Source organism: Gemmatimonas aurantiaca, from assembly GCF_037190085.1.
GTDB lineage: Bacteria > Gemmatimonadota > Gemmatimonadetes > Gemmatimonadales > Gemmatimonadaceae > Gemmatimonas > Gemmatimonas aurantiaca_A.
In genome coordinates this window covers 1-115,343 of sequence record NZ_JBBCJO010000004.1, presented here as the reverse complement: position 1 = coordinate 115,343, position 115,343 = coordinate 1, and the positions used below count along the sequence as shown (strand labels likewise).

Here is a 115,343-nt window from a genome sequence, read left to right as displayed (position 1 = left end):
GGGAACCGTCCCATACGCGCCAAAGAATGCGAGTTTCCTTCTCCCATGCGAACCGAGCTCCCGAGAGATAGAACGAGCAGATGCTAGAAAGGCGTCGAAGTATGAACTCGCGCTCGAAGTCATTGCGAACTCTCGCCACCAGGTCTCGGAGTACCGGTATGGGTTCCTGTGGAACAGGCTCATAGTAGACGCGCCGAAAGTCAGGGTTCTGCGCGCTGATGGTGAAGCGGAGCCTTACCGGTCCAAAGGACTGCCAGAAGGAACGCTCCTCGTCCTCGTCTACGTTGATATCCGTGAAGCATGCGAAGTAGGTATTCGGCTCAATGAGCGTCCTGTAGAGTGGCGCACCATTCGTAGCCTCGAGGTATCCAGTCAGACCATGGGATACGCAGAACGTCTCGATCTCTCCTTCTGTGATGCGCTTGCCAATGTTTGCTAACCGGAATCGTTGCGACGAGAGAATCTCTTCCGCGGCCTTCTCCGAGGTATAGTGATATACCTGAGCCTGCCGAACGCTGGGCCAAAGTTTGCCGATGATCGCGGAAGAGATCTTCTGCATAGACCCGACACCGTCAGTGACCACCTTGGGTGTGACCGCTATGTCTTCCCAGGTGATGTTCTCATGAATCCCGTGCGCGGCTAGAACGTCTGAGATCGCGATGGCAATTCGCGCACGTAGATCGAAGGCTGGTGGGAGCATGGAAAGTTGTTGTTGACTGCATAACGCGTATTAGACTGCAGGGGATCACTGCGAGCACCGTCTTATATTCGCGCTTCCTGCCGTCTAAATCTCTGACGGACACAACCATTCAATTTCCCAAGTCATTGAGCAAGACTCATTTGACCCATCCGGTCAAAATGTCCCCGTCTCTTTATACAGCGGCGAATGCAGCATAAGCCTCCATCGCGCAGAGAGGCCGCCCGACCGACCAGCACACTCCGCCCGCTGCTCACCGTTGGTAGCGATCAACAAGCCCCGCTCACCCCCTCCCTCCACCACCCTCGCCTCCTTGATGTAATCCAACGCCGGAAACCACCGCTGCAGGTACGCATTCCCCTGCCGCGCGATACGCGCATGATTCGGCTCCTCGCGATACTCCGCGTTCAGCTGCTCCACCACCTCCATCCCCCGCGTCACCCGGCCGATCGGCGCAAACACGCGCTGTCGATCGAGCTTGCTGCCATTCTCCCCGGTGCTGATGAACAGCTCCGTCGCTCGTGAATCCGTTCCGTTGGCGGCAAACGCCACGGTGCCCTTGGTGTTGCTGATTCGCATGGGATCATCCGGAATGGTGGCGTTCACCCAGGCGTCGTTCACCGCCACGGTGCCATGTTTGCCGAACTGCACGATGAAGCCGGGCATGACGCGGTAGAACCGCACGTCGTCGAAGAATCCGATGGTCACGAGTTCATGGAACCGGTCCGCACCCCGGGGGGCGAGGGCGCGCTCCACCTCTACCACGAAGGGGCCTTTGCTGGTCTCGAATCGCACGGTGTACCGATCGGGGCTCCGCGGTGGCGTGGGGGCGGGGCTGGGGATCTCCCGCGCGGGCCTGGCAGCCACACTGTCAGCGGGGGTAGCAGCGGTACGCGACGAGGCGCCGGTGTCGCCGCCGGTACAGGCGGCCGCGGCAGACAACATGGCGACGGCCGTGAGCGCGATTCGCGCGGCGCTGGGACGAATACGGGAGGAGAGCGGCTGGGCGTGCATCTCCGGAGTATGCGTCATTCGCTCCACTCTGTCACATCCGGCAGACGATCCGTCACATCCGCCTGTTCCTGCGCCGGAAGTGGCCACACCCTGACGCACAGCGTGCCGTCCTCCGGCATCGACACATCCGCACCGACCTGCCTGCCCGCCACACACTTCCCGCCCCGTTCAGCGATGCTCTCTGTCCGCGCCTCCGCCGTCACGACCGCCGCAGGCCTGCTCCTCGGCGTTCTGCTCACATTTGCTCCCACCACGCGCGCACACGCGCAGTCCACGGGCGGCGGCACCATGACGCCAGCCGCGCCGGCTGCTCCTCGCCGCGCTGCGGATCCGGCCGATGTGGCGTCCATCGATGCGATCGTGCGCGCGCTCTATGAATCCATCTCCGGCCCCAAGGGCGCGCCGCGCGATTTCGATCGCCTGCGCACGCTCTATGGTCCCAATGCGCGCATGATCGTCACGGGTCTCGGACCCGATGGCAAGCCGCGCCTGCGCAACTGGAGCGTGGAGGAATACATCACGGCCGCGGGGCCGGGCCTCATGGAAAATGGTTTCTATGAGCGGGAGATCGGCCGCCGCACGGATTCCTTCGGCAATGTCTGGCACATCATGAGCGTGTACGATTCGCGCTTCACACCCGAGTCGAAGCCGTTCGCGCGTGGCATCAACAGCATCCAGCTTTTCAAGGGCGCCGATCGCTGGTACATCGTGAACATCCTCTGGGATTCGGAGCGTCCGGACAATCCCATTCCGGCCGACCGCATCACGGTGAAGGACCGCGACTGATCGTGGGCGACCCGACGGACCCGAACACGCACGAGGGCGTCGCGGACCGCGAGACGCTGCGCCGGAAACTGTCGGCGTTGCTCGAGGCCCGCTACGAACTGCACGAGGAGCTGGGCGGTGGTGGCATGTCCGTGGTCTATCGCGCCACGGAACGGGCGTTCGATCGTGTGGTGGTCATCAAGGTGCTGGCGCCGGAACTCACGGCGGCGCTCGACACCCGACGCTTCGCCCGCGAGATCAACATCGCGGCGCGATTGCAGCATCCCAACATCGTGCCGATGCTGTCGGCGCAGATCGATCACGGCATTCCCTACTACGTGATGCCGTACGTGAAGGGACGTTCGTTGCGCGATCGACTGGGCGCGGGACGGGTGCCGTTCGCCGAGTCCGTGTCGATGCTGCGCGATGTCGCACGCGCGCTGGCCTGTGCACACGCCGAGGGGGTGGTGCACCGGGACATCAAACCGGAAAATGTGTTGCTGGCGGGACGGGTGGCGATGGTCACCGACTTCGGTATCGCGAAGGCGCTGATCGCCGCGGCATCGAACGAGATGCAGACCACGGCGCACACGCTCACGCAGTTCGGGGCGTCGGTGGGTACACCGCGTTACATCGCGCCGGAGCAGGCGGTGGGGATAGATGTGGTGGACCATCGAGCCGATCTCTATTCGTGGGGCGTGATGGCTTACGAGCTGCTCGCGAGCGTGCACATGTTCGCCGATCGCTCGGGGCCGCGGCAGATGGTCGCGGCCCATATCGCGGAAATGCCACGCGCACTCAGCGAAGTGGCGCCGGATGTGCCCGAGGTGCTGGCGGATCTGGTGATGCGCACACTGGCCAAGGACCCCGATCAGCGGCCGGACAGTGCAGAGGATCTGTTGACGGTGCTGGAGGGGTTCGATCATGCGGTCAGCGGCGATCGATTCTCCTCCGGGCCGATCAAACTTTCCGGCACACATGCGGTACCGGACACCTGGCGCACCAGGTTCGTGCGTCCAGGGACCATCGCCGCGGTGTTCGTCGTTCTGGCTGCGGTCGCAGTGGGTGTGATCTACACGCGTCCCCGTCACGCGCTCGATGAACGCCTGCTCGTGGCGGCGCCGTTCCGTGTGGCCTCGGCCGACCCGGCGCTGCAATACCTGCGCGAGGGCATGATCGATCTGCTCTCGGCGAATCTCACCACATCCTCACTGCGCGTGACGCCTCCACGCACCGTCATGGAAGTATTCGCGTCGACAGCCGGTGCGCACGAACGTGATGCCACCGAGACGCAGGCGCTCACGGCGGCACGCCGGCTCGGGGCGGGCCATCTCCTGCTGGGTGATGTCGTGGCCACGTCGAGCACGCTCACCTTCACCGCTCGTCTGCTCGATGTTGCGGCGGGGACGTCGGCGGAACCCGTCGGGGTGACGGGCTCGGTGGACAGTGTGCCGCAGCTCGTGGACCGTCTGTCGCTGGCCATCCTCACGCGGCTCGCGCCCGACGAGGCGCGCCGGCTCGGCAACGTGAACACGACGTCGGTGGTGGCGCTGCGTTCGTATCTGGAGGGACTGGCGCTCATGCGCAACGGCCGGCACCCGGATGCCACCGTGGTGTTCCGGCGTGCCATCGAGGCCGACACGACCTTCGCACTCGCCGGCATCGGTCTGCGGCTCGCGGCGTCGTGGAATGGCAATCAGCTCATGACAGCACTCGGCACCGATGTCGCGTGGCGACACCGCGCGCGTCTGAGTGCGAGCGATCGGGCGCTGCTCACGGCGCTCATCGGTTCACGTTATCCGGAACCCACACCCACGGTGGAACGGCTGCGCGAGGTGCGTCGTTACGTGGCGCTGGCGCCGCAGCGGGCGGAGGCATGGTATCTGCTGGGAGACGCTCTCTTTCACTACGGGCATCTCACCGATATCAGTGAAGACTCGGCCGATACCGAAGCCAGTGCGTCATTCCTGCATGCACTCGATCTCGATTCGACCTATCTCTCGGCGGCGGTCCATCTCACGGAGCTCGCGCTCTGGTCGGACGACAGGAGCACGTTCGATCGTGTGTCGAGGATACGCTTCGCGGCCGATTCCGACCGTTCCTGGCTGTGGGAGTCGAACTGGTATCGCGCGGCGGTGACGAATGCGCCGGGTGGTTCGGTGTGGCTGGATTCTCTCAAACGACAGAACTGGGGATATCTCACACAGACGGCCATGCGCGAAGGGGTGGGCGCGCGTGCGGCGTTCGCGGTGACGGACTCCCTCTACCGACTGGCTGAAGGTGGCAGTCCCGACCGGTTCCTGAGCTTCGCCATGACGAAGCTCGACTGGCTGCTGCTGCTCGGTCGGCCGCAGCAGGCACAGCAGCTCATGCAGACGGTGCAGGCTCACAGCGACGACAACACGAAGGCCAACATGGCGGTGCGGTTGTTGCGACAGGCCATGATGGGCGAACACGACACCACTGGCGTGGGCGCGGCGCTGCGACATCTCGCCGCCGACGAGGCGCTGGCACCAACCGATACGATTCGCCGCGGATACATTCTGCGCGCGGTGCGCATGACGGAGCCGTGGCGGTTGGCGCAGGGCGATACGAGCAGAACACGTCTGTCGCTGCAGCGATTGCACGCGGCCACCGTCGGCACCCCGACTGCTGTCGATCCGGACTATCTGCTTTCGATAGGTCTCATCGAAGCCATGTATGCGCAACGTACCCGACGCGGGGATGTGAAGACACGGCTCGCGTACGTGGACTCGCTGCTGCAACATCTGGACTACAGCCGCGTGCACGAAGCGCGTACGGCGTTCACGAGTTTGCAGGTGGCGCGCATGTGGGAGCAGGAAGGAGAGCCTACCCGGGCACTGGTCGCGTTGCGCCGGTCGGGCGATCACTGGCTCGGATCGGTCACGCCGTTCTGGGCGACACGTCTGCGCGAACGTGGACGGCTGGCCGCGCGACTCGGCCACCGTGAAGAGGCGCGGCTGGCGTATGCCCGCTATCTCGCGTATCGCTTCGATGTGGAGCCGCCGGTGCTGGCGCAGGTGGACACCGTCACACGCGCCCTGCAGGCCCTCGGGAAGCCCGGTCGCTAGGCAGAGAGTCTCTCCCGCACGGGCAGGGGTAAGCGAAAATACGGTCAAGACCCACTCCAGCCGGCCCTTCGACAAACTCGACGCCCGGCGGCGCACGCAGGCGGTGCAGCGCGGCAAGGCACTCGGCCTCATCCCCTGACCCCGCGATCCGGTCATCCGAATGGATGATTTTTGCTGAAATCCTGCAAAACCAGGCAAAATCATCCCTTCGGGTGACGCGCGGACGGTCGACATCCCGCAAGTTCGGCGCGCTTCCTTCACCTGGGGACCTCACCTGGAGACGATATGCGCAGAATCGTTCTGACGTATGGCCTGATTGCCGGCGCCATCCTGTCGGCGATGATGGTGCTCACGATCCCGTTCATGGACCGGATCGGTTTCGATCGTGGTGCCATCATCGGTTTCACGACGATGGTGCTGGCGTTCCTGATGATCTTCTTCGGGGTGCGTTCGTACCGCGACACGGTGGGCGGCGGCAGCGTCACGTTCGCTCAGGCGTTCGCCCTGGGGCTGCTCATCGCGCTCGTGGCGACGGTGTGTTACGTGATCACCTGGCAGTTGCTCTACTACCAGTTCATGCCCGACTTCGCCGACAAGTACGCGGCCCACGCCATCGAAAAAGCGCGTGCGGCCGGGGCCAGCGCCGATGAGCTGACCCGGCTGTCGCAGGAGATGGACGCGTTCGCCGTGGCCTACCGCAATCCGCTGATCAACATCGGCTACACGTTTCTCGAACCGCTGCCCGTGGGGTTCGTCCTGACGGCCGTCACCGCGGCCATCCTGGGCCGGAAAGAAAAAGCGCCGATGCCCAACTGATCGACTGCCTGGTTGATCGATCCGTCAGAACCAGCGCCCCACCCGCACGAACCAGCGGTGATCGTCGCGGCTGTTGAAACCGTACTGGATGCGCAACGGACCGATGGGTGTCACCGCGCCCAATCCCACACGCATGCCGGCGATCCATTCGCCGGCCAACGGACGGTACTCGTCGGTGGACACCTGTCCCCCCTGCAGTGTGAGCTGCAGCGCCAGCGGACCCAGAATGGGACGGGCGATATCCACCGACGACGACAGTTCGGCGTGTCCGCGCTGTTCGAAGATGCGAAGACCCGCCATGCCGTCCTCACCACCCAGCGTCGTGGCGTCCATCAGCGGCAGTTCACGGTCGGCCCAGATGACACGCGACAACACCGCGATGTTGTACAGTCCGCGCTGGAATGTCGATGCCGTCATGGCCTGCAGTCGTGTGTACCGATTGGTGTATTCGAGATCCACGCGTGGCACGAAACGCGGATCCGATCGCACCCGCACGAATCGCACGACGCCACCAAATGCGGAGAACGCCCGATCGCCGAACTCTTCGCCGGTGGTACTGTCGCCTTCGATCTCGAGGGTGGTCACGCGCCGCGCGAGACCGGCGGCCTGCAGGGTCCAGCGCTGACCGAGCGGTTGTTCGATGCCGATACGCAACTGCTGATCGCTGAATGCGGGCAGCAGACCGTCGGGAATCTCGATGCGTTGATCGTTGGGATCGAAGAGGCGCACCCGTTCGCGTGCCACCAGCGCTTCCAGAAAGGGACTGCGTCGCAATTCGATGTACTCGTCGTTGCGTCGCAGTCCGATGAGCAGATCCTGTCGGTAGCGGCCGAGCGCCCCACGCATCGCGAATTCGAGTGGCGCGCGCATCACGTTGCGGTCGACGGCGCCCAGCCATGCGCGTCCGCCGAGTTCACCGTCGTACACGAGGCCCGCCGACAGCGTGCGGCGTGGCGCGAACACCAGGCGCGGATGAATCAGCACACTGTCGGTGCCGCTCACCGCATCGGCGGTGGGGCGGCTGACGGTTACCCGCTCGGGGGAGATCCAGAGCGCGTTCACGCGTTCGCCGTCGCTCACACGCGCGATGCGTGTCATGACCGAATCGAGCGACACATCGTTGGGCGATTCATTGCCGAAGATGATGTGCGACAGTCGCTGTTCCGCGCGGGTGGTCTGCGCGGTGAAACGCCGTGTGGCGAACGGCGGCAGCTCGGGCACGACTCGTTTCCTGGTGGGCAGGCATTCGGCCGACGGAATCGCGCGACGTGCCGCTTCACGGCCACGCGCGATCATCAGCTTCATGGTCGCATCGGAAAAATCGAGCGCCGAGATACCGGTGGTGTTGCTGGTCACCCGGAGATCGCCGTCGCGCAGTTCGGGGCGGTTGCGCGAAAAGAGAAACCGCATGAGCGACGACGCCACCACGCCGGTGGTACCGTTGCTCACCACCCCCGACAACGAATCGGTCATCTCGCTCAGGATGACACGCGTGGCGCCTTCCTGTCTGGCCACGCCCACGGGCGCGTTCTCCGCCACGCCGCCGTCAACGAGCACGTGTCCGTCGATGACGATGGGCTGAAACACCAGGGGAATGGCGAAGCTCGCGCGCACCGCTTCCGCGAGATCGCCGTGACGCAGCACGACCGGGTCGCCCGTTTGCAGATCGGCGGCCACGGCACGGAACGGAATGGGCATGCGATCGAAATCGCCGGCAGCGCGCAGATTGCCGGCCAGCAGCATGGCCGATGCGATGAGATTGACGTTGGCTTCGCGCGCGGTGGCCGTGGAAAAATCGAGACCGCCGGCCGCACCTTCGTGCCAGGTGAGCAGCGGCAGCACCGGGCCCAGCGCACGGGGCGCGGAGGGGGCATATCCGCCGATGTATCTGCCAACGTTGAAGCGGAACACGAACGACTCGAGCGCTTCGCTGTCCCATCCACTCGCGTACATCGCGCCCACCAACGCCCCGATGCTGGTGCCGACGACGAGATCGGGCGTGACGCCGAGCGAGTCGAGATGCTGGATGACACCGACATGCGCGATGCCCTTGGCGCCACCGCCGGCGAGCACGAGGGCCACCCGACCGGCCGGACAGGACTGCGCCCGCAGCGGTGAAGCCTGCGTGGTGACGAGCAACAGCGCACCCGTCACCACGCCAATGACTGACTTCAATAGCCGCGCAAAACGACGGCGGAGAGAAATGGATCGCACGGGGTGTGGCATCGGGACATTGAAGAATGAGAGAGCGGAATGGAGAGCGAGGTGGAACGCGAAACGTTACCGGGTGCGTCTGGCCGCACTGGTGGTCAGCGTGACGGTTCCCGCCTTCTCCATGTTCCGGATGTGATCGAAGACGTCCTGCAGCGGCACCGGTTCGAACTCGCCGGAGATGAAGTCGCGGATGTCGAGCACCGACATGCCCCGATCGAGCACGGCGTTGAGTTCACCCGTCATGTGCGGCGGAATGCGCGTGGGCGTGGGCGCCGGTCGACCGCCACCACCGGGGCCGCCAGGACCACCGGGACCCCCACCAGGCGCGGCGGCGGCAGGCTTGCGGTTCACGATGGTGCGCGACGCTTCCTGTTCCAGCGCCGACATGACCGGCTCGGTGGCCGGCACCTTCCATGTGGCCGCGGCCAGCGTATAGGTGGCCTTCACTTCGGCCAGCAGCGCGGCCGCACGCGCGTCGATCAGCGGGATGTACGTCGCCGTCAGCCGCTTCTCGGCGGCCGCCGGGTCGGCAAAGAGCACACTCACCGACTTGATGACGGACTTCTCGATATTGGCCTGATGCCGCACCGCCGCCTTGGCGTCGGTGTAGGCCTGGGCAAGCTGGTCGGCGCTGGTCACGTCGCCGATGTACCCCAGTCCCTTGCGCTGGTTCGCGGCCATGCGTTCGGCGCCGCGCCCCAGAACATCCGCGGCCACGCGGGTGGCCATCGGATCGTCGGCCGTGGCCAGCACGGTCATCGCACCCACACTCACCACCGCCGCGCGCTTGAACTGCGTGGGATCGAGCTTGTCGGGCGTGTCCTGCGACGAGTGATACCAGGGATCGGGCCAGGTGTTGAAGATCACGGCGGGAATGCCGTGCTGCATGTACGTGGCGTGATCACTGGCGCCGTAATACTTGTCGATCTTGATGTAGAACGGATCGCGGCTGCCGTTGGGCGAAAGCACGTCCAGTGCCGGCGCATATCCGATGTGACGATAGCGCACCCGTTCACGCGTGATCTCGGCGACGAACTCCATGAAGTTCTGACAGATGTCGTTCAGGAACGTCGGGAACGAATCGGGCGAGCGCATGAGCAGCCACGTCGCACCCGCCGTGGTGAGACGCAGCCCTTCCATATCGTAATTGAGATCGGCGATGATGCGCTTCTTGAGCTCGGGATGCGCATTGAGCCAGGCGTTGGTGCCCGCGATCTCCTGCACGAAGAGGAAATGGATCGTGCGCTTCGGGCGGGGCAGCTTGCCCTGCTTGATCAGCTCGAGATAGGTGCGTCCCACTTCGAGAATGAGCGCGGCGCCGGAGTTGTCGTCGTTCGCCCCCTGCTTGATCAGTCCTTCGAAGATGTGCGCGGAGACGATCACATCCTGGTTGGTGCTGCCATCGCCGTCGATGGTGAGGTGAATGACCTCCTGACGGCCGGGGAACGTCTGCGCTTCGACCACCGACCGTACGGTGATCTGTTCACCCCGTTCGAGGCGCACCTGCAGATCGCGCGCCTGTCGTGTGGTGACGAGCCATCCGAAGCCCGGATTGTTGCCCGCCATGCCACCGGCGACGATGCCCGAGGACACCATGATGTCGGGCTGTTCAATGGGGCGCATGGAATTCCATGACAGCACGCCCACGGCGCCGCGCTCGAACACGGCCATGCGCTGCAGGGTGTTGAGCGGGGCGCTGCCCATCACGACTTTGCCCTTCACATCCTTGCCGGCATAGTCTTCGGGGCGACTGCCGTTGCCCACGTCGACGAGGTCCCCCGAGATGTCGCCGGTGGGGGTGTTGGTGCCCAGCGCGACCGGGGTGTCGTAGATGTCGTGCAGCTTGCGGGGGCCGTTCTTCTCGGACACCCAGAGCTGACCCTTGGACGGCTGCCAGAGGGCGGCGGACGGGAAGATTTCGATGTTGGCCGAGGAGTAGCCGTACTGCTTGGCCAGCTCCACGGTGGCGCGGCTCTCGCGGAAAGGGCCCGTGGTGTATTCGGAAGCCTGCCGCACGCGCTGGTAGGGCACGAATTCCATCACGTGGTGCATCGCGCGTTCGCCCGAGGCTTCCATGATGATGGCGCGCATCTGCTCCCAGTTGAGCAGCGTGCGGTCCTCCTTCTCCTGGGCGGCCAGTGGAGCGGAGGCGAAAGGTTGCAGCGCGAGCGTGAGAGCCAGCCCGAGCGCGGGGGAGAGCAGCCGAACGGTGCGACGCATCGACAGGTCGGTAAGTAGGACGGGGCGGAGCGGGAGGGTATCCCAAAGCTATTCGGTGCCCATCGGGAAGAGCTATCTTTCAGGATGCTGCTCGATCTCGCACGCAAGCTGACGGGCCGTGAACGCACGCTGGCCGGCAACCGTCTGCTGGGGATGACACTGGCGTTCGTGGCCGGTGCCACCAACGCCGGGGCGTTCCTCGCGGTGAAGCAGTACACCTCGCACATGACGGGCATCCTCTCCACCCTGGCCGACTCGGTGGTACTCAAGGCCTGGTCGGTGGCGCTGGCGTGCGTGGGGGCGTTGCTGTCGTTCCTGACCGGCGCGGCGGTGTGCGCCCTGCTCGTGAACTTCGGACACCGTCGTCAGTGGCGCAGCGCGTTCGCCACGCCGCTGCTGCTCGAATCGGTGCTGATGTTGCTGTTCGGCGTGTTGGGCGCACAGCTCGCGCATGTGCAGGGACTCTTTGTCCCGTTCACCATCATGCTGCTGTGTTTCATGATGGGACTGCAGAATGCGGTGATCACCAAGATCTCCCGCTCCGTCATCCGCACCACCCATGTGACGGGCATGGTCACCGATCTGGGGATCGAGTTGGGGCGGCTGTTCTACGTGAATGCCTCGGACGACGGTCATCCGCCGGTGCTGGCCGATCGGGTCCGCATGCGGCTGCTGGCCAGCCTGCTGGTGTCGTTCTTCGTGGGTGGCGTGGTGGGTGCGGTCGGCTTTCAGCGGCTCGGTTACGCGACGACCATTCCGCTGGCGCTCACGCTCGGCGCATTGGCGGCGGTGCCGGCGTTCGATGATCTGAGTGAGTCGTGGGCGAGGGAGGCATGAGGGGGCGGTTCACCCCCAAACCCACCTCCTCACAACCCACAACTCATTCCGCCACCCTCGCCCCCACGAACCGCCGCGACCCCCTCTCATACGCATGCGCCAGCGCGAGCAGCCTGGCGTCGCTGCCCGGCAGTCCCACGAACGACAGGTTGCCGGCGGGCATGCCCGCGGCATCGTATCCGGCGGGCACCGACACCTCGGGAAGCCCGAGCGAATTGCCGTAGCCCAGGGTGGTGCGTACATCGGGCCACCGGTCGGCCGCCGCGGGCGCCCCGAACGGCATGGTGGGATACACCATGGCATCGAGTCGCTGCGCCGCCATGGCCGAGGCGAGTTGCGCCACCACCGTTTCGCGTGAACGCAGGAAGGAGCGCGCCGCCGCGTCCTGTTCGTAGGGCTGGTCGATGAGCACGGCCATCTTCTCCCACGATTCCGGCAGCACGTCGTAGAACGCGCGATACGCCGCGAGTCCGCGCTGCACCTTCCGGCGTGCGTCGTCCATCGACCCCTGCTGGCCGGCGAAGTAGCGCAGCAGCGCGTTGGCCGTGGGGGCCGGCGCATTGGCGTCGGGTTCCACATCGCCACGCGCCCTGGCGGCGGCGTTCATCTGCTCACGCACCGAGGCCCGTGTCACGGGTGCGACGAAGGCGTCGACGATGGCGCCGGCGCGTGTGCAGTCGGCGATGGCACGATCGAACACCGCGATGGCTTCGGGCTGCATCTGCGCACGCGGGACGTGGAACTCCACGAGCCCCAGTCGCGCACCGCGCAACGCATCGTCGCGCAGCGTGGAGAGGGCGCCGCGACGCCACGGTGTGCGCAACGCCAGTCCATCGGAAGCATCCGGACCGGCAATGGCATCGAGCATGAGCGCGGCGTCCGCCACATGACGGGCCAGCGGGCCGTGGGTGTCGAGCACCGGCCAGGTGGGAATAACACCCGTGCGCGGCACGAGGCCGAACGTGGGCTTCATGCCCACCACACCGGTGAATTGCGCGGGAATGCGGTTGGAGCCGCCGTCGTCGGTGCCGAGCGCGGCGAACGCGATCCCACAGGCCACGGACACCGCCGATCCCGCACTCGAACCACCGGGGGTGCGAAGGCCCGCCGGATCGTGCGGGTTGACGACCTGTCCACTGAGTGAGCTGGTGCCGTTGCCGCGATAGGCGAAGTCGTCGGCGACGGTCTTGCCGAGCAGCACGGCACCGGCGGAACGGAGACGCTGCACTTCGAGCGCATCACGATCGACCGCGTCGGGGAACAGCTGGCTCCACGCAAAACTCGACGCCGTCGTGGGCAACCCCTTCATGTCGTAGATGGACTTGGCGAAGAGTGGCACTCCATCCAATGGACCCCGCAGCGCGCGCCGACGGAGTCGCGCATCGGAGGCGCGGGCTTCACTCAGCGCCGTCTCGGCCAGCATGTCCGCCAGATGCAGTCGATCGTTCCAGCGACGACAGCGATCGAGCGCCCGCGTCGTGATTTCCACGGCCGTGTAGGCACCCCGTACACGACCGGCCTGATAGGCCACGATGGTGCCCTGCAGCGGATCATCGGATGGCTGCGATTCCAGCATGGCATGCAGCATATCGTGCAGCATGTCACGCTGGATGTCATGTCGCAGCGATTCCGATGCACCTGACCCGCGCAGCCAGGGGAAACCAAGCAGAGCGGTCAGATAGGCCAGCGACTCGCGCCGGGAGAGAGACATGGGACGACCGTCGAGAGAACGAACGCGTGAGAAAGCAGAGGACGTGTGCAACAATCCCGCGGATGTCTTCCGGAGATCTTCCGGATGTCTTCGATGTCCTCCGGATGAATACGGAGGACATACCGGAGGCATGCCCGTCAGGCGTAACTTACCAGCTCGTTGTGAACCCTGGGCGCTGCCGGAAGGTGCGGTGGCGTATCGGTCCCTTTTCTGGTGAGAGTCCTATGTCTGGTGTACGTTCGCTGCTCAGGTTGGATGCGGTTCCGGTGCAGAACGATCTGGCGTTGCTGCTGTTGCGGGTGTGGTTCGGTCTGTCGCTCGCGGGTCTGCACGGCTTCATGAAGATCGGCTGGCTGTCGGCGGATCCGGTGCAGTTCGCCGACCCGTTCGGTCTGGGACCCACGGTGTCGCTGGCGCTGGCCGCCGGTGCCGAATTCATCGGCGCGCTGCTGGTGGTCATCGGCCTGGCCACGCGTTGGGCCGCGTTGGCGGTGATGGTCACGATGGCCACCGCGTTCCTCTCGGCGCACGGCGGGAAGCTGCAGGGCGAAGGCAACGGGGAATTGCCGTTCCTCTTCTTCGGGGCGTTCCTGGTGATTTTCCTCGCGGGCCCGGGGCGCTTCAGCGCGGATGCGAAGCTGGGGCAGTAATACCCCCCCCCGCCTCGCACCTGTCGCACGTATCACACGCAGCACGGCATGTAGAACGGCATGTAGAACAACACGTGGAACGACATGCCGGGAGACGGGACTATTGCGCCGGTCCCGTCTCCACCGGTGTTTCCGTCTGACTGCCCCATTCCGTCCAACTGCCGTCGTACACGGCCACCTGTTTTGCACCGGCCGCTTCGAGCCCCAGCGCCACCGCGCAGGCCGTGATACCGCTGCCGCAACTGCACACGATGGGCGCATCGAGTTGCACGCCGGCATCGGCGAAGCGCGCGCGCAGGGCATCGGGTGGGAGCATCACCCCGTCGCTGTTCACCAGCGTGGCGTAGTGCACGTTGCGTGCACCGGGAATGTGTCCGCCGCGCACGCCCGCACGCGGCTCGGGCTCGGCGGCGCTGAAGCGACCCGGTGAACGGGCATCCACCACCTGTTCGGCACGCGCGCCGCTGTTGTGTGCTTCGACATTGCCACGCATCGCAACGAGATCGCGCCATCGCGCGGCATCGGGGCGAGGGGTGAAGACCGCGGGCGACGGCGATTCCGATGCGCTGTTCGTCTCACGTCCCTCGGCGCGCCACTTCACCAGGCCGCCGTCGAGCACCGCCACATGGTCGTGGCCGAGCGCGCGCAGCATGTACCAGAGACGCGGGGCACTGAAGTGCTGACCGGAGCCGTCGTACACGACGATGGCATGTTCACTGCCGATGCCCAGCGCGCCGAGTTTCGTGGCCAGCACCTCGGGTGACGGCACCGTGTGCGGATACGGCGCGTGTTCGTCGCTCAACCAGTCGATGTCGGCAAACACGGCGCCCGGAATGCGCGCGGCCGCGTATTCGTCGCGCGCGTTGCGTCCGGATGCGGGCATGTACCAGCTCGCATCCACGACACGAATGGAGGGGTGTGACAGATGTGTCGCGAGCCAGTCGGTGCTCACGAGCGGCGTGGGAAGCGGGAGCGTGGTGGTCATCTCTGGAAGCAATCGCCGGAACGCGCGGAGCTCAAGCGGTGATCAGAGGGCGATCAGGAAGCGATCGGGGCGTGTTCTGCGCTCATCGAGCGCTGGCCGAGGAGATCGGGATGATGGTGGCCTCCATCTGCCCCGATCGGCGGATGGCCTCCTCGGCCTGTGCTTCACGCACCTGCTTGAGTCCGCTCTGGATCATCCCCAGCACCAGCAACCAGGTGGCCGCGCCCAGGACCATGAACTTGCCGTAGTACCCCACGATGGGCAGCGCGAAGTCGGCGTTCCACGTCATGTGCAGCAGCATGCACACCCCGAGTACGCGCAGGAAACGCGGGTCGCCGAACATGCTGCGGTCGAACGGACGATTGTCCCGCACGCGCCAGAGCGCGGCGCCGGTGAGACCCGTCCACAGCACATGACCGCCGAGCAGCGTGAGCACACCGCGGTTCAGAATGGTGTCGCGCATGGCCACGTCGCCACCGGGGCCGAGTGCCGCGCGCAGGGCGTACCCGGCCGATTCGAAAATCGCGAAACCCGCACCCACGGTGGCCCCCAGCAGCAGACCATTGAGTGTCCAGCGGAAACGTTTCTCGCGCACCACCAGCAGCAACGTCAACACCTTGCCGGTCTCCTCGACGATGCCGGCGCTGGCCGCACCCAGCCAGTTGGACAGTCCTTCGGTCCAGTCGAAGAGGAAGAGCGAGATGACGATCGAGACGAGACCGCCGGTGAGCAGCAGGCGGATCACCTGATACAGCGAGATGTTGCGCGGGACATTCACTTCGAAGAAGAAAATGAGCAGCGACACCGGGATCGCGACCGAGCCGATCATGATCAGCCCGGGAATGAGATTCACATTGTGGAACCGGTCCCAGGCGAAGAGAAATCCCCAGTAGAGCGCGAGCGAGAGCAGGCACACGCGCACGAACAACCAGGGTTTGGGCCAGCGACTGTCGATCTCGCCGAGTTGTGGCGTGGTGAGCGCGGTGCCCACCGTGAAGTTCGCTTCGATCTCGCTGTCGTCGTGTTTCTTGGTGACATCGGCGAACATCTCGCCGGCGTTCCATTCGGCGGGCTTCTCGATGCCGGCCGCGTTGGACAGATGATCGCCCATGCGACTGACGAAGTCGAACACCGACACCGGCTGGGTGGCGATGTGCACTTCCCACAGCGAGCGGCCGATGCGCACCTGCTGCCTCGCCCGCGCGAGGACGGTGGACGACGAATGCCCGTCGATATAGAGCGGCAGCGTGCCCAGGGCGTCGATGCGCACCTGATTGTTTTCGAGCCGGATCCGCGCGAACGCGCCGACCACTTCCGGATCGTCGCTGAGCACGGCGCAGTCGGCGGAGGTGCCGAGTTGCACGGCCGCGGAGCCCACGAGAATGCGTTTGTGCAGATCGGGGCCCGCGATGCAGACGAGCAGATGACGGCCGGTGACCGTGTGCGACGGGTCAGCGGAAGCCTGCGGCTCTCCCGACGTGGAGGAACCGTGTGGAGAGCGCTCGAAAGAGTCCATGATCCATCAGCCCGATAGTGGCCCCGGCCAGAGGTCGCCATACAACTTCGGACCGCAGCTCTGACAGATGCTGTGGCTGAAAGTGGCATTGGAACGCTCGGCCACGAAAGTCTCCACGGCCTCCCAGTATCCGCGGTCGTCGCGCACCTTCTTGCAGTTGGCGCAGATCGGGATGAAGCCGGAGAGTGTACGCACATCCGCCAGCGCCGCCCGCAGCTCTTCGTTGAGCGAAGCGAGTTCGGCGTTGGCCGCCGCGAGCGCCGCCGCGCGGGCACGTTCGCGGCGCTGGTTGTACACGAGCATGAGCAGCAGCGCCGACACCAGGGCGAGAATGATACTGCCCATGATCACGGTGCTGCGCTGGCGCGAGATCAGAACCTGCTGTTCCACGCCACGGGACTGCAACTGCATGTTGGCGCGCAGGGCGGCATCGGTTTCGGCACGGGCTTCGCGCGATGCGATACGCAACGCCGCGTCCTGATCGAAGATGGTGTCCCGCAGCACACGAAAGGCGCGCAGATACCCCACGGCCGCGTGGGCATTGCCGGCGGCGTATTCGAGTTCGGACAGATGATCGAGCGCTTCCAGTGCGATGACCCGCTGGCCCACGATGCGGGAGAGGGCGAGCGACTCGGTGAATTCGGTGCGCGCACCGGTCATGTCGCCCAGCTGCATCCGTGCTTCACCCAGGTAGAGCAGCGCACGGGCCCGCGCGCGGTCACTGCCGCGAGCCGTGGCCGATTGCAGGACCGAGTCGAGAACGACCCTGGCCTGTTGCGGCCGGCCCTCGCGCAGCAGCAGGACACCCTGGCTGGCGGCATTGAACTCCCAGCTCTCCACGGTGTCGGCGGTGGAACCGCGGCCACCGGGGCGTCCGTAGGCTTCGATCGACTTGGCAATGAGCTGTCTCGCCTCGCCGAAGTTGCCACGATCGATCTCCAGCATGGCCAGACTGTTGAGGGCATAGCCCAGCGCCGCGGCGCCGCCTTTCAACTGTTCGGCGACGTGCGTGGCTTCCTGGAGCGTGACCCGTGCGCGCTCGAGCTGCCCCCAATCGTGGTACACCTTCCCGATGTTGGTGAGTGTGCGGGCCAGTCCCATGCTGTCGCGCGACGTGCGCCGGATGCGCAGCGCCTGGACGAAGGCTTCGAGTGCCGGTTCGTAGATCCCGAGCTGGTAATACGAGGCGCCGATGCCGTTGTAGACACGGGCCAGCTCCGTTTCATCGTCGAGGCGGCGACGCACCGCGAGCGCCGAGTCGAGATGCAGCAGGGCGCTGTCGTAGATATTCCGTCCCCAGAACGTGATACCGGTGCGGTAGCGCGCATTGGCGAGGGTGACGGAATCGCCGGTGCGGAGGGCGAGCGCACCGGCGGTGCGGTAGCGACGCAGCGCTTCGAGCGGCTGATCCCGCTCGAGGGCTTCACCCGCGCGGAAGATCGAGTCGGCCCTGGATGTGTAACGGCTGTCGGACGGCGGAGATGACTGCGCCGTGGTGACCGCCGGCAGGAGCAGTCCCAGGACGAGCACGGCCACCGGCAACAGGCTGCGCACGCCGCCCGCCAGCGTGCCGTGTCGGAGATGCCACCGGTCGCGCGTCATCTCCGAAAGTATCCACTCCCGCCCGCGCTTCACCAGCGGGGTGGACCATTTAGCGGTCCCGGCCGCTCCCTCTCGTTCCCTGCTGGTAACGGTTCGGGAGACTCACGCCACCGACCCTTGCGCACCCATCGCCCGCAGCACATCGGTGTGCAGGCCTCGGGCGGTCGTCTCGTCCAATCCGGCGGCGAGAACGTGCGCCTTTCCACCGACTTCGAGCTGCAGCAGATATGTCACCTGCTGCAGGGCGTGTTTGATGTCGACGCCCATCCCGGTGCCGGTGGAGATGGTCTGACCGGTCAGGACGATTTCCTGCGAACGGTCGTAGTGATTGCGTATGGCGAGATGATGGATGTCCGCCGCCGGGTACAGCATGCCCTTCACCGTGATGCCGTCGGGCGAGACGACAAAACTGGACGGTGTGCGGTGCAGCTTGGGCCGGAAGTCGACTTTGAGCAGACACCAGGCGAACACGCCGACGCCGACGAGCATGCCCACGGTCTCGTTCACCACGGCGCCGACCAGCATGCCGGCGAGAAACCCCAGGAGGATGTAGAACAGTCCCCCACTGCATCCGAGACTGGGTCTGCCGGCGGGGGTGACCGTGAACGTGACGTTGGAGCCATTCGCGGTCTTCTGGTACTGGGCTTCCTTCATGGGATATCCGGCAGAGGGCGCAAGGGATGGTGACCCGGAACGTGATCGGGCCGCTCACACCCGGCATTGCGTGAAAGCGCCCGCCGGACCGTCATGGTTTCCCCGGAACCTGTTAACTTCCCGGCGCCGTTTTCTCCGTTCCCGTCTCAGCCCGCACTCCCGTGGCCAACATCCTCCAGCGTCTTCCCGTCGGTGAAAAGGTCGGTATCGCCTTCTCCGGTGGTCTCGATACCAGCGCCGCGCTCCACTGGATGCGTGCCAAGGGCGCCATCCCGTACGCCTACACCGCCAACCTGGGCCAGCCCGACGAGTCGGACTACGACGAGATCCCGCGCAAGGCAATGGCCTATGGGGCCGAGAAGGCGCGGCTGGTCGAATGCCGCTCGCAACTGGTGGCCGAGGGGCTGGCCGCGCTGCAATGCGGCGCGTTCCACGTGAGCACGGCGGGACAGACGTACTTCAACACCACGCCACTGGGCCGCGCGGTCACCGGCACCATGCTCGTGGCGGCGATGCGTGAGGACGACGTCAACATCTGGGGCGACGGCAGCACGTTCAAGGGCAACGACATCGAACGGTTCTACCGCTATGGGCTGCTGACGAACCCCAATCTGCGCGTGTACAAGCCGTGGCTCGACCAGCAGTTCATCGACGAACTGGGCGGCCGCACGGAGATGGCGGAGTATCTCATCGCCTCGGGTTTCGAGTACAAGATGTCGGTGGAGAAGGCGTATTCCACCGACTCCAACATCCTTGGCGCCACGCACGAGGCGAAGGATCTCGAGTTCCTGAACAAGGGCATGCACATCGTGCAGCCCATCATGGGTGTCGCGTTCTGGCGTGACGATGTGAAGATCGAGCGGGAGACGGTGAGCATCCGCTTCGAAGAGGGCTATCCCGTCGCGCTCAACGGCCGCGAGTTCGGCAGCGCGCTCGAGCTCTTCACCGAAGCGAATGTGATCGGCGGCCGTCATGGGCTGGGCATGTCCGACCAGATCGAGAACCGCATCATCGAAGCGAAGAGCCGCGGCATCTACGAAGCGCCCGGCCTCGCGCTGCTGTTCATCGCCTACGAACGCCTCGTGACGGGCATCCACAACGAGGACACGATCGAGCAGTACCGCATCAACGGCAAGAAGCTCGGGCGGCTGCTGTATCAGGGACGCTGGCTCGACCCGCAGTCGCTGATGCTGCGGGAATCGGCGCAGCGCTGGGTGGCGCGCGCTGTGACGGGCGAGGTCACGGTCGAACTGCGTCGGGGCAACGACTACTCGATCATGGACACGTCGAGCCCGAACCTCACGTACAAGCCCGAGCGGCTGACGATGGAGAAGGGCCAGGAGTACTTCTCGCCGCTCGACCGCATCGGCCAGCTCACGATGCGCAACCTCGACATCATCGACACGCGCGAAAAACTCGCCGTCTACGCCTCGGCGGGACTGCTGCGCGGCAGTTCGGCGACGGGTGTGCCACAACTGCCGAGCGGGGCTGACGAGTAAGCGAGTCGGGCTCTAAAAACGGAAACGGCTTTGCCGCGCAATCCGCGGCAAAGCCGTTCTGTTGTTTCCGATCCGTCCCCGCTTGTCCCTCCCCCGGTCGCGAACGTGAAAATGTCACCGATCCGTCCGGCATCTATCGCGAATCGCGTTCCGTCGCAAACATTCCGGGTTACCGGTGTATTGCAGTTTCCCGCCGAGCGTCCGTGTGGTCGGCCGCTCCGCTCCCACCCCGTTTCATGATCAGGAGTTGACGGATGACGCGTCTCACGAAGGGCGCTGGTACGGTCCTCGCGGCGGCCCTCGCCCTCGCGACGGTGCCCCAGCTCGTCCATGCGCAGGAAGATCGATCGATGGCCGTGAAAGGCGGCATCCAGGTGAGCGGCTGGCAGGGCAAGGTCGACGACAAGGAAGCCAAGGCCGGCCTCACCGTCGACAGCGCCAAGTTCATCACGATGGGCCCCGGCATGCACGCCACGACCGGCCCGGCCACGACGTACTGGAACCCGTCCATGGTCGGCAAGGGTGACTACGTCGTGAAGGCGACGTTCACCGAACGCGAGTACATGGGCCTCAATTCCCATCCGCACCCGTACGGTATCGTGATTGCAGGCAACGATATGGGGACGGACAATGCGAGCTACCTGTACTGCGCCGCGTACGGCAACGGCACCTTCATCGTGCGCGGGTTCGGACCGGCGCCGTTCCAGATGAACGGACCGCGTGGTGGCCCGAACGATGCCGTGCACAAGGCCGAAGCCAAGGGCAAGCCGGTGACGCAGGAGGTCGCCCTGCAGGTGAAGGGTGACAAGGTGTCCTGCATCATCAACGGCACCGAAGTGGCCAGCTACAGCAAGGCCGAGCTGGTGACCGCCGGGAAGCTCAAGAGCACCGACGGCATGGTCGGATTCCGCATGGCGCACAACACCGACGCGCATATCGCCGGCTTCTCCCTGGGCAAGCCGTGAGCGGACCCGGCACGGCCACGCGTCCTCTGCGCGTGGCCGTGTTCGGCGTCGGGGCGGTGGGCGGCGTTTTTGGCGCCCGTCTCGCACAGGCCGGACATGATGTGTGGTTCATCGCCCGTGGCGCGACGCGCGATGCGCTGGCCCGGAACGGGCTTCGATTGGACAGTATCGATGGCGATCTGCATCTGACCACCGTACAGGTGACGGACGATCCATCACAGGTGGGCCCCGTCGATGTCGTGCTCGTCGGCGTGAAAGCCACCCAGGTTTCGGGCATTGCCACGGCCATGCGCACGCTGCTGGGCGACGCCACCGTGGTGATCCCGCTGCAGAATGGCGTCGAGGCCAGCAGCCGGTTGGCTGAAGCATTGGGCCCGGATCACGTGCTCGAAGGTCTGTGCCGGGTGATCGCCGAGCAGGCGGGTCCGGGGCATATCCGGCATGCGGCGGTGACGCCCATTCTCGAATTCGGCGCGCGCGCCGGTGCGACCCCGCCAGCGGCGGTCTCGGCGATGATCGGCGTGGTGGCCGATGCGATGCGCGCGGCGGGCATTCAGGCGCTGACTCCGGCCGACATGGCCACGGCGCTCTGGGAAAAATTCCTCTTCATCGAGCCCATGGGCGTGGTGGGAGCGGCCACGCGCAAGCCGTACGGCACCGTACGGTCCGTACCGGAAACACGCGCACTCACCGATCAGGCCATCGACGAAGTCATCGCCGTGGGGCGGGCAGTGGGTGTTGCGTGGCCAGCCGATGCCAAAGAACAGATCTGGAAGCGCTACGACAGTTTGCCGCCAAACGAGTTCACATCGATGGCACGCGATCTGATCGCCGAGCGTCCAAGCGAGTTCGATGCACAGACTGCCGCCGTGGTGCGTCTCGCCCGACAGCGCGGTGTGGCGACCCCGGTGCACGACGTGCTGCATGCCGTGTTGTTGCCGAGTGTGGTTGCAACGAACTGAGTCTTGCGGCGTCTTCGAAGACGACCGATAGTCATTGCATCCACGGCAGTCATCGGTGCTGCGCCTCGCACTTTTTTGCGACGCGCAGCGCTGCGGGCTGCTGGCGCGTATCAGCTGATTACTGAAGTATCACAAGCAACACACTCCTCCGGTCTCCTTCCTGCCGGAACGAGTGAGGCCGGCCGATGCGGGCGCATCGACCGGTGAGCATGCGGCTCTACCTCTGTGCAGTTCCCGGCGAACTGTACGCCATCCCGTCTGGAGTGGCCGGCATGAAGGTTTTATTCGCGTGGTCGGGGATTACCGCCACCGTGACTTTGGTGACATCGCTGCTGAATCCGGCGACGTCACCGTCGACGTTGTCATCCACCCGTGATGGCAATGCGACCGACCCTGTGCGCCCGGCCTCGATGGTGCGCACGGCAACCGTGCGAACGCCCGAGGCTCCTGTACCCGGCCCCGTGGCCGGTACGCACTCCGTGCTGGCGCGGCCGATGTCTCCCACGAAGGCCAAGGCCAAGTACGGCGCGCGGGGCATCGAAATGGCCGCGCTCGACTCGACGGTGCAGCGCTACTGTGGCTCCTGTCACAACCCGGCGCGTGCGGCCCGCAGCGGCAATCTCTCGCTGCGCGGCTATTCGGTCGATTCGGCGGTGGCCCAGCTGTCGGTCTCCGAGAAGATGATCCGCAAGCTGCGGGCGGAAATGATGCCCCCGCCGGGATCCAAGCGGCCGGGCGGCGATACGCTGCTGGCGCTGGTGGAGACGCTGGAACAGACGATCGACGAGATCCCGGTCAATCCGGGGACGCGCGTCTTCCAGCGCCTGAACCGCCCCGAGTACCAGCGTGTCGTGCGCGACCTGCTGGCCCTCGAGATCGATCCGGGCGACTGGCTCCCGCTCGACACCAAGAGCGCGAACTTCGACAACATCTCCGACGCCCAGGCGCTCTCGCCCACGCTGCTCGAGGGCTACCTGAATGCCGCGTCGGCGGTGAGCCGCATGGCCATCGGTGACCGCAAGGCGCCGCCGGGCCAGTTCAACTACCGGATCTCGCCGTTCGTGTCGCAGCATCCCTGGGACTATGTCGAAGGGACGCCGTACGGCACGCGCGGCGGCATGCTCGTGACCCACACCTTCCCGGCCGACGGCATCTACCAGATCCGCGTGAACGTCGGCGGTGGCGTGGGCCGTCCGGTGGAAGACGTGGACGTCTCCATCGACGGCGAGCGCGTGGCGTTGCTGCACTACGATCGTGGCGTGGCGCGCAACAGCGAATCGGCCGACCTGCCGCTGGGCGCCGACTATCTGCTCACCGAGCCCATCGCCGTGAAGGGCGGGCAGCGCAAGGTGTCGGTGGCGTTCGTGCGCCGGGCCGAGGGACCGTACGAGGATCTCATCAAGCCGCATGAGTGGTCGCGGGCGTCCAGCGGCACGGGCGCGGCGGGCACCACCGAGCCGGCCTATCTGATGGAATTTCTCATCATGGGGCCGTCAAAGATCACCGGGCTTTCCGACTCGCCCAGCCGCAAGGCGATCTTCACCTGCAACCCGCAGGGGGCCGCGGCCCAGCGCACCTGCGCGGAATCGATCCTCACCCGCCTGGCCACACGCGCCTACCGTCGTCCGCTCAACGAGAGCGATCGCAAGGCGCTGATGACCTTCTACGATCGGGGCGTCGCCAATGGTGGCGACCAGCCGTTCGAAGAAGGCGTGCGCCTGGGACTGCAGGCGTTGCTGGTGAGCCCGCACTTCATCTTCCGCATCGAGCGTGAGCCCGACAATGCGGCGGCGGGCAAGGATTACCGCATCGACGATCTCGAGCTCGCGTCGCGTCTGTCGTTCTTCCTCTGGAGCACGATCCCCGACGAACGGCTGCTCACGCTGGCGCGCCAGAAGCGTCTGTCCACGCCGGCGGTGTTCAACGCCGAAGTGAAGCGCATGCTCGCCGATCCGCGTGCCGAAGCGCTGTCCACCCGATTCGCCGCGCAGTGGCTGCGTCTGCAGGATCTCGAGAAGGTGCACCCCGATGCCTTCCTCTTCCCCGACTTCGATCAGCAACTGGCCGAGTCGATGGAGCGGGAGACCGAGCTCTTCTTCGAAGACCTCGTGCGCAAGGACCGCAGTGTGCTGACCGCGTTCACGGCCGAGTCCACCTTCGTGAACGAACGGCTCGCCAAGCACTACGGCATTCCGGGTGTGGTGGGCACGCACTTCCGCAAAGTCGCCTATGCCGACGACCAGCGTCGCGGGGTGCTCGGTCAGGGCAGCGTGCTGGTGCAGACCTCGCTCGGCAACCGCACGTCGCCGGTGCTGCGAGGCAAGTGGGTGATGGAGGTGCTGCTGGGTGCGCCGCCGCCGCCGCCGCCGCCGAACGTGCCCGACCTCGAGCAGACGGCCGGCGCGAAGGAGGGCAAGCAGCTCACCACGCGCGAGCGCATGGAGATGCACCGCGAGAATCCCTCCTGCAACTCGTGTCACAACTTCATCGACCCGATCGGTCTGGCGCTCGACAACTTCGACGTGACGGGCAAGCTCCGGTATCGCGAGAACGGCGCGCTGCTGGACACGCGTGGCAAGCTGTACGACGGCACGGCGATCAACACGCCGACCGATCTGAGCCACGCGCTGCTCAAGCGGCCGATCCCGCTGATGCGCAACTTCACCGAGAACCTCATGGCCTACGCCCTCGGTCGCCGGGTGGAGGACTATGATCAGCCCACCGTTCGATCGATCGAACGGCAGGCCGCGAAGCAGCAGTACCGCATGTCCGCGTTTGTGATGGGTGTCGTAAACAGCAAAGCCTTCCACTCCAAGCGCGCCGAGCCCGTGTCGGCTGACGCGTCCCAGAACAACTGAGCCGACCCGAACCCGCCCCAAGGAGCCTTCGCAATGGAATTCCTCACGCAGAAGACACTCGCCCGCCGCACGTTCCTGCGCGGCATGAGCGCCAGCATCGCCATTCCCTATCTCGACGCGATGGAGCCGGCCGGCCGATTCCTGTCGAAGAGTGGCGGTGAAGCCGTCGCCGGCCACAAGCGTCTCGTCTGCATCGAGTCCGTGCATGGCGCGGCCGGCAGCAATACGTGGGGCGCGTCGAAACATCTGTGGGCACCGGAAGGGGTGGGCCGGCAGTTCTCGCTCAATCCGGAAGGCGCGCTGATTCCGCTGGACGGATGGCGCGAGAATCTCACGATCGTGAGCAACACCGACGTGCGCATGGCCGAGGCGTTCGATGCGCCGGAAATCGGCGGCGACCATTTCCGTTCGAGCGCGGTGTTCCTCACGCAGTCGCATCCGAAACAGACGCAGGGTTCGGATCTGTTCGTGGGCACGTCGTTCGATCAGATCGTCGCGCGCAAGATCGGACAGGACACGCCGCTGCCGTCGATGCAGCTCTGCATCGAGAACCTCGATCAGGCGGGCGGCTGCTTCTACAACTATGCCTGCGCGTACACCGACACGATCAGCTGGGCGTCGCCCACCGAACCGCTGCCGATGATCCGCAATCCGCGCACCGCCTTCGACATGCTGTTCGGCGCCGGCGCGAACAACGCGGACCGCTCGGCGCGCCGCAAGGACAACGGCAGCATCCTCGACTGGGTGGTGGGGGAGATCAACTCGCTCAAGCGCGATCTCGGCGCCGCCGATCGGCGCCGTGTCGATCAGTATCTCGAGAACGTGCGGGAACTCGAGCGTCGCATCGAGAAGGTGGAAGCGAAGAACAGCAGCGGTGAGGAGCGCCTGATTCCGGAAGCGCCCGCCGGGGTGCCGGACAGCTTCGAGGAGCACATGAAGCTGATGTTCGACATCCAGGTGCTCGCGTTCCAGTCGGACATGACGCGCGTGTTCTCGTTCAAGACCGGCCGCGACGCCTCGAGCCGCGTGTTTGCCGAAAGCGGCACGAACAAGGGCTTCCATCCCGCGTCGCACCATGGTGGCCGCGAGCAGGCGATCATGGAGTTCAACCTGATCAACAAGTACCACGTGTCGATGCTGCCGTACTTCCTCGAGCGTCTCAAGGAAACGAAGGAAGGCGACAGCAACCTGCTCGACAACACGACGATCATGTACGGTTCGCCGATGGCGGACGGCAACGTGCACAACCACCGTCGGTGCCCGCTCATTCTGTTGAGCGGTCAGCAGGCCGGTCTGCCGCGCAACGTGCACCTCAAGGCGCCCGACGGCACGCCGATGGCCGACGTGTTCCTCACGCTGCTCCACAACTACGGGATCGACGCGCCGAGCTTCGGCGACAGTGTGTCCCCGTTCGCGATGTACGCCTGAGGTGACGATGGACATGCGCACACAGTGGTCGATGCGGCTCGCGGGAGCCGCGGTGTTGCTGGCGGGAACGGTGTCTCCGGTCGCTGGTCAGGACGCGAAGCCGGTGATGCGGGTGTCCTCTTCCTCGTCGTCGCCGCGCGTGGCGTCTTCGGCGGTGGCGCAGGCGGCGCAGCGTGGGGACCTGGCGGCGGTGCGGTCACTCATCGCCGAACGGGCGGACGTGAACGTGCCGCTGGGCGATGGCATGACCGCGCTGCACTGGGCCGCGGAGCGTGGCGATGCAGCCATGGCGAGTGCGTTGATCAAGGCGGGGGCGAAGCTCACGCCGGTCACGCGCAACGGCGGGTACACGCCGCTGCATGTCGCCGCGCGTTCGGCGAGCGGCGCGGTGGTGCAGGCGCTGCTCGCGGCCGGCGCCGATCCGGGGGCACGAACGGAAACCGGCGCCACGGCGCTGCATCTGGCCGCCCAGTCGGGCGATGTGGTGGCGGTGAAGGCGCTGGTGGCGAAGAAGGCGGATGTGAACGCGACGGAGCCGACGTGGGGGCAGACACCGCTCATGTTCGCCGCGGCGGCGGACCGGGCGGGCGCCGTGACGGCGTTGCTCGCGGCCGGCGCGGATGCATCCATCCGGACGCGCACGATCGATCTGACCGAAGAGTTGTCGCGTGAGCAGGCCGCGGCGCGCAAGCGCAACGAAGTGCTGTTCAGCTACCTGCCGGAGAAGACACGCGATTCGGTGATCAAGGCGTTCGAGAAGCAGGCGGCGGAACAGGCGGCGCAGGCCCGTCTGCGCGCCAGTGCGGCACCGGCCGCACCCGCGGGCGCCCAGGGCGCTTCCCGTGGGGGGACGCCGGCCGGGAACCAGGCGGCGGCTCCCGCTGGTGCTGCGGCGCCGGCCGGTGGTGCCGCGGCTGGTGGTGCTGCTGGCACCGCAGCGGCGGCGAAACCCGCGGCGGACAGTGCGAAGGGATTCAAGGTGGGGGTCCAGGCACCGCCGGTGGCGGCACTCACGCCGTCGCAGGTGCAGGAAGCCATCCTCGCCGGTCGCACGATCTACAACCCGAGTCAGAAAGTCGACGGCAAGGTCGAAACGATCATTCCGGCCGACACGACGAACGGCTTCCAGGCCGGTTATGAAGCGACCGTGGGCAGCATGGGTGGCCTTTCGGCCCTGCTGCATGCCGCACGCCAGGGCAACACCGCCGCGGCGATGGCGCTCATCGATGGTGGCGCCGACATCAATGAAGTGGCGGTCAGCGACAGCGTGAGTCCGTTGCTCATGGCCACCATCAACGGACAGTTCGATCTCGCGATGGCGCTGATCAAGCGTGGCGCGAACGCGAAGATCGAAAGCATTCACGGTCTGACGCCGTTGTATGCCACCATCAACATCACCTGGCATCCGAAGTCGCGGTATCCGCAGCCGCAGGCGCTGCAGACGCAGAAAACCACACACCTCGAATTGATGGATGCGCTCATCAAGGCCGGGGCCGATGTGAATGTGCGTCTGCGCAAGAACCTCTGGTTCTTCGGTTTCAGCAACTGCGGCAACTCGAACTGCGGACTGGAAGCGCTCGATGGCACGACGCCGTTCTGGCGCGCGACGTACGCGGTCGATCTCGAAGCCATGAAGATGCTGAAGGCGGCGGGCGCCAACGATACGATTCCGCAGTACAAGGCGCCGACCACCGCCCGTCGGGGTGGAGGTGGTGGATTCGGCCGTCCGCCGGCAACGCCGGCCGACCCGTCCATCGATTCCGCGTCGAAGGCGGTCCCCCCGGGTATCGGCGTGTATCCCATTCATGCCGCGGCGGGTGTGGGATACGGCAACGGCTTCGCGGGCAACTCGCACCGCCATGCACCGGACGGCTGGATGCCGGTCATGAAGTATCTGGTGGAAGAGCTGCATCACGACGTGAATCAGCGCGATATCAACGGCTACACACCGCTGCATCATGCGGCAGCCCGTGGCGACAACGAGATGATCAACTATCTCGTGAGCAAGGGTGCCGATCCGAAGGCTGTAAGCCGTGATTTCCGCACCACGGTGGACATGGCCAACGGACCGGTCGAACGTCTGCGTCCCTTCCCCGAAACGATCCAGTTGCTCGAGAAGATGGGCGCGAAGAACAGCCACCGTTGCGTGTCCTGCTGAGCTGACGAACGCATTGAAGACGCGCTGAAGACGTTGCGGAAATGCACGAGGGGGCCACGGCACTGCCGTGGCCCCCTCGTCGTTCACCGCCGTGATGGAATCGGCTTACTTCTTCTCACCCGCCAGGAGCAGGGTGATGTGTTCCTGCGCCTGCTGCAGTCCCCCTTCGCCATTGCCCCAGTCGATACGGCCGTCCGCGTTGGTGTCGGCACCGGCGGCCAACTGTGATGCCAGCGACGCCAGTTGACCGGTGAGCGTCGCGGCTTCTTTCACGTCGTTGGTTTCCTGGATCTTCTTCGCCAGCGCCACCACCTGATCGACCCGCGCCGCCGTGCTGCGCGCCGCCGTGGCGATGTGCGTGGTATGGATCTTCACGTTGGGAGACGCGCCGGGCTCCTTGGCCGCGAGTTCGATGTGCTGCGCCACGCCCAGGGCGGCCCGCTTCACGCCAAACCCCTTGCCGGGGCCGGTGGTGACGACCGTGGGATCGACGGCGTGCAGCACATGGCCCGCGTGCAGCTTCATGGCGGCCAGATCACTCGTTGCGCGTGTGGCCAGCGCCGCATGCTGTGAAGCCACCTGCGCTTCGCTGAACGCCAGCGGCAGCAAGCCGACCTTTTCGGGGGTGTCCACGAAGCTGGTCGTGACATGTCCGATGTGCGTCCCCACCATGCCGGGTGGCAGGGCACTGGCCGCGACGAAGCCGGGGGCCACCGGTGCCGCCACCCGACCCGGCAACGGCGCGCCGGTCATCTTCGCCACGAGACTGTCGAACTGGGCGCGCAGTTCGACGTCGGTGCTCACCATGAAGCGCTGGCGTTGATAGGCGCTGTCCGTGAGTCCTCTCGCCTTGAGCACCTCGGCGATGAGTTCCCGCTTCTTGACCGCGAGTTCGTGCTGGGCTTCGCCGGTCTTGTTCTTGGCTTGTGCCTGTCGGGCATCGGCGGAATCGTTGACGGCAGTGATCGCGACATGGATCTCGGCCAGTGTCTTGACGTCCACCACGGGGGCCCCGCCTGACGCGGCCTGGGCCTGCAGGGAATGGGACGGCGCCAGAGCCAGCGGCGCGGCGAACAGGGCGGTGCACGCCAATGTGCGCACCAGAGAAGAGCGGGGCATGAACACGCGTCCGACAGTGGGCGGAAGATGGAACATTGCAGCGCCGGGAAGGAGGGAGCGCAACGGAAAAAGCATCACGAAATCTGCGTCGTGAAACTGGCGCGACCGCGCGGAAAGACGCAATGTCGTGCGGTCGGCTGTCATCACGCCGCGTCCCACCGCATTGCTTTCTCTCCCACCGGTACGACCAGCATGCCTCACCTTTCTATTACGCGATCCCCGCGTACTTCGCTCGCCACGTCCGTTGCCGCCGTCCTGGCGTCCGCGGCCGTGTTCGCGACGATGGCCTCCACCGCGTATGCTCAGCCGGGCGGGGCGCGTGATCCCCGTTCACGAGGGGGCGGCAATTGCGCGCAGAACCCCTACAACTGCGTCGATACGCCCAATCCCCTGCCGGCTCCCAATACGGTCTGGCTCGAGGAAATGACGTGGATGGACATCCGCGATGCCCTCAAGGCGGGGAAGACCACGGTGATCATCGCCACCGGCGGCATGGAGCCCAACGGGCCGTGGCTGGCGACGGGCAAACACAACTATGTGCTGCATGCCAACTGCGAAGCGATCGCCCGCAAACTCGGCAATGCGCTGTGTGCGCCCATCGTGAAGTTCGTGCCCGAAGGGGGCTTCGAACCACCAACGGGACACATGGTCTCGCCGGGCACCATGACCGTGCGCGAAGCCACATTCCGCGGCCTGCTCACCGATCTGGTACACAGTCTCAAGGTGCATGGCTTCACGAACATCATCCTCATCGGTGACAGCGGCGGCAATCAGGGCGGGCAGCGTTTCGTGGCCGATTCCCTCACGCAGATCTGGCAGGGGTCGCCGGTGGTGGCCCATGTGCAGGAGTACTACGACTACGCAGGTGTGACCGAGTACATGAAGTCACATGGCCTCGTGGAAGGCGCCTCCGACAATCTGCACGACGATGCGATCATCACGCTCAACATGTTCCTCGACGATCCGAAGAGTGTGCGGTTCGACGAACGCGTGAAGGCAGGCAAGGCGACGATCAACGGGGTGTCGATTGCCGATCGCAAGAAGAACACCGAGCTCGCCCGTCGGATCGTGGAGTTCCGGACTGGCGTCACCGTGGACGCGATCAACAAGGCGATCGCCAACAAGGGTACACTGCCGGCTCCCCCGCGGCGTCAGCCGGGGTCGTGATCGACTGCTGAGGGATTGCTCAGGAATTCTCGATCGGGTTGACGACCGGAGTCCCGATCCGACGAGGCTATATTTCAGATATGTCCCACAGCCGGCGTTTCTCCTCTGCTTTCCTCGCCGTCCTCGCCTTCGCGGGGACGGCGTGTGATTCCGGTCGCGCTTCGGGCGACGCGGCCCGGAGTGCGACGCCGGATGGGGTTGCAACGGATGCGGCGTCGGGAGCAAGTGAAGGCATCGGTGCGGCGTTGCGGGGTTTCACGCGCGGGGCTGCATCGGAGCGTGATCTGGGGCCCGACATCCGCGTGAATTTTCGCGGCGATTCGGTGATTCTCACGGTATTGGCGTCGCCGGGGGATCAGATCAATGCCCTGCAGCCGCCCGTCCTGGAAATGACCGACGGCGCCCGGCATGCCTTCGTCGGCCACGGCATCACGCCGGACAGTGCCTATTTCACCGGCGAGGTGTCGCTGGTGTTGCCCCGTACCCTGGTGCCGCTCACCGCCACGTTGCTGACGAGCTATTGCCGGGCGGGCGAGCAGCTCTGTCGGAGCGCGTCACGACCGGTGCGGATACAGGAACGCGCGGGCGACTGAAACGAACAACAGCAAACAAAAAAAACAGCCTTGCCGCGGATTACGCGGATGGAGCGGAAACAGCACGGATAACTACGGGAAAAATCCTGTTGTTGATCCGTGTTGTTTCCGCCCCATCCGCGAAACCCGCGGCAAGGCTGTTTGTTGTTGTCTGTTGGTCGCCGACAGCGGATCGGCGACGTGCGCCATCACCGCACGCGCGCACGCTCCAGTTTCGTGCTCATGCCATCACGCGCGGCGAGATACACCACACCACCGGGAGCAAAGCCCACGATGACGCGTCCTTCGGGAACGAGCACGCGGTCGACGGCTTCGCCCTTGTCGTTGATCACATCGTACACGACACCCGCCGGTTCGGGCTTGGTCGGAATGGTGCGCACCCAGATGTTGCCGTCGGCGTCGGGCCGCGCGCTGCCGGCAAAAAACGGGGGCTGATAGTCTGGCAGGGTGCTCGGCGAGACGTAGTTGATCTGCGGAGCGGAGATACGCGGCGCACGCACCTGCCCGCTGGTGGCGCCACCCGGGCCGCCGTTCACCTCGAAACGCATCACCACGGGACCACCAGCTCCGCCGGCCGCGACGGCACCACCACCCATCGCCGCGCCGAATGCCTGCGCCATCTGTTGACCCTGTCCCGGATTGGCCGCGGCCTGGCGGTCGCGGATGGCCTTCACGGAGTCGATGAGCCGCACCTTGTCCTCGTCGCCGAGGCGCCTCCAGTCGAAGGGAATCTTCGTGGAGCTGCGCTGCTGCCTGCCGGGCGAGATCCAGTCCACGTGATAGTCGCGGCCCCGGATCAGGGCGACATCGCCGTTCGCGGTCACCGCCCACTCGTCCACCACCGGCAGGGGATTCACTTCGATGGACACACTGATGGTGCCATCGTCGCTGCGATTCATGCTGGTGTTGGTTTTCGGCACCTTCACGAATCCGACCGTGTCGACGGCGCGTGTCTGCAGGTTCACGCGCTGAATGGGCATGCTGTCGGGTTGCGTGGGCATCTGCGGTACACCGCCACCAGCGCCACTTCTCTCCGCCATGCGCATCTGCAGCGCCGGTGAGCCGCGATACACCAGATGTCCATCGCTGTAGTACGCCGAACTGCCAAGTCCGCCGGCCGCCAGCACCATGGCATCCTGTGAACGCGGCACCGACATCACGCGCGCGATCCTGCCGGCGGGATCGATGACCAGCATGGACAGCGATGCGGCATCCACGAACAGCGTGGAGTCGCCCCGATAGGCGATGAGCGCACCCGAGCGTGGTCCATAGGCATTGGCCGTGCTCGCGGTGGAATCGGCGACGACCGCCAGCACTTTGAACGTGGTGTCGACCAGCAACACACGCCGGCTGGTGGCGTCGTTGATGAGCAGCCGCCCGTCGGAGAGGGCCCGTACGTTGTTCACCATACCCAGCGAATCGCTGGTGGTGGCGAGCGTCGGGCCGAGTGGCCGGATGGCCGGGCGGTTCTGCGCCGTGGCAGTCGATGCGAGGGTCGCACTCGCGGCAAGCCAGACGGCACCGGTCGCGAGCGTGCGGATCGGAGGGAGCGACCTCGGGAGAGACATCGGGAGAGCCCTGTGAGGGAGAGAAAGGATCGGGGCCGAAACAACGCGATGGACGATGTGATGAACAGCGTGATGATCGACGTGATAATCGACGTAACGACGTACCAGACGATTGAAGCCCGGGTCAGCGCATGATGATCGTGGTCTGGGCACCACCGGCGCCCATGCCGCCCGCGCCCAGGAAGGTGGCGCCTCCGGGAAGCATCATCGTCGAGCCGCCACTGCCGGCGGTGCCGGATCGGATGCTCTTCAGATAGCGATCGTCGAGCGACGACGTGATGAAGGCCGGCAATTGACGCCGCTGCGTATCGGTGAGCAGTTGCTTCACCGCGGGCGCATAACCGCGCAGCATGTCGATGCTGGCTTCACGTGCCTTCACGTATTCCCAGTAGATCCGGTCCCGATCGTAGCCGTCTGGGAGTTCCGCATACCGCCTGGCGATAGGCGCCCAGATGGAATCGAGACGCACTGTATAGCGGCGGTTCATCATGGCCAGACTGTCTGCCTGCGCCGCCGAGAGTTTGAGCGTGTCCTGATCGCGCAGGATGGTGGCCATCGGATTGGGAACACCGCCGTTGCCGAACTGGGCCTTGATCAGCGCTTCGGGCGCCTTGGTGCCCTGCGTGCGGCGTCCACGATCGAGCGCCTGCGTGAGCACCTGTCGTTCACGGGTGGGGCCGATGTCGTAACGCAGCATCGCACTGACCGTCACCGGCGCCCGGAACGCCTGGTACAGCGGGTTCGTGGCGCCGAACCGCTGATTCACTTCGTACTTGTAACGCTTCGTGACCGGATCGAATCCGCGCACGTAGAGCAGGGCCGGGTCGACGAATACCTGCTGTCCCCATCCGCGCAGATCGTTCTGTCCATGCAGCAGCAGGTCCGCCGCGCCCAGCGGGTTGCTCACATTGAAACTGAGCGTGGCGCGCTGCGGCATGCGCACCTTGAGCGGATTGAACGAGAAGGACAGGTTGGCCGTGCTGATCCATGGACCTTCGCAACTGTTGCGCGCGGCGAGGGTGCCGAGCTGCTTTTCGAGGCAGCGCCGCGCCACCGACGACCCGTCGCCGAGCAGGGAGCGCATGGCCGCCGCCGTGGCCGCGTCGGTGGTATTGGACGGATCGAAGATGAACGCCCGATCGTTGCTGTATCCGTCGCCGTTCACATCCCCGCCGATGACGGGTGTGAACGGGGATCCGGAGCGGAACTGACCGCCCCAGGCGATGCGGATGAAATCGAAGGCGTTCCAGGTGATGCTGTAGGTGATCTGATGCCGGGAATCGAACGGCGAGCGCGACCACGCTACCGCGTTCGGATCGCCCGCGGTGCTCTGGAAGCCGCGGAACTGCTCGCGTGCATTGCTGTAGGTGTAGCTCGCGTTCCAGCTGATGTTGGTGTTGAACGACATCGGCGCGAAGCGGGCGCTGAATTGTGCGCTGCGTGAAGCGAGATCGCTGCGTTGTTCCGTGACACGCTGGAAGGCCGGATCGAGACGTCCGTCACCCGCGGCAATGCCCCCGGTGAGTGGGACGATACTGCCGGCGCTGACGTACACCGGACGCTGGCCTTCGTTGTCGAGTGTGAATCGCTGGATACCCCCGAAGTTGCGGTCCACGAAGCTCGACTGACGCTGATTGATGGAATAGGTCGCGTCGAAGGAGGCATTGATCCGGTTTTGCAGCACCGGTCCGCTCCAGCTCAGATTGGAACGGATACTGCTGGACGGCGCATAGTTCTTCGCAAAGAGCGTCACGTTGGGCGCGCTGTTGGCGAACACGCTGCCCGTGGTGCCATCGGCGCAGCGTGTGGGAATGTTGACCGCATCGGTGTACGCTGCCCAGTTGGGCATCGGCACTGCGGAACCCACACATGTGAACTGCTGGATGGCGCTGGTCAGACCGGTGTTGTCGATGGCCGATCCGATGAGCGTGGCCTGCGGCATGTTCTGGAACATGCCGATGCCACCACGCACCACCGCCCGCGGACCACGGAACGCCCCGGCGAAGCCGCCGATCTGCGGTGCGGTGCCGTATTGCCAGGAAAAGCCGCCCCGCACGCTCGGGTAGATCCCATTGGGGACTTCGTCGTTGCGCACGCCGAACCGCTGTGCGATGGCGCTGTTGGCCGCCGGCGCATCAAGGAACCGGTTGGCATCGACGCGCAGTCCGTACTGGAACTGCAGGCGGTCGTTGCGACGATACGAATCCCCCAGCGAAATCGCGCCGATGAGTTGACTGGCATCACGTTCCCGCGGGGACAGTGTGCGTGTGAACGACACCGGAATGCCGGCCTGCAGATCGGCCAGCGAGTTGTACGTGAACGTGCCGAGTCGGTTGGTCGTCTGGTCCTGCGACGAACCGTCACGACGGAACTCGGTGGCCAGTTTGAGACGATGCCTGTTGTTCGCGCTGAACCACGAGAGCGTGTTCGTGGCCATGAAACTGTTGGACGCCTGCGATGTGGCCAGCGTCTGGTTGCCGCCGAACGCGAGGGTCTGCACGCCGTTCGATCCATCGGCGAATGCGCTGTTGATCCGAACCCGTCCGGCGGGCAATGCCACGACGGGGGAGCCCTCCGATGACGACAGGCTGAAGCCCGCCGACGTTTCGGTCAGGAAATCGATGCCGCCCATCGACAGATAGGCACTGTGCCGTCCCTGCAGACCGCCATTGTACGACGTGCGTTGCGCACTGGTGGTGGGAAGCGCGGTGGTGAGTGTGGTGGCGGGGTTCTGCCGGTTCCACGACCCATTGAAGGTCAGATTGTACGCCGTGCCGCTGGTGCTCGACGGCGGCGCGAAGTCCACTGCGCCCAATACGCTTCCCTGATCCGCATACCGATGGTCGGCAGTGCCGCCGAACGTGGTGGGGATCTGCGAGGCGCCCAGAATGCCCACCAGACGCTGCACGGAATCGGCGGCCACACCGGTGGCCTCGAGGCCGGTGGACGACGTGTTCAGCAGGGTCTGCAGATCGTTGCTGCGGCGTCCCGCCTGGAAGGACATGGTGTAGAACGCCTTGTCGAACACCAGCGGTCCGGAAATGCTGCCGCCCAGCGACCCGTTGCTGTATTGCTGACCGGTGGCACGTGCCGCCGCGTCCATCCATTGCAGTTGGGGCGCCTCACCGAAGAAGCTCAGTCCACGTGCACTGAAGTTCGACCCACCGCGGGTCCGGAGACTGAACTGGCCTCCACTGAAGCCCCCACGTGACACATCGTAGGGCGAGGTGGCCAGCGAACTCGTGACGCCGGCGTCGCGGGGCAGGCCGCTGCCGCCGAAGTTCATGCCGTTGAGCGTGGTCGTGTTCTGATCGGCGCCGAGTCCCATGACGGAGTAACCGTTCGCTCCCCCATCCTGTCCGGGCACGAGTTGCACACCGGGCAAGGTGGCCGCCATGGCCGCGATATCGCCCATCTGATCCGGTGGCAATGCGGCATTGGTGGGGGGCAACACGCGGTCGGTGCCGCTGATGTCCTGCTGGGCATCGTTGCGTGAGACTTTCTGCCGGTCCGCGGTGACTTTCAGGGCATCGAGCACCGTGCCGACCTTGGTCAGCTTCGCATCGGCGAGCAGGAATTCCTCGTCGGCGACGCGCTTGATCTCGAAACGCTTCTGTGCGAATCCCACGGCGTTGACGGTGACCATGTAGTCGCCATCGCCATTGGGAAAGGTGACGGTGAACCGACCGTTGCGATCGGTGCGCGCGGTGCGATTCACGTTGCCCGAGATCATCGTGACGATCACGGTGACATTGTCGAGCGGTTCATTGTCGGCGCCGGTGATGCGCCCCCGGATCACGTCCACCTGCTGTGCCATGGCCGGCGGTGCGAGACACGCCAGCAGCACGACGATGGACCACAGAGACAGGAATCGACGATACACGTCGGAGCGGGACGGAGGTGGAGGAATGCCGAGGAACGGGGGAACGGTCGGTGCGGTGGAGCGCACCGGATGTCCCGTTCGACACACGACCCGCGGCGACCGTTTCCTTCCTTTCCGTTTCCTTGTTTCCTGTCCCTCGTTTCCCTGCGGCCTTTCCGGCGGGGGCCGAACGGCAGCGCCGGGTCCTCCAGCCTCCTGCTTCCCGGGTCAGAACTCTCCGATGAAGCCGATCTCCGTCTCCAGCGTATAACCGAACTTCTCACGCACGGCCGCCTGGGCATGGGCAATGAGTGCGCGCACGTCCGCTGCCGTGGCGTTGCCCAGATTCACGAGAATGTTCGCATGGATGTGGGAGATTTGTGCGTCTCCCACGCGGTAACCCTTGAGACCGCACTGATCGATCAGGCGGCCCGCGCCCACGCCTTCGATCTTCTTGAAGACCGAGCCGGCACTCGGATGCACCTGCAGCCACGGATGCCGCGATCCGCGCCACGACAGGTTCTCCTGCAGGATGCGATGCAGCGCCGCGGGATCGCCCGGTGTCAGACGGAAGGTCGCATTGAGCACCACGTCCCGCCGGTGATGGAAGATGGTGTCGTCGTATCCGAACCGGATGTAGTCGGCGTCCACGACCCGGCGATCGCCTTTCTCCCGCAGGATCTCGCACGAGGCAAAGACCTCACTGATGAACATCGTGCGTTCGCGCTCCGGCGCCGGTGACAGGAAGTGCAGATTCTGCCACAAGGCCCCGCCGATCGTGCTGGGAATGCCGATGTAGTGCTCGAGCCCCGAGAAGCCCGCCCGCACGGTCTCCAGTACGAGATCCTGCACGATGGCCCCGCTCTCGGTCCACAGGGTGCCGTCGGCGTCCAGTCGGTGCGTCCGGGCGCGGTTGCGGATGACCAGTCCCCGGACGCCCCGGTCGCCCACGAGGATGTTGGCGCCCAGACCGAGCACGAACCAGGGAATCCCCAGCGATCGGGCGGTGGTGATGGCGGTGGCGAGGTCGTTGTCCGAAGTGGCATCGTACAGGACGTCCGCCGGACCCCCGATCCGAAAGGTGGTGTACGGAGCCAGCGGCGCGTTCACGTGCAGCCGGGCAGGATCGAGGTGGCCAGCAAGCGCCTCGGCGATGGCGGTGGCCGTGCTCCCCGCGTTCGTCTGCGATGTCAGGACTGGATCAGGCATCGCACAAAGATCCCCATCCCCGTCATCGAATGCCAGCGTCCATTTCACGGACCTCACGGCGTCACCGTTTTGCACGCCACGGGCGGCTCGCGCTGCTGCCTGCCCTGCTGCTTGCCGGCCTGTGCGTTTCTCCCGTCGCGTCGGCCGTGGTACAGCCGCTCCAGGCCCAGTCCCGGGCGGAGCTGGAAAAAGTGCTGCGCCGCAAGGTGCTCGCCAACGGCATGGAAGTCATCGTCGTGGAAAATCACGGCGTGCCCATCGCCACGTTGGAGATCGACGTGCGCAATGGCGCCTTCACGCAGTCTCCCGAATTTGCCGGGCTCGCACACATGTACGAGCACATGTTCTTCAAGGCGAACAAGGATCTGCCCGACGCGGAAGCGTTCAACGATCGCGCCGGTGAGCTGGGCGCGGTGTTCAACGGCACGACGCAGGAAGAACGCGTGAACTACTTCCTGACGCTGCCGGCGGATTCGGTGGCGGGTGGCCTCCGGTTCCTGGCCAGTGCGCTGATCAATCCGCTCTTCCGCGAAGACGAACTGGCCCGTGAAAAGGAAGTCGTGCTTGGCGAATACGATCGCAACGAAGCACAGCCCGGCTTCGACTTCCAGCAGAAAGCCACGGCCCTGCTCTATCCGGGGCAATTCAGCCGCAAGAACACCATCGGCGATCGCGATGTCATCGCCAGAGTCACGCCGGCGCAGATGCGGGAGATCCAGCGCAAGTACTATGTGCCCAACAACTGCGCGCTGATCGTGACGGGTGACGTGGATCCGGCCCGCATCTTCGCGCTGGCCGAACAGATCTTCGGAAGCTGGCCCCGAGGAGCGGACCCGTTTGTGGCCGATCCGATCCCGCCCATTCCGGCGCTCGATGGCAACAAGGCGCAGATCAGTGAAGAGCCCATCAACGCCGTGGCCGTGCTGATCCAGTGGCAGGGGCCGAGTGTGGGCAAGGATCCCGGTGCCACCTTCGCCGCCGACGTGTTCAGCGATGCGCTCAACACCCCCGGCTCCACGTTCCAGAAGAATCTCGTGGACACGGGACTCTGGCAGGGTGTGGGGGTGAACTATTACACGCTCAATCACACCGGACCGATCTCGATCAGCGGGCAGACCACGCCCGACAAGTATCGGGCGGCGATGGCCGCTCTCGAACGCGAGATCGCCCGCTTCACCGATCCCACATACATCACGCCGCGCGAACTCGAAGCCGTGAAGGCCCAGCGCGCCGTGTCGAGTGCGTTCGGCATCGAGAAGGCTTCGGAAATCGCGCACACCATCGGGTTCTGGTGGAGCGTGTCCAATCTCGACTACTTCATGAGCTACACCGATCAGATGGCACAGCAGCGCATCACGGATCTGATGCGCTACACGAAGACCTACATCGTGGGCCAGCCGCGGGTCACCAACGTGCTGCTCTCGGCCGAGGCGCGGCGTGCCATCGGACTCACGGAACAGGAACTGCTCACGCCCAGCACGCGTCCGGTGGTGCGTCCGTGATGCGCGCGTTCACGATTCCCGGTTGGCGGCAGCTGATGACCGGCGGCCTGGTGGCCGGTGCGTTCATGGCTGCCACCATGGCTACCACGGTCGACGCACAGGCCACGGGCACACCGCCGCGTCGCCCCGCGGCCGCGAGACCCGCCGCATCGGCGGAGCCGCCCTCGTCACCGGTCATCATGGGCGACGATTCCCTCACCATGAAGTTCGAGGTGAGCGGCATCCCCGTGATTCTGCGCCGCGTGACCGCCAACAATGTCGTGGCAGCCAATCTGTATCTGTTGGGCGGGGTGCGGCAGCTCACGCCGCAGACACAGGGCATCGAGCTGCTGCTGCTCGAAGCGAGCGAACGCGGCACACAGAAGTATCCCCGTGACGTGCTGCGTACACGCATGGCGCGCATGGGCAGTGTGATCGGTGTGAGCGCGGGGGTGGACTGGACATCGGTGGGGCTTCGCGCCACCACGACCAGTCTCGACAGCACGTGGACGATTCTTGCCGACCGCATCATGGCGCCGCGACTCGATCCGGCCGAAGTGGAGCTGGTGCGTGAGCAGTTCGTGACGGCCGTGAGCCAGCGGAAGGACAGCCCCGATGCGTTGCTCGATTTTCTCGCCGACAGCATCGCTTTTGCCGGTCATCCCTACGGACTCGAGCCCACCGGTACGGAGGCGTCACTCTCGTCGTTGCGGGTGGCGGATCTGCGCACGTATCAGACCGAACAGATGGTGACGTCGCGCATGATGCTGGTGGTGGTGGGCAATGTCTCGCGCAGCAAGGTGGAGAAGCTGGTGCGCGAGACCATCGGCCGGCTCCCGCGCGGCAACTATCAGTGGACGCTGCCCGAACCCCCGGCGGATCTGCCCGGTGCGTACGTGATCGCGCAGCGCGAGTTGCCCACCAACTATCTGCAGGGGTATTTCCACGGCCCGCAGGCGTCCAGCAAGGACTACGCATCGCTGCGGCTGGCCTGTGCGGTGTTGTCGGGGCGTCTGTTCGGTGAAGTGCGTCAGCGGCGCAATCTCACCTACTCGGTGAACGCGCCGTTCATAGAACGGGCGTTCTCGATGGGTGGGCTGTATGTGACCACCACGCAGCCCGATGAAGTGCTGGCCATCATGCAGCAGCAGATCCGCGCGCTGCAGGAGGGCACCATCACGCGTGATGGACTGGAGCGTCTGGTGCAGCAGTTCATCGTCACCTACTTCCTCGACAACGAGACCAACGGCGATCAGGCCAACATGCTGGCGCGGGCCGAGTTGTATCAGGGGGACTTCCGGCGGGCCGCGCGCTTCGTGGACGAACTCCGGTCAGTGAGTCCGGAAGACATCCAGCGGGCGGCGCGCACCTACATGAACAAGGTGCGCTGGGCGTACGTCGGCAATCCGAGCCGGGTCACACCGGCGCGGCTGCTGCGTTTCTAGTTGGCGATCGGCCCCCGCGCCGCGCGGTTCCGGCCCGTTTCAACCTCGACGGAACGCAGGGCAAGGGCTATCATCGGGCAACGCCCGAAGCACGGGGATGGCGGCTGGCCACGACAGGCCGGCTGTTCATCCCCGAACGCCTTTCCGCCTGCCTTCAGCGCCCCTCCCATGTCGAGCTCTTACTCGCGTCGTGATTTTGTTGGCGATACGGCCAAGCTGGCCCTCGGCGCCATGATCGTTCCCCGTGTGGTGCTGGGTGGTCCCGGATATCGTGCGCCCAGTACGAAGCTCAACATCGCCTGCGTGGGCATCGGCGGCATGGGCATGAACAACATGGCGCAGGTGCTCGGCGAGAACATCGTGGCCGTCTGCGATGTGGATTTCAGTTACGTGGAGCGGTCACTGCAGGGGCGTCTCAAGCCCAGGGAGGGAGAGCCCACACCGCGAAACGTGCAACTGAGCGAGGCCTACACGAAGGCGGTGAAGTACGCGGACTTCCGCCAGATGCTCGACAAGCAGAAGGACATCGATGCCATCATGGTGGCGACGCCCGATCATCTGCATGCGCCCATCGCGCTCGCCGCCATGCAACTGGGCAAACACGTCTACGTGCAGAAGCCCCTCGCGTATTCGGTGTACGAAACGCGCCTGCTCGCGAAGGCGGCGGCCGCCAATCCGAAGCTCGCGACGCAGATGGGCAATCAGGGGCATTCGATGGACGGCTCCCGTCGCATCAACGAGATCGTGGCGTCGGGTGTTCTGGGCAAGATTCACGAAGTGCACGTGTGGACCGATCGTCCCGTGCGGTATTGGGCGCAGGGTATTCCACGACCCCGTGCGGCGAATGCGCCGGCACCGGCGGTGAATCCGCGTCCGCAGTGGAACATGGGCACCGTGGACAACGCAGTGCGTGCGGCCATGGCCGCCAACGACACCACACCGCCACCCGGCATGAACTGGGATCTCTTTCTCGGGCCTGCGCCGGAGATTCCGTATCATCCGGCCTATCATCCGTTCGCATGGCGGGGCTGGATCGATTTTGGCGTGGGAGCGATCGGCGACATGGGCGCGCATCTCATCGATCAGCCCTACACGGCACTGGGCCTCACGCATCCCACCAGCGTCGTGGCGTCCTCGAGTCCCTGGGGCGGCGGTGCGCAGACGCCGGCCACCTATCCGGTGGCGACCACGGTGCAGTTCGAATATCCCGCCGTGGGCAAACGGGGGCCGGTCAAACTCTATTGGTACGATGGCGGTCTGATGCCACCACGTCCCGCTCTGTTGCCCGATGATGTTCCGATGTCCGCCCCGGGCAGCGACGGCGGCGGTGGGGTGTTCATCGGCGAGAAGGGCATCATGTTCTACGAGACGTACGGCAACAAACCCCGCATCTTCCCCGAGTCGGTTGCGGCCAGGGCGGAAAAGGTGCCGGTGACACAGCCGCGCATTGCGGTGTCGCATGAACAGAACTGGGTGGAGGCGGCGAAGGGCGAGACGACGGCCAGCTCACCATTCGCCCAGGCGGCGCCGCTCACGGAAACCATGTTGCTGGGCATCGCCGCGCTGCGCGCCGGTCAGGGGCGCAAGGTGATATACGACAGCGAGAAGATGCAGTTCACCAACGCGCCGGATGCAAATCAGTATCTGACACGGGTGTACCGCAGTGGGTGGCAGCTTTGAGCAGCACGACACGGATGCGGCGGCAGATGCAGTTTGTCGCAACGCTGGGTGTGCTGGGCACGCTTGCCACGTCGACACTGACGGCGCAGAGCACGAGTCCGTATGTCGTGGCCACACCGGCGCCGTCGGGCTTCGATCGGGCGCAGGCACAGGCCGCCACGCTGACACATCTCAAAGCGCTCATCGGGCGCAATACGCAGAACCCGCCCGGCAACGAGCTGCTCACGGCGCAGTATTTCGACAGTGTGTTCGCGGGAATTCCGGGCGTGGAACGTCACATCCTGCCGGCCGGTGAGGCCGGCAGTGGGCGCGCGAATTTTGTCGCCCGTTTGCGGGCCACCAATCCCTCCAAACGTCCCGTGATGATCATGGGACACATGGACGTGGTGGGTGTGGATACGGCCAAGTGGAAGACACCGCCGTTCACGGCCACCCTCGTGCAGGAGGCAGGTGGTGTGGACTACCTCTACGGACGGGGTGCCATCGACGACAAGGGCATGCTGTCGGCGGCGACCGCGGCGCTGCAGCAACTGGCCCGGCAGCGCGATCAGCTCGATCGGGACGTGATCTTTCTGGCCACGGCAGCGGAGGAAGGCGGTCCCGAGGTCGGCATCGACGAGATGGTGGACAAGCACTTCGATCTCATCAGGGATGCCGAATTCGCGCTCAACGAAGGCGGGCGCGTGCGTGTGGCCGAAGGACGGGTGATGTCGGTGAACATCCAGACCACCGAGAAGGTCTCGTACACCATCACTGCGCTGGCCACGGGTCCCAGCGGGCACGGTTCGGTGCCGCTTCCCGACAACGCACTCGCCGCGCTGGCGCGTGCCGTGCAGCGCGTCCATGCCTGGAAGGCGCCGGTGCTGCTCAACGAGACGACGCGTCTGTATTTCTCGCGGCTCGCCCGTATCGAAAAGGATCCGGTGATGAAAGCGGCCATGCAGCGGGTGTCGGCACCGGGTGCATCAAAAGCGCAGATCGACGCGGCCGCGGCCATTCTCTCGCGTGAACCACTGCACAACGCCGTGCTGCGAACGGGTCAGTCGCTCACGCTCATCAAGGGCGGCATCCGCAGCAACGTGATTCCCTCCGACGGCAGCGCCACCTTCAACGTGCGCGTGCTGCCAAACGACGATGTGCGCGGTATCGTGCAGGCGTTCAATCGGGTCGGCGGGGAGAAGCAGGTGAAGTTCACGCTCGATGGTGAGCCGCGCATATCCCCACCGGTGTCGCCGGTGAGCACCGCACTCTATCAGGCCATGGAAACATCGGCCGTGGCGATGGTGCCGAGTACCGCGGTGATCCCGTTCATGAGCACCGGCGCCACCGATGGCGCCGCGCTGCGTGCCAAGGGGATTCCGACCTACGGCATTCTGCCCATGCCATTGCCCATGGAAGACGAGCTGCGCATGCACGGGGACAACGAACGGGTCCCCGTGCAGGCACTCGGCTGGGCCGCGGAATTCCTCTATCGCACCCTGCAGCGCGTCACGGCACGATGACCGCCGATGGCACGCTGAGCTGATCCTCGACCACGAGCATGTCCAGGGCGTCGGGAACGGCGCCCGTCAGGATCACCGTGTAGCTGTGGCCGGCTGCGAGCTTCAGCGAGCGCGAGAGCAACGGACGGGCTTCGGCGTCGGTGCGCACGTGGAGTGCGGCGTTGGTGGGAACCACCGTCTCGAAACCCGTCTCCGACGCTACATCGACATTGTCGAAGAGCGTGCCCGACCGTCCATCCAGCGTCACGTCCACACGCCCCGCGGCCACTGAACCGTTCACGAAGCGTACACGCGCCGCCGTGCTGTCGGCGCCAACTTCGTCACGCATGACGTGCAGCCGGACTCCGCCACCTCGCTCGGGAAGAGTCACGATGGTGTAGTGTGACCCATCCATCAGCATCTTGAAGTCCGACGCGATGGTCGTGTCCCTCTGGCTGTCCCGTACGCGGAAGCTTGCCACGTTGTCGGAGAGCGGGATGTAGGTCGAAACGCCCTTGTGGGAGATATCGGTGAACAACTCGTGATCGTCGGCACTGATGGAGATGGTGCGATTCTCCGGCAGGGCGTTGATCATCCGGACGAGTGAGACTCCGCGACTCTGTGCCAACTCTCCCGATGGCGATTCCAGGCGTCCTTCGGATGTCGTGGTTTCGATCCCCTGATCCGTGCGTTCCGGACGACAGGCAGCGGTCAGGGCGATCAGAGTCAATGCAACGGTCATTCGGGTATGCAGCCTGGGACGCATCGTGGCACGCATCCTGTTACGCATACTGGTACGCTTCTGGGTAGGCATGACTCCTCCCGTGTTCGGTGTGCACGGCCGAGGCGGCCGCGTCCGGAACAGGCCCGTGTCGAGTGTGACGGACGTCGGACACTGTGCGAGACAGCATGTCTTCATCATGCATGACGCGTGCCGGAGGTCGCCCTTCTGTGCGTCGGGTCAGTGTCGATATGGCTTCAATCGCGGGATCGGCGCGTGTGGAACAGCGCTCTCAGCGTTGTGATGTCCCGAGCCCGGCCCGCTCCGCCAGCACGGCTCGCACCCCTTCGAGCGTACCCCCGGCGGCCCGCAGCGCCACGAGAGCGTGATACAGCAGATCCGCCGTTTCTTCGGTTGCCCGATCGACATTCTGCTCGACGCATGCGGTGGCCAATTCCACGGCTTCTTCGCCGAGTTTCTTGAGCCGGAGATTGCGGTCGGCGAGCAATCGCTGCGTGTAGCTGGATTTCGCGCCGCTGTCCGCTGCGGGAGCCGACGTGATCATCGCCTGCTGACGCGCCACGATGGTGGCATCCAGCGCACCGATCACATCGGCGGAAAGTGCGGTATCGCGGAAGCACGAGACCGTGCCTTCATGACAGGCAGGGCCGGCCGGCATCACGCGGGCGAGCACGGCGTCGCCATCGCAGTCCGGTGTGAGCGACACAACCCGCTGCACGTTGCCGCTCGTGGCCCCTTTGTGCCAGAGACCGCGGCTGCGGGAGCGGTAGTGCATTTCTCCTGTTCGCAACGTGCAGTCGAGCGCTTCGCGATCGGCATGGGCCACCATGAGCACCGCGCCACTCAGGGCATCCTGCGCGACCACCGTCACGAGCCCATTGCCTTTGACGAAGTCCAGCGCATCGAGATCGAGTGTCGGCAATGCCGCATTCATGAGGCACGCTCCGTGTCCGTGATGAGCAATCCCCGCGTGATATCGGCGAGTGCTTGATTGGTGGCGATGACATCTCCGCCGAATGCCGTGTTCCGGCCCCGCCAGTCGGTGAACACCCCACCTGCCTCGGTGACGATCGGATACACCGCCGCTGAATCCCAGGGGTTCATGATGTCGTCCACCATGACCTCGGCCCGACCGGTGGCGACGAGCATATAACCGTAACAGTCGCCCCATGTGCGGCTGACGGCCGCGGCCGCGGCCAGTGATCGCCAGGTGGTCCGTCGATGTGCGCGATCGGGGAATCGTTCGTCGGTGATGAGAACGGTGGCACGATCGAGCCGGTCCACGGTCGAGACCTGCGCACGTGTCCCATTCCACCAGCACCCCTCACCGGGCGCCGCGGCGATGAGTTCCTGCACGGCCGGATAACACGCTGCGCCGGCGAGCACCGTATCGCCTTCACAACACGCCACCAGTGTGCCCCACAGCGGCACACCGCGCACGAAGGCCTTGGTCCCGTCGATGGGATCGAGAATCCAGCGGCGCTTCGCATCCTCACGTTCGTTCGGAAACTCCTCGCCGAAGAGTCCATCGTCGGGAAACCGCGCGGAAAGCCAGGCCCGCGCGGCGCGCTCCGCTTCGCGGTCGGCAATGGTCACCGGCGATCCATCACCTTTGGTTTCCACGTCCACGCGGTCGCGATACCAGCGCATGGCGGTGTTCGCCGCCAGTTGCGCCACTTCGGCGGCCGCCTGCATCAGTGATGCCGGTGCAACGATCCGGTTGCTCTGGTTCATGCCGCCTCCGTTCGTGCGATACTTTCACGTACCGCAATGCCCGCATCACGCATGGCGGCCTTCAATGCGCCCACCGTGGTGAGTCCGTCGTGCAGGATGCCGGCCACCAGCACCGCATCGGCATTCGCTTTCGTCACCGCATCCACGAGATGTTCCGGTGCACCCGCGCCGCCGGAGGCGATCACCGGCACGTTCACCGCTCTGGTCACGGCGCGTGTGAGTTCGAGATCGTATCCCGTGCGCGCGCCATCCCGATCGATGCTGGTGAGCAGGATCTCGCCGGCGCCGCGTTCCACGCACTCCTCCGCCCAGGCCACCGCCTCGAGCTTGGTTTCTTCCCGTCCACCTTTCACCCACACCTTGTACACGCCGTCCCCATCACGTTTGGCGTCGATGCTGGCCACCACGCACTGCGCACCAAACCGTTCTGCGGCAAGCGTGAGAATCTCCGGATGCTGCACGGCGATGGAGTTGAGTGACACCTTGTCGGCACCGGCACGGAGGGCCCGCGCCACATCGTCGACCGTGCGGATACCGCCGCCAATGGTGAGCGGAATGAACAGGCGTTCCGCCGTGCGTCGCGCCACGTCCAGCAGCGTGGCCCGTTCCTCGGCGCTGGCCGAGATATCGAGAAACGTGATCTCGTCGGCCCCTTCCAGTTCGTATCGCTCGGAGAGCGCCACCGGATCGCCGACGTCGCGCAATCCCACGAAGTTCACGCCCTTCACCACACGACCGCCCCGCACATCGAGACACACGATGACCCGTCTGGTGAGCATCGATCAGTCCGTGATCCCGAGTGTCACCGACCCCTTGGTGCTGAACACCGCACCGGTCTCCACGAGCGCTTCCCGCAGGGCGAGGCCCAGCCCCTTCATGGCCGCTTCCACGATGTGGTGACGATCGGTGCCGCGCAGGACCCGCACGTGCACCGTGGCTTTTGCATTGTCAGCGAACGATCGCAGGAAATGATCGTACAGCTTCGACGGCAGCGGACCGCGATAGTACGGACGTCCCCCGATATCGAGCACGACCTGCACCAGCGCATCGTCCATGGGGACGGTGCGTTCACCGTAACGCGCACACCCGGCAGGCGCGAACGCGGCCACCGCCTGCCCCAGCGTGATGGCCACATCCTCGATGAGATGATGACGCAGATCGCCCGTGGCCTGCACGTCGAGATCCACACCCGCGTACCGCGCAAACGCCACCAGCATGTGATCGAGAAACGGCTCCCCCGTGGACACGGTGGCACGGCCGGTTCCCCTGGTGATGCTCAACCGGATCTTCGTTTCGTTCGATTCCCGCACCACGACGGTCATACGCCGAATTCCTCTGCCAGTCGGCGTGCATCGAGCACGCCCGTGTACAACGCCATGCCCAGCACGGCGCCACCCAGGCCGCGATGCTCGAGTGCCCGCATGTCGTCGAGACTCGTCACGCCGCCCGATGCAAAGACCGGCCACACGCTCGCTTCGACCACGTCCTCCATGAGCGGCAGATCCGTGCCCTGCATGCGGCCTTCGAGATGCACCGCCGTGACCAGCACACCGGCCAGCGGCAACGTGCGCAGCGACTCCACAAAATCGATGACATCCAGCCGCGATGTCTCCGCCCAGCCGTGGGTCACGACCCGCCGTTCCCGTACATCGGCCGCCACGATGAGGCGACCGGGAAAACGCCCGGCCATCTCTTCACGCCAGTCTTCGTCTTCCACCGCGCGTGTGCCCACCACCACCCATTCGGCTCCGTCGTCGATCAACTGTTCGATGCGTGATTCGTCACGCACCCCGCCGCCCACCTGCACGGGCACGGCGCTCTCGCGCAGCAGATCGCGGATGACGTCGTGATTGTGGCCCCGGCCCGTGGCGGCGTCGAGATCGACGATGTGCAGGCGATTGAAACCGGTGCGGATCCAGTCGCGCGCCACCGACAGCGGATCGTCGAGACGCACCTGTTCCTGCCCGTAGTCACCGCCCACCAACTGCACACACTGTCCACCACGCAGATCCACCGCAGGGATCGCGATCATGCCATGCTCCGGAGTGAAGAGGCCAACGACAGAAAGGCGCGAATGAAGGCGAGACCCCGCGCGCTGGATTTTTCGGGATGGAACTGTGTGCCGACGACATGGTCGCGTCGCACGACTGCGGGGAACCGATCGGCTTCGTGCGTGCTCCATGCGGTCACGTAGCGCTGCCCATCGACAGTGGGGCGTCCCACGAAACTGTTCGCATAGTAGGCCACGTCGAGATGCGCCGCGTTCACCAACGGATCGGTGCTGTCCTCGAGACGGTTCCAGCCGATCTGCGGAACGCGCACCGCGGCGAGGCGTTGCACCTGACCGGGGATGATACCCAGTCCGCGTCCGGGACCTTCGTCACTGCCATCGAACAGCAGTTGCATGCCCAGACAGATGCCGAGCGTGGGCAGTCCATCGAACAGGGCCTCGCGCATCATCTCCCGACCGGGGGCGAGTCGTGCGGCTGCCGGCGCGAATGCTCCGACGCCCGGCAGCACGAGCGCGTCGGTGTCGTGCACGGCCGATTCCGGATCGGTTTCGACCTGCACCAGTGCCCCATGCGTTTCCAGCGCTTTGACGAGGGAATGGAGATTGCCGGCGCCGTAGTCGAAGACCGTGACACGCAGCGGAGAGGAGGACGACATGGAAGACGACATGAATGCAGACGCGGACATCAACCGTTCACCTCGCGGACCGCGTCGTCGAACGCGGCCAGGAACTGTTCGAGCAGCGGCCACGGGCCGACACTGATGCGGAGGGTATCACCGACATGCGGCAGCGCTTCGAACGGACGGGCTGCGACGCCGCGGGCGCGCAGCGCCTGACCAACCGCCACCGCATGGTCGACCGGTACACACACATAGTTGGCATGCGATGGCAAGGGGGAAAATCCCCGTGCCGACAGCGCCTGCGCCAACCGGTCCCGATTGGTCACGGCGAGTGCCACGTGTTCCTCCACCCAGGGCAGATCCTGACGCAATGCGGCGAGTGCCGCCTGTTCGGCCATGGCGTTCAGTTTGTACGGCCCGCGCGATTTCTCCACGTCGCGCACGAGCGCCGGCGCACCGATGGCGTATCCGACACGCAGACCGGCCAACCCGAATGCCTTGGACATGGTCCGGATGACGAGCAGGTTGTCCACGCGTTGGGCGAGATCCACGGCCGAGACGCCCGCAAATTCCGCGTACGCTTCGTCGAGAAACACCACGCCGGGCACTTCACGCACGGCCCGCTCGAGCAGTTCACGCGAGAGCAGCGCACCCGTGGGGTTGTTGGGCGAGCAGAGATAGAGAATGCGCGGGCGGACCGCCAGGAGCGCTTCGAGATCGGGTTGACCGTCGGCCCGTTCGGTGACGCCCACGTAGCGCAGCCCATTCATGCGCGCGAAGATCGGAATCATCGCGAACGACGGTTCGCTGCCCGCCACCACCGATCCCGGTTCACCTCCCGGTTCACCGAAGGCGCGCATGGCGCTGTCGAGAATGTCGTCCGAGCCACATCCGGTCACGAGACGATCGGGCGTGGTGCCCACGTACGAAGCCAGCGCGGTCTTGAGTTCGGCGGCGTACAGCGACGGATACCGCGTCACCTGGGTGACCGGCATGTCCCGCCACGTCCGTTCGGCGGCCGGCGGCATGCCCCAGAGGTTGGTGTTGTCCGTGAGATCGAGCGCCACCGGTGCACGTTTGGGGTCGTACAGCGGCACGTCGTCATACACGGGGCGGGCGAAACGCCGGTGTGTGTCACCCGATCGGGCGGTGCCATCGACTCCGGGCCCCGATGCAGATCCCGATGCAGACCCTGATGCGTGCCCTGATTCCGACTGCGAGGCATTGACCCAGGCGCGCGCCGCCGCCGCATGCGCCGGCAGGCCTTCCGCATCGGCAAAGCAGGCCACATCGGGCGCCAGCATCGCGGCCGCGGCGGGGGTGACCTCCTGCCACGTGGTCCATCGCACGAAGTCGAGTGTGGACAGCCCCGAATAGCTGCGCGCGGCTCCCGCCGTGGGCAGCACATGATTGGCGCCGGTCATGTAGTCGCCGAATGCCACCGAGCTCGATGCGCCGACAAACACCGTCCCCACATTGCGCAACGCGGCCAGCGTACGATCCCGCACGGCGTCTCCCACCAGGAGCAGCAGATGCTCCGCCGCCCAGCGATTGGCGAACGTGATGCCCTGCTCGAGAGATGACACCTGCACCACACCGCCGCGTGCCGCGAGCGCCGCGCGGATCACGTCGGCTCGTGGAGCACTCGCGAGCTGCGTGGACAACGCCGCTTCCACACGCATCGCCAGCGATGACACGCGCTCTTCCGATACGATCACGGCCAGCACGGCCGCATCGGGATCGTGTTCGGCCTGCGCCAGCATCTCACGGGCGATGGTATCCGCATTGGCATCCGCATCGGCCTCCGTGTTTGCGCTGTCGTCGGCGAGTACGAGCAACTCGCTCGGCCCGGCCGGCGCGTCGATGGCCACTGATGACACGAGCTGCAGCTTGGCTTCCGCCACGTATGCATTCCCCGGTCCCATGATGCGATCGACGGATGGCACCGAGGCCGTTCCCAGAGCCATGGCGGCGATGGCTCCCGCCCCACCAAGCGCAAACACCCGGTCCACATTGGCCAGCGCGGCGGCGGCCAGTACGACGTCAGGGGGACGACCATCAGGGCCCGGTGGAGAGCAGACGATGATCTCGCCCACACCGGCCACCCGCGCCGGAATGGCACCCATGAGCAGCGAACTCGGATACGCGGCGCGGCCACCCGGCGCATAGAGGCCCACACGGCCCAGCGGATCGGGACGACGCACCACGGTGATGCCCGGCTCCGGGGTGCTGCGTGTGGTGACGGGCAGGAAATCACGGTGTACCGCCGCGATGTTGCGCGCCGCACGTTCGAGCGCGCGACGCAACATCGGATCGAGACGTGTCAGCGCATCGTCCCATTCGGCGCGCGGCACGTCGAGCGTGTGCAGTGACACGCGGTCGTAGTCGCGCGCCATCTCACGGAGCGCGTCATCGCCGCGCCGACGCACGTCCTCGATGATGGCCCGCGTGCGGTCGCGCACCGTCGCATCGACGGTGGATGCCCGGTCCTCGAGTGCACGGCGGGTCGTTGCATCGAGCGCCTCCCAGCGTCCCCGTGCCCGCAGCAGCGACGCACCGCGATCGGATACGCCGCGATCGGATACACCGCGATCGGACGGGCCGGGATCGGTGGATGGGGCCGATGAGGCCGATGTGATCGGGTCCGTCATGGCACCAGCCGCTCGATGCGGGTCACGAGAATGCCTTCGCCACCCAGCGCACGCAGTTGCGAGATCGTGCGGTAGATCGTGTCGGCGCTCACGACCGCATGCACGGCGACATACCGGCCATGATCGGCGATATCGATCACGGTGGGGCCATTGAGTCCCGGCAAGACGCCGCGCACGGCATCGAGTGCTTCGCGCGGAACATTGGCCATGAGATATCGCTGGCCGCGTGCGCGGATCACCGAAGCCAGCGCGGTGACGAGATCGTCGAGATCCCGGCGTCGCGCCGCATCACCCTGCCGGGGGCCGCCCTCGGCGGTGATGAGATGCGCGCTCGAGCGCAGCACCGTGTCGATTTCGCGCAGCCCATTCACGCGCAGTGTCGACCCGGTGGACGTGAGATCGACGACGACATCGGCGATGCCGAGGTGCGGCGCGATCTCCGCGGCTCCGGACACCGGCACGATATCGGCGGGAACACCGGCGTTCTCGAAAAAGCGCCGCGTGATGTTGGGAAACACGGTGGCGACGCGCATCGGTGGCGCCTGCCGGGCCAGATCGGCCAGCGTCCGGACTCCCGATTCCTCCCGCGCCGCGACCACCAGCCGGCATCGCCCGAACCCCAGGTCCAGATGGGACGTCAGCGGTCTCCCCGATTCGTTGACCAGGTCCCAGCCGGTCACGCCCACGTCGGCCGCGCCATCGGCCACGAATTCGGGAATGTCCTGGGCGCGGACGAAGATGGCTTCGAACTCCCCGCCCAGGGATGCGGTCAGGGCTCGCTCTCCCGACGAGCGGACCTCGAGGCCGGCGTCGTTGAAGAGTTCGCGGGTGTCTTCGCTGAGACGGCCCTTGTTCGGTAAGGCGATGCGCAGCATGGCTTTGGAATGTTCCTGTTATTGGAACATCAGGTGATGGTCAACAAAAAAGGCCCGTCCTGAGGAGGACGGGCCCGGGGAGCCGGCGGGTGTCTGGAAGCCTTGTCAGCCGGCCATCACGACACGCGCCCACCGCCCCCGACCCGTCGGGCCGTGGCCATGATGCGCGTGATGGTGCTGCTGGCGAAGCGTTGGCATAGATCCGGAGCAGGCTAGTGGGCCGATGTGGACACGTCAAGATGGTGATGGGGTGGGGGCTTGGCGCGCGATGGGCTCGTGAATAACTTCACAAGGCTCACAGGGCCCTGTGAGCACAGGAACACGTCCTGTTAGAACGGTCCTGTAGAACGGAATTATCTCGATCAGGCTCTGGAGGCCTCTCGACATGCGGTTTCTCGGCTTTGCGGTGGTGACCGGCGCGGCGATCATGCTTGGCGCGTGCGGTGGTGGCGATAAGGCGACGGCGGATTCGGCGGCCAGCGCGGCGGCGGCGGCTCCGGCGGCGGAGGCCCCGGCGGCGCCTGCAGCGGCGGCTCCGATCACGGGCACGACGCACAATGTCAACATGGTCGGCGATGAGAAGGGTTACCGTTTCGAACCGGCGGAGATCACGATCAAGGCCGGCGACGGTATCACGTTCCACATGGTCAGCGGCGGCCCGCACAACGTGGCGTTCGACCCGGCCACGCTTCCGGCCGCGGCCAAGGCTGCGCTGCTCGCCAACATGCCCGAGCAGGCGGGTGAGCTCTCCGGCAAGATGCTGTTGAACGCGGGTGAGAGCTACACGATCTCGTTCGCTGGCGTTCCGGCCGGTACGTACGATTTCAACTGCACGCCGCACCTCGCGATGAACATGAAGGGCAAGGTCACGGTCCAGTAAACCGGATCGCGTTCTGCAGGACGGCGGGGGCTGGCGCAATGCGCCAGCCCCCGTGTTCGTTGAGGGGTATGCCCTTCCGTGTCCCGTTCCGTGTCTTCTGATCGCCTGACCCGCGCCCGCTGGCTGGCGGCCCGCACCCGCAATGCGGTGCGACACGGTCTGCTCATCGGCGCCGTGAGTTGTCTGGTGACGCTGGTGGCGATCCTGACGTTCGTGCTCGCGCCGCGGCAGGCCGATCGGGCGCTGGCGGCGGCGCTGAGCGGACTGCCCGTGCCGCGGGATACGCAGGCCCTGCTTTCGATGCAACGGGCCGCGGGCGCGCAGCGGGACGCGCTGCAGGCCCGTCTGGACAGCCTGCGGGCGGCGGTGTCCGTGGTGGCATCGGTGGCCTCTGCTGCGGCGCCGTCCTCCGCTGCCGCGCCGATGGCGGGGGATGTCACGACTCCCTCGCGCGCGGCCGATTCCACGCTCGATGCCTCCTCGATTCTCGCCCTCGAACGGGCTCTCGAACGGGCCCGTCAGGCGCCGCTGGTCGAGAGTTATCGGGTACTCGTCACCGAGACCGTGTTGCAGCGTGACGCCGCAGCCCGGGCCACCCTGGATTCGATCGAACAGGTCCATCGGGAACGGGAAGCCTACGCCGCGCTCGGCGGGCCGGACGCCCGCTACGCCGCACTGACCACCCGCCTCACGGGCCTGGGCGATCGGTTGCTGGCCATGGGCGCACGCCGGCTGCGTCTTCCGGGCACCGATGCCACGCCGACTCGCGCAGAGGGTGCGCCGTACGGCGCGCGCGGCAACCCGGATGTCCATGCCGACAGTGTGCTCGATGCGGCCCTGCGTGATGCCATCCTGACCGTGCGACGCACCGATTCCATACTCGGTGCCGCCCGTCTCTTCAACAAGGACGTCGCTGCCGCCCGTGCCGTGGTACGCGATCGGTTCGCCCTGACCATTCCTCCGGTGGCCGCGCTGCTCGCGTCACTCATCCTCGGGATGAGCGCGGGATTCGGTGCGGCGCTCTGGCGGGAAATGCGTCGGCCCACCGTCGGCGATGCACTGGAGCTCGAGTCGCTCACCGGCGCGCGGGTCATCGTGCATCGGGCCGGTGGCACTCCCCGTGGCGATACGGGTGGTGATACCGGTGGTGAGGCCTGGCCGCTGCTGCATCTCTCGCTCACGCATGTGGGAGACATGTCCCGGGAGGTGGAGATTCTCTGTGATCAGCCCCTGATTGCTGCGGCCGTGGGTGTGCACCTGGCGGCGGTGGCGGCCCGGGAATCCCGCGAGACGGCGTTGGTGGATCTCGCCGAACGTGGTGGTCCTCTGCGCGCGCTGTTGCCGGCGGCCTCGCTGCAACGTGCCGACGCGCCTGCCGAAGCCTCCGTGGCGTTGCACTGGGATACCCGACGGGCCATGGCCCTCGGACGTGATACGGCCGTGGATCTGGTGCGTGCGCGTTCCGCATCTCCGCTGTCCCTGCCTCCGACGCCTTCGACGTCGATGCATGCGGAACGCACCGCGTCGGACGAACTGGGCGCGATCCTCGCGTCGTACGATTTTGCCGTGCTCGTGGCCGATCGACGGCGTGGGACCGTGCACACCGGCGCCGAAACGCGGACGGCGGATGTGGTGCTGTGCGCCCGTCTCGGTGTGACGTCGCTGGCGTGGATCGGCCAGGCGCAGCGACACATGCGGGAGCAGGGTCGTCGAGTGCGTGCGGTGGTGCTCTGGACCGGCGCGCTGCCGGCCGCGCCATGGGGGATTCCGTCGACGGATGCATAAGCGCGTATCGACCGCATCGCTCAGTGTATCGGACGCGGCGCCGCTGGTCGGCCGAAGGTCCGTCGGCTAGTCTCAGAGCATGTGGGCAGATACGCTGTTGGTATTGGAACGCGAACACCTGCAGCGACTGCTGCTCTGGGGCGTTCTCTCGATCGCGACCGGCACGTCGCTGTTCGCCCGGCTTGCCTGGAAACGATCCGACGCGGCCATGATCCGGCACTTCGCCATCCAGACGGCGGTCTGGGGTGGTGTCGTGGTGCTGTCCGCGGCGCGAAGCTGGCAGCGTCTCGCGCCACGGGACTATGCCGGCATGCAGGAACTGGTGAACACCCTCTGGCTGAACACGGGTTTCGACGTGGGGTACGCCGCTGTCGGCATGACGCTGGCGCTGACCGCCTGGCGCTGGGGTCCCCGACTCGGTGCCATCGGTGCAGGCACCGCCGTGATCGTGCAGGGCATCGCATTCGCCATTCTCGATCTCCGGCTCATCACCGCCATCGGTCCGCTGCGCTGACGCGCGGGCTTTCTCCTCTCCGCATCTGAATTCCGATGGAACCCGTCATCCCCGACCTGCGGTCCGTCCCGCGTGACGAAGCCTATGCGCAGCTGCTGTCCATCCAGCAACTCGTGCTCGGGGACAGTCACGATATCATTGCCGGCATGGCAACCACGAGCGCACTGCTGCATCATGCGTTCGGCCACCTGTGGACCGGATTCTATCGGGTCGTGGAGCCGGACCATCTGCTGCGGGTGGGGCCGTACCAGGGATCGCTGGGATGTCAGGACATCGTATTCGGCCGCGGTGTGTGCGGAACGGCCGCGGCGGAAGCGCGCACGGTGATCGTGCCCGACGTGCATGCCTTTCCCGGACACATCACCTGTGACGCCCGTTCGCGCAGTGAAATCGTGGTGCCGGTCTTCGACGCGACGGGCGCGTTGCTGGCCGTGCTGGACATCGATTCGGCCGTTCCCCACGCCTTCGGTGAAGCCGATCAGCGAGGTCTCGAATCGCTGGTGGCCTGGTTCCGTCGCACGACGTATGTTCTCACCCCCGCCTGAACACGCGATATCCCGTCGCCTCTGCCAATGATCTGGTCATGACCGGGTACTCCGATCGCATCAACCACGCGTTTGCCTTCGCCGCCAAGCATCACGACCAACAGGTGCGCAAGGGAACACGTCTCCCCTATCTCACGCATCCGGCCAACGTGGCGGTGATTCTCACGCGTTACGGCTGTCCGGAAGAGACCATCGTGGCCGGTATCCTGCACGATGTCGTCGAGGACGGTGTGCGCGACGGTCTGACGCGCGAGATGCTCGAAGAGCGCATCGGACGGAAGTTCGGCAACAGTGTGCTCGATGCCGTCCTCGCCGTCACCACGCGGCGCACCGACGACGATGGCGTCGAGTTGTCGTGGGAGGAACGCAAGGACGACTACCTGCAGCGTCTCGGCCACGCGAGTGAAGACGCGCTCTGGGTGTGTGCCGCCGACAAGGTGCACAATGCCAACTCCATTCTGTCCGATCTCCGCCGGACGGCGTTCCCCGAAACGGTCTGGGGACGATTCTCGGCGGGACGCGAAGGCACGGTGCGCTGGTATCGCCGCGTGGCGAACCGGCTGCGTGAAATCGGTTTCGACGCGCCGATCGTGACCGAACTCGAAGAAGCCGCCCAGGGTCTCGAACACGCCTGATGGAGTGAGACGGACATGATGCCCCTTTCCCTGCTCGTGATCGCCGCGCTGTTGCCGTCGCCGTCCATCGTGATGCCGGTTGCCGTACCGGCGACGGCGCCGGTCGTACAACCGCCCGCGCAGGGCGCGCGTCTGGTGGTGACACCGGCCGATCCGGTGGTGGTCGCCGAGGATACGCTGCGATTGCGTGCGCAGGTGGTGGACGCGGCCGGTCAGCCCATCGCCAACGCGCAGATCCGTTTCGTGGCGGCCGGCGGGGTGTTCGAAGGCCGCGTCGAACCCGATGGTCTGGTGCATTCGGGATCGACGGGAACGTTGCCGGTGACCGTGGTGGCGCAGATCGTCGGTCAGCCGGCCATCACGCAGCGGGTGGAAGTGCGCATGGTGCCCGGGCCGGCGGCGACGATCACGCTCGACCAGATGCCCACGCGCTTGGTGCCCGGGCAGCGTTTTGTGCTCGTGCCCACGGTGAAGAGCGCCGCCGGTGATGTGCGGCGCGATCGGGTGAACTGGACCAGCAGCAATCCCGCGGCCGTGGCGGTGAACGCCGATGGCATGATCGAAGCCCGGGCCGGCGGACGTGCCGTGCTCACCGGACGTGTGGACCGTGCGTCGATCACGGTGCCGGTGGACGTGGTGACGTCCCGTGTGGCGTCGATGAGCATCACACCGTCTTCACGTGAGGCGCGCACCGGCGATGTGATCCGTTTCCAGGTCACCGCGAAGGATGCCGCGGGGCGCACCATCACCGGTCTGACACCCACGTACAGCTTCAGTCCCGGTCAGGGCATCATCGATCGTGACGGGGCGTTCACGGGTTATGAAGGCGGCACGTACCTCGTGACCGCCACGCTCGGCACGCAGAGCGCCCAGGCGGTGGTGCGTCTCGCGCCGCGCGATGTGCGCCGGCCGGCCACGGTGGTCGGCCGCTTGCCGCGCATGAAGTTCACCACCGAGGAAGTGTGGCTGCACCCCACGCGCGAGATCGCCTACCTCGGCACGGGGTCGGGCGGCGATCGCATGTACACGATCGATATCACCGACAAGACCAGGCCGGTGGTGACCGATTCGATCGTCGAGAACACGCGGCGCGTGAACGACATCATGACCACGCCCGACGGCAAGGCCATGGTGTTCACGCGCGAAGGCGCGAGCGACCGGAAGAACGGGATCGTCATCGCCACGCTCGACGATCCGCTGCATCCGAAGAAGTGCGCGGACTTCACCGACGGACTCACCGGCGGTGTGCACTCCACATTCGTGTACCGGCAGGAGAAGTTCGGCACCCACGTGTATCTCACCAACGACGGCACGGGGGCCTTCCACATCATCGACATCAACGATCCGTGTCAGCCGAAGACGGCCGCGGTGTGGAAGACGCCGCGCCCCGACGCAGGACGTTCGCTGCACGATGTCGATGTGCAGGATGGCCTGGCCTATCTGAGCTACTGGAACGACGGACTCGTCATCCTCGACGTGGGCAATGGTGTGAAGGGTGGCTCGCCCGGCAATCCCCAGCTCGTGTCGCAGTACAAGTACGATCTGAACGATCTCTACCGGCAGGTCGAGGCGTCGGGCGGCCCCGGATTCATCCGGGGCACGCACACGGCGTGGCGTCACAACAACTACGTCTTCATCGCCGACGAAGTGTTTCCCGCGGCGCCGGTGAAGGGCGCGAAGGATGCATCGGCCGGGCGCGCCTACGGGCGACTGCAGGTGCTCGACGTGTCGGACATCGCGAAGCCGAAGAGCGTGGCGTTCTACGAACCGGAGTTCGGCGGTGTGCACAACGTGTGGGTGGCCGGTGACACGCTGTACATGGGCGCCTACAACGCCGGGTTCCGCGCGTTCGACATCTCCGGCGAGCTGCGTGGCGATCTGCGGGCGCAGCAGCGCGAGATGGTGCATGTGAACACGGCCGATCTCGACGGCTTCGTGAAGAACGCGGCGATGACCTGGGGCGTGGTGGTGCGCAATGGGCTGGCGTACGTGAACGACATGTACAACGGCCTCTGGATCGTGCGCATGGAACCCAAGCCCGATCCGAAGAAGAGCGCCATCGTTCCGTGAGGTCACGGTGCGACGATCGAGTGGTCCGTTGAAAGATCGACTGAAAGATTGGCCGAACGATCGGCAGGTCCGTCGCCTCGCGCGGCTGATTGTCGTGGCCGTGACGGCGATGCTCGGGGAAATCGGCGACGCGGGTGCCCAACGGACGTCGACATCTCCGGGCGCGGCAATCGCCGCACCGACGCGCACGTATCGGGCACTCGTGGCCTCCGAGTCGGTGGATCGGGTGGCCGTGATCGAGTTCGGCCCCACCGGCGCGCGCGTCGTGCGCGAGCACGAGGTGGGCGTGATGCTGGCCGATCCCGATGGCCCGCATGGTTTGGCATTCGAACCTGGTGGTGCGCACTACTACGTGACCACCGCGCACGGCACCCCGTATGGCGTGCTCTGGAAATTCGATACGCGTACGAATGCCTATCAGGGGCAGGTGATGCTGGGAAATTTCCCCGCGACCTTGCAGGTGAGCCCCGACGGTCGATCGATCGTGGTGGTGAATTTCAATCTGCACGGCGACATGGTGCCGTCGGATGTATCGGTGGTGCGTGCGGACAGCTTGCAGGAAATCGCACGCATCACCACCTGCACGATGCCTCATGGGTCACGCATGAACAGCACCGGCACACGGCACTACTCGGTGTGCATGATGGACGACCAGCTCGTGGAGATCGATCTCGACGGATTGCAGGTGGCGCGGCATTTCCTGCTCACCAGAGGTCTGGAGCAGGGGATGGCCGGGATGCCACCGCAGCGTACCGCCGCTGGCGTGGGTGCGCACGCCGGGCATGACATGAGCGGTCACGGCCTCGCCCAACCCGCGGCCGGCAGCACGACGTGTTCGCCCACCTGGGCACAGCCGTCGCCGGACGATCGCACGGTGTGGGTGGCGTGCAACGGCACGAGTGATCTCGTGGAGATCGATGTGCCCACGTGGCAGATGCGTCGTCGTATTCCGGCCGGCAACGGCGTCTACAATCTGGCCATCACGCGGGACGGCAAGAAGCTCGTCGCCACCAACAAGCGTGGACAGAGTGTGTCGGTCATCGACACGCAGAGTGGTGCCGTTCTCGCGACATTGCCCACGCAGCGCCGCGTGGTGCATGGTGTCGCGGTCACGTCTGACGACCGCTACGCCTTCGTGAGCGTGGAAGGTGTGGGTAGTGAACCCGGCACGGTCGAGATCATCGATCTCGTGGCGCTCGAGACCGTGGCACGTGTTGATGTCGGGCAGCAGGCCGGCGGGATCGACGTGGTGCCGGACCCGGGGTGAACAGCGGGGGAACGCAGATAGAGCGTCAGACCGCCGAGAGCTGTCCGTACGTCCGCTCCACGTACTCGTTGAGAATCACGAGGAACTCGGCCACGATGCGGTCGCCCTTGAGCGTCGTGAACAGCTTGCCGTCCACGTACACCGGCGCCTTGGGTTCTTCGAACGTGCCCGGCAGGGAGATGCCGATGTTGGCGTGCTTCGACTCGCCCGGACCGTTCACCACGCAACCCATCACGGCGACCTTCATGTCCACCACGCCGGGATACGACGCGCGCCAGAGGGGCATCTGTTCGCGCAGGTAGCCCTGGATGTCTTCGGCCATGTGCTGGAAGAACGAACTGGTCGTGCGCCCGCACCCCGGACAGGCGGTCACCTGCGGCGCGAACGAACGCAGCCCCAGTGACTGCAGGATCTGCTGCGCGACATACACTTCCTCGCGACGGTCACCGCCCGGCTTCGGCGTGAGCGACACACGGATCGTGTCGCCGATACCCTCGGCCAGCAGGATCGACAGTGCCGCCGTCGAGGCGATGACGCCCTTGTTGCCCATGCCGGCTTCGGTGAGGCCGAGGTGCAGCGGATAGTCGCACCGTGTGGCCAGACGGCGGTAACACTCCACCAGATCGGGCACGACGGAGATCTTGGCGCTGACGATGATCTTGTCGTGCGCGAGGCCCACTTCCTCCGCCAGGGCGGCCGAACGCAGGGCGCTTTCCAGCATCGCGTCCATGTAGACATCCTTGGCATCGCGCGGCGTGGCCGACGATGCGTTGGCGTCCATCATCTGCGTGAGCAGATCCTGATCGAGCGAACCCCAGTTGACGCCGATCCGCACGGGCTTGTCATGCTCGATGGCCGCCTGCACGATGGTCGTGAAGTTGGCGTCGCGATGACGGGAGCCCACGTTGCCGGGATTGATGCGGTACTTGTCCAGCGCGGCCGCCGCGGCCGGGTACCTGGTGAGCAGCAGATGCCCGTTGTAGTGGAAGTCGCCGATGATCGGCACGTCCAGTCCACGGTCGGTGAGGCGCTGGCGGATTTCCGGGACCGCCTGTGCGGCCTCGTCGTTGTTGACCGTGATACGGACCTTCTGCGAACCCGCTTCGTACAACGCCGCCACCTGATCGGCCGTCGCGGCGGCGTCCGCGGTATCGGTGTTGGTCATCGATTGCACGACCACGGGCGACCCGGAGCCAACAGGGACACCACGCACGCGGACCGTGACGGTCGGTCGGCGTCGGGCAAATTCGGTGACAGAAGACACGATACTGAAACCCGGTTGAGAGTGAGTTCCGTAAGCTAGCGCGTCCTCAGGGCCTCCCCCAAGTTCCAGCACATGACCGACCCCTCATCCTCTTCAGGCTCGGACGATCCGCCATCCGGTATGGCGTCGGACGATCCCATGTCCCCGGCCATCCCCGCGGCCCCGCGTCGTTCGTTCTTCCGGCGGCACTGGCTGCTGACCACTCTCGCCGTGGTGATCGGCCTTCCGGTGCTCGGACTGGCGGCATGGTCCGCGATCGCCCTGTCCTGGAGTTACTCGGACGGCAAACGTGCCGGTTATGTGCAGAAGATCGCCCGGAAGGGATATGTCTGCAAAACGTGGGAGGGGACATTGTACACGGACATCGCCCGTGGCTTCCGATCCGACAGTTTCACCTTTACCGTGCGGAGCGATTCCCTGGCCCGGGCCCTCGAATCACTCAGCGGCGAACGGGTGTCCGTGTACTACGAACAGCATATCGGATTGCCCTCGTCGTGCTTCGGGGAAACGGAGTACTTCGTGACGCGTGTCGAACGGATCCCTGACTGAGTTCCGGGTTACGAAAACGTATCACCTCAAAATCAACCTCCTGGAGGAGAGCATGAAGCGTGCACTGCGTGCGTTCGGACTGGCGGCGGCTCTGACCGCGCCTGCGGCCCTGGCGGCCCAGACCAGCTCCGACAAGCCGGTGTCGTTTGGCGTCAGCGGCGGTCTTTCGTTGCCCATGGGTGACCTCGGTGACGGGGCGGATGCCGGATATACCGTGGCGGGCCACGTTTTCCTGAAGCCGGCGTCCATGAAGTCCCTGGGCTTCCGCGCCGATGTGAGCTTCGACAAGTGGGGGTCGAAGGTCAGTGACGACCTCAAGCTGCAGAGCCTGGGCTTCGTGGCCAACGCACTCTACGACGTGCCGACGTCGAGCATGGTGAGGCCGTATCTGCTCGGCGGTGTGGGCATGTACAACACCAAGTTCGAGTACAATCTGGGCAGCACGACCGGAACGTCCGATGGCACCACCGACGTGGGCATCCAGGTGGGCGGCGGCCTGCGCTTCCAGCTCTCCGGTTTCTCCACGTTCCTGGAGGCGAAGTACGTGAACGTTTTCCGTGACCCGAGCAGCATGAACTTCCTGCCGATCACCTTCGGCATCCGGTTCTGATCCATCTCCGATCCATCGGTATCGACGAGCGTGCCCTGCGTGCTTCGTGCACGCAGGGCATTTCTCTTGTCGGTCCGTGCACAGCAGCAGCAAGATTTTCCGAGGTTCTCATGCACCATCGTCATCGTCGTCTGATCGCTCGTACCGCAAGCGCCGCCCTGTTGGCTGGCGCCATCACCCTGGCATTGCCGTACGATGTCGCGGCACAGGGCTCCTTGCGGGACCAGACTCGCGCGACCCGCGCCGAAGGGAGTGGTCCCGCCCACATCATTTCGTTCAATCCTTTCCTGCCGTTGTTCGGCTACTTCCAGGGCGAGTACGAGCAGCGCATCAAGTCCAATGTCGCGCTGGCCCTCAGCGGTTCGTACATGAAGCTGGATGATTACCACACGAACCTCGACGCAAAAATCCGGCTCTATCCCCAGGAACGCGCATTGCAGGGACTCGGCGTCGCCGCCGGACTCGGGTACGGCGCGGTACGCCTCGACGAGGACACCTGCGACGATGTCACCTGCCGGAAGAACGACCACACGGAGTCGGCGCCGACGTTCTCGGTGGAAGGACAATACCAATGGCTGCTGGGTAGCAGTCAGGCCACCGCGGTGACGATAGGAGCCGGTGTGAAGCGGTATTTCATCCCAGGTGAACGGGCTCACGGCATCGAGCGCGTGGTGCCCACCATGCGACTCACGATCGGGTACGCGTTCTGATGGTCGTCGGTTGTCGTGCGCACGACACGAAGACGAACGGGGGCGCGTGCTCGAATGCACGCGCCCCCGTTGTCTTCACCCGAAGGTCGATCAGAACTTGAACGAGATGCCGGCGTGGAGGAGCGGGATGTCGCCGAAGCCGATCTGACCATTGACGCCAAGCTTGGAGCCGAGCCAGTAGCGGGCGCCGCCCTGGATGCCGAAGCCGGAATCGGTGCTGCTCGCATCGTAGCCGAAAGAAGACGGGATGTTGGTATCCCACGACCAGTGAACGAAACCAACGCTGGCGCCCGCGTACAGGTCGAGCTTCGGCTGCGATTCGATCGGGAAGTGAATGTTGCCCACCGCCATGATCGGCATGACTTTGTTCGAGCCCTTGAAGCTGCCGTAGGTCTGGCTGTCCTTCACATAGCCGACGAACGCACCGATACCCAGTGTCGCCTTGCCAATGGGGAGCAGACCCCACTCCGCCTGGGCACCCACGCCGGATCCGTTGTAGTCACCACCAGTCAGAAAGTTGATCGAGGCAACACGATCTCCCTTCGTGAACGTCTTGGACTGGGCCGAAGCCGCGAGCGGCAGCGCGGCCACCAGGGCGGCGGCAACGGCGAGGCGGGTAAAACGAGCGGTCATGCACTTCTCCTGAAGCGTGTGGAATCTGTTCTGCTGTGTGATGATGACGAAAGAAGCGGGCAGCAGCGCCCGCGTCAATCAATGCCGCCAAAATCGTCGAGCAGCAAGGGGATGTCGAATGGAGAGGGATGACACGGTGCTGAGAGATCCCGTGTGACAAGCTCAACCAATCGTCCCTCTCCGATTTTCCCGAATCGCACATACGAACGATCCGGGGCCGCATACGGTACGGCATGCGGCCCCGGAAAGATTCATGACGCGTCCGCAATGCGACCGCGGTGCACCACCCGTCAGTACGCGGTGAGGCTGAGGGCGCTCAGGCGCGAGGTGAGTGCGTCCACTTCATCCGCCGTCAGCGTGCGCGGCAGCTGCTTCGTGCCTGCCACCGTGAACTTGCCCGCTTCGTCCACCGTCAGCGTACGCGTTTCGGTGCGACCATCCGCATACGTGATGTTGGCCGTCACCACCGAGGCATCCGCCGCCTGTGACAGCACGGTGCGGCTGTGGAACTGCCCCTTCACTTCCTCTTCGAGGATCATCGTCCGGCCTTCCGCCGAGCGCGTCATCGTCTGCGTGAGCTTCACATCGCCCTTGGCCACCACTTTGACCTTGGTCTCAGGGGCCGAAGCCGACTGCAATGCGGGCTTGCCGGTCCAGAACTCCATGGAGTTGAAGATCACCATGTCCAGCAGACCGGCCACGCCGTAGACCGGCAGGATCACGCCCGTCGCGAGGAAGAAGATCTCCTGCACCCACTTGCCGCCGAGGCCTTTGTTGTAGTTGTACAGCTTGCGGGTGAGCGGGAAACTGGCGAAGCAGGCGGTGTTCGATACCAGCGTGACACCCATCAGGCCGGCGAGTACGAAATTGCGGGGATTCAGGCGACGCATAGGGAAGCTCCTTGGCGTTTGCAGGTCATGACACGGGGAAGATCTCATCCGACAGCGGGCCAAACTTCGTGAATCGCATTCCCGGAGTCAATGTGGTTGGTGGCACCGACACGCACGTCGACACGGTCCCGCCGTCTTAGCGCGACGATTGTAATGTGCCATCTAGCTTCCGGAGACCATCGACGGGATGCCGAGCAGTGATGCGACCTCGTCGAGATGTTCCACCGTCGCCGCTGCGCCCGCGGCCCGCAGCCGCTTCGGGTCGACCAGTTCGGCGTATCCGATCACCACCATGCCAGCAGCGACAGCGGCCTGCACACCCAGGGGACTGTCTTCCACGGCGACCGTACGTGCCGGCGCCGCACCGATGGCACGAGCGGCGTGCAGATACACGTCGGGTGCCGGCTTGGGTCGACCCACCTCCAGGCTGGAGAATCGCCGGTCGACAAAACGCGCCGCGAGACCGGTGGCTCCCAGCGTGGTCTGCATCTTGGTCTGTTCGCCATTCGAGGCCACCGCGTACGGAATTCGTGCTGCGTCGAGTCGGTCGAGCAACGGAACGATTCCCGGCACGGCTGTCACCTCATGGACCAGTGCCGTCGCCACGGTGGCCTGGAAACGCGGAAGCAATTCGTCGGGGGCGGGTCTGCCGAACCGTTCGCCGACAATCTCGAGGCATCGGGCCATCGAGTTGCCCAGATACGTGGCCAGTGATTGTTCGGTGGTGGTGGGCATTCCCAGCTCGGTCAGCAGTTCGGCCCAGACGCGGTTGGTAATGCGTTCACTGTCGACCAACACACCGTCGCAGTCGAAGACCACACCCTCCAACCGCGCGACGAGTGGTACGCCTTCCGCCACACCGATCCCACCGCTCATGCCGGTATCGCCAGACTGGCCCGCGCCTGTTCGACCTGGCGCGCCACCGCGTTCGGACCCGTTCCTCCGTCGATGTCACGGGCGGCCAGCGACGCTTCGGCGCCCAACGCTTCGCGCGCATCGGCGCCGAAGAGCGCATGCGCCCGGGCAAAGGCTTCCGTCGGCAGGTCGGTCATCTCGATGTTGGCTTCCTCGGCCTGACGCACGAGCGAACCGACGGCGCCGTGGGCTTCGCGGAACGTGGCGCCGCGCTTCACGAGATAGTCGGCCAGATCGGTGGCCATCATCGCGCTCGAAACGGCGGCGCGCATGCGCGTGCGGTCGAATCGCAATTCACTCACCGCACCGGCCATGGCCGGCAGCACGAGGAACAGCAGGTCGACTGCGTTGAACAGCGCCCGTTTGTCGTCCTGCAGATCCTTGCTGTAACCGCTGGGCAGTCCCTTGATGGTGCCCAGCAACGAGACGAGATCGCCAAGGACCCGCGCGCCCGATCCACGGGCCAGTTCGAAGACATCGGGATTGCGCTTCTGCGGCATCATGCTGCTGCCGGTGGAGAAGCCGTCGCCGAACTTCACGAACCCGAATTCGCTCGAGCCGTAGATGATCAGGTCCTCGGCGATGCGCGAGCAGTGCAGCGCCGTCATCGTGCAGGCGAAGAGCGTTTCGGCGATGAAATCGCGATCGCCCGTGGCGTCGATGGAGTTGGGCGAGATGGCGACGAAGCCCAGGGATTCCTTGAGCAACGTGCGCGGCACGGGGAACGCCGAGCCGGCAATGGCGCCGGAGCCGAGCGGCAGGATGGCCGCCCCCCGTTCGGCATTCGCCAGACGTGTGCGGTCACGATCGAGCGGCCAGAAATGCGAGAGCAGCCAATGTGTGCCACTCACCGGCTGGGCGCGCTGGAGATGTGTGTAGGCGGGCAGGATCGTGTCGGTGAGCGATTCGGCCTGCGTGAGCAACGCCTGCTGCAGCTCACGGATGGCCGCATCGAGACGGCGACAGGCGTCCATCGTCCAGAGACGCGAGGCCGTGGCCACCTGATCGTTGCGTGAACGACCCGTGTGCAGCTTGGAGGCCACCGTGCCGGCCTCCTCGTGCAACAACCGATCGATCATCGTGTGGATGTCTTCGTCCGTCGCGATGGGTTGCGCGCCATCGGCGAGGCGCTGTGCCACCCGATCGAGACCGTGCTGCAGCGCGAGGCTCTCCTCCGGTGTGAGCACCCCGGCCTGGCCGAGTCCCGCGGCCCAGGCTTTGGAGAGACGCACATCGTGCGGCCAGAGACGGAAGTCGGTGCCGATGGAGCGGTTGATGGCATCGAGCAGCGGCGAAGGGCCGCCGGCGAACCGGCCGCCCCAGAGCTTGTGGGTGCCGTCGTGGGAGCCCGCCTGAGCGCCGCTGGCGGTGCCGTTGGCGGTGCCGTTGGCGGTGCCGCCGGATTCGGACGAAGCGTGAGAAGCAGTCATGGCGCGGAAATCTAGCAATCGAGGTCTGGCGGTCGCGATTCGGTGGTCGCGACTCGTGGTCGCGATTCAGCGGTCGATGTAGGTGCGGAGCTTGCGGAGCACGCGCTCCCGTCCGTCGGCGCTGCGGCAGATGATGAGGACGGTGTCGTCGCCGGCGATCGTGCCGGCCACGTCCGGCCATTCGAGCTGATCGAGGGCCTCGGCCACCGGCTGGGCCCCGGATTTCATGGTGCGGGCCACCACCAGCACCTGAACGCCCTCCACGCCCACGAGGAGTTCGGGCAGCATGCGTTCGAGACGGGCCAGCGCCTGATCCCCGTTGGTGTGTTCCGGGAAGGTGTATCGGGCGCGTCCCTGGCCATCGGGAATGCGGGCCAGCCGCAACTCCCGCAGATCGCGGGAGAGCGTGGACTGTGTGACGTCCCATCCGCGCCGGGTCAGTTGCAGGCGCAACTCCTCCTGACTGGCCACCGCGTGTGCGGTGACGATCTCACGTATGGCCTGCTGTCGGTCGCGCTTGTCGGACACGGCAACTCCGGGATAAGGCGATGTCGATGGGAGATTGACACCGCGAGTTTGCAAAATTATGCATTAATTGTGCATAACATGCCGGTCCCTATGCAACCGTCTTCCGTTTCACCGAACGTGCCCGACTTGTCTTCGTCACCGACTTACCGCGTGGGGGTGCTGGGCGCCTCCGGCTACTCCGGTCGTGAGCTGTGTGCGCTCGTGATCGGACATCCGCAGCTCACGCTCGCCTTCGCCACGGCCAATACGCAGCGCGGCACCACGCTGCGCGTGCGGGCGGGTGGCGTGGTGCACGACGTGCCGCTCATCGCGCCCGAGGAGGCCGATCTGGCGGCTGTGGATCTCGTATTCGCGGCGCTGCCGCATGGCGCGTCGGCCGAATGGGTGGGCCGTGTGATCGCCGCCGGCGCGCGCGTGGTGGATCTCTCCAGCGATCTGCGTCCGGGGCATGGCGGCACCACACATGCGCTGCCCGATGGTGTGCCCGCGGACGCGCCCTATGGCATGCCGGAGCTGTTCCGCGCGCCGTTGCATGGCGCGCGCACGGTGGCCAATCCCGGGTGTTATGCGACGAGTGTGCTGGTGGCGCTGGCGCCGCTGGCCAAGGCCGGACTGATCGCGTCCGGTGGGACGGTGAGCATCGCGGCGGCGAGTGGTGTGAGTGGGGCCGGGGCATCGCCCAAGCTCGAGTACCTGTTTGCCGAAGTCACCGAGAACTATCGCGCGTATGGTGTGGGCAATGCCCATCGTCATCTGTTCGAGATGCGCGACACGCTCACCAAACTCGGCGCCGACTGCGATCTGCTGTTCACGCCGCACCTGCTGCCGGTGGATCGGGGCATTCTCTCCACGATCACCGTGCCGCTGACGCGCACGCTCACCGATCCGCTCGAACCATTCCGCGCCATGTACGCCGACGAGCCATTCGTGGAACTCACGAACGGATTGCCGGCACTGGCCGACGTGCAGCATCGCAATGTGGTGCGCATCGGCGCGGTCACGCCCACCGGCATGCGCCACCCCACGCTGCTGGTGTTCAGCGCGATCGACAATCTGGTGAAGGGCGCCGCGGGCCAGGCGGTGCAGAACGCGAATCTCATGCTGGGGTTGCCGGAGACGGCGGGGTTGCAGCGGTAACGGCCGTTCCGGGTCGTGGGGAGCTGGGTTTGGGGTGAACTGCCGGGTGACGGGTCGCGGGGTTCGCGCCGCGGGTCACCACCACCCGCAACCCATCACTCACAACCCGGTTGTTCACCCCCAACCCACCACCCCACACCCCACAACTCCGTCCGATGCTCGTCGTCAAACTCGGTGGTCGCACCCAGAACGATCCCGCACTTCCCGCCGCACTCGCGGCGCTCTGGCAACAATCGGGGCGCCGGTTGGTGGTCGTGCATGGCGGCGGCGATCAGATCAGCGCGTTGCAGCGTCTGCGCGGCGAGGAGCCGGTGTTCATCGGTGGACGCCGGGTGACCACGGACACCGCGCTCGAACTCGTGCGCATGGTGCTGTCGGGGCTGGCCAACAAGCAGATGGTGTCGGCGCTGGTGGCGGCGGGCGCACCGGCGGTGGGCATCAGCGGTGAGGATGCAGGTTTGCTGCGCGCCACGCCCATCGATGCCGCCACGTTCGGTCATTCGGGCACGCCGGCCCGTGTCGATCCCGCCGTGGTGCGGGCGTTGCTCGATGCCGGTTACCTGCCCGTGATCTCCCCGGTGGCGGCCCGTGACGACGTCGCGGTGGCTGGTGCGTACAACGTGAATGGTGACGACGCGGCCGCGGCGATCGCGGCCGCCCTGGGCGCGGACGAACTGTTTCTCATGGCCGATGTGCCCGGTGTGCTCGATGCCGCGAAAACACTCGTGCCGCGGCTCACGCTCGACGAAACGCAGGCCCTCGTGGCCAGTGGTGTTGCCGGTGGCGGCATGGCCGCCAAGCTCGACGCCTGCGCCGCGGCGCTGGCGGGTGGTGTGTCCCGGGTGCGGATCGGGGATCTCGCCGCACTCACCGTTCCCAGTGCGGGAACCGCGATCGTTGCGCGCGCCGACGCAACGGATGCCGTCTCTTCCAGGTAGCTGCCATGACTTCGACGATGCCCTCGCCCGCTCCCGCGACCGCGTTCACTCCGACGCCGGCCGTGGAACCGACGACGTTGCCCGCCATCCTGGGCACGTACAAGCGACAGGCGCCCCTCTTCGTCCGAGGTGAAGGCGTCTACATGATCGACGAGTCGGGGAAGCGCTATCTCGACTTTGTCGCCGGCATCGCCGTGTCTTCCCTGGGCCACGCCGACGCCGGTGTGATGCAGGCGATGCAGGAGGCGATGGCCCAAGGGCTCATCCACACCTCCAATCTCTATCGCACCGCACCTGGCGAAGCGCTGGCGGCGTGGCTCGTGTCGCATTCGTTCGCCAGCAGTGTGTTCTTCGCCAACTCCGGCGCCGAAGCCAACGAAGGCGCGTTCAAGTTCGCGCGGCGCTGGGCCAAGAGCACGGGACATCAGGCCAAACACGAACTCATCGCGTTGCGCGGTTCGTTCCATGGTCGCATGCCCGGCACGCTCGCGGCCACCGATCGGCCGGCGTATCGGCTGCCGTTCCGTCCGCTCATGGGTGGCGTCACGATCGTCGAACGGGATCTCGACGAACTGCGCGCCGTGCTCGATCCGGAAACCGCGGCCGCGGTGATCGTGGAGCCCGTGCAGGGCGAGGGCGGGGTGCGCATCGTCGACGCCGAGTTCCTGCGCGGTCTGCGCGCGCTCACGCGCGAGCGGAACGTGCTGCTCATCCTCGACGAGATCCAGTGTGGCCTTGGCCGCACCGGATCGCTCTTCGCCTACGAGCAGCTCGGCTTCGAACCGGACATGCTCACCATCGCCAAGCCCATTGCGAACGGACTGCCCATGGGCGCGATTCTGGTGAACGACACCGTGGCGCGCGTCATGCAGCCGGGTGATCACGGCACGACCTTCGGTGGCGGTCCGCTGGTCGCGCACGTGGCGCATCATGTGGTGCAGCGGCTCGCCGATCCGGCCCTGCTGCAGCATGTCCGGGAGACGGGGGCCTGGTTCGGTGAACAGTTGCAGGGCATCGCCGAACGCACCGGCGCCGTGCGCGCCATTCGCGGCACGGGCCTCATGTGGGGCATGGACGTGCACGAACCCGCGGCGGCGGTGATCGCCCGTGCGTTCGACCAGGGGCTGTTGCTCGTGAGTGCCGGTGAGCACACGCTGCGCTTCCTGCCGCCGCTGGTCATCAGCCGTGAAGAGCTGGCAAAGGGGCTGGCGATTCTCGAAGGCGCGATCAAGGCCTGATCGTGTACATCCCCGCCTCGTTCCGGGAGTCGGATCGTGCGGTGCTGTTCGACTTCCTCGAAGCGCATGCGCTCGGCGCGCTCATTTCCGGCGCGCCGGGCGGGGAGACGGCCCTGTATGCCACGCATCTTCCGCTCTGGCTCGATCGGGAGCGCGGCGTGCTGGAAGGACATCTGGCGCTGGCCAATCCACACGCGAAGCACCTGACGCAGTTGGACGCCGGCGCGCAGGTGCTGGTGATCTTCACCGGTCCGGATGCGTACATCTCGCCGGGGTGGTATCCCGGCAAGCACGAGCATGGCAAAGCCGTGCCCACGTGGAACTACATCGCCGTGCATGTGCATGGCACGTTCCGGATGCGCGACGACCGGGAGTTCCTGATGACGCATCTCGAACGGCTCACCACGGTGCACGAGGCGACGCAGTCGCCGTCCTGGACGATGGCCGAGGCGCCCGCGGCGTATATCGAGCAGATGGCGCGCGCGATCGTGGGTATCGAGATCTCGATCGATGTCCTCGAGGGCAAGTTCAAGATGAGCCAGAACCGATCGGACGCCGATATCGACGGTGTGGTCCGCGGACTGTCCGCATCGCCCGATGCGACCGCGCACGAAGTCGCGGCGCACGTGGCCGCACGCAAACCGGTGCGCTGAATCCCGACGCGCCGCGCGACGTTCGTGTGATGTTGGCGCGGCGTTCTTGCCAGGTTGCGCCGGTGGCTCAATATTGTTTCCACCTTCACGTGCCTCCGTGAACGGTGCGGTCTCCTCACGCAGTGCGCATCGTGCGTGCCATTGCGTGTCGACACCGCGCAGCGTACCAGCCCGCGTGGCTCGATCACCGGCGGTGCAGGCCCTGTCCTGGCGCGTCGATCCGGCGGCGCGCACGAGGCCGGACGGGGCCGCCGGTGTACTGCCCGTATCATGTCTGTTTCGTATTCGATTCGTATTGGGCCGGCGTGAGTTCCGGTGTGTACCCGGGTGTACCTTACCGGTATGCGCACTCTCCGTTGCCTCCTCCGGCGTGCGACCATCGGGATCGCCGCTGCGGCGCTCTCAGTCCCTGCCGCCGCTCAGACCAAGCCGACGCTCGTCGTTCAGATCACGGTCGACCAGCTCCGTCCGGATTACCTCGATCGTTTCCGCCACCAGTTCACCGGCGGCTTCAAGCGTCTGCTCGATCAGGGAGCGTTTTTCACCCAGGCGTTTCACGATCACGCCGTCACCGAGACCGCGCCGGGGCATGCAACCCTCTGGTCGGGACGCTTTCCGTCGCACACCGGTGTGGTGCTGAATGAAATCGGAGTCGCCGACCCGCAGTCGCCGCTGCTGTTCGGACGGGGCGGCGGTGCTTCACCCTATCGGTTCCGCGGTTCGGCGTTCTTCGACTGGGTGCGTACGCGCGATCAGTTCAGTCGGGCGCTGTCGGTGTCCCGCAAGGACCGCGGCGCCATCCTGCCCATCGGAAAGGCCAAACAGCAGGCCTACTGGTATTCGCTCGATGGCGGGTTCACCACCAGCCGCTATTTCGGCGATACGCTGCCCACCTGGGTGCAGCGCTTCAACGCACGCGATGTCACCGCGAAGTACCTCGGCACCGAATGGAACCTGCTGCTGCCGGAGTCCGAATACCCCGAACCCGATTCGGTGTCCGTCGAACATGGCGGTCGCGATTTCACCTTCCCGCACACCCTGTCCGCCGACCGTCGGCAGGGCACCTTCCAGTTCACGGACTTTCCGTGGATGGACGAGATCACGGTGGACATGGCGCTCGAGGGCGTGCACGCGCTGGAGCTGGGTAAAGGCCCCAGCACCGATGTGCTCTCCGTGTCGCTGTCCACCGTCGATGCGATCGGTCACGCCTACGGCCCGTTGTCGCGTGAACTGCACGATCAGATCCTGCGCACCGACCGGGCCCTGGGGCGTCTCATCGATTCGCTGTACAAACTGCGGGATTCCAGTCGCATCGTTTTTGCGCTCGGCGCCGACCACGGCGTCACACCGCTTCCTGAGCTGGCCTTCAAGGGCGACGATCCGAATCGCGGTCGCGTGGACGTCCGTCCGGTGATGGATGCGGCCCGCAGCGGTCTCGCGGCACGCGGCGTGGAAGGTGATGCCCTGGTGTTGCAGTCGGGTGTCATCATGCTCGACCAGCCGCGGCTCAGGGCCAAAGGCGTGAACGCCGATTCGGTGGTGACCGCCTTGCGCGCCGCCCTGCTCAAACTGCCCGGCATGGCGCGGGTGGACCGGGTGAGCACGTTGGCGGCCAATGCGGCCAGGGGCGACAAGATCGCGCGACGCTGGCTGCACTCGGTGCCGCCGGACATCCAGGCGGTGCTGACGGTGACGTTCAAGGAGGGCTACTACTGGGTCACCACCCGGTATTCCACGCACGGCAGTCCGTACGATCTCGATGCACATATCCCGGTCCTCTTCATGGGACCGATGATCAAACCGGGACGCTACAACCAGCCCATCCGCTCGGTGGACGTCGCGCCGACGCTGGCCGAGATCGTGGGCGTGGAGCCCATCGAACCCATCGACGGCAAAGTGCTGCGCATGATTCTCCCGGCCTCCACCGGGCGCTGAGTTCCGTCCCATCCGGTAGACGACCGGACGGCAGGCGCCGTACGGGTATCATCCAGGCGCTGTACAGCGGCCCGGCGTATCGGAATCTTTCAGGTATGTCCATCGAACGCGCGTTCGACGAACTCCGTTTCGGAGCGAATCGGATTCTCAATCTCCGGGCCCTGCAGCCCACCGCGCTGCAGGCCACGGCGCTCTGCGAGCGATGGCTGCGCGAACAGCAGGTGCTGGGGGTGGACGAAGCGCTCGTCATCACGGGACGGGGCAACAACAGCGTGGACGGCTATTCGCCGGTACGCGAAGCGGTCGTGCGGTTGCTGCCATCGCTGCGTCGGCGGAATGTCATAGCCGGATACGCGGAGCACACGGCTGGCTCGTTCGTGGTGACGTTCGCACCCGTGCGGGCGCTGTTCGAGGTGCCGCGCCGGCGCCGGGAAAGAGCGCCGGCGCCTGTGCACCCCCCGACCCTCGCGGCGCTCGACGAGGAAACCGTCCGGCAGCTCCGAGACGTGGCCGTGCTGTCCCTGGCAGTGCTCGGTGTGCAGGCGCCCACGCGCGCCCAGCTCGAGGATGAAATGCAGCGGCAGTTCGCCGCGCTTTCCGCGGCGCTCCCGGACAACGGTGATCGGGAGGCCTTGTTGCAGCAGGCGTTGCTCCGCGCGGCCGAGGAATACGAGGCGGACTGACGACTCCCGGGGCGCGTGAGCGGTGAGGCTTCTCCGCGAACCAAGCCTTGCGAGCGGCCGGAAAAGCGACGAGCGTCCGGAGATTCCTCCCAACCCTCCGGAGTGCTCCGTGTTCGTTTCCTCCTCCGCCCGCCGCATGCATCAACGCGGCAGCGATTGCCTCTCCCATCGTGGGCATCCCGCGTTGCCTATTGCGTTGCTTCCGGCATTGCATCGCGCCTTGCCCGTGGTGGCGTCCGCGATCATGCTCGGGTTGGCGCTCCCGGTGCCCGGCATCGTCCAGGCACAGGCCGGTGCGTTGCCCACCATTCCTGGCTACGCACCAGCCACGGCGGCAGCGCAGCGGCAGCTCGAACAACAGGCCATCGGCGGCCCGTTGCCTACGCGTGCGCAGGCCCATTCGGCAACATTGTCGCGCGAACCGCATGTGGCGGGCACACCCGCTCAGGTCCGCACGCGCGACTATGTCATCGAGCAGATGAAGGCGATGGGACTCGAGACCGAAGTGCGCACGTACGATGTGTGGCTGCCTCATGCCACCAGCGTGAAGATCACGCGTATGGGACGTGACACGGTGGCGCTGGATCTGGCGGAGCCGCCCATCGCGAGCGATCCCGCCACGCAGTTGCCGCAGTATCCCACGGCGAACGGTTCCACCGGCGAAGGCGTCGGCGAAGGCGAGCTGGTGTTCGTCAACTTCGGTCTGATCGAAGACTACGCCACGCTCGATTCGCTGGGCGTGTCGGTGAAGGGCAAGGTCGTGCTGGCGCGATATGGCCGGAGTTTCCGCGGTATCAAGGCGCGGGAAGCGGAGAAGCGCGGCGCGGTGGCGCTGCTCATCTACACCGACCCGCTCGACGATGGATTCGTGCAGGGCGACATCTATCCGGATGGACCGATGCGGCCGTTGCGCGGTCTGCAGCGCGGCAGTGTGTTCAACGGCACCGGCGATCCGCTCACGCCAGGGTATGCGAGCAAGCCCGGCGCGCCGCGCCTCAAGCCCGAAGAGACTCCACTGCCGAAGATTCCCGTCGTCCCGGTGAGTGCCTACAACGCTGAACAGTTGCTGGCGCAGGTCCGGGGAACGGACATCCCGCGCAACTGGCAAGGCGGCATGGGCCTGCGTTATCACGTTGGGCCCGGACCGGTGCGCGTGAAAGTGGAGGTGGTCACCGACGCGGCCACGCGGGGCACGAAACAGATCCACAACACGCTGGGGTATCTGCGTGGTACGGAGTATCCCGACCAGTACATCTACATCGGTGGGCATCGCGACTCGTGGGGACCGGGCGCGGCCGACAACATCAGCGGCACGGTGAGTGTGCTCGAAGCGGCCAATGCGCTCGCCGATATGGCCAGGAAGGGACTGCGTCCCAAGCGTACGATCGTATTTGCCACGTGGGACGCCGAGGAGTGGGGGCTGGTGGGCAGCACCGAATACGTCGAGGACGATTCGTTGCGCCTCAAGAAGGGCGCGATCGCCTATCTCAATCAGGACGTGTCGGCGCAGGGTTCGCAGTTCGGTGGTGGCGGAACCCCGTCGTTGCGGGCGGTGCTGCGCGATATCGTGAAGAGTGTGCCCGATCCCAAGGGACGGGGTTCGGTGTATCAGGCGTGGCGGCTCACGTCGGGCACCCGTGCCGATTCGCTGGAGCCCGGCATGGGTGATCCGGGTGGTGGCAGCGACTTCGCCGGTTTCTACAATCACTTCGGCATTCCCACCGCCGACTGGGGATTTGGCGGACCGGCCGGCACGTACCATTCGGCGTACGACACCTATGCATGGATGGAACGGTTCGGCGATCCAGGCTTCCTGTATCATGCGGCGTCCGGTCGCATCGGCGCGGCGATGGCGCTGCGTCTGGCCAACGCGGAAGTGCTGCCGTACGACTACGCGGAGTTTGCCAACACGATGCTGCGGTACATCGCGCCGGTGGAACGTGGGCTGAAGCAGAAAGGGTGGAACACGGCGGCCGTGACGCCGCTCACCGCGGCCATCACCCGGCTCGGTCAGGCGGCCACGCAGTTCGCCGGCGCGCGTGATGCCGCGCTGGCCAAGGGCGTGAGCAAGGCGCAGAAGGATGCGGCCAATACGGCGCTGCTGTCGGTGGAGCGGGGGTTCGCCCGCGATGCCGGTCTCAAGAGTCGCCCCTGGTATCGCACGCTCATCTATGCGGCCGACGTCGACAACGGCTATTCGTCGATGGTGTTTCCGGGCGTGAACGAAGCCATCCGGTATGGCACACAGGCGGAGACCACGGCGGAGATCGCCGATCTCGTGCAGCGTTTCGACAATGCGACCGCGGCGATGAATCGCGCGCGTGCCGCACTCGAAACGCCGCCGGCCCGTCGCTGATCCGCCCGCGCATGGCTATCGAGTATCTCCATCCCACCGACGTCGCGGCGCGGCTCACGCAGGACGCGCCGCCGCTGATCATCGATGTGCGCGAACCATGGGAATATGGTCTCGCGCATATCGAGCCCAGTGAACTGATCCCGCTCTCGGAGCTTCCGGACCACGTGCATACACTCGACCCCACGCGGTCCTATGCACTGCTCTGTCATCACGGCATGCGCAGTGAGATGGCGGCCAACTGGCTCGCGCAGCAGGGCTTCCAGCATCTGGTGAACATCGAAGGAGGTATCGATGCCTGGAGCATGCACGTGAATCCGGATATTCCGCGGTACTGAGTCCCTTCGCGCATGACGATGTTTCGTACCCGGCGCGCAACGATCGCGGCCCGGTTCGAGGGTGAGGACGAGGCCAGGCGCCCGCGTGATGTCAGTGGCATCGTGCGGGGCGCCGAGCCGTTCCGGCTGACGGGCGTGAACGGGATCGCGGTGCTGTTGCTGCACGGCTTCAACGACACGCCGCAGTCGATGCGCTATCTGGCGTCGGCGTTGCACGGCGTGGGCTACACGGTGGACGTGCCCCGGTTGCCGGGCCACGGCGGTTCACTCGCCGAACTGGCGCGTGACGGTCATGCCGACAACTGGCGCACCCATGTGCGTGGCGCGTATGCCGAGCTCCGTGCGACACACCGCATCGTGCATCTCTGCGGACAGAGCATGGGCGGCGCCCTGGCGTTGCTGCAGGCGCACGAGACGCCCGATCAACGCGCACTCGTGCTGCTGGCTCCGTATCTGGGCATGCCGTTCGGCCTCTGGTGGCAGACGTATGCCGCGGCCGTGCTGCAATGGGTCACGCCGTATCAGAGAAGCAGGGGCGCCGAGCATTCCATTCACGATCCGGAAGCGCGGGCGCAGGCCCTGGGCCCCGGCATCGTGACCGCCGAGGCGTTGGCCGGTCTGCGTACCATCGCGCAGGCCGCGCACCGGGCACTGCCCACGTTGACGGTGCCCACGCTGTATCTGCAGTCACGGGAAGACAATCGCATTGCGGCTGCCGACGCGGCGCGGTATTTCGCGCGCATCGGCAGTGCGGTGAAGGAGCAGCGCTGGCTTACGGGGTGTGGTCACATCATCTCGGCCGACTACTGCCGCGACACCGTGTTCGAGGCGACGCGGGACTGGTTCCGGCGTTTCGAGGACGGTCTCCAGGATGGTCACGGGGATGGCGTCGATGGCAGCGCGAGCGATTGAAAGGCGTCGGGGCCGGGTGACGCCAGCCCTCACCCGGCACTAATTTTTGCAGGTTGCCGCCGGGACGTCGAGCTGGTTCGGAGCCTCGGCGGGCACCATGCAGTCGTCACCGTTTGGAGTCGTTACATGCCCGAGTTCGGAAGCTGGGGAACCGACTGGTGGAAGCCGGTCGTCTTCATCCTCGTTGCCGGTCACCTCACCAACATCTGCGTCACCCTTTTTCTGCACCGCTCGCAGACTCATCGCGGGGTGCAGTTCCATCGCCTGGTCGAATTGCCGATGCGCGTCTGGCTCTGGCTGACCACGGCGATCCGCACGAAGGAATGGGTGGCCTGTCACCGGAAGCATCACGCCTTTGCCGACCGGGAAGGCGATCCGCACAGCCCTGTCGTGGAAGGGCTGCGCAATATCCTCCTCAAGGGTGCCTTTTATTACCGCAAGGCGGTGCGTCAGCCCGGCGTGCTGGAGAAGTACGGCAAGGGCACACCCGAGGACTGGCTCGAGCGGCACCTGCTCGACAAGCGCTCCAGCGTGGGCATCCTGGTCATGCTGGCCATCGACATCTGGCTCTTCGGCTGGTTCACTGGCCCGGTGGTGTGGGCGGTGCAGATGATCTGGATCCCGTTCTGGGCGGCCGGCGTCATCAATGGCATCGGACACGCGCTCGGCTATCGCAATCATGACGTGAAGGACGAGAGCCGCAACATCTCCCCGATCGGCATCATCATCGCGGGTGAGGAGTTGCACAACAATCATCACGCCGATCCCCACTCGGCCAAATTCGCACATCGGTGGTTCGAATTCGACATCGGCTGGATGTACATCAAGCTCTTGTCGCTGTTCGGACTGGCCCATGTGAAGTACGCGCGTGAAGGCACCCACGTGCGCATCGCGGAGTGATCATGGCGGATATCACCTGTACCCGATGCGGTCAGACCCGCGAAGGATTCGAACGGCCGCCGTTTCCCGGGGCCATCGGCGCGCGCATCGTGGGCGAGATCTGCAAGGACTGCTGGGGGCAGTGGCTCAAGCAGCAGACCATGCTCATCAACCACTATGGCCTGAACGTGATGGATCCCCAGGCGCGGACGTTTCTGACGCGCAACATGGAGGCCTATCTGTTCAAGACCGGTCAGAGTGAGGACGTGGACACCACCAAGCAGGGCACGGTCAACTGGTAGGAGGTCGTCATGGGTGGATGATTCCCCTTCCGCACGACAACGATTCATGACAAACGCCCCGCCCGGAAATCCGGACGGGGCGTTGTTGCGTCAGAGGCGAAGCTGAAGGACCAGCGTCGGCTGATGGAAGTGTCAGTTCAGACCGGCAATGTAACGCGCCAACCGACCACAGCTCGTGCACTTCAGTGTCACGTGCGAATTGGGCGGCGGGGGATGCGCAACGGGGTCGCGGTCGATGTGCCCGGAGCAGGACGGGCAGCTCAAAGGAAGCCCAGTGCGGTCCGCGGCGATCAGATGCAGCGCCTGCGCTGGGTTGTACGTGTTCGGTCGTGGCTTTCGCATCACGCCTCCTCGCGTAAGGTGCACCGACCATATCGGCGGTCGGCCTCAGTAACCTAAACGGACCGGGGACGATTGTGCACCGTTATCACCAACTTTTCATCTTCGGGATAACCTTTTCTTGTGTATATTAGAGGTTACTAATCGAATTGTGCGGAATTGTTATCCCGTTATTGCCGGTTATGACGTAAAAGGCGAGCGTTTCGTACCTAAAACGGTACTACTTATCATCTTAGCCCTTGCGGAGAAAGCACGGATTGCCGAGGCTTTAGGGAATCATGGCGACCATAACACAACCAATCAGCGAAGGCGCAGCTCAGGGGCACTCTGAGGCGCATGAGCCCGACGTCGACGCGACCACGCTGTCGGCGCTGCGGCTGTGGGTGATCATGAATCGGGCGCAGTCGGCGGTGACCGCGCATGCGGCCGCGGACGTCGCCCGTCATGGATTGACGTTGGCCGAGTTCGGCATTCTGGAGGCGTTGTATCACCGTGGCCCGATGTTGCTGGGCGAGGTGCAGCGACGGATTCTGGTGTCGAGTGGCGGCATCACCTTTCTGGTGGACCGGCTCACGGCCAAGGGGCTGGTGGAGCGTCGCACCTGCGACAGCGATCGACGGGCGCGGTATGCGGCCCTGACCGAGCAGGGGCGTGACCTGGTGATGCAGATTTTCCCGGCGCACGCGCGCGAACTGGCGCGGGTGATGAGCGGGATTTCTCTCGAAGACCAGCGTACGGCGACGGAGATCCTGAAGATCATGGGGCGGGCGGCGGCCCAGATGCCCCCCTCGGACGAAAGCCAGGACTGATCCGGGTCTTCCGACGAGTCAACCGGCAAACAAAAGGCCTCTTGACGAGGCCTTTTGAGTTTCTATATTCCTTACCACTGAGATGGTGGCATCACAACAGAATACCAGGAGCTCCGTATGCAGTGGACCTTTGATCCCGCGCACAGCCAGATCCAGTTCTCCGTGAAGCACATGGGCATTTCCACCGTGCGCGGCACGTTCGGCCAGTTCACCGGCAGTATCGAGGATGACAATGGTGTCGTCAAGCATGCCACGGTCGACATCGACGTTGCCTCGCTCGATACCGGCAACGGTCAGCGTGACGATCATCTCCGCAGCCCGGACTTCTTCGATGCCGCCGCGTTTCCGAAGGCCACGTTCGTACTCACGACGTTCGATCGCAACGGCTCCGATGTCACGGCCACCGGCGATCTGACCATTCGCGGCATCACCAAGCCGGTGACGCTGAAGGGCGAAGTGGGCGGTCCCGCCAAGGATCCGTGGGGCAACCAGAAGGTGTCCGCCGAACTCGAGACGAAGATCTCGCGCAAGGAGTGGGGGCTCGTGTGGAATGTCGCGCTGGAGGCGGGTGGTGTGCTCGTCAGCGACGACGTGAAGCTCCGCATCGACGTGCAGGCGGCGCCGGCGGCCTGATCGCCGATTGCATCCGCTGGTGTTCACAGACGACGAAGCCCCCGCCGGATGACCGACGGGGGCTTCGTGTCGTGCAGAACTCAGTTCTTCCAGTCGGCGATGAACAGATTCGTGTCGCCTTCCTTGAGCGCGCCACGATTGGACGCCCAGATCAGCTGCTTGCCATCGGGGCTGAACATCGGGAAGCCGTCGAACTCGCCGTTGGTCGTGACCTGCTCGAGGTTGGAGCCATCGAGATTCACGATGTAGAGATCGAAGTTCCGGCTGCGCGGATTCTTGTGGTTCGACGAAAAAATCACGCGCTGGCCATCGGGCGTCCACGACGGTCCGAAGTTCGCACCACCCAGGGTGGTGATCTGCCGCTGATCGCTGCCATCGGCGTTCATGACGAACAGCTCCATCCTGTTCGGCCGGATCATGCCCTGCTTGAGCAGATCCTGATACGCCTTGAGATCTTCGGGATTGTCATAGTGCCAGGCGCGATAGACGATCTTCGTGCCGTCGGGCGACCACCAGGGGCCGCCGTCGTATCCGGGCGTCGTGGTCAGACGCTTCACATCGGTGCCATCGACATTCATGGTGTAGATGTCGAGGTCACCATCCTTGAGCGACGTGAAGACGATGCGCTTGCCGTCGGGCGAGAGAATGCCTTCGGCAGTGTACGTGCCGTAGTTGGTGAGCCGCGTGAGGTTCTTGCCGTCGCGGTCGACCGTGTACATGTCGTACTTGTCGATGCCCCACACATACCCCTTCGACGGATCCGGACGCGGCGGGCAGGCGCTGTCGGCCGCGTGTGTGGACGAGAAGAACAGACGGTTGCTGCCGGGCAGGAACCAGCCGCAGGTGGTCTTGCCGCCCACCGACACCTTGGTCAGCTCCGTGCCGTCCACGCGCATCGTGTACTGCTGATCGCAGGTATTGCCGTCGCGGGTGGACTGGAACGTGAGCCACTGGCCGTCCTGACTGAAATAAGCCTCGGCGTTTTCACCTCCATTGGTGATCTGCCGGATGTTGGTCAGGTGGGTCTCGCCGGAATCGGCTGTGACGGCGATGTTCAGCGCACCGGCACTGTTGCCGGCGGCGACGGTGGTGTCCCTGCCAGCCGAGTCAGGGCTGCTGCAGGCGGTGGACAACAGCACGATCGCAGTGGCGACCGCGGTGTGCACCGGAAGGCGGTGGGAAATAGACATGGGCAGAACCGTAGACCGGATCTGCCCATGCGGCAATCAGGATAAGTACCAAGGGCCCAAGGCCCCGGTGCTCAGTTGGCGATCAGTTTCCGCTGCGGCGCGCCGTGGCGGGCTTGGCAGCGGGTTCCTGCGCGGCGGCCGCGAAGATCTCCTGCTGGGTGGTGCCCTTGCGCATCAGTTCCACGGCCCGACGGAGCTGGTTGTCGATCTTGAGGCTGCGGCGGAGCACCAGCGTATCACCGAAGGCCACCTTGGCCACGCGGTCCTCGATGACGCGGTCCACGTCGCTGGCGCCGGCGTCCCAGATGGCTTTGTCGATCTTCACCGTGTCCGCCACGATCCGGCGATACACCTCGTCACGCCAGGTGGGATTGAACGTGAAGTCCGGCCGCACCTTCCCCTTCTGCTCCTCAGCCACCGCGTTCACCTGTGCCAGATACTTGCCCCAGCTCGGCAGGAGCGCGCGGCGCAGGACCTGTTCGGGGCTGGTGAGCGTATCGGGGGCGATGATCATGTCGGGCGTGATGCCGCCACCGCCGTAGAGCGTGCGACCCGAAGCCGACTTGTAGAGCGGGCGGGCCTTGCGCACCGAATCCGTCTCCAGGGAATCGGGCGTCACCTCGAGGAACTGCCCATCGGCGTTCATCTTCCGCTCCTTCTGGATGGAGCGACCCGACGGCGTGTACCACTTGCCCGTCGTGATCTTGAGCGCGTAGCCGCCATCGAGATTGTAGACCGACTGCACCAGGCCCTTCCCGAACGACGTGGTGCCCAGCACGAGCGCACGGTCGTAGTCCTGCAGCGCGCCGGCCACGATTTCCGACGCCGACGCCGAATTGCCGTCCACGAGCACCAGGAGCGGCACGTCGGGCGCGAGCGGATCCTGCTGCGAGACGAACTTCTGGAACTCCGCGCGACCACGCACCGACAGCAGTTCCTTCCCCTTGGGGAGGAACAGGTTGGACATGGCGAAGGCTTCTTCCAGAATGCCGCCCGGGTTGCCGCGCAGATCGATGATGATGCCCTTCGCGCCCTTCTTGCGGAGCGCCAGGACCGAGTTGGCGATGTCCTCGGTGGTCTGTTCGGAGAAACGCGTGAGCGGCACGTAGCCGGTGCGCTCGTCGAGCATCATGGCGTAGGGCACCGCCGGCACATGGATTTCGGCGCGCTTGAAACTGAGCTTCACCGGCTGGCCCACGCCGACGCGCAGGAACTGCACGGTGACCGGGGTGCCGATCGGGCCGAGCAGCTTGTTCTGCACCTGCTGGGTGCTGTAGCCGCGGGTGTTCGTGGTGTCGATGAGGGCGATCTTGTCGCCTTCCAGCACGCCCCCCTGCTCGGCCGGCGAATTGGGGAAGACCTTATTGACGGTGACGTAGTCGCCGATCTTCGAGATCTCCATGCCGATGCCGGCATAGCGACCATTGGTGTTGCGGGAGAACTCTTCGAGTTGCTTGGGCGTGAAGAGTTCCGTGTAGGGGTCGTTGAGCTCCTTCACGAGCCCGCGCGCAGCTTTTTCATACAGCTGCTGCGCATCGAGGGTGTCCACGTAACGCAGGGCGACGAAGGTCAGCACCTGGTCGAGAAGTTGTGCGCCACCGCGCGTCGTGCGCGCCTGCAGGGCGAAGCCCGAGGCGAGCAAAGGGACGAACACGAGGGCGGCCAGGGCGGCCTTGCGGTTCCGGGTCATGCGGGTCTCACGAAGGAGGGACCAGAAAAGGTACTGCAGTTACGTACGCACTGGATGGGGTGCTGTTCCCCGTGGGTACTTCCGGGGACCGGCCTGCATCACCCTACCCTACCCATCCAGGTCAGCTTTCGTCGCGCGGACGGGAGCCGAGCACGTAGTCCACATGCCACTGCCGGTCGTACTGCCGGATGGCGATATCGCGCACCAGGCCGGCACTGAGCAGCATCTCGTGGGCTGGTTGGAGGACGCGCTGGAGGTGCGAAGGGTATCGCTGGGTGAGCGGCAGCTGCTCGGCGAGGCGTTCGAGGGGGACACGCCAGGAGAGCCGGCCGTCGGCCCGGGCGACTTCGAGGATGCGGTACAGGCGCCGCGCCACCGGGGACGAGAGGGCGTGATAGCGGGCCGCGGAGAGTGTCACCACGTGCCGGGCGGCCAGATTGGCACGGAGGGTGGTGGACAGGGTGACACGGGCGTCTCCGGGTTCCCCGGCCGCCAGGTTGCCGAAGAGGTGGAGTTGCTCGCGGTCGGCCACGCGCCGTCGTTGCACCGAAACCGTGGACAGCACGGTGAAGCTGGTGTCGGCCAGGGCGCTCTGGGCCGACCAGTAGGCCCCGATGGACTCGAGTGTGGTGCGTTCGAGCCGGGTGAGGGCGGCCCGGAGCTGCTCGTAGGTGCGTCCATCCGCCCGGCGGCCCATGGAGCGCAGGAAGGCGTGCAGTGTGAAGGTGATGGCGCCGTCGGCGGGGGAGCCCGCCTCGTGGTAGCGGTGCAGCAGCTCCACGTAGACGTCCTGGTCGAACGTGCCGGGGAGGCGATCGCCGGGAGCGGGGATGACACGCCAGCGCCCGCCGTTCTCGGTGGTGTACGAGACGGGCGCATCGTCTGCGGAGTCGCTCAGACGGAAGAGCGGGAGTTCCTCGAGCGAGCGGTCGAGGACGACTCCACGCGCGGCCGGGCGGCGGCGAGCGGCGAGGGTCATCGCCGTGTAAGGTGGGCGAGGCGGGCGATGGGCGCTAGGCGGCGGGCGAACTATGGCGACAGATGTTTTGCGTACGTGATCGCATCGGTGTTGCCACCGCACACCACGATCCCCACCTGTCGCCCTTCCAGGCGTTCACGCAACGGGAAACGCAGCGCCGCCATGGCGGCCGCACCGGCCGGTTCGACCACCAGCTTGGCACTGCGGAACAGCATGCGCATGCCTTCGCGGATCTGATCGTCGGTCACCAGCACGATCTCGTCGACGAACCGCTTGTTGAGTGCATACGAGTACGGTTCGGCGCGCGGGGAGCCGAGTGAATCGGCGATGGTGTGTACGGCTTCGATGGTCTGTGGCGAACCGGCGGCAAAGCTGCGATGCAGACTGTCGGCCCCCTCGGGTTCCACCACGTACACCTCGATGCCCGGACGCCATTGTTTCACCGCGCAGGCCACACCGCCCGTGAGGCCACCGCCGCCCGAAGCGACGATGATGGCATCGAGTGTCGTCTGCGTCTCGGCCATCTGCATCATGAACTCGAGACCCACCGTGGCCGTGCCCAGCGCGGTGAGCGGACCTTCGAAGGGATGCACGAGCGTGCGGCCTTCCTCCGCCACGATTTCATCGGCGCGTTCGAACGCCTGATGAATGGTGTCGACCAGCTCGGCGATGCCGCCGAGTTCGCGAAACAACTGAATGCGATACGGATTGGCCGTGCGCGGCATGACCACCTTGGCGGTGGTGCCGAGTTGCTGGGCGGAGTAGGCGAGCGAGATGGCGTGATTGCCGGCCGACACGCCCGTCACGCCACGGGTGAGCGCTTCCGGCGACAACTGCGACATCACCGTCAGCGCGCCCCGCGGTTTGAAACTGCCGGTGTGCTGGAAGAGTTCTTCCTTGAGCCAGACGCCGGTGCGCGGACCGAGTTCCGCGGCGAGCGCGTGGTCGGCGATGCGGCGCACCGGTGTAGTGATCACACGCGTGCCGAGGCGTTCGCGTGCAACACGGATGTCGTCGAGCGACGGGAAGGGAACCGACTCGGCCGTATACGCCATGGACATCGCCTAGATCATCTCCGGTTGCATGACCTTCTCCACCACCTGTCCGTTCACCACACTCACGTGATACACCCTGGCTTCGGCGCGGGTGTGCACGACACGTTTCACCTCGTTGTCCTCGAAGTAGATGCCGGCATCGTTGTCGCACGCGTACCCCGGCTTCATCTCTCCCGAGCCGATGAGCTTGTGATACAGCGGCCGACGTCCCGCCTCGGCGTCGTAGTGGGGCGAGTGGCTGCCCTTCAGGAAGCCCAGGCATTTCACGATGGACAGCGCCTTGGGGCGTGAATCGGTGGTGCCCTCTTCGAACCAGCAGAGCGAACCCGCGCTGGCGCCGCCGAGCACGATACCTCTGTCCCATGCCTGCCGGAGCACGACATCGATGCCCTGCGCCTTCCAGATGGCCTGCTGATTGAGCGTGTTGCCGCCCGAGCAGACGATGGCGTCGGCGGAGAGCAGCACCTCATCCCAGCCCTGTGTCTGCGAGAGGCTTTCGATGAACACGTTCTGCACGAACGGTTCGACGTTGAGCGGCGCGCAGGCCTGGTAGAAGCCGATGGCCGATTGCGGCGAGTCGGCGGAGGCGGTGGGGAGGAAGCAGATGCGCGGGCGTGTCTTGCCGGTGAGCTGCGCCATGTAGGCGATGAACTTCGTGCGGAACCCACCGCCGGCAATGAGGATCTTGCGGGTGGCGCGCGGGGCGGTGGTGTCGTTGGCGAGAGGCGCGGTCATGGCGTGAGCGAGCGCAGGAGAGAGAGGCGAGGTGAGCGCACCAGCGGCGGCGACACCGGCGACGTTGAGCGAGGTGGCGACAAAATCACGACGATTCATGTGGGTTCTCCCGTGTTCTCCGTGGTGTCTTCGAGAATGCCATCGTGGAGATGCTGCGCGTCAGGGTCGGACCCGGCCTGGGAATCTTCGTCCGGATCATCCCAGTAGGCCGTTGCCTGCGCGTGCCAGGCATTGCGCATGACGACGTGTTGCAACGGATCGGTGAGAAACTCACGGGGCACACGGGTCGGATGTGTCGATGCGCGTGTGCGTGCCGCCGGCGCGCGGGTGTTTGATATGGTGCCTGTCGGGTCGTCGCTGTCCGGCGTACCGACACCGGCCAATGCGCGGATGGCATCGGCGACATGTTCCGCCTGGTCGAGCGGCAGCAGGTCGAGATACGTCCCCAGCATGAGCTGAATGTCGTCGAGCGTGAAGAGATACGCGAGGCAGACATCGTCGGGGTGATCCCCGAGGATGCCGGCGTCGTCGTACACGAACGCCGTGGTGCCGGTGAGCAGGTCGTGCAATCCATACCCCACGCCCGGCTCCACCTGCGTCACACGCCAGAGACCGATGCGCGAGTCACGCAGTGCGGCGACGAGCGCGTCGACATCCTGATCCATGCGGGCGCCGTGCCGTGCGCGTTGGGCCTCGAGCCATTGCATGGCCGGGGTGGGCGCGCCGGTTGCAGCCGGACGATGGTGCAGCAGCCAGTGGGCGTAGAACGGCTCGTCGAACTCCGAGAGATCCTGCTCGGCGCTGCCCGCGAACTGATCGAGTGCCGCATTGGCCCATTCGGCGCCGAGCTTGCGGTCGCACCAGTCGAGCAGCTCCTGATGGATGCGGCGATCCCGTTCGAGAAGCTGGACGGCGCGTTTGAGGCGTTCACGCTCGGGCGCCGGCAGGGCGGCCGCCTCGGGCGGCACGGCGGCGCCGTGGCATTTCTTGAATTTGCGGCCGGAGCCGCAGGGGCAGGGGGCGTTGCGATCGATGGACACGGGAACGGGCGGACTGCGGGAGTACAGACGGCAGCGGCCGGGCAGTTCCGATCGTACCGCGCTATGACAGCGTGATGACCTGCCCCGTGACATTGCGGGCGGCCGGACTGATGAGGAAGGCTACCACATCGGCCACCGATTCGCGTTCCACGTAATTGGACTTCTCGCCCATGTCGGCGAGGTTGGTCGCGGTGCGGATGGCGGTGGGGGCCACGGCATTGGCGCGCACGCCATGAAGCTTTTCGTCGAGTGCCACAGCGCGCATGAGCGTGAGCACGCCGCTCTTGGCAGCGGCGTAGGCCGCGAGCCCCTTGGGAGAGCCGGACGGCGTGGCTGCCGCCGAGCCGAAGTAGACGAGGCTGCCCCCGGCTTCACGCAGTGCGGGGAGGAACGCTCGTGTGGTGGCGAACGCCGTGTCGAGGTTGATGGCGAACTGCTGATGCCAGCCATCGGGGTCGGCCTCATCGAGCGGACCGGTGGCACCGAAGCCGCCGGCCACACAGACGACGGCATGGACGCGCGTGGTGGCGTGCGCGGACAGCACGTCGTCGGCCAATGCCTGCGTAGCCGCAGGGTCGGCCAGGTCGGCGGCGTGCGCGGTGATGCGCTGTCCATCGCGGACCGGCTGCAGCTCGGCGGCACGGGCCTCGACGTCGGTCAGCTTGCGGGCAATGAGGGCGAGAGAAAAGCCGGCGGCCGCGAAGTGCCGGGCGAGCGCTTCGCCGAGTTGGCCGGGACGACCGATACCGGTGAGGACGAGCAGGGAGGACATGGCGACCTGCGGTTGACCGCGTGGAGGTGCGTCAGGTATGCCGGGCGGAGTCGATATGTGTCGAGTCTGTATGGAAAACGACAAAAGATATGCACATCAGGCGCGATATAGTCGCTATGGGTGAGTCTCCCGCAGTGTCAATCGCTGCGCCAGACCTTCCGTCGGCTCGAACACGAACGCCTTGCCGGCTTTGAATTGCCGCAGCAGTCCCAGCTCGGCCATCCGCAGAAGGTCCGTACGCGCGGTCTGATAGCTCGTACCATGCGAGAGCTGGTGTGACGCCACGGTGTATCGCGCCAGCGGGGTGCTCAGAGCATGTCGCAACAGGGCCAGTTGGCGCGGGTTCAGGCCCTCTTGCGAGATGGACGCATGTCGCACCAGACGTTCGATGTCGCGCATTTCCCTCGTTTTGCGCGCGAGATACTCGTGCAGCTCATCGATCGCCAGAGAGAGGGTGCGCAACTGGTGCATCACGAAGTATGTGGCGTCGTTGTTGTCGCTCTCTGCATACAGATAGGCCCGGGCATACGCGCCGCGGGCTTTTTTCAGGATGCGCGAGATGGATACGTATTCGCACAGCCAATACCCAGAGCGAGCCATGGACCAGTAAAACAAGGCGCGCGCTGTGCGACCATTGCCGTCCACGAACGGGTGATCGTACGCCAGCCAGAAGTGCAACAGCATGGCGCGGATGACTGGGTGCAGGAATTCGGTATCGGATGTGCCATTGGCAAAATCGCACATGGCCGCCATTCGTCCTGGCAACTCGTCAGCGTGTGGCGGATGATGCAAGATGGTGCCGGTCTCGTCCTCGATGACGATGTGTTCGTCCTGTCGCCGGAAGCGGCCCACCGCCGACGCGTCGTCCAGTGTGTTCTCGGTGAGGGTGCGCTGCAGCGAGAACACCAGCTCGGGTGTGAGTGGTTGCACTCCCTGCTCCCGCACCAGCCGCATGGCCCGATAGTTGTTCAGGATCATGCGTTCGCTGCGTGTGGAGGCTGGTCGCCCTTCCTGGATCATGGCTTTGGCCACCAGACGTGTGGTGGAGGCACCCTCCAGTTGGCTGGACGTGATGGCCTCCTCCACGATGGACTTGAACAGGTAGGTGTCGCGGGTCGCCGCGTTCGTGATCGGTTCGGTGCCGACGAAGTTGCCACCGACATTGCCGCTGGCGTCCCGATCGATCCGATGCAGGAGCTCCAACACTGGAGCGGGCATGGCAACGGCGAACGAACGGCCTTTGGTGTCGAGCAGGGGCAAGGGCCTGGCCATGGCATTGCGGGCGGTGCGCACCGCCAGCCACTGCTCTTCGGCCGAGTAGTCGGCAAGAGGTGGCGCGTGCCTGAATCTGTCCCAGTGGCGGTACTTCCCGCCCGGCGCGGGTCCCAGACCGAGTTGCAGCAGCGTGTTGAAGCGCGCCAGCCCGTCCTCCCTCTCGAGAAGATTGGCCAGGATTTCCTCAGTGGGCGGGGGACTGACGGGCAGTTTCATGTTTCTGGTTATGTCAGGAATCTACTAATTAATACTAAATTAGTAGAAAATGACGTATTCGCCACCTCATTGAATGTCCATTTCTTACTAATGTCTGCTAAATTAGTAGAATTTGGCCATGGGAAATGTCAATTTTCTACTAATTGTTGTCAAATTAGTAGAAACGTCGACACAGACGACGAACCCTCACCTCACAAACCGCGCCACCGCCGCGTCCGCCAGCTCGAACACCCGCCCGTCGTCGTCCCCGTTGACGCGGCCCAGTAGCCCATCCCGCCAGTCGGTGGGAATCCAGGCGGTCCCATAGGCGGCGCCCATGGCGGCGCCCACGATGGCGGCGATGGTGTCGTTGTCCCGTGTGTCGTTCACCGCCACCAGCATGGCCTCCTGGGGATCGCGGCCATGCTGCGCCACGATGTGCATGACGGCCGGCACGGTCTCCAGCAGATAGGCGCCGCTGTACCAGGCCCTGCCGGTATCGCGCACGGTGTGCCGGTGCGTGATGGCATCGCGCACGTGGGTGTCCAGGAAATCCGACAGACTGCCGCGCCAGTGTGCGAGGGCGCCCTGGTGCACGCGGGTTTCGTAGGTCTGCCCCTGATCGAGCACGCGCAGTACTTCCACGTAGGTCTCGAGCCACTCGGCCGGTGATTCGGGGACATCGCCATCGAGCAGGCGCCATAGCAGCGCGACCCAGGCCACACTGCTGGCGATGGCCAGGGGATCGTTGTGTGTCACGGCGGCCGACAGCGCGGTGTCGTACCAGACCTGCGTCCCGCCGCTCACCAGATGCGGCAACACGGTGGGGGCGATACGCATCAGCGCGCCGTTGCCGGCGCTGACCTGGGTAGCCTCCCACCACGGTGCGCCCGTGCGCAGGGCGTTGCAGAAATCGCGCGTGGCCCGGCCGATGCCGAAGATGCGGTCGTTGGCAATACGGAAGGCGAGTTCGTCGGCATCGACGGCACCGTCGGCCAGCAACTGTTCGACGGCCCGGAAGGTCAGTTGGGTATCGTCGCTCGGTGTGCCGGCAGGACGTCCGCCCGCATACCGGCTTGGCAGGTACCCCGAGATGTATCCGTATTCCGCTGCCCGTTCATCGGGGTTCATGCGCTCCGTGCGATTGCCCAGCGCATCGCCGATGGCCACGCCGAGCAGCATGCCGCGTACCCGGTCGGCGATGTCGGAGGCCTCGATCGCGGGGGCGGGCGGCAGGATCGCCAGACGATCGCGATCGAGGCGGGGAATCCAGGAGGAAGGGGAAGGTGACATGATGATGTGCAAGCTATCTCGATCGCGCTGTGGGGGCTGCCGCATCAGAACCTCGCCCGCACGGCCGGGTATGTCGGGTATGTGAGCACACCTTCACTCTTCCACGAGCACCGCCATGCCACGTTTCTCCCGCGCTCTTCCGTTTGCCCTGATCGCCACCGTCACCATGTCCACCAGCGGCTGCTTCCTGGTGGCTGCCGGAGCGGGCGCCGGTGCTGCCATTGCCTACACGCAGCGGGGAGCCTCAGCGTCGGTTCCGGGTTCGGTGAATGCGGTGTTCGGCAAGGCGCAGTCGGCATTCAGCGCCATGAGCATCAGCGAGACGGGGCAGAGCACCGAAAACAGCGGTGCGTTGCGCCGGCTCGTGGGCAAGATGGGTGACAATGAAGTCACCGTGGAGATCAAACGCTCCAGCGACGAGGTCGCGGCCGTGGAGGTGATCGCGAAAAAGAATGTCGTGGACTACGACAAGGATCTCGCGAAGCGGGTGCTGGATCGGATCGTGAAGTGAAATTGAAGCGGCAACGGGTCGTAGGCGGTGGGTTTGGGGGTGACCTGCAGGGTTTCGGGTGACGGGCCCGGTGACGCGGGACGCGCACCAGGACCCGGCAGGTCATCTTCAAACCCACGTCCGCTGATGTGGGGCCGCTTACGGCGGCGATCAGAGGATCAACTGCAGGATACCAGCGGGATGGTTCCCCATGCACGACGAAGACGTCGGGATACCGGACCCATCGCTGGTATCCTGCCGGTATCCTGTTGTTCATCCTGCTTTATCGCGCCCGTAGGGCGCCCTTCACAATTTGCGGCCCTCTCCCCAAGCAGGACATCCATCACGAATCCGGTCGCATGATCCTTCCGACGTCATCCAATACCCCAGCAGAGCAGCCCAATTAAGGGAGTTGTTTTTGGCCTTTCGCTAATCAAGCAAATGCCGGTTCGCTTAATTATCACCCGTCCAGAATCTCCTCCACCGCCTCCGCCGTCGCTTCCAGCACTCGCTCGAGTCCTTCCATGGTGTGATCGCCCATGTGGCCGATACGAAAGGTGCTGCTCTTGAGCTTGCCGTAGCCGCCGCCGATCACGAAGCCGCGCCTGGCCACGGCCTGCACCACGGCATCGCCCTGGAGCTGCGGGGGCAACGACACGGCGGTAACCGTGTGACTCGCCGCGCCATCCGGCGCATACACCGAGAATTCGGCACCCACTCGCGCGCGCAGTTCGTGCACCCAACTGTGCGTGTGCTCGGACATGGCCGTGTGCCGGTCCCATCGCCGCTCGATGGTTTCCTGCGCGATGCGCTCGCCCTGCACGGCCGTGGCGTACAGCAACGACAAGGCGGGCGTATTGGGGGTCTGGTTCCTGTGGATGTACTGCTCGAACTCCACGAGGTCGAAATACAATCCCCGCCCGCCCGCCGCCCTGGCTTCGCCGATGAACTTCTCGCTGGCCACGCCGAATGCGAGCCCGGGCGGCAACGCCAGCGCCTTCTGTGATCCGGTGAGCACAAAATCGAGTTCCCAGGCGTCCGTTTCCACCGGGACGCCGGCCAGTCCGGTCACCGAATCCACCAGCACGGCGCAGTCGTACCGATGCGCGAGACGGGCGAGCGGCTCGAGTTCGGTGAGCACGCCGGTGCTGGTTTCGGAATGCACCACCGTGAGCGCCGCATATCCGCCGCGCTGCAGCGCGGTTTCCACCACGTCGAGCGATACGGGCATGCTCCAATCGCCGCCGATCACGGTGGATTCACGTCCGCACGACTGCGCGATGTTGGCGAAACGCTCGCTGAACGCGCCGTTCACCAGACACAGAATGGCGCCCGGCCGCGCGCACCGGATGGCGGCTTCCATGAGACCCGTGGCGCTCGAACTCGACACGTACACCGGCCGGGTCGTCCGGAAGATGGGTTTGAGGCCCGCCTGAATACGCGCGAACAGCGCTTCGAAGGCGGCACCCCGATGGGGCAGCATGGGCTGCAGCATCGCCCGCAGCACATCGGGATGCACTTCCGTGGGGCCGGGCAGAAAAAACGTGCCGAAGTCGCTCATGAGTCGCTCAGGTGTTGCTCAGGTGTTGCTCAGGGATCTGCTTTCAAACCAGGATCGAACCGCGATCGAACAGCAGGGGATACAATGCGTCCACCGAATTCGCTTCGGCGTCCGCCACGGCGACCACTTTTTCGCGACGGGCCACACCGGTGAAGGCGAAGAAGGCGTCCACCACGCCACGCACGGCCGCATCGGTGCTGCCATCGCCCACCATCGCCACGGGGCCGCGCAGCCGCAGGGCGTTCACGATCTGCGGCTTGCCCTGTTGTGTGGCCAGCGGCTGCGCTCCGTCGAGCAGACTGAACGTGCCATCGGTATCGCGCACGAGCGACACGGCATGCACCCGGTCCGCGGCAACGCCCAGGTGCAATGCCAGGGGAACGATGGCGGCACGCAACCCACCGCTCAGCATATGCACATGCACGCGGGCGTCGAGCAATGCACGCACCAGCTCCGGCATGCGCGGCACGATGGCTTGCTGGTAGGCATCACTCAGCATCAGCAGTTCCGCGCCAGTGGGGCGGATCCGTTCGAGTCGCTGCGTGTAGGCGGCGTCGATGGGGATCTCGCCATCCATGGCCCGTGCGGTGAGTGTTTCACACTCCCGTGCGGTCGCGGCGTCGCGCAGTGTGGCCAACCAGTCGATGCCTTCGATGCTGGCGAGAGTGGAATCCACATCGAATACGACGGTCTTGAAGCGTGGCCTTCCGTACGCCACCGAGGCGCTCCTGGTGCTCACAACACATTCCCCGGTGCGAGCAATCCGAGAGGATCGAGCTCACGCTTGAGTGCGCGCATCACGCGCTGCTGTACGTCGCTGGCCTGCAGTGGCAGCCACCGCCGCTTGATCTTTCCGATGCCATGCTCGGCGGCCACGGTCCCCCCCATCGCGATCACGGCTTCCAGTGTGGCGTACACCACCCGTTCGATGCGGGCGAGTTCGTCGGTATCCTGCGCGATGATGTTCTGATGCGGGTGGCCATTGCCGGCATGGCCATACGCAATCCCGCGCGGGGTACCGGCTTCGTCGGCGAAACGCCGGGCCATCGTGAGCGCTTCGGCGAGCCGTGGATACGGCACGGCCCAGTCGGTGCTGACCTTGCGTCCGCCAAAAGCGCGTCGTGCGGCTCCGCGCTCGTTCATGGTGGCCGGCACGGCATGGCGCATGCGCCGTGCATCGTTCAGCGCACTCGCGGAATCGTACACCCGGATGTCTTCGGTGGAGGCGTGATGCGCCTCGGCCAGCGCCAGCCAGGCGTCGAGTGGCAATTCGGTATCGCTGTCATCGGCGCCCGTCTCTTCGACGTACACCATGGCCGAGATGCCCGGCGCCCAGGCGCCGCCACCTTCGGCCGTGCGCGCGATCTCCATCGCGCCCTGATCGAAAAATTCGAGACAGCGGGGATGCACATCACCCGCGCGGCGTGCAGCCACCACGAAGGCCAGTGCGTCCGCCTCGTTCACGAACGGTACGGCGAGACCGAGCACCTGCGGTGGCAGTGCGTGCAGGGCGAACTCGGCTTCCACCACCACGCCCAGGGTGCCCTCACTGCCCACGAACCAGTCGACCGGATCGTGGGCAATGGGATATCCCACCGTGTTCTTCTCGAGCGCGGGACGACGCAGTTCGAGTTGCTCGCCGTTGGCCAGCAGTACCGTCAATGCCCGGACATGCGGACCGGTCGCGCCGTAACGCAACGAACGCGCTCCCGAGGCATTGCAGGCAATGGCGCCGCCGATGGTGCTCTCTTCCTCGCTGGTGGGATCGGGCGTGAACAGCAGCCCTGCCGCCTCGGCGGCACGTCGTACGTCGGCAACGATCGCTCCGGCACCCACGCGGATCAGGCGCGCATCGGTATCGACTTCGCCGATGTGCGAAAGGCCGCGCAGCGACAGCAGGACGCCATGATCGACGATGGATGCTCCCGTGGTACTCGACTGTGCGCCGGCCGGTGTGACCGCCAGGCGATCGGTCGTGGCCGCCCGCAGCAGCTCCCGCACTTCCGCCACCGAGGTGGGACGCGCGACCATGTCGGGCACCATCTCGAGTCCCGACACATCACGGGCAAACGCGCGTCGGACGTCTTCGTCGTGCGTGATGGTGGGGAGCGTGCCTACGGTCGTGTGCCCGTGCACGTGTCATTCGTCGCGGAAGTGCACGATGCTGGCCGAACGAACGTCGGACAGCTCGAGCAGCGCCTTGCGTGTTTCTTCACTCACCGTGCCGTCCACCGACACGGCCGCCAGCGCGTCACCGCCCTGCGCCAGACGGGCCTGATGATATTCGGCGATGTTCACGCCGCGTTCGCCCAGCAGCGTCCCCACCCGACCGATGACACCGGGCACGTCGTGGTTGGTGAGCACGAGCAGTGTCTGGCGCGGATTCACGTCCACATGGAACGATCCGATGCGTGTGAGCCGCGGGGTGCCGCCTTCTGGCGCGACGCCAGCCACGGCAAGCTGCTGCATGCCCCCCGACAGCGAGACTTCGAGCGCACGGCCGGTGCCAAGTTCCGTCGTTTCGGCAACCGACAGTTCGAGGCCACGCGTTTCGGCGAGCGACCGCGCGTTGATGAGATTGAGACGGTCGGTTTCGATCACACCTTCGAGGACACCAGCGGCGGCCGCGGCGAGCATGGCGCCCGTGCCGTGCGCGAGATCGGGGCTCACGCGCAACGCGACGCGACGCACCGCCCGCATACCCTGATCGGCGAGCACCGCGCGGGCGACTGCCGCCGCGCGCCGCGCAAGCAGCATGGCACTCTGCAGTTCGCTCCACTCACCGGTGGCTCCCGACACGTTGATGGAGCGCGAGAGATCGTTGCGCAACAGCGCATCGCGCACGGCCACGCAGACATCGCGAGAGACATTGCGCTGCGCTTCGACGGTGTTCGCGCCGAGATGCGGCGTGAGCACCAGATTGGGAAGCGCGCGAAGCGGGCTGTCGGACGCGAGCGGTTCGACGCTGAACACATCGAGCACGGCGCCGCGGAGCTGATCGGTTTCGAGCGCTGCTTGCAGGGCGGCTTCTTCGATCACGCCACCCCGCGCCAGGTTCACCACCACCGAGCGGGCCGGCAGTCGCGAGAGTTCGCGCTTGCCGATCATGCCGCGCGTTTCGTCGGTGAGCGGCACATGCAGCGTGAGGATGTTCGTTTCGCCGAGCAGTGCGTCGAGCGTGGGTGCGCGGCGTACACGCAGCGCGGCAAACCGCTCGTCGGCGATGTAGGGATCGTAGGCGATCACCGTCATGCCGAAGGCGTGCGCACGCGTGGCCACTTCACTGCCGATGCGGCCGAGCCCCACGATGCCGAGGGTTTTGCCCTTGAGTTCGCGGCCCATGAATCTGGAGCGATCCCATCGCCCGTCGTGCATGGCGGCTGCGGCCGTGGGCAACTGTCGCAGCAAACCGATCACCGTGCCGAAGAACAGTTCGGCGACCGCCACCGTGTTGCCGGCCGGCGCATTGATGATCGCGATGCCCAGCGACGTGGCCACGTCGAGCGCGATGTTGTCGACGCCGACACCGGCCCGTCCGACCACTTTGAGTTTCGCGCCGGCCTGCAGCAATTCGGCCGAGATGCGTGTGGCGCTGCGACCTACGATGGCATCGTAGTCCCCGATGCGGCGCAGCAGTTCGTCCTTGGGGAGCGTGGGCAGTTCGTCCACCTGCAACGCGGGTTCCGCGGTGAGGAGGTCTACGCCTTCTTGGTCGACATCGTCGGTGACGAGGACGCGGAACATCAGTTGTGTCGCGGAGGAAGTTGGGAAACTGCAAAGGAAGCGGAAAGAAGCCGCCTCCTGCTCTGACGGCTGCTACTGTCCGAGCGATCGGCGCAGACTGTCGCGCAGCGCCACCAGCGTGTCGTCTTCGGCTGCCGGCGAATCGTCGCGCACATGCAGCTCCACGCCTTCAGCAACGATAACGCGTCGCCAGCTGGCAACGGCACTGCCGGCGCGCATCGTGCCGGCATCCATCTGCAGTGACAATGCAGGTGCCAGTGACGCCGCGACCCGCCGTTCGAGCGCATCGCCCGTGGTTTCACGCATCTCGGCCTTGATCGACTCCAGCGTCTGTCCCTCACGCTGGCGGATCTTGATGGCGAGCAGCTGCAGCAGATGGCGATAGCCGTACGTGGCGGCGGTGCCGGCGCCTTCAGGGCGATCGAGCAGACCGTTGGCCACGTAGAAGCGCACGGCACGTGCGCTGGGCATGGCGCGAGCGGAGGCGTTGGTGGGCTTCACACCCGCCGAGTCGACGAGAGCGGCTGCGTGCGCCGCGAGGCCGCGTGCATTCCACGGAGCGTGGCGCGCGTGTGCGCGCAGAAGTTGAACGGGAGACTCGGCCATGGGACGGGCAATATATGCATCGCGAGGCCGTCTTGCCCGATCCACCCCCGGTTGTGCCTGAACGATGTTCAGGTCAGGCCGTACCGCTTGATTTTTTCGAGCAGGGTGGAGCGTGCGATGCCCAGAACACGGGCGGTTCTGGTGCGATTGCCACGATTGGATGCCAAGGCGGCGCGGATCGCATCCCGTTCGACTGCATCCAGCGCCCGCGCATGAGCCGTGCGGACGGTTCCCGAACCGTTGGGGCCACCCAGCGAAGCCGGAGGGCCGGCCAGATGGACGACATCGATGGGTGCATCCTGCGCGAGGAGAGCGGCGCGCCAGAGGGTGTCCCGCAGTTCACGAACATTGCCCGGCCACCGATAGGTGAGCAGCCATTCTTCCGCCGCGGTGGTCAATGAGGCGGTGGCCGGTGGGCCTGCAGGCGAAATCGGATGCGGGGGCGACGTGGGCGTGGACCGCGAGATCGAATGCAGGATTGATCGGGCCAACGGCAGAATCTCATCGGTGCGGGCGCGCAGCGGCGGTAGGGTCAATGCGAACGCCTGCAGGCGGTAATAGAGGTCCGCCAGCATGCGCCCCGCGGCCAGGGCATCGGCCAGCGGCGTCCGTGAGCTCGCCATGAGCCGGACGCTGCGGCGAGCGCCACCGGCATCGCCACCGACTCCGAGCTGCGCGTCTTGCAGGCGCTGCAGCAACCCTGCCTGCGCGTCGAGCGGGAGTTGGTCGATCTGGGCGAGGTGCAGTGTGCCCACGCCTCGGATGCCGATGGCGACAGTGGCTTCCTGCGGGGAGTTGAAATCCATCGGTTCAGTACCGAACAGATGTTTCCAGAGATTTCCCGAATGGACGGCTTCGCAGGTGACCTCGAGGAATGCCAGTTGGTTTGTATGCGAACGATTGTGGATGAGCCGAGCCAGATAGCGTTTGCCCGCGCCGGGCTCGCCTTGGAGCAGGACCGGCGTGTCGGCCTGGGCGGCGAGGGAAATCAGCGCATCGAACGCCGGGGTCAGCGGCGGCGGATCGGGCGCATGGGCTTCCGCGGAAAAAAAGCAGGAAGAGGGCAGGGAGATCATGGATGGTCACCGAGGGAGCAAAACCAGACGCCCGCCACCGTCCCATGGGGGCAGTGGCGGGCGTTCCGGTGCAGGGGCGCCGAAAGGAGCCGATCTACGTCGGTGGACGCGGAGCGCTACCGGCGCTTCGCTCCCTTGGCCGGCTTTTTGGCCGGTGCTTTGGCCGCTTTCCGCGGGGCGACCTTCTTTGCCACCTTTTTCGGGGCGGCCTTTTTCACGTTCTTCTTGACGGGGGCCTTGGCCACCTTTTTCGCCGGAGCCTTCGCGGCCTTTTTGGGTGCAGCCTTCTTCACCGCCTTCTTGGGGGCGGCTTTCTTCGCGGTCTTCTTGGCCGGGGCTTTGGCGACCTTTTTGGCCGGAGCCTTGGCCACCTTCTTCGCGGGCGCCTTGGCGGCCTTCTTCGGTGCGCTCTTGGCAGCCTTGGCCGGGGCTTTCGCCGGAGCCTTGGCTGGGGCCTTCACCGCCGCCTTGGGCGCTTCCACCGGTGCTTCGGGCGTTGGCGCTTTGGGCGCCTTCGGAGCCTTGGGGGCTTTGTGCGCGGCCTTCGGTGCAGCGGGGGCTTCCGCCACCGGGGACGGCGCTTCCTCTGCCTCCGCGGGAGCCTCCTCCACCACCGGAGCGGGCTTCGGGGCCTTGGGCTTCGGAGCCGGCTTCGGGGCGCCAGGATTCTTGGGCGGACGACCGGGACCACGACGCACGATGGGAGCGCCGAAGAGATCGTCCTCCTCCTCGTCGTCGTCCATCACGCCATCGTCATCGAAGCCGTCGAGATCCTCCTCGTCTTCGTCCTCGTCGTCTTCTTCGGCGTCGTCCCAAAGCGAGTCGCCGCGGTCGGACGGGAGGCCGTACCCATCCTCATCGTCATCATCATCGTACGACGAGCGACCATAGCCCCCCAGATCATCCATATCGTCGTCGATCAGCTGGAGCTTCTCCAACTCGTCGCCCTGCGACATGACCGCCTCCTCTCCACCGGAAAAGTTCGACCTGCGCATGGTGACGCGACGGTGCGCCTGCATGCGGCGCCAGGATCTCCGCCTGGCAATGCAACGACGCAGGCTCTCGCCTGCGTTGCCACACCCTGCTTCTAATCACCTCCTAGTACATAGAGATCCAGCGGTAGTCAAGACGTCGCGGGGAGGCGAGACGTCGCCGCCTGATCCAAAGGGGGCGAATGGCCGGCTTTTTGGGCGCCCGTCGGCGGTGCGGGTGCTATTCGACGCGCGGGATGTCGGGCACCTCACCTCGCTCGACCACCATGCACAGCGCCTCACACACGCGGGGTTCCAGATGGGTACCGACCTGCCCCCGCATGTAGTCGAGCGTGGCCCGGGCCGACATCGGGTCGCGATAGGCGCGTTTGGAGGTCAGCGCATCGAAGGCATCGGCGGCCGTGAGGATGCGCCCGCCCACGGAGATGTCGGTCCCTGCACGGCCGTGCGGATACCCGCCGCCGTTCCAGTGCTCGTGATGATCGCGGATGAAGTCCAGCGCGTCGCCCAGATGCTGGAGCGGGCTGAGGATCTCGAGTCCGATCCGCACATGATCCCGGACGTGTGAGAATTCCTCCTCGGTGAGTTGGCCGGGCTTGTTCAGGATGGCTTCGCGGATGCCGATCTTGCCCACGTCGTGGAGCCGACCGGCCGTGTGTACCAGATCCACCACGGAATCGGCGAGCCCCAGCTCGGCGGCGATGGCGGCGCCGAGCACGGCGACCCGGTGCGAATGCCCGCGGAGATAGAGGTCCTTGGCCTCCATCGCGTTGATCAGCGTTTCGGCCACGCTGACGGTCAGTCCCCGCAGGGCGCCCTTCTCCTGTTCGAGCTGCATGGTGCGGATGGCCACCTCTTCGCGAATGAGTCGGTCGATGGCCTGCCGTTCGAGGGCGCGCATGCGGCGGGCACTGGCGCGCTCCACGGCGGCCTGCAGATCGGGAAGTTCGACGGGCTTGGTGAGGTAGTCGAACGCGCCCCGCGACAGCGCGTCGGTCGCGCTCTGGGCGTCGTTGACGGCGGTGAGCATGATGATCGCGAGGTCGGGATCGTGCGCCAGTGCCTGTGGCACCACTTCGAGACCGCTCACACCCGGCATGCGCAGATCGCACAGCATCAACGAGAACCGCTGCTGGCCGAGCAGCCCGAGTGCCGCGGTGCCGGAGTCGGCCATCTCCACATCGTACCCGCGTGTGCGCAGGAACCGGCTCAGGGCGAGACGGATGGTCGACTCGTCATCGACGACGAGGATGCGCCGCAACGAATCGTCCACCTGGGCGGCGCCGGCCACCTCGATGGCACGAACGGGATCCCGCAGCGGATCGGTGTGGAGAGCGTCCATGTCGACCGGTGAAGGGTTCAGACTGGAAGGGCGGGCAACACAATGGTAATCGTCGTGCCGACATCGGGCTCCGATTCCACCGCGATGGTGCCGCCATGCGCACGAATGATGCCGTAGCTGACACTCAGGCCGAGGCCCGTGCCCACGCCCGACGGCTTGGTGGTGAAGAACGGTTCGAAAATGCGCCGCTGCACCTCGATCGGTATCCCTTTGCCCGTGTCCGCGGCCGTGATGACGACCTGATCGCCCTGTCGGCGCGTGTTCAACGTGAGGACGCGTTCCGGGCGGTCCCGCATGGCGTATTCGGCGTTGCCGATGATGTTGAGCAGCACCTGTTGCAGCTTCTGCGCATCACCACTCACGCGCGGGCCGGAGGGATCGAGACCGAGCCGCACGTCCACGCCCCCACTGCGCAGCGGATAGGCCCGCAATCGCACGACCTGGCCCAGGGCATCGTTGATGTCCACCGGTCCCACATCCCGCTCGGTGTTGCGGGCGAAGAGCAGGAGATCGTGGATGACGTCCTTGGCGCGGTCGGTCTCCTTCTTGATGAGCGAGATGGATTCGCGATGATCGTCGGTGAGATGGTCTTCCAGCAGGATCTGGGCAAACGCGGAGATGCCGGTGAGCGGATTGTTGATCTCGTGCGCCACGCCGGCCACGAGTTCCCCGACCGCCACCATCTTCTCGGTGTGCCGCATCTGCTCTTCGAGTTGCCGCTCCTGACTGACATTGCGCACGCTCAGCACCTGCCCCAGCAGCTCCCCGTCCTGTGACGTGAGCGGACTGGCCGCGACCGCAGCGGGGAACTCGGTCCCGTCGCGGCGGCGATGGAGGTCGTGGGCCGCACGTCCGTGAGACTCGAACCCCGCCACCGCGGACGCGGCGGCCGGCGCGCCTCCGTCGACCACCAGCTGTTCGAACCGCATCTCCATGAGCTCATTCTGCGACCACCCGTATTCGCGGGCCGCCGCCGGGTTGGCGTACCGCACCCCGACCCGGTCGAGAATGAAGATCGGGTGATTGATGGTGGTGAGCGCGGTGGCCAGCAACTGCTCGCGGTCGCGCGCCAGACGCTCCTCTTCATCGAGCAGGAGGGCATCGAGGGCGAGCGCCAGCGACGCGGACAGCCGTTCGAGCGTGATCCGGTGATGCCGGGAGAGCGGCGCGCTGTGGGGTGTGCCCACGATGAGCACACCCAGCGTGCGATCGCGGGCGATCAGCGGCAGCACGAAGGCCCATTCGTTCTGGAGCGTCGCCTGCAGCGTGCCGGGTGCGAGCGGACTGATGTCTGTGCAGGCCACCGCATTGCCGTGCGGCGTGATGCTCAGCAGACCATCCACGCTGGCGGGGCGGTGTCCACGGAGCAGATCGAGGGTGCCGCTGGCGGCGACATATTCGATCATGCCGTCACGGCCCCGCGCCACGCCGATGGCCTTGCCGATCGAGGGCACGAAGCGGTCGAGCACGTGCAGGAGTTCGGTGGCGCCTTCGTCGAGCTGTCGCGCGTGCAAGGCGACCCGCGCCACCTCCGCGGCGCCTTCGGCGCGTTGCCGCTGCAGGTCCTGCAGTGTGAAGAGACGCGCGGTCTCCACGGCCGTTCCGGCGTGTCGCGCCAGAATGGAGATCAGCTCGAAGTCATGATTGTCGAACGCCTGATGGGGCGGCGCGAGCAGACGGATCACACCCGCCGTGCGACTGCCGTCGCGGACCGGCGCGCAGAGCTCGGTCCATCCGGCCCCGATATCGCCCGCGTCTTCCTGGAGGTGCGACACCAGCCGGGCCACACCGGAGCGGGCCGTGGCCTCCACCAGCGCGAGATCGGCGAGCGGCGCAAAATCGGCGCTGGCCATCTGTCCCTGTTCGAGACAGACGACACGTTCGAGCGCGTTCAGACGTTTGATGAAGACATCACACCGGGCTGCCGGCACCACCAGTTGCACCGCTTCAGCGATGCCATTGGGCAGTGTATCCTCGCGGGAAAGCTGGGTGAGTCGCTGCTGCGCGCGCGCGAGCGCGGTGAGACGCTGCGCGCGCTGTTCGAGTTCGTCGCGGGCGTCGGCATTACGCTGCGCAAGGGCGTACTGCGTGGCCAGTCCCGCGAGGAGATCCCGGGTGGGTTCGTCGAAGCGATGGGGCGAGAGGTAGCGCACCGTGAGCATGCCCTGGACGCGCCCTTCCACCACCAGCGGCAGCAACGCGGCGGCGCGCACCTGTCCATCCAGGACATGCTGGGCCACGGGGCGCCCGGCGTTGGCGTACTCCACCACGTCCTCGATGAAGAGCGGCCGATGGGCCCGCACGGACTCGCCAAGAAAACTGTCCCAGAAATCCCGGCTGATCCGGGCCGGCGACGGGACGATCACACCCCATTGATGCTCGAAGCGGGCCCGCCCGAGTTCGAGGTCCACGCTGTAGAGGCCAAACCCATCCGCCCGCAGCTCCGTTTCGAGCACATGGGCCAGCGTGGCATACAGCGACTCGCGGGTGGTGGCGTTGGCGAGGGCGCCGGCGACGCGGGCGAGCGAGGCACTCAGATGCGCGGACCGGGAGGACATGGGCGAGAGGGGTGACGGCACATCATTTCCACCGATCCCGGCGGCGATCAGCGCCGATCGCCGCGCGGGAGTCCGGGTGGGGCACTCCTTGAGTCCCTACTTGCCGCCGCGCGCGTCCTCGACGGCGCGGTCGATCTCGCCGCGGTGCAACTCATAGTCCGGTCGTCCGGTCGCCAACTGTGCCTGCAGGGCATCGAGGAGGCGGCGGTCGAAGGCGGTGGCCCCCTTGGTGTCCCGCTCCATGCGGGCGCCGCGGGCGGCCAGCAGCAGGCCGAGCAGGTCGGTCGGGTCCTGCTTGAGGATGGTGTCGGCCTGCGCGCGGACGACGGCCGAGTTGTTGGTGACCTCCGCGATACGACCGAAGTGATACCGCTCGTCGGCCGTGGGACCTTCCAGCATCTCATGCGAGGCCATGGCCATGGGCGCGAAGAAGGCGACGGAATCCACCTTGCCTTCCTGCACATAGGTCATGATGCGCTGGTACAGCCGATTGGCGCGCTCACTGGGAGAGAGATCCCCGATGTTGGGGGCGGGGCCGCCCTGACCACCGGCGGCCGGTCCGTCCATGGCCTGGGTGGGGAGGGAGTTGGCGGAACCGTCCACGCCCGAGCCCTTGGCCGCGCCAAAATTGCGGCCGGCGAACATGGCCACCAGCGCCAGCAGCGCCACGAAGGCCACGCCCCAGGGCAGGATGGACGCCGCCGAACCCGCGGGGGCGGTTTGCGGAGCTGGTGCCGCACCCTGCCCGAAGGGGGTGCCGCAACGGTGACAGAAGTGCGCGCCGGGCGAGAGGGCCGCACCACAGGCAGCGCAGAATCCGCCGCCGGAATTTGCCGGAGTCTTGGAAGCAGTCATGCGGCCTCAAAGGTACTACAATTCGGCATGCCCACGCCAAGTCGTTCACTGCTTCCCGGCAATCTCGACGGCGCCACCGCGGCCGACATCCTCGAGCTCGCGGAGGCGCATCAGGTGCGTTTCCTGCGCCTGCAGTTCACGGACATCCTCGGCGTCATCAAGAACGTGGAGATCCCGAGCTCGCAGTTCCGCAAGGCGATGAAGGGGGACATCCTGTTCGACGGCTCCAGCATTGCCGGCTTCGTGCGGGTGGAGGAGTCGGACATGCTGCTGGCGCCGGATCCGGCCACGTTCCAGATCTTCCCCTGGGGCGATCCGGCGGCGCGGGTGGGACGGCTCATCTGCGACATCACGATGCCCGACGGGACGCCGTTCGCGGGCGATCCACGCGGTGTGCTGAAGCGGCAGCTCGCGCTGGCGGCCGAGCAGGGGTTCGTGATGAATGCGGGGATGGAAGCGGAGTTTTTCCTCTTCAAGCCCACGGACGACGGCCGGCCGGCCACGAATACCCACGATGTGGGCGGCTATTTCGACCTCGCTCCGATGGACATGGGGGAGGACGCGCGCCGCGCGATCATGGACGCACTCGAGCAGATGGGGTTCGAGGTGGAAGCGGCGCACCATGAGGTGGCGCATGGGCAGCACGAGATCGACTTCCGGTACGCCGATGCGCTCCGCACGGCCGACAACACGGCGACCTTCCGGTTCGTGGTGAAGCAGGTGGCCCGACAGTTCGGGTTGATCGCGTCGTTCATGCCCAAGCCGGTGTACGGGCAGAACGGGAGCGGCATGCATGCGCATCAGAGTCTGTTCAAGGGCGGGCAGAATGCGTTCTGGGATCCGTCGCGCGAATGGGGACTGAGCCTCACGGCGCTGCACTATATCGGGGGGCTGTTGCGGCACGCGCGGGCGATGTGTGCGGTGACCAATCCGCTCGTCAACAGCTACAAGCGTCTGGTGCCGGGCTTCGAAGCGCCGGTGAACGTCGCGTGGAGCATGCGCAACCGTTCGCCGATGATCCGCGTGCCAGACAGGCGCGGTGCGGGCACGCGTCTCGAGCTCCGCACGCCCGATCCGAGCGCCAATCCCTACCTCGCGCTCACGGTGATGCTGGCCGCCGGCCTGGACGGTCTGCGCACCGAGGCCGACTGGCGGGAGCCGATCAATACGAACATCTGGGAGATGTCGCATCGTGAGCGTCGTCGTCTGCGCGTGGACGACCTGCCGCAATCGCTGCACGAGGCCTGCGAGGAGCTGGAGAAAGACGAGGTCATCTGCAACGCGCTGGGTGACCACATCACGCAGCAATATCTCGCGGCCAAGCGTGCCGAGTGGAACGAATACAACCAGCAGGTGACGGCCTGGGAGCAGGCGCGATATCTCGCGCGCTACTAGCGGCCGAACCGGGAAACCAGGATGCTTTCAGAGACTTCGGGGCCGTTCGCCGACGGGACCCATGATGTGACCGTGGCGCCGGACGTGGTGCTGTCGCAGAAATATCCGTTCGTGCTGCCCCCGCTCGGTTACGCGAACACGGCCGTGGAGCCCGCCGTGGATGCGCGCACGATGAGCGTGCATCACGATCTGCATCACGCCGCGTACGTGAACAATCTCAATGCGGCGCTCAAGACGCAGACCACGCTGCACGATCGTTCGCTGGGCGAACTGCTCATGGGGCTCCGGCGCTGGCCGGAAGGTGTGCGCACGGCCATCCGCAACAACGGCGGCGGACATGCGAATCACGCGCTCTTCTGGAAGCTGCTCTCGCCCGGTGGCGCGGATGCGTCGATACCCTCCGGACGTCTCGCGGAGATGATCACACGGGATTTCGAAACCGTGGAGGCCTGCAAGGCCGCGCTCAAGGAGGCCGCGATGGGGCAGTTCGGCAGCGGCTGGGCGTGGCTGGTGAAGACGGCCACGAGTCGCCTCGCCATTCGTGCGTTGCCCAATCAGGATTCCCCGTTGCTCGAGGGCGAACTGCCCATCGTCGGCATCGACGTGTGGGAGCATGCGTACTATCTGAAGTATCAGAACCGCCGGGCCGACTACGTGGACGCACTCCTGGCGCGGATCAACTGGACCGTCGCCGGAGACCAGGTTGTCTGAGCCATCGGCGGTGCCGATCAACGCCGGCCCGTTCGATCCGCAGCCCGTCACGCTGATCGGACGCCATGTGCGTCTCGAACCGCTGGGCGCAGTGCACGCGGACGGGTTGCTGGCTGCCGGCGCATACCCGGAGCTATGGACCGTGACGGTGCAGCCGCCTCTCGATTCGGCCGCCGCCGTGGCCCGTTATCTCGACGAGGCAACGCGGAGCACCGCCAGCGGTCAGGAGGTGCCCTTTGCGATCATCGACCAGAACACCAACGAGCTGGTCGGCAGTACACGCTGGATGGACATCGTCCGTGCCCATCGCCGGGTGGAGATCGGCAGCACCTGGCTGACGCCGCGTGTGCAACGCACCCTGGTCAACACCGAAGCGAAGTTTCTGCAACTGACGCATCTGTTCGAAACGCTGGGTGCGGTCCGGGTGCAGTTCAAGACCGACTTGCGCAACACGCAGTCGCAGCGCGCCCTCGAAAAGCTCGGCGCCATTCGCGAGGGCGTGCTGCGTCGCCATATGATCGTACGGGATGGCTTCGTGCGGGACTCGGTGTACTACGGCATCACGGATCTCGACTGGCCGGGCGTGAAGCGACGCCTGCACGAACGACTCATGGCCGAAGGTGCGGAGGCAGCGTCAGGCCGAGGTTGACGCGATGGTCGGTGCCCGCAAACCGGAAACGGATGTGGGGACCGCTGAGCGCGTCGTTGCCGGTGCTGTTGTCAGTACGATTGTCCAGCGACAGAAATGCGTGCGTCAGGCCGCCGATGTAGGCGGATTCGAGTCGGGCCGTGGCATCGAGGAAATTCCAGGTGACCTCACCGCGATCGTATTCGCGGGTACGGCCGATGTCGCGATGGACGACGCGCCCGTCGATCTCCTCCCGTTCGATGCCGGCGAGATGCAGGGTGACTTCGTACCGATCGCCCAGATGCACGATCCCCGAATCGAGCCGCGTGAGGATATCGATCACGCGTCCGTCGTCGAGCGTGAGGCGTGCGATGTCCACGATGGCAGGCAGGATCCGCCCATCCACCGATGTCACCTGATATGCCGCGCCTTCGGCATAACGGGGATCGCCCGGCCGGGGTTTCACCGGCGATCCCGGTTGTTCTTCCGGTGTGGGATATGGCGCGGGGATCGGGTTCGAGTTGCCGGGGGCCGTTGCCGAATCGCTGTCACAGGCGCCGAGCACGAGCGCGCCCGCGAACCACGTCATGGTGATGAATCGGGAAGATCGAATGGTGGACATATGCTGCAGCTCTATATGAAGGAGTGTTTCGTGTGAGCGCTCTACCTGTTGCGCGCGGATATCGTCACGACGGCAACCTTCTTTCCGGGAAAGTGGTCGGATGCCCGTCCACGAACTCCGCTTTCTGAAAGCAGTCGTCGCGTATGTCACCGGCGCTGTAAGCACCCGTAAGCGCGGGTTCGTCATGGATTCCGATCGCGTGTGACGCGGTGGTCACACGGTGGGTACGGTCGTTCGCATTCATCGACGATGATGTGTGTGCCGGCGCGCGCGGTCGCATCGTCCCGATGATCTGACTTGACCTCCACGGAGTTTTTTCTCATGCGTGCTTCGGTATCTCCCCGGCCTGCGGTATCGCGCTGGGCTCTTACGATGGCAATGGTTGCCATGGCAGCCTGCAGCAGCGACAGCACTTCCCCCGTTCCCACGCCTGCCGCGGTGGCCAGTGTCGTCGTGAATCCCACCACGGCTTCGGTGGTGGCCGGTGCCACCACCACACTCACGGCCATCGCCCGTGATGCGCAGAACAACACCCTGAGTGGCCGTACCATCACCTGGACCTCGTCGGCCACGAACATCGCCACGGTGAGTGCGGCCGGTGTGGTCACCGGTGTCGCGGCCGGCAGCGCCTCGATCACCGCGACGAGCGAAGGACGCAGCGCGGTGGCGCAGATCACCGTCACCGCCGTACCGGTGGCATCCGTGACCGTCACGCCTGCCATGGACACGCTGGTCGCGGGCGACACGGTTACGCTGACGGCGGTGGTGCGCGATGCGCAGAACAACGTGCTCACGGGCCGTATTCTCAACTGGACGTCATCGACGCCGAACATCGCCACCGTGAGTGCCACGGGTGTGGTGACGGCGGTGGCCGCAGGCACCGCGCGCATCATGGCGGCGAGCGAAGGTCATACGGCCGAAGCGCAGATTCTCGTCACCGCGCGGGTGATTCCGGTGGCGTCGGTATTCGTCTCGCCGGGGCTCGACACGATGCTCGTGGGCGATTCGCTGGCGTTCACGGCCATCCCGCGTGATGCGCAGAACAACGGACTGCCGGGTCGCACGATCACGTGGACGTCGTCGAACGCGACGGTGGCAACGGTGAGCGCGACCGGTATGGTGCGCGCGCTCGCGACCGGGACGATCACCCTCACGGCATCGTCCGAAGGCAAGAACGGCACGGCGACCGTCGTCGTTCAGCCGCGCGTGAGACCCGTCGCGGTCACGATCGAAGGCGCACTGGATACGCTCGAAGCGTACGATACGCGACAGTTGCAGGCTGCGGTGCGTGATTCCGCCGGTCGCCCGATCGTGGGACTGCCGGTGACGTGGACGTCGTCGAATGCGGCGGTGGCCACCATCGACAGCACGGGTCTGCTGACGGGTATCGATCGTGGGACGGTGACCATCACCGCGCGTCACGGCACGTTGTCCGCGACGGTGCAGCGGGTGGTGGTGATCAAGTACCGCTCACTGGCGCTCGGCACGGGACACGCCTGCGATCTCGCGAGCGGTGGTATTGCTTGGTGCTGGGGTCTGAACAGCACGGATGCGCGTCTGGGCGATGCCCAGGTGGGCGACGAGGTGCATCGCACGTCGCCGGTGCTCGTGCCGGGCAATCATCGCTTCACGCAGCTCGTGGCCTTCGCGCGGTTCACCTGCGGTTTGCGCACCGACGGTGTGGCGATGTGCTGGGGCAACAACGGATGGGGGTCGCTGGGCGGCGGCACGACCGCGAGCTATTCGGCCAATCCGGTGGCCGTGGCCGGTGGCCATCGTTTCGTCAAGCTGTCGGCGGGGATCGATCACGCCTGTGGCATCACGACGGCGTCGGTGGGCAACGCGGTCTGCTGGGGCCACAACGACTGGGGACAGTTCGGTGTCGGCAACACGTCGAGCCCCACCGGACCGGTGGCGGCCGGCACCGTGGGTGCGATCCCGCAGTTCCAGACCATCGAAGCCGGTGGCTACCACACCTGCGCGATCACGATCGCCAATGCGGCGTACTGCTGGGGTTTCAATGGGCTCGGTCAGACCGGTGACGGCAACCGCATCTCGTACGGCAACACCTACAGCACCGCGCCGACACTCGTGACCGGTGGACTCGCTTTCCGATCGATCGTGCCGGCCTATCAGTACACCTGCGGTATCACGCTCGACAACGTGGGTTACTGCTGGGGCAGCAACAACGGCAAGCTGGGTGACGGAACGAGCACCGATGCGTCGACCCCGCGTGCCATCGCCGGTGGCCATCGTTTCACGCAGATCTCGGCGGGCTTCAACCACAGCTGCGGTCTCACGACGCTCGAACAGATCTACTGCTGGGGCAGCAATGGGAATGGTCAGTTGGGCAACCCCGCCGCGACAGCGACCTCTCCCGTACTGGCCATCGCCGGTGTGAAGGGGGCGGAAGTGCAGGTGTCGGGCATCGGCACGGGATCGTCGAGCTTCACCTGCGCCGTTTCGAAGGATCGTCTCACGACGTGGTGCTGGGGCCGCAACGACTTCGGACAGCTGGGCAATGGACAGCGCAGCACGGCCGCGGCCGTGAATGCGAGTGCCACGGTGGTCGTGGGGCAGCGTCCGCTGTAATGCCGCTGTAGTGCCGCGGCGTTGCTGCTGCACGCTTCGGCAGCCGGGACGGCAATGCGTTTTCCGAATGACCTGACGCAGTGACGTGATGCAATGACCTGACGTAATGACGTTGCTCGATGGCGCCGCCGGGCCGGATCAGTTCCGGTCCGGCGGCGCGGTCGTCGAGGTCGGTGTTCCCGCGGGCGGTGTGGCGTGGCGCGCGCTGTACACGGCAGTCAGGAGATCCTGCGCCGAGAAGGGCTTGTCCATGACGACGGTGGCGGCGGAGGCGAGCAATTCGGTCGGCCACCCATCTCGGGTGAAACCCGAAATGAGCACGATCGGCAGCCCCGGATTGATCGCGCGCAACGTCAGGGCCACCGCATCGCCGCGCACGTGCGGCATGTCGTAGTCGGTGATGAGCAGATCCACCGGTGTCGGGAGTGACCGGCTCACCGAGATGGCTTCATGGCCGTTCTCCACGGCGGTCACCAGGAAGCCGGCTTTGGTGAGGATGCGCTGCAGCAGACTGCGCACTTCCGGTTGATCCTCCGCCACGAGAACGTGCGTGGGCACTTCGAGGGGATCGGGGACGGTGGCCGTGTGCGGTGTCTCGTCGCGCGACAGACTGGCCTCGGGAAACCAGATGACGACCGTGGTGCCTTCGTTCGGGGTACTGCAGACATGAATGTGTCCGCCGTGGTACTGCACCGTGCCATACACCATGGCGAGCCCGAGTCCCGTGCCCTGTCCCACGCCCTTGGTGGTGAAGAACGGTTCGAAGATGCGCTTGAGCACATCGGGCGACATGCCGTGCCCGGTGTCGCGCACCTGCAAACGCACCCACGATCCCGGTGGAGGCAGATCGGGGACCGTCGGCTCTTTGATGTCGACATCGTCGAGTTCGATCGTGAGCAGGCCGCCGTTGGGCATCGCATCGCGCGAATTCACCGCGAGATTCATGATGGCCTGTTCGATGCGACCCGCATCGACCCGCACCAGCTTGTGGCTGGAGGTGCGCACGTCGACGGTGACCGAGGCCGGCATCACCCGGACCAGCAGCGCGGCCGCGCCCTGCACGATGGCATCGAGCCGCTGCGGAGCATTGCTCAGCGGCGCGCGCCGCGAGAAGTCGAGCAGCTGTCTCGTGAGGGATCCCGAACGACTCGCCGATGCCTTGATGGTCTGCAATTCGGCCCGCGCCGGATGGTCCGGCGGCAGCTCATCGAGCGCGAGGTCGGCACTGCCCACGATGGCGGTGAGCAGGTTGTTGAAATCATGCGCGACGCCACCGGCGAGTCGGCCCAGCGATTCCATGCGCTCGGCGTGCCGCATGCGCTCCTGACGCACTTCGAGCTGCGAGGCCATGGTGTCGAAGGCATCGGCCAACTGACGGATCTCTCCCGTCGTTCCCGACACGCCGGTGCGCGCCGAGAGATCTCCGGTGCCCAGACGCTTCGTGGCGGCGAGCAGGGCGTTGACATCGCGCAGCACCAACGCCTCCGCGCCGAACCAGGCGATCACCAGCGCCACCGCACCGGCCACGACGAGAAAGAACAACCGCACACGCGCGCGTTCATTGGGTGCGGCATAGGCCACGTCCGGCGACATGGTCAGGGCCAGACGCACGAAGTGCTCGTCGTCACTGGACAATTGATGATAGGCGACGAGGCGGAGGATGCCGTCGCGGCTCTTGCGGATCACGACACCGCTCTCGGGCGAGAGGGTCTGTCGATCCTGTTCGATCAGTGCGTTCAGACCGGGTATTCTCGTGCCCACCACGCCCGGCATTCCCGGAATCGCGGCCAGGACGAAACCCGTGGAGTCGACGATCGAGAGTTGCACACTGTCCGGCAATTCGGTGTTCGTGGCCAGGCGATTGAGCCAGGTCATGCGGAATCCGATCGACAGCACGCCGGCAAATCGTCCGGTGGAATCGCGCAGGGCGATCGAGAGCGGCGCGAGTGCCTCGCGATCGGCGGTGGCCGGCAGGTGATTGCCCTGCGTCGCCGAATCGGCCAGGAGGATCCGCGATGCGATGGGGCCGTCGCCCACGAGGCCGGCGCCGCCGGGCGGCACCGGTCCGCCACAGTCGACCTGTCCTTCCGCATTCACACGGGTCGGCAGGATGGCCGACGGCGCGAAGCGCGAGAGACGCGCGAACGCGGCTTCACATTCCGTGCGATTGCCGTTGATGATCTCCGGAACCTGCGCCCAGGTGCCGATGATCCGCCGGCCGGAGGCGATCAGCAGATCATCTTCATGCGCTGCCGATCCGACCAGCTGCGTGAGGTGCTTGCGCACGTGGTCGAAGGCTTCTTCCCGGTCGCGCATGATCGTCCACAACGTCAATCCGACGGCGGGGAGATACGCCGCCGCCACCAGCAACAGCAGGCGCGTCCGAAGGCTCGACAGCGAAGGATGCAATGGCGGGTCGGTGTGGAGGGCGACGAATTGCCAATACCCGGTTCCGTCGGCGGCGACAGAATGCGATCATGACGCGCGGGGCCCGGCGTGAAGCGCTGCGACAACAGCCGAGGCCGCCCGGAGGCGCCGGCCTCGGCAGTGCTCCAGCTGGGCTGGCCTCCACAATAACCGCAATCGGCCTCTTCGGAAGAGATCATCCATGCTCTCCTGGCTCATACGCAGGCTCGGCGGATCGGATCGGCCCCGGATTCGCGGGATCCCGATCGAACTCCGAAATACCCGCGAGGACATCGCGGATGCCGATGTCATCGAGCGGCTCGATGAGGCGCTGGCCCTCATTGCGCAGTATCAACCGCACCGGTTCTGGCATCTCGCCCGGGACATCCGGGGCATCCGCATCGAGCGCTTTCCAACGCGGGGCGCCTTTCTGCCCGCCGAGGACACGGTTCTCACCGAGCTCACGTTTCTGGCCCGACGGGACATCTCGGCCGCTCCCGTGGCGTCGAGCATTCTGCATGAAGGGGTGCATGCCCGCGTCCATGCGTTCCGGACACGGGTGCTGGGCGGTCGGGCGGACGAGGCGTCGATGGCCCGCGAGGAGCGTCTGTGCCGACGCGCGGAGCTGGCGTTCGGCCGGAGTCTTCCGCATGAGCTCGGTGCTCCGGTGATCGAGCGGGCTCTGGCGTCGCTGACCCTGGCCGATGCCGAGGTGGCGCCGGTGATCGATTGGCGGGAAGCCCGCGCCCGCCAGGACGAGGTGGATCAGGGGCGTGGCGGCTGAAATCATCGTCGTCTCGTCCCAATCGATACGCAAAAGGCTCCACCCGGGCCGCATCGATTGCCCCCGGCGCCGCGTATGCATAGCGTAGACGATTCGAGCGGACGGTTCCAACCGTACCGGCACGACCGATGTCTCATCGACCGATCATGCGCTCTGTGACCTTTCGTTCCTCCATTCTGCTGGCCGGCCTGACGGCCGCTGCCACGCTGCTGGGCGCCTGCGCCAGCACCCGGTCGGCAACGCCGGCCGATCCGCGCTTTCAGATGGGGGATGCGGGCGCCATCGCGCGCGCGCGCGCCGACAGCCTGCGCTACCCCTATACCAAGGCCGACGTCGATTTCATGAGCGGCATGATCCACCATCATGCCCAGGCCATCACGATCTCCCGCTGGGCGCCTTCGCACGGGGCCAGTGCATCGGTGCAGCGTCTGACGGCGCGCATCATCAATGCACAAACCGATGAGATCACCATCATGCAGACGTGGCTCAAGGACCGTCTGCAGCCCGTGCCGCAGGTCGATACGGCCGGCAACGTGACTATGCCCGGCATGGCCGGCGGTATGGCCGGTATGTCTCACGACATGCACGGCGGCCACGGGGGACACAACGCCCAGGGGCAGATGGAGATGCCCGGCATGCTGACCACGGCCCAGCTGGCCGAACTGGACGCGGCGCGCGGGGCCGATTTCGATCGCCTCTTCCTCACCTACATGATCCAGCACCATCGCGGCGCGGTCACGATGGTGAAGACGTTGTTCACGTCGCCCGGCGCGGGGCAGGATGAAACGATCTTCAAGTTCGCCAACGATGTCGAAGTCGATCAGGGCACGGAGATCAAGCGCATGATGTCGATGATGCTCGACATGGGCTTCGTGCCGCCCATGGAGTAGACCGTACCAGCAGGCCATTTGCAGTTGTCGTCCCTCACACTCACCCCTCGGTTCATGTTCCTGTTCTCCTCGCGGGCCGCTCTGGCCGGAGCGGCGCTGTTCGCGCTCGCTGCGTGCGCCAAAGCCAAGCCCAACACGGCGGCATCGCCGGCCTCCGATCCGCGCAACAACCTGAAAGCCGGTCTGTTCGATGCGGCCGAGTACACGTCGAACATGAAGGTGCTGGCGCAGGCGAAGTCCCCCCAGGGATTCCTCGGCATCACCAACTCCGATCTGGCGTTCACGGGCAACTACGTCATCCAGGGCAACTACAACGGCCCGGTGGTGTGGGACATCAGCAATCCGTCCAGCCCGAAGCTCGTGGTGGCGTACGAGTGCCCCGCGTCGCAGAACGACGTGTCCGTGTACAAGAACCTGATGTTCATGTCCGCCGAGGCCATGAACGGCCGCATCGACTGCAAGCCGGGCGGCGTGCGGGAGACGGTGAGCAAGGAGCGCATGCGCGGCGTGCGCATCTTCGACATCTCGAACATCCGGGAGCCGAAGCTGGTGGCCAATGTGCAGACGTGCCGCGGCTCGCACACGCACACGGTGCTCGAGGACCCGAAGGAC

Annotated in this window: 96 protein-coding genes and 1 pseudogene (1 of these 97 running past the window's edge); 48 read left to right on the top strand and 49 right to left on the bottom strand. The window is 65.7% G+C overall.

Annotated features, from left to right (window positions below; all coding sequences use genetic code 11):
• Both WG208_RS04675 and WG208_RS04670 read right to left on the bottom strand, forming a co-directional pair.
• Positions 1 to 700, bottom strand: the 5' portion of a protein-coding gene (locus WG208_RS04675) for a hypothetical protein (protein ID WP_337170172.1). Its footprint begins 152 nt before the window's first position; only the first 700 of its 852 coding nucleotides appear in the window; its start codon is at positions 698 to 700; its stop codon lies off the left edge, out of view.
• A 153-nt stretch (positions 701 to 853) separates the two neighbouring features.
• Positions 854 to 1,729, bottom strand: a complete 876-nt coding sequence (locus WG208_RS04670) for a peptidylprolyl isomerase (RefSeq protein WP_337170171.1) — start codon at positions 1,727 to 1,729, stop codon at positions 854 to 856.
• A gap of 156 nt (positions 1,730 to 1,885) precedes the next feature.
• On the opposite strand from WG208_RS04670, the gene WG208_RS04665 reads away from it, so the two are divergent.
• The 3 genes from WG208_RS04665 (at position 1,886) to WG208_RS04655 (ending at position 6,384) form a co-directional block, all read left to right on the top strand.
• The gene (locus WG208_RS04665; protein ID WP_337170170.1) at positions 1,886 to 2,497 is read left to right on the top strand and encodes a hypothetical protein; all 612 of its coding nucleotides are present in this window, start codon (positions 1,886 to 1,888) and stop codon (positions 2,495 to 2,497) included.
• Between the two features lie 2 nt (positions 2,498 to 2,499).
• Positions 2,500 to 5,568, top strand: a complete 3,069-nt coding sequence (locus WG208_RS04660) for a serine/threonine-protein kinase (RefSeq protein WP_337170169.1) — start codon at positions 2,500 to 2,502, stop codon at positions 5,566 to 5,568.
• A 285-nt stretch (positions 5,569 to 5,853) separates the two neighbouring features.
• A complete protein-coding gene (locus WG208_RS04655) occupies positions 5,854 to 6,384 on the top strand; it encodes a DUF4199 domain-containing protein (protein WP_337170168.1) in 531 nt (176 codons plus the stop codon).
• Between the two features lie 24 nt (positions 6,385 to 6,408).
• Here the strand turns inward: WG208_RS04655 and WG208_RS04650 are convergent, their stop codons facing one another.
• Both WG208_RS04650 and WG208_RS04645 read right to left on the bottom strand, forming a co-directional pair.
• On the bottom strand, positions 6,409 to 8,559 hold the full coding sequence (locus WG208_RS04650; protein WP_337170167.1) for a patatin-like phospholipase family protein: 2,151 nt from the start codon (positions 8,557 to 8,559) through the stop codon (positions 6,409 to 6,411).
• Positions 8,560 to 8,664: 105 nt separating this feature from the next.
• Complete coding sequence (locus tag WG208_RS04645; RefSeq protein WP_337170166.1) at positions 8,665 to 10,818, bottom strand: M28 family peptidase; 2,154 nt, start codon at positions 10,816 to 10,818, stop codon at positions 8,665 to 8,667.
• A gap of 84 nt (positions 10,819 to 10,902) precedes the next feature.
• Between WG208_RS04645 and WG208_RS04640 the strand changes: the two genes are divergently transcribed.
• Positions 10,903 to 11,655, top strand: coding sequence for a YoaK family protein (locus tag WG208_RS04640; RefSeq protein WP_337170165.1), 753 nt, complete (start codon positions 10,903 to 10,905; stop codon positions 11,653 to 11,655).
• A 43-nt stretch (positions 11,656 to 11,698) separates the two neighbouring features.
• Here the strand turns inward: WG208_RS04640 and WG208_RS04635 are convergent, their stop codons facing one another.
• Positions 11,699 to 13,366 carry an amidase gene (locus tag WG208_RS04635; RefSeq protein ID WP_337170164.1) on the bottom strand — a complete coding sequence of 556 codons (1,668 nt, stop codon included), beginning with the start codon at positions 13,364 to 13,366 and terminating at the stop codon, positions 11,699 to 11,701.
• A gap of 224 nt (positions 13,367 to 13,590) precedes the next feature.
• Between WG208_RS04635 and WG208_RS04630 the strand changes: the two genes are divergently transcribed.
• Positions 13,591 to 14,016, top strand: a complete 426-nt coding sequence (locus tag WG208_RS04630; RefSeq protein WP_337170163.1) for a DoxX family protein — start codon at positions 13,591 to 13,593, stop codon at positions 14,014 to 14,016.
• 100 nt (positions 14,017 to 14,116) lie between these two features.
• Here WG208_RS04630 and sseA read toward each other — a convergent pair whose 3' ends face one another.
• From sseA to WG208_RS04610, 4 genes are all read right to left on the bottom strand, one after another.
• Positions 14,117 to 15,001 carry a 3-mercaptopyruvate sulfurtransferase gene (sseA, locus tag WG208_RS04625; protein WP_337170162.1) on the bottom strand — a complete coding sequence of 295 codons (885 nt, stop codon included), beginning with the start codon at positions 14,999 to 15,001 and terminating at the stop codon, positions 14,117 to 14,119.
• Between the two features lie 82 nt (positions 15,002 to 15,083).
• Positions 15,084 to 16,517, bottom strand: coding sequence for a PrsW family glutamic-type intramembrane protease (locus WG208_RS04620; protein WP_337170161.1), 1,434 nt, complete (start codon positions 16,515 to 16,517; stop codon positions 15,084 to 15,086).
• Positions 16,518 to 16,523: 6 nt separating this feature from the next.
• Complete coding sequence (locus WG208_RS04615; protein WP_337170160.1) at positions 16,524 to 18,119, bottom strand: tetratricopeptide repeat protein; 1,596 nt, start codon at positions 18,117 to 18,119, stop codon at positions 16,524 to 16,526.
• 102 nt (positions 18,120 to 18,221) lie between these two features.
• The gene (locus WG208_RS04610; RefSeq protein WP_337170159.1) at positions 18,222 to 18,773 is read right to left on the bottom strand and encodes a hypothetical protein; all 552 of its coding nucleotides are present in this window, start codon (positions 18,771 to 18,773) and stop codon (positions 18,222 to 18,224) included.
• Positions 18,774 to 18,934: 161 nt separating this feature from the next.
• On the opposite strand from WG208_RS04610, the gene argG reads away from it, so the two are divergent.
• From argG to WG208_RS04580, 6 genes are all read left to right on the top strand, one after another.
• Positions 18,935 to 20,272: an argininosuccinate synthase gene (gene argG / locus WG208_RS04605; RefSeq protein ID WP_337170158.1), complete on the top strand. Its 1,338-nt coding sequence runs from the start codon at positions 18,935 to 18,937 to the stop codon at positions 20,270 to 20,272.
• 254 nt (positions 20,273 to 20,526) lie between these two features.
• Positions 20,527 to 21,237: a hypothetical protein gene (locus WG208_RS04600; RefSeq protein ID WP_337170157.1), complete on the top strand. Its 711-nt coding sequence runs from the start codon at positions 20,527 to 20,529 to the stop codon at positions 21,235 to 21,237.
• Positions 21,234 to 22,199, top strand: a complete 966-nt coding sequence (locus WG208_RS04595) for a 2-dehydropantoate 2-reductase (RefSeq protein ID WP_337170156.1) — start codon at positions 21,234 to 21,236, stop codon at positions 22,197 to 22,199. Before WG208_RS04600 ends, WG208_RS04595 begins: the two co-directional genes overlap by 4 nt.
• Before the next feature lie 272 nt (positions 22,200 to 22,471).
• Positions 22,472 to 25,057, top strand: coding sequence for a DUF1592 domain-containing protein (locus WG208_RS04590; protein WP_337170155.1), 2,586 nt, complete (start codon positions 22,472 to 22,474; stop codon positions 25,055 to 25,057).
• Between the two features lie 33 nt (positions 25,058 to 25,090).
• Positions 25,091 to 26,485: a DUF1552 domain-containing protein gene (locus WG208_RS04585; protein WP_337170154.1), complete on the top strand. Its 1,395-nt coding sequence runs from the start codon at positions 25,091 to 25,093 to the stop codon at positions 26,483 to 26,485.
• 7 nt (positions 26,486 to 26,492) lie between these two features.
• The gene (locus WG208_RS04580; RefSeq protein ID WP_337170153.1) at positions 26,493 to 28,643 is read left to right on the top strand and encodes an ankyrin repeat domain-containing protein; all 2,151 of its coding nucleotides are present in this window, start codon (positions 26,493 to 26,495) and stop codon (positions 28,641 to 28,643) included.
• Between the two features lie 105 nt (positions 28,644 to 28,748).
• On the opposite strand, the gene WG208_RS04575 is transcribed toward WG208_RS04580, so the two are convergent.
• Positions 28,749 to 29,762, bottom strand: a complete 1,014-nt coding sequence (locus WG208_RS04575) for a hypothetical protein (RefSeq protein ID WP_337170152.1) — start codon at positions 29,760 to 29,762, stop codon at positions 28,749 to 28,751.
• Positions 29,763 to 29,954: 192 nt separating this feature from the next.
• Between WG208_RS04575 and WG208_RS04570 the strand changes: the two genes are divergently transcribed.
• On the top strand, positions 29,955 to 30,929 hold the full coding sequence (locus WG208_RS04570; protein ID WP_337170151.1) for a creatininase family protein: 975 nt from the start codon (positions 29,955 to 29,957) through the stop codon (positions 30,927 to 30,929).
• Positions 30,930 to 31,009: 80 nt separating this feature from the next.
• Positions 31,010 to 31,522, top strand: a complete 513-nt coding sequence (locus WG208_RS04565; RefSeq protein WP_337170150.1) for a hypothetical protein — start codon at positions 31,010 to 31,012, stop codon at positions 31,520 to 31,522.
• Positions 31,523 to 31,710: 188 nt separating this feature from the next.
• Here the strand turns inward: WG208_RS04565 and WG208_RS04560 are convergent, their stop codons facing one another.
• The 3 genes from WG208_RS04560 to murB form a co-directional block, all read right to left on the bottom strand.
• Positions 31,711 to 33,090 (bottom strand): hypothetical protein, encoded by a 1,380-nt coding sequence (locus WG208_RS04560; protein WP_337170149.1) that lies wholly within the window; start codon positions 33,088 to 33,090, stop codon positions 31,711 to 31,713.
• A 124-nt stretch (positions 33,091 to 33,214) separates the two neighbouring features.
• The gene (locus tag WG208_RS04555) at positions 33,215 to 36,973 is read right to left on the bottom strand and encodes a TonB-dependent receptor (protein ID WP_337170148.1); all 3,759 of its coding nucleotides are present in this window, start codon (positions 36,971 to 36,973) and stop codon (positions 33,215 to 33,217) included.
• A gap of 207 nt (positions 36,974 to 37,180) precedes the next feature.
• Positions 37,181 to 38,161 carry a UDP-N-acetylmuramate dehydrogenase gene (gene murB / locus WG208_RS04550; protein WP_337170147.1) on the bottom strand — a complete coding sequence of 327 codons (981 nt, stop codon included), beginning with the start codon at positions 38,159 to 38,161 and terminating at the stop codon, positions 37,181 to 37,183.
• Positions 38,162 to 38,190: 29 nt separating this feature from the next.
• Here murB and WG208_RS04545 point away from each other — a divergent pair, with 29 nt between their 5' ends.
• The 4 genes from WG208_RS04545 to WG208_RS04530 all read left to right on the top strand — a co-directional run bounded on the left by WG208_RS04545 (position 38,191) and on the right by WG208_RS04530 (position 44,269).
• Complete coding sequence (locus tag WG208_RS04545) at positions 38,191 to 39,663, top strand: pitrilysin family protein (RefSeq protein WP_337170146.1); 1,473 nt, start codon at positions 38,191 to 38,193, stop codon at positions 39,661 to 39,663.
• A complete protein-coding gene (locus tag WG208_RS04540; protein WP_337170145.1) occupies positions 39,663 to 41,087 on the top strand; it encodes a pitrilysin family protein in 1,425 nt (474 codons plus the stop codon). The genes WG208_RS04545 and WG208_RS04540 overlap by 1 nt, the downstream gene beginning before the upstream one ends.
• Before the next feature lie 168 nt (positions 41,088 to 41,255).
• Entirely contained in the window at positions 41,256 to 42,767 is a 1,512-nt protein-coding gene (locus WG208_RS04535) for a Gfo/Idh/MocA family oxidoreductase (RefSeq protein ID WP_337170144.1), read from the top strand.
• 26 nt (positions 42,768 to 42,793) lie between these two features.
• Positions 42,794 to 44,269 (top strand): M20/M25/M40 family metallo-hydrolase, encoded by a 1,476-nt coding sequence (locus tag WG208_RS04530; protein WP_337170143.1) that lies wholly within the window; start codon positions 42,794 to 42,796, stop codon positions 44,267 to 44,269.
• Here the strand turns inward: WG208_RS04530 and WG208_RS04525 are convergent.
• The 9 genes from WG208_RS04525 to hisG form a co-directional block, all read right to left on the bottom strand.
• Positions 44,256 to 44,990 (bottom strand): DUF4397 domain-containing protein, encoded by a 735-nt coding sequence (locus WG208_RS04525; protein ID WP_337170142.1) that lies wholly within the window; start codon positions 44,988 to 44,990, stop codon positions 44,256 to 44,258. The two genes, WG208_RS04530 and WG208_RS04525, sit on opposite strands and share 14 nt — an antisense overlap.
• 271 nt (positions 44,991 to 45,261) lie before the next feature.
• Positions 45,262 to 45,924, bottom strand: a complete 663-nt coding sequence (gene hisIE, locus WG208_RS04520; protein WP_337170141.1) for a bifunctional phosphoribosyl-AMP cyclohydrolase/phosphoribosyl-ATP diphosphatase HisIE — start codon at positions 45,922 to 45,924, stop codon at positions 45,262 to 45,264.
• On the bottom strand, positions 45,921 to 46,724 hold the full coding sequence (gene hisN, locus WG208_RS04515) for a histidinol-phosphatase (protein WP_337170140.1): 804 nt from the start codon (positions 46,722 to 46,724) through the stop codon (positions 45,921 to 45,923). Before hisN ends, hisIE begins: the two co-directional genes overlap by 4 nt.
• Positions 46,721 to 47,503, bottom strand: coding sequence for an imidazole glycerol phosphate synthase subunit HisF (hisF, locus tag WG208_RS04510; RefSeq protein ID WP_337170139.1), 783 nt, complete (start codon positions 47,501 to 47,503; stop codon positions 46,721 to 46,723). The genes hisN and hisF overlap by 4 nt, the downstream gene beginning before the upstream one ends.
• Positions 47,504 to 47,506: 3 nt before the next feature.
• A complete protein-coding gene (locus WG208_RS04505; protein ID WP_337170138.1) occupies positions 47,507 to 48,046 on the bottom strand; it encodes an imidazoleglycerol-phosphate dehydratase in 540 nt (179 codons plus the stop codon).
• Positions 48,043 to 48,756 (bottom strand): 1-(5-phosphoribosyl)-5-[(5-phosphoribosylamino)methylideneamino] imidazole-4-carboxamide isomerase, encoded by a 714-nt coding sequence (locus WG208_RS04500; protein WP_337170137.1) that lies wholly within the window; start codon positions 48,754 to 48,756, stop codon positions 48,043 to 48,045. Before WG208_RS04500 ends, WG208_RS04505 begins: the two co-directional genes overlap by 4 nt.
• Positions 48,753 to 49,373: an imidazole glycerol phosphate synthase subunit HisH gene (hisH, locus tag WG208_RS04495; RefSeq protein ID WP_345786963.1), complete on the bottom strand. Its 621-nt coding sequence runs from the start codon at positions 49,371 to 49,373 to the stop codon at positions 48,753 to 48,755. The genes WG208_RS04500 and hisH overlap by 4 nt, the downstream gene beginning before the upstream one ends.
• Before the next feature lie 47 nt (positions 49,374 to 49,420).
• The gene (hisD, locus tag WG208_RS04490; protein WP_337170135.1) at positions 49,421 to 52,006 is read right to left on the bottom strand and encodes a histidinol dehydrogenase; all 2,586 of its coding nucleotides are present in this window, start codon (positions 52,004 to 52,006) and stop codon (positions 49,421 to 49,423) included.
• Entirely contained in the window at positions 52,003 to 52,881 is an 879-nt protein-coding gene (hisG, locus tag WG208_RS04485) for an ATP phosphoribosyltransferase (protein ID WP_337170134.1), read from the bottom strand. The genes hisD and hisG overlap by 4 nt, the downstream gene beginning before the upstream one ends.
• Before the next feature lie 385 nt (positions 52,882 to 53,266).
• Between hisG and WG208_RS04480 the strand changes: the two genes are divergently transcribed.
• From WG208_RS04480 to WG208_RS04450, 7 genes are all read left to right on the top strand, one after another.
• The gene (locus WG208_RS04480) at positions 53,267 to 53,761 is read left to right on the top strand and encodes a plastocyanin/azurin family copper-binding protein (RefSeq protein WP_337170133.1); all 495 of its coding nucleotides are present in this window, start codon (positions 53,267 to 53,269) and stop codon (positions 53,759 to 53,761) included.
• Positions 53,762 to 53,851: 90 nt separating this feature from the next.
• Positions 53,852 to 55,546: a hypothetical protein gene (locus tag WG208_RS04475; RefSeq protein ID WP_337170132.1), complete on the top strand. Its 1,695-nt coding sequence runs from the start codon at positions 53,852 to 53,854 to the stop codon at positions 55,544 to 55,546.
• A gap of 79 nt (positions 55,547 to 55,625) precedes the next feature.
• Entirely contained in the window at positions 55,626 to 56,060 is a 435-nt protein-coding gene (locus tag WG208_RS04470; RefSeq protein WP_337170131.1) for a hypothetical protein, read from the top strand.
• 35 nt (positions 56,061 to 56,095) lie between these two features.
• Positions 56,096 to 56,605 carry a GAF domain-containing protein gene (locus WG208_RS04465; protein WP_337170130.1) on the top strand — a complete coding sequence of 170 codons (510 nt, stop codon included), beginning with the start codon at positions 56,096 to 56,098 and terminating at the stop codon, positions 56,603 to 56,605.
• A gap of 38 nt (positions 56,606 to 56,643) precedes the next feature.
• A complete protein-coding gene (locus tag WG208_RS04460; protein WP_337170129.1) occupies positions 56,644 to 57,240 on the top strand; it encodes an HD domain-containing protein in 597 nt (198 codons plus the stop codon).
• Positions 57,241 to 57,255: 15 nt separating this feature from the next.
• On the top strand, positions 57,256 to 59,310 hold the full coding sequence (locus tag WG208_RS04455) for a hypothetical protein (RefSeq protein WP_337170128.1): 2,055 nt from the start codon (positions 57,256 to 57,258) through the stop codon (positions 59,308 to 59,310).
• A 7-nt stretch (positions 59,311 to 59,317) separates the two neighbouring features.
• On the top strand, positions 59,318 to 60,577 hold the full coding sequence (locus tag WG208_RS04450) for a YncE family protein (protein WP_337170127.1): 1,260 nt from the start codon (positions 59,318 to 59,320) through the stop codon (positions 60,575 to 60,577).
• A 25-nt stretch (positions 60,578 to 60,602) separates the two neighbouring features.
• Here WG208_RS04450 and ispG read toward each other — a convergent pair whose 3' ends face one another.
• Entirely contained in the window at positions 60,603 to 61,841 is a 1,239-nt protein-coding gene (gene ispG / locus WG208_RS04445) for a flavodoxin-dependent (E)-4-hydroxy-3-methylbut-2-enyl-diphosphate synthase (protein ID WP_337170126.1), read from the bottom strand.
• 138 nt (positions 61,842 to 61,979) lie between these two features.
• On the opposite strand from ispG, the gene WG208_RS04440 reads away from it, so the two are divergent.
• The 3 genes from WG208_RS04440 (at position 61,980) to WG208_RS04430 (ending at position 63,710) form a co-directional block, all read left to right on the top strand.
• On the top strand, positions 61,980 to 62,390 hold the full coding sequence (locus WG208_RS04440) for a hypothetical protein (RefSeq protein WP_337170125.1): 411 nt from the start codon (positions 61,980 to 61,982) through the stop codon (positions 62,388 to 62,390).
• A gap of 52 nt (positions 62,391 to 62,442) precedes the next feature.
• On the top strand, positions 62,443 to 63,000 hold the full coding sequence (locus tag WG208_RS04435) for an outer membrane beta-barrel protein (RefSeq protein WP_337170124.1): 558 nt from the start codon (positions 62,443 to 62,445) through the stop codon (positions 62,998 to 63,000).
• Between the two features lie 110 nt (positions 63,001 to 63,110).
• Positions 63,111 to 63,710: a hypothetical protein gene (locus WG208_RS04430; RefSeq protein WP_337170123.1), complete on the top strand. Its 600-nt coding sequence runs from the start codon at positions 63,111 to 63,113 to the stop codon at positions 63,708 to 63,710.
• A gap of 90 nt (positions 63,711 to 63,800) precedes the next feature.
• On the opposite strand, the gene WG208_RS04425 is transcribed toward WG208_RS04430, so the two are convergent.
• From WG208_RS04425 to argR, 5 genes are all read right to left on the bottom strand, one after another.
• The gene (locus WG208_RS04425; protein WP_337170122.1) at positions 63,801 to 64,343 is read right to left on the bottom strand and encodes an outer membrane beta-barrel protein; all 543 of its coding nucleotides are present in this window, start codon (positions 64,341 to 64,343) and stop codon (positions 63,801 to 63,803) included.
• A 290-nt stretch (positions 64,344 to 64,633) separates the two neighbouring features.
• Positions 64,634 to 65,233, bottom strand: coding sequence for a DUF3332 family protein (locus tag WG208_RS04420; RefSeq protein WP_337170121.1), 600 nt, complete (start codon positions 65,231 to 65,233; stop codon positions 64,634 to 64,636).
• 162 nt (positions 65,234 to 65,395) lie between these two features.
• Positions 65,396 to 66,109, bottom strand: coding sequence for an HAD family phosphatase (locus WG208_RS04415; protein ID WP_337170120.1), 714 nt, complete (start codon positions 66,107 to 66,109; stop codon positions 65,396 to 65,398).
• A complete protein-coding gene (argH, locus tag WG208_RS04410; protein WP_337170119.1) occupies positions 66,106 to 67,578 on the bottom strand; it encodes an argininosuccinate lyase in 1,473 nt (490 codons plus the stop codon). The genes WG208_RS04415 and argH overlap by 4 nt, the downstream gene beginning before the upstream one ends.
• Positions 67,579 to 67,644: 66 nt before the next feature.
• The gene (argR, locus tag WG208_RS04405; RefSeq protein ID WP_337170118.1) at positions 67,645 to 68,106 is read right to left on the bottom strand and encodes an arginine repressor; all 462 of its coding nucleotides are present in this window, start codon (positions 68,104 to 68,106) and stop codon (positions 67,645 to 67,647) included.
• A gap of 117 nt (positions 68,107 to 68,223) precedes the next feature.
• Between argR and argC the strand changes: the two genes are divergently transcribed.
• The 13 genes from argC (at position 68,224) to WG208_RS04340 (ending at position 81,255) form a co-directional block, all read left to right on the top strand.
• On the top strand, positions 68,224 to 69,243 hold the full coding sequence (gene argC / locus WG208_RS04400) for an N-acetyl-gamma-glutamyl-phosphate reductase (RefSeq protein WP_337170117.1): 1,020 nt from the start codon (positions 68,224 to 68,226) through the stop codon (positions 69,241 to 69,243).
• 155 nt (positions 69,244 to 69,398) lie between these two features.
• The gene (argB, locus tag WG208_RS04395; protein WP_337170116.1) at positions 69,399 to 70,181 is read left to right on the top strand and encodes an acetylglutamate kinase; all 783 of its coding nucleotides are present in this window, start codon (positions 69,399 to 69,401) and stop codon (positions 70,179 to 70,181) included.
• A gap of 5 nt (positions 70,182 to 70,186) precedes the next feature.
• Complete coding sequence (locus WG208_RS04390; protein ID WP_337170115.1) at positions 70,187 to 71,419, top strand: acetylornithine transaminase; 1,233 nt, start codon at positions 70,187 to 70,189, stop codon at positions 71,417 to 71,419.
• Positions 71,420 to 71,421: 2 nt separating this feature from the next.
• The gene (locus WG208_RS04385) at positions 71,422 to 72,072 is read left to right on the top strand and encodes an FMN-binding negative transcriptional regulator (RefSeq protein WP_337170114.1); all 651 of its coding nucleotides are present in this window, start codon (positions 71,422 to 71,424) and stop codon (positions 72,070 to 72,072) included.
• A gap of 342 nt (positions 72,073 to 72,414) precedes the next feature.
• Positions 72,415 to 74,007 (top strand): alkaline phosphatase family protein, encoded by a 1,593-nt coding sequence (locus WG208_RS04380; protein WP_337170113.1) that lies wholly within the window; start codon positions 72,415 to 72,417, stop codon positions 74,005 to 74,007.
• Between the two features lie 95 nt (positions 74,008 to 74,102).
• Positions 74,103 to 74,690: a hypothetical protein gene (locus WG208_RS04375; protein ID WP_337170112.1), complete on the top strand. Its 588-nt coding sequence runs from the start codon at positions 74,103 to 74,105 to the stop codon at positions 74,688 to 74,690.
• A gap of 109 nt (positions 74,691 to 74,799) precedes the next feature.
• A complete protein-coding gene (locus WG208_RS04370) occupies positions 74,800 to 77,046 on the top strand; it encodes a M28 family metallopeptidase (protein WP_337170111.1) in 2,247 nt (748 codons plus the stop codon).
• An 11-nt stretch (positions 77,047 to 77,057) separates the two neighbouring features.
• Positions 77,058 to 77,381, top strand: coding sequence for a rhodanese-like domain-containing protein (locus tag WG208_RS04365; protein WP_337170110.1), 324 nt, complete (start codon positions 77,058 to 77,060; stop codon positions 77,379 to 77,381).
• 12 nt (positions 77,382 to 77,393) lie between these two features.
• Positions 77,394 to 78,293: an alpha/beta fold hydrolase gene (locus tag WG208_RS04360; RefSeq protein WP_337170109.1), complete on the top strand. Its 900-nt coding sequence runs from the start codon at positions 77,394 to 77,396 to the stop codon at positions 78,291 to 78,293.
• Positions 78,294 to 78,419: 126 nt separating this feature from the next.
• Positions 78,420 to 79,193 (top strand): fatty acid desaturase, encoded by a 774-nt coding sequence (locus WG208_RS04355; RefSeq protein WP_337170108.1) that lies wholly within the window; start codon positions 78,420 to 78,422, stop codon positions 79,191 to 79,193.
• A gap of 2 nt (positions 79,194 to 79,195) precedes the next feature.
• Positions 79,196 to 79,474, top strand: a complete 279-nt coding sequence (locus tag WG208_RS04350) for an oxidative damage protection protein (RefSeq protein ID WP_337170107.1) — start codon at positions 79,196 to 79,198, stop codon at positions 79,472 to 79,474.
• A 617-nt stretch (positions 79,475 to 80,091) separates the two neighbouring features.
• Complete coding sequence (locus WG208_RS04345) at positions 80,092 to 80,622, top strand: MarR family transcriptional regulator (RefSeq protein WP_337170106.1); 531 nt, start codon at positions 80,092 to 80,094, stop codon at positions 80,620 to 80,622.
• Between the two features lie 117 nt (positions 80,623 to 80,739).
• The gene (locus WG208_RS04340; protein ID WP_337170105.1) at positions 80,740 to 81,255 is read left to right on the top strand and encodes a YceI family protein; all 516 of its coding nucleotides are present in this window, start codon (positions 80,740 to 80,742) and stop codon (positions 81,253 to 81,255) included.
• Positions 81,256 to 81,335: 80 nt separating this feature from the next.
• On the opposite strand, the gene WG208_RS04335 is transcribed toward WG208_RS04340, so the two are convergent.
• The 9 genes from WG208_RS04335 to WG208_RS04295 form a co-directional block, all read right to left on the bottom strand.
• The gene (locus WG208_RS04335) at positions 81,336 to 82,445 is read right to left on the bottom strand and encodes a hypothetical protein (RefSeq protein ID WP_337170104.1); all 1,110 of its coding nucleotides are present in this window, start codon (positions 82,443 to 82,445) and stop codon (positions 81,336 to 81,338) included.
• Positions 82,446 to 82,527: 82 nt separating this feature from the next.
• The gene (locus WG208_RS04330; RefSeq protein ID WP_337170103.1) at positions 82,528 to 84,135 is read right to left on the bottom strand and encodes a S41 family peptidase; all 1,608 of its coding nucleotides are present in this window, start codon (positions 84,133 to 84,135) and stop codon (positions 82,528 to 82,530) included.
• A 121-nt stretch (positions 84,136 to 84,256) separates the two neighbouring features.
• Positions 84,257 to 85,114: a replication initiator protein A gene (locus tag WG208_RS04325; protein WP_337170102.1), complete on the bottom strand. Its 858-nt coding sequence runs from the start codon at positions 85,112 to 85,114 to the stop codon at positions 84,257 to 84,259.
• Between the two features lie 50 nt (positions 85,115 to 85,164).
• Positions 85,165 to 86,175, bottom strand: coding sequence for a threonine/serine dehydratase (locus tag WG208_RS04320; RefSeq protein ID WP_337170101.1), 1,011 nt, complete (start codon positions 86,173 to 86,175; stop codon positions 85,165 to 85,167).
• A gap of 3 nt (positions 86,176 to 86,178) precedes the next feature.
• On the bottom strand, positions 86,179 to 87,003 hold the full coding sequence (locus WG208_RS04315; protein ID WP_337170100.1) for a peptidase E: 825 nt from the start codon (positions 87,001 to 87,003) through the stop codon (positions 86,179 to 86,181).
• The gene (locus WG208_RS04310; protein ID WP_337170099.1) at positions 87,000 to 87,944 is read right to left on the bottom strand and encodes an SEC-C domain-containing protein; all 945 of its coding nucleotides are present in this window, start codon (positions 87,942 to 87,944) and stop codon (positions 87,000 to 87,002) included. The genes WG208_RS04315 and WG208_RS04310 overlap by 4 nt, the downstream gene beginning before the upstream one ends.
• 61 nt (positions 87,945 to 88,005) lie before the next feature.
• Positions 88,006 to 88,716, bottom strand: coding sequence for an SDR family oxidoreductase (locus WG208_RS04305; RefSeq protein ID WP_337170098.1), 711 nt, complete (start codon positions 88,714 to 88,716; stop codon positions 88,006 to 88,008).
• 114 nt (positions 88,717 to 88,830) lie between these two features.
• The gene (locus WG208_RS04300; protein WP_337170097.1) at positions 88,831 to 90,207 is read right to left on the bottom strand and encodes a Fic family protein; all 1,377 of its coding nucleotides are present in this window, start codon (positions 90,205 to 90,207) and stop codon (positions 88,831 to 88,833) included.
• Positions 90,208 to 90,393: 186 nt separating this feature from the next.
• Positions 90,394 to 91,479, bottom strand: a complete 1,086-nt coding sequence (locus tag WG208_RS04295; RefSeq protein WP_337170096.1) for an ADP-ribosylglycohydrolase family protein — start codon at positions 91,477 to 91,479, stop codon at positions 90,394 to 90,396.
• Positions 91,480 to 91,594: 115 nt separating this feature from the next.
• On the opposite strand from WG208_RS04295, the gene WG208_RS04290 reads away from it, so the two are divergent.
• Entirely contained in the window at positions 91,595 to 91,990 is a 396-nt protein-coding gene (locus tag WG208_RS04290; protein ID WP_337170095.1) for a DUF3568 family protein, read from the top strand.
• 439 nt (positions 91,991 to 92,429) lie between these two features.
• Here the strand turns inward: WG208_RS04290 and WG208_RS04285 are convergent, their stop codons facing one another.
• The 10 genes from WG208_RS04285 to WG208_RS04240 form a co-directional block, all read right to left on the bottom strand.
• Positions 92,430 to 93,530 carry an alanine--glyoxylate aminotransferase family protein gene (locus WG208_RS04285; protein ID WP_337170094.1) on the bottom strand — a complete coding sequence of 367 codons (1,101 nt, stop codon included), beginning with the start codon at positions 93,528 to 93,530 and terminating at the stop codon, positions 92,430 to 92,432.
• A 43-nt stretch (positions 93,531 to 93,573) separates the two neighbouring features.
• Complete coding sequence (locus WG208_RS04280; RefSeq protein WP_337170093.1) at positions 93,574 to 94,269, bottom strand: HAD family hydrolase; 696 nt, start codon at positions 94,267 to 94,269, stop codon at positions 93,574 to 93,576.
• Positions 94,266 to 95,666, bottom strand: coding sequence for an FAD-binding oxidoreductase (locus WG208_RS04275; protein WP_337170092.1), 1,401 nt, complete (start codon positions 95,664 to 95,666; stop codon positions 94,266 to 94,268). The genes WG208_RS04280 and WG208_RS04275 overlap by 4 nt, the downstream gene beginning before the upstream one ends.
• A 3-nt stretch (positions 95,667 to 95,669) precedes the next feature.
• Positions 95,670 to 97,274 carry a phosphoglycerate dehydrogenase gene (gene serA, locus WG208_RS04270; protein ID WP_337170091.1) on the bottom strand — a complete coding sequence of 535 codons (1,605 nt, stop codon included), beginning with the start codon at positions 97,272 to 97,274 and terminating at the stop codon, positions 95,670 to 95,672.
• 72 nt (positions 97,275 to 97,346) lie between these two features.
• A complete protein-coding gene (locus WG208_RS04265) occupies positions 97,347 to 97,745 on the bottom strand; it encodes a MerR family transcriptional regulator (protein ID WP_337170090.1) in 399 nt (132 codons plus the stop codon).
• 203 nt (positions 97,746 to 97,948) lie between these two features.
• A complete protein-coding gene (locus tag WG208_RS04260; protein WP_337170089.1) occupies positions 97,949 to 98,956 on the bottom strand; it encodes a sigma 54-interacting transcriptional regulator in 1,008 nt (335 codons plus the stop codon).
• A 116-nt stretch (positions 98,957 to 99,072) separates the two neighbouring features.
• A complete protein-coding gene (locus WG208_RS04255) occupies positions 99,073 to 99,912 on the bottom strand; it encodes a hypothetical protein (RefSeq protein ID WP_337170088.1) in 840 nt (279 codons plus the stop codon).
• Between the two features lie 256 nt (positions 99,913 to 100,168).
• Positions 100,169 to 101,290, bottom strand: coding sequence for an HD domain-containing phosphohydrolase (locus WG208_RS04250; protein ID WP_337170087.1), 1,122 nt, complete (start codon positions 101,288 to 101,290; stop codon positions 100,169 to 100,171).
• A 17-nt stretch (positions 101,291 to 101,307) separates the two neighbouring features.
• Positions 101,308 to 103,848 (bottom strand): ATP-binding protein, encoded by a 2,541-nt coding sequence (locus tag WG208_RS04245; RefSeq protein WP_337170086.1) that lies wholly within the window; start codon positions 103,846 to 103,848, stop codon positions 101,308 to 101,310.
• Positions 103,849 to 103,944: 96 nt separating this feature from the next.
• Entirely contained in the window at positions 103,945 to 104,703 is a 759-nt protein-coding gene (locus WG208_RS04240; RefSeq protein ID WP_337170085.1) for a zinc-ribbon domain-containing protein, read from the bottom strand.
• A gap of 27 nt (positions 104,704 to 104,730) precedes the next feature.
• Here WG208_RS04240 and glnA point away from each other — a divergent pair, with 27 nt between their 5' ends.
• The 3 genes from glnA to WG208_RS04225 all read left to right on the top strand — a co-directional run bounded on the left by glnA (position 104,731) and on the right by WG208_RS04225 (position 107,458).
• The gene (glnA, locus tag WG208_RS04235; RefSeq protein ID WP_337170084.1) at positions 104,731 to 106,098 is read left to right on the top strand and encodes a type I glutamate--ammonia ligase; all 1,368 of its coding nucleotides are present in this window, start codon (positions 104,731 to 104,733) and stop codon (positions 106,096 to 106,098) included.
• A gap of 87 nt (positions 106,099 to 106,185) precedes the next feature.
• Positions 106,186 to 106,809, top strand: a complete 624-nt coding sequence (locus WG208_RS04230; RefSeq protein WP_337170374.1) for a superoxide dismutase — start codon at positions 106,186 to 106,188, stop codon at positions 106,807 to 106,809.
• Positions 106,802 to 107,458 (top strand): GNAT family protein, encoded by a 657-nt coding sequence (locus WG208_RS04225; protein WP_337170083.1) that lies wholly within the window; start codon positions 106,802 to 106,804, stop codon positions 107,456 to 107,458. The genes WG208_RS04230 and WG208_RS04225 overlap by 8 nt, the downstream gene beginning before the upstream one ends.
• Here the strand turns inward: WG208_RS04225 and WG208_RS04220 are convergent.
• Positions 107,418 to 108,026, bottom strand: coding sequence for a hypothetical protein (locus WG208_RS04220; protein WP_337170082.1), 609 nt, complete (start codon positions 108,024 to 108,026; stop codon positions 107,418 to 107,420). The two genes, WG208_RS04225 and WG208_RS04220, sit on opposite strands and share 41 nt — an antisense overlap.
• Positions 108,027 to 108,431: 405 nt before the next feature.
• Between WG208_RS04220 and WG208_RS04215 the strand changes: the two genes are divergently transcribed.
• On the top strand, positions 108,432 to 110,651 hold the full coding sequence (locus WG208_RS04215; protein ID WP_337170081.1) for an Ig-like domain-containing protein: 2,220 nt from the start codon (positions 108,432 to 108,434) through the stop codon (positions 110,649 to 110,651).
• A 138-nt stretch (positions 110,652 to 110,789) separates the two neighbouring features.
• Here WG208_RS04215 and WG208_RS04210 read toward each other — a convergent pair whose 3' ends face one another.
• Positions 110,790 to 113,060, bottom strand: a complete 2,271-nt coding sequence (locus tag WG208_RS04210; protein WP_337170080.1) for an ATP-binding protein — start codon at positions 113,058 to 113,060, stop codon at positions 110,790 to 110,792.
• A gap of 199 nt (positions 113,061 to 113,259) precedes the next feature.
• Here WG208_RS04210 and WG208_RS04205 point away from each other — a divergent pair, with 199 nt between their 5' ends.
• From WG208_RS04205 to WG208_RS04195, 3 genes and pseudogenes are all read left to right on the top strand, one after another.
• Complete coding sequence (locus WG208_RS04205) at positions 113,260 to 113,841, top strand: hypothetical protein (RefSeq protein WP_337170079.1); 582 nt, start codon at positions 113,260 to 113,262, stop codon at positions 113,839 to 113,841.
• Positions 113,842 to 113,996: 155 nt separating this feature from the next.
• Entirely contained in the window at positions 113,997 to 114,731 is a 735-nt protein-coding gene (locus WG208_RS04200; protein WP_337170078.1) for a DUF305 domain-containing protein, read from the top strand.
• A 54-nt stretch (positions 114,732 to 114,785) separates the two neighbouring features.
• Positions 114,786 to 115,343 (top strand): annotated as a pseudogene (locus WG208_RS04195) (hypothetical protein); the annotation flags it as partial.

Coding starts and splice junctions, on each gene's coding strand:
- WG208_RS04565 (WP_337170150.1), top strand. CDS start 31,010: ATGTCCCACAGCCGGCGTTTCTCCTCTGCTTTCCTCGCCGTCCTCGCC.
- WG208_RS04545 (WP_337170146.1), top strand. CDS start 38,191: ATGCCAGCGTCCATTTCACGGACCTCACGGCGTCACCGTTTTGCACGC.
- WG208_RS04295 (WP_337170096.1), bottom strand. CDS start 91,479: ATGTCACCTTCCCCTTCCTCCTGGATTCCCCGCCTCGATCGCGATCGT.
- WG208_RS04375 (WP_337170112.1), top strand. CDS start 74,103: ATGTCCATCGAACGCGCGTTCGACGAACTCCGTTTCGGAGCGAATCGG.
- WG208_RS04575 (WP_337170152.1), bottom strand. CDS start 29,762: ATGCCCCGCTCTTCTCTGGTGCGCACATTGGCGTGCACCGCCCTGTTC.
- WG208_RS04630 (WP_337170163.1), top strand. CDS start 13,591: ATGTCTGGTGTACGTTCGCTGCTCAGGTTGGATGCGGTTCCGGTGCAG.
- WG208_RS04645 (WP_337170166.1), bottom strand. CDS start 10,818: ATGCGTCGCACCGTTCGGCTGCTCTCCCCCGCGCTCGGGCTGGCTCTC.
- WG208_RS04415 (WP_337170120.1), bottom strand. CDS start 66,109: ATGAGCGGTGGGATCGGTGTGGCGGAAGGCGTACCACTCGTCGCGCGG.
- WG208_RS04350 (WP_337170107.1), top strand. CDS start 79,196: ATGGCGGATATCACCTGTACCCGATGCGGTCAGACCCGCGAAGGATTC.
- WG208_RS04640 (WP_337170165.1), top strand. CDS start 10,903: ATGCTGCTCGATCTCGCACGCAAGCTGACGGGCCGTGAACGCACGCTG.
- sseA (WP_337170162.1), bottom strand. CDS start 15,001: ATGACCACCACGCTCCCGCTTCCCACGCCGCTCGTGAGCACCGACTGG.
- WG208_RS04635 (WP_337170164.1), bottom strand. CDS start 13,366: ATGTCTCTCTCCCGGCGCGAGTCGCTGGCCTATCTGACCGCTCTGCTT.
- WG208_RS04285 (WP_337170094.1), bottom strand. CDS start 93,530: ATGAGCGACTTCGGCACGTTTTTTCTGCCCGGCCCCACGGAAGTGCAT.
- WG208_RS04540 (WP_337170145.1), top strand. CDS start 39,663: ATGCGCGCGTTCACGATTCCCGGTTGGCGGCAGCTGATGACCGGCGGC.
- WG208_RS04390 (WP_337170115.1), top strand. CDS start 70,187: ATGACTTCGACGATGCCCTCGCCCGCTCCCGCGACCGCGTTCACTCCG.
- WG208_RS04330 (WP_337170103.1), bottom strand. CDS start 84,135: ATGACCCGGAACCGCAAGGCCGCCCTGGCCGCCCTCGTGTTCGTCCCT.
- serA (WP_337170091.1), bottom strand. CDS start 97,274: ATGTTCCGCGTCCTCGTCACCGACGATGTCGACCAAGAAGGCGTAGAC.
- hisIE (WP_337170141.1), bottom strand. CDS start 45,924: ATGAATGCGGCATTGCCGACACTCGATCTCGATGCGCTGGACTTCGTC.
- WG208_RS04435 (WP_337170124.1), top strand. CDS start 62,443: ATGAAGCGTGCACTGCGTGCGTTCGGACTGGCGGCGGCTCTGACCGCG.
- WG208_RS04305 (WP_337170098.1), bottom strand. CDS start 88,716: ATGTCCTCCCTGCTCGTCCTCACCGGTATCGGTCGTCCCGGCCAACTC.
- WG208_RS04320 (WP_337170101.1), bottom strand. CDS start 86,175: ATGTCCATGGCGTATACGGCCGAGTCGGTTCCCTTCCCGTCGCTCGAC.
- WG208_RS04535 (WP_337170144.1), top strand. CDS start 41,256: ATGTCGAGCTCTTACTCGCGTCGTGATTTTGTTGGCGATACGGCCAAG.
- WG208_RS04255 (WP_337170088.1), bottom strand. CDS start 99,912: ATGTCGCAGGGCGACGAGTTGGAGAAGCTCCAGCTGATCGACGACGAT.
- WG208_RS04315 (WP_337170100.1), bottom strand. CDS start 87,003: ATGAATCGTCGTGATTTTGTCGCCACCTCGCTCAACGTCGCCGGTGTC.
- WG208_RS04365 (WP_337170110.1), top strand. CDS start 77,058: ATGGCTATCGAGTATCTCCATCCCACCGACGTCGCGGCGCGGCTCACG.
- hisF (WP_337170139.1), bottom strand. CDS start 47,503: ATGCTCACCAGACGGGTCATCGTGTGTCTCGATGTGCGGGGCGGTCGT.
- WG208_RS04480 (WP_337170133.1), top strand. CDS start 53,267: ATGCGGTTTCTCGGCTTTGCGGTGGTGACCGGCGCGGCGATCATGCTT.
- WG208_RS04615 (WP_337170160.1), bottom strand. CDS start 18,119: ATGACGCGCGACCGGTGGCATCTCCGACACGGCACGCTGGCGGGCGGC.
- WG208_RS04465 (WP_337170130.1), top strand. CDS start 56,096: ATGGAACCCGTCATCCCCGACCTGCGGTCCGTCCCGCGTGACGAAGCC.
- WG208_RS04360 (WP_337170109.1), top strand. CDS start 77,394: ATGACGATGTTTCGTACCCGGCGCGCAACGATCGCGGCCCGGTTCGAG.
- WG208_RS04670 (WP_337170171.1), bottom strand. CDS start 1,729: ATGACGCATACTCCGGAGATGCACGCCCAGCCGCTCTCCTCCCGTATT.
- WG208_RS04240 (WP_337170085.1), bottom strand. CDS start 104,703: ATGACTGCTTCCAAGACTCCGGCAAATTCCGGCGGCGGATTCTGCGCT.
- WG208_RS04250 (WP_337170087.1), bottom strand. CDS start 101,290: ATGGACGCTCTCCACACCGATCCGCTGCGGGATCCCGTTCGTGCCATC.
- WG208_RS04355 (WP_337170108.1), top strand. CDS start 78,420: ATGCCCGAGTTCGGAAGCTGGGGAACCGACTGGTGGAAGCCGGTCGTC.
- murB (WP_337170147.1), bottom strand. CDS start 38,161: ATGCCTGATCCAGTCCTGACATCGCAGACGAACGCGGGGAGCACGGCC.
- hisN (WP_337170140.1), bottom strand. CDS start 46,724: ATGAACCAGAGCAACCGGATCGTTGCACCGGCATCACTGATGCAGGCG.
- WG208_RS04620 (WP_337170161.1), bottom strand. CDS start 16,517: ATGGACTCTTTCGAGCGCTCTCCACACGGTTCCTCCACGTCGGGAGAG.
- WG208_RS04570 (WP_337170151.1), top strand. CDS start 29,955: ATGCCTCACCTTTCTATTACGCGATCCCCGCGTACTTCGCTCGCCACG.
- WG208_RS04505 (WP_337170138.1), bottom strand. CDS start 48,046: ATGACCGTCGTGGTGCGGGAATCGAACGAAACGAAGATCCGGTTGAGC.
- WG208_RS04425 (WP_337170122.1), bottom strand. CDS start 64,343: ATGACCGCTCGTTTTACCCGCCTCGCCGTTGCCGCCGCCCTGGTGGCC.
- WG208_RS04300 (WP_337170097.1), bottom strand. CDS start 90,207: ATGAAACTGCCCGTCAGTCCCCCGCCCACTGAGGAAATCCTGGCCAAT.
- WG208_RS04590 (WP_337170155.1), top strand. CDS start 22,472: ATGAAGGTTTTATTCGCGTGGTCGGGGATTACCGCCACCGTGACTTTG.
- hisD (WP_337170135.1), bottom strand. CDS start 52,006: ATGACGGACCCGATCACATCGGCCTCATCGGCCCCATCCACCGATCCC.
- WG208_RS04525 (WP_337170142.1), bottom strand. CDS start 44,990: ATGACCGTTGCATTGACTCTGATCGCCCTGACCGCTGCCTGTCGTCCG.
- WG208_RS04205 (WP_337170079.1), top strand. CDS start 113,260: ATGCTCTCCTGGCTCATACGCAGGCTCGGCGGATCGGATCGGCCCCGG.
- WG208_RS04460 (WP_337170129.1), top strand. CDS start 56,644: ATGACCGGGTACTCCGATCGCATCAACCACGCGTTTGCCTTCGCCGCC.
- WG208_RS04455 (WP_337170128.1), top strand. CDS start 57,256: ATGATGCCCCTTTCCCTGCTCGTGATCGCCGCGCTGTTGCCGTCGCCG.
- hisG (WP_337170134.1), bottom strand. CDS start 52,881: ATGCTGCGCATCGCCTTACCGAACAAGGGCCGTCTCAGCGAAGACACC.
- WG208_RS04500 (WP_337170137.1), bottom strand. CDS start 48,756: ATGATCGCGATCCCTGCGGTGGATCTGCGTGGTGGACAGTGTGTGCAG.
- glnA (WP_337170084.1), top strand. CDS start 104,731: ATGCCCACGCCAAGTCGTTCACTGCTTCCCGGCAATCTCGACGGCGCC.
- WG208_RS04325 (WP_337170102.1), bottom strand. CDS start 85,114: ATGACCCTCGCCGCTCGCCGCCGCCCGGCCGCGCGTGGAGTCGTCCTC.
- WG208_RS04340 (WP_337170105.1), top strand. CDS start 80,740: ATGCAGTGGACCTTTGATCCCGCGCACAGCCAGATCCAGTTCTCCGTG.
- WG208_RS04345 (WP_337170106.1), top strand. CDS start 80,092: ATGGCGACCATAACACAACCAATCAGCGAAGGCGCAGCTCAGGGGCAC.
- WG208_RS04560 (WP_337170149.1), bottom strand. CDS start 33,090: ATGTCTCTCCCGAGGTCGCTCCCTCCGATCCGCACGCTCGCGACCGGT.
- WG208_RS04655 (WP_337170168.1), top strand. CDS start 5,854: ATGCGCAGAATCGTTCTGACGTATGGCCTGATTGCCGGCGCCATCCTG.
- WG208_RS04585 (WP_337170154.1), top strand. CDS start 25,091: ATGGAATTCCTCACGCAGAAGACACTCGCCCGCCGCACGTTCCTGCGC.
- WG208_RS04215 (WP_337170081.1), top strand. CDS start 108,432: ATGGCAATGGTTGCCATGGCAGCCTGCAGCAGCGACAGCACTTCCCCC.
- WG208_RS04260 (WP_337170089.1), bottom strand. CDS start 98,956: ATGATCTCCCTGCCCTCTTCCTGCTTTTTTTCCGCGGAAGCCCATGCG.
- WG208_RS04580 (WP_337170153.1), top strand. CDS start 26,493: ATGGACATGCGCACACAGTGGTCGATGCGGCTCGCGGGAGCCGCGGTG.
- WG208_RS04245 (WP_337170086.1), bottom strand. CDS start 103,848: ATGTCCTCCCGGTCCGCGCATCTGAGTGCCTCGCTCGCCCGCGTCGCC.
- WG208_RS04530 (WP_337170143.1), top strand. CDS start 42,794: ATGCAGTTTGTCGCAACGCTGGGTGTGCTGGGCACGCTTGCCACGTCG.
- WG208_RS04430 (WP_337170123.1), top strand. CDS start 63,111: ATGCACCATCGTCATCGTCGTCTGATCGCTCGTACCGCAAGCGCCGCC.
- WG208_RS04220 (WP_337170082.1), bottom strand. CDS start 108,026: ATGACGTGGTTCGCGGGCGCGCTCGTGCTCGGCGCCTGTGACAGCGAT.
- WG208_RS04265 (WP_337170090.1), bottom strand. CDS start 97,745: ATGCCCAGCGCACGTGCCGTGCGCTTCTACGTGGCCAACGGTCTGCTC.
- WG208_RS04470 (WP_337170131.1), top strand. CDS start 55,626: ATGTGGGCAGATACGCTGTTGGTATTGGAACGCGAACACCTGCAGCGA.
- WG208_RS04600 (WP_337170157.1), top strand. CDS start 20,527: ATGACGCGTCTCACGAAGGGCGCTGGTACGGTCCTCGCGGCGGCCCTC.
- WG208_RS04420 (WP_337170121.1), bottom strand. CDS start 65,233: ATGCGTCGCCTGAATCCCCGCAATTTCGTACTCGCCGGCCTGATGGGT.
- argH (WP_337170119.1), bottom strand. CDS start 67,578: ATGACTGCTTCTCACGCTTCGTCCGAATCCGGCGGCACCGCCAACGGC.
- argB (WP_337170116.1), top strand. CDS start 69,399: ATGCTCGTCGTCAAACTCGGTGGTCGCACCCAGAACGATCCCGCACTT.
- WG208_RS04440 (WP_337170125.1), top strand. CDS start 61,980: ATGTCCCCGGCCATCCCCGCGGCCCCGCGTCGTTCGTTCTTCCGGCGG.
- WG208_RS04380 (WP_337170113.1), top strand. CDS start 72,415: ATGCGCACTCTCCGTTGCCTCCTCCGGCGTGCGACCATCGGGATCGCC.
- WG208_RS04665 (WP_337170170.1), top strand. CDS start 1,886: ATGCTCTCTGTCCGCGCCTCCGCCGTCACGACCGCCGCAGGCCTGCTC.
- WG208_RS04610 (WP_337170159.1), bottom strand. CDS start 18,773: ATGAAGGAAGCCCAGTACCAGAAGACCGCGAATGGCTCCAACGTCACG.
- WG208_RS04335 (WP_337170104.1), bottom strand. CDS start 82,445: ATGTCTATTTCCCACCGCCTTCCGGTGCACACCGCGGTCGCCACTGCG.
- WG208_RS04290 (WP_337170095.1), top strand. CDS start 91,595: ATGCCACGTTTCTCCCGCGCTCTTCCGTTTGCCCTGATCGCCACCGTC.